Origin of the sequence: Parasutterella secunda, from assembly GCF_023336895.1 — a bacterium.
GTDB classification, from domain to species: Bacteria; Pseudomonadota; Gammaproteobacteria; order Burkholderiales; family Burkholderiaceae_F; genus Aphodousia; species Aphodousia faecalis.
The window spans coordinates 115343-230685 of record NZ_JAMBLT010000003.1 but is presented as its reverse complement, the minus strand read 5'-3'; the positions used below and the strand labels follow the sequence as shown (position 1 = coordinate 230685).

Below are 115343 nucleotides of genomic sequence, written 5' to 3'. Positions count from 1 at the left end.
AGGCTAAACGCTCATATTCCGTCCAAGGACCTGTTTGTTCGGTCGCCACCAATTCACCCGTTGTGTGGTCACCGATTAGGGCGCGAAGTCGCATGGTTGAATCGGTAATGGTCGCATAGGCCGCGAGGGGCACCTGGCAGGAGCCACCGAGAGCACGGCTGACGGCGCGTTCAGCCAAGCAACAGGCGCGTGTTTGCTCATCATTGATAAAGGCAACGGCCTCACGCGTTTTTTCATCATCGGCCAGACATTCAAGCCCCAGTGCTCCTTGGCCGGGACTCGGCAGAGAAATTTCATCGCTGATAATTTCACGAATACGTTCTTCTAAACCTAAACGCTTGAGCCCGGCGCTTGCCATGATCAGCGCATCGTATTCGCCGCTATCCAACTTGCGCAATCGTGTACCAACGTTACCGCGAACGGGCTTGACAACCAGATGCGGGAACTTGGAGCGAAGCATTAATTCACGTCTAAGGCTTGCCGTGCCCACGACGGACCCTGCGGGCATGCTTTCAAGCGTTTCATAACGAGGGCTCACGAAAGCGTCTCGGGGATCCTCACGGCTACTCACAGCTGCCAGAACAAAACCTTCGGGCAACTCCATCGGAACATCTTTAAGAGAATGCACAGCCAAATGAGCGGAGCCTTCTTGCATGGCTACTTCCAGCTCTTTGACAAACAAACCCTTGCCGCCGATTTTTGATAACGTTTTATCGAGAATTTGGTCACCCTTGGTTGTCATGCCCAAAAGCTTGACGTCTTTTTCCGGATAACGCTCACGCAAAAGAGCCTGAACATGTTCTGCCTGCCAAAGGGCCAACGGGCTTTCTCGGGTGGCAATGATGATCGAATCAGACATGAGTTATTCCTTCAATCCATTTATTAATGATGGGCGATTTTGACACGTTTTTCTTAAAAAGAGCTGAGAAAAACACTCTTTTTCGGTTTTTGTCACCCATTATGAGCCGATCCAACGACATTTTCCTCTTTTTTGTCGACAATAACACTCTTAATCAATTGATTTTATTAGTATTTTCATTTAGAAAAAGTAAAAAAGTACTTTTACGCCACCAATATCAGGAATTGAATTGCGTACAATTCCGAGTTATCTGTTTTTCCATACGGTGAGAAATAAAAATGACTACTGTTGCCAATGAACACCTTGATCCCCTTGCCCAAAAGAAAAAGGCATGGTCGGGTCGTTTCTCCGAACCGGTTGCTGATTTTGTTTTGCGTTACACGGCAAGCGTTGATTTTGATAAGCGCATGGCCCTTGCCGATATCGCGGGCTCCATCGCTCACGCCACAATGATGAACAAGTGCGGCGTGCTCCATGATGAAGACTTGGCCGATATTAAACGCGGCATGAAGCAAATCATCGAAGAAATCCAATCCGGAAAATTTGAGTGGAAATTGGAACTTGAAGACGTTCACTTAAACGTTGAAGCACGTTTGACTCAATTAGTGGGCGACGCCGGCAAGCGTTTGCACACGGGGCGTTCCCGTAACGACCAAGTGGCCACCGACATGCGTCTTTACATGCGCGAAGAAATTGACACGATCACGGATTTGGTCGGTCAGCTTCAAGAAGTGCTTGTCCATTTAGCCGCCAAAGAAACGGACACCATCATGCCGGGCTTCACTCACATGCAGGTTGCTCAGCCCGTCACGCTTGGCCACCATCTGCTTGCCTATGTGGAAATGTTTGAACGCGACAGAACGCGTTTGATCGACCTTCGCCGCCGTGTCAATCAGTCTCCGTTGGGCGCTGCCGCACTTGCCGGCACCACCTACCCCATCGACCGCAATTACTCGGCAGAACTTTTAGGCTTTGAAGCCGTGATGCAAAATTCGCTCGATGCAGTCAGTGACCGCGACTTCTGTATTGAATTTACCGCCGCAGCCTCACTGATCATGATGCACATTTCTCGTCTGTCCGAGGAACTCATCTACTGGATGAGCCAACGGTTCAAATTCATGATGCTGCCCGATCGCTTCACGACGGGCTCTTCCATCATGCCTCAAAAGAAAAACCCCGATGTGGCAGAAACCGCTCGTGGCAAGGCCGGCCGTGTGGCAGGCGACTTGATCAGCCTCACCGTTTTGATGAAGGGCTTGCCGCTTGCCTACGCCAAGGACACCCAGGAAGATAAAGAACCGGTGTTTGACGCCATTGACACGGTCAAGGACACATTGCGCGCCTTTATCGAAATGATGCCGGGCGTCACCCCCAATCGTGAAGAAATGAAGAAAGCCGCACAGGCTGGTTATCCGACCGCAACCGACTTGGCTGACTATCTCACGAAAAAGGGCTTGCCCTTCCGTGAAGCTCATGACGTTGTGGGTTCCGTTGTGAAACTTGCCAGCAATCGCGGTTGCGATTTGGCTGAACTGACGCTCGAAGAGCTCAAGGGCTTTAGCGATCTCATCGAAGAAGACGTCTACGAAAAGGCTTTGAAGCTCGAAGCCAGTATTGCCGCCCGTGATCACGTCGGCGCTACGGCTCCGAACCAAGTCAAGCACCAAGTGGCTCGTTGGGCAGACATTTTTGAAAAGCGTCACGCTGAACCTAAACAAAAGCGTTTAGCTGATCTCCTTACCTGCTAAAAACAAACCTTAGAAACGATAGCCACCGATGCAAACGTATCGGTGGCTATTTTCTTGCCTTTCAAGCAATTACGCACAATTACCTAAAAACCTCCTTTTTGTCGCAAGAACACCTAAGCAGAGACACCTATATTTAAGAAACTTCATTCGTTTCATAAGTGATTTAGCTTATAAAGATTTGTCAACAATTTGAGAAAATGGGAAAAAATATTCGTGAAAGGAGTGAGTTATGTCTTGTGTTCAGGAACCGACGCCGCGTTGGTCGGCGCTCGCCTCTAAACCCAGCAGTTCCGTGATTCGTGATTTATTGAAGTTGCCCGCAGGCGTCATTTCTTTTGCCGGCGGCCTGCCCTCTCCCGAAGGTTTCCCCCTTGAAGATATAGCCAAAGCCTGTCAAACAGTTATCACCAAGGAAGGCAAACACGCTCTGCAGTACTCCATGGTTGAAGGTGAAATCGCTCTTCGCCGTGAAATTGCCCGCCGAGAAACACAAAAGGGCATCCCCACTGACTATGAACAAGTGCAGATTGTTTCAGGCAGTCAGCAAGCCTTGGACATCATCGCTCGTGTTTTCTTAGATAAGGGCGACAAAGTGTTGGTTGAATCGCCAACATACATGGGTGCGCTTCAAGCTTTTGACCTTTGCGAGCCCATTTACGTCAGTCTGCCTTGCGATGAAGAAGGTTTAAACCCGGCTCAATTTACCGAAGAAGTTTGCCGCGGCGCCAAGTTTGCTTATGTCATGCCGACCGCCAGCAACCCGACCGGTCTGACGATCTCCGAAGAACGCCGTAAATTGCTTTGTGAAAAAGCCCGTGAATACGACATGCTTCTTGTCGAAGACGATCCTTACGGTGAATTGTGGTATGACCAACAACCGCCTGCTTCTCTTCGCAAATGGGCTCCGGAACGTGTTATCCGTTTAGGCACGCTTTCCAAGATTCTTGCCCCGGGTTTCCGTTTGGGCTACATCATTGCGCCCGCCAACGTGCTTGATAAAGTGGCTCAACTTAAACAAGCCATGGACTTGCATACGTCTACCTTTACACAACTTATCTCCGCTCAAGTCTTTAGCGAAGATTTGCTTGTGCGTCACCTGCCGAGCGTGCGTGAACGCTATAAGACTCACGCCAACGCCATGCTTGAAGCCTTAAAGGAGTATATGCCTGAAGGCGTGACGTGGACGCATCCCACTGCCGGTATGTTTATTTGGGTGACTTTACCCGAGGGTGTGAATGCCACCGAAATGGTTAAAGACGCCTTGGCTAAGAAAGTCGCCTACGTTCCCGGCGAAGTTTTCTACGCGGGCGCTAATGTTGAAAAGAATCACTTCCGTCTCTCGTTCGTTACGGTTGACCCCGATCGAATTAGAGAAGGCGTGAAAAATTTGGCTGAAGTCATTCGATTGCGAATTTGACCCTACCCGATTTATCAGGCTGCCTACCCTGGGCCCGGTAAATCGGGCGAAAGGATAGGCGGCCTTTTTGTATGCTTTTTTCATTCTTTCTCTGACTTATAGGACTACTGCACCATGAACGGCTTAATCTTAATGGCTTGTACAATCGTGGCGTTGTTTGTCGGTTACCGCTTCTATGCACGGTGGCTCGAAAACACCTGGGGCGTTGACCCCAACGCTAAGACGCCGGCACAACTGAAAAATGACGGCAACGATTACGTGCCCACGAGCAAGTGGACCGTTTTCTCTCACCAATTTACCTCCATCACGGGCGCAGGCCCCGTCACCGGCCCGATTATCGCGGCCATGTTTGGTTGGCTCCCCGCCACCCTTTGGATGATCTTCGGCTGCATCTTCTTCGGTGCGGTTCAAGACTTCACCGCCCTTTACGCTTCCGTCAAAAACGGCGGCAAGTCCATGGGCATGATGATTGAACAATACATCGGCCGCACCGGTCGTCAATTGTTCTTGCTTTTCTGCTGGCTCTTTACCTTGTTGGTGATCTCCGCCTTCTGCGACATCGTGGCCAATACCTTTAACGGCTTTACCGCTCAAGGCGCAGAAATCATGCCCAACGCCGCTGCCGCTTCGATTTCTATTCTCTATATGTTCGTGGCTGTCGCTTTCGGTTTGTACCTCAAGTACAGAAAGCCCTCCGGCACCGAACAATTGATTGTCGGCATCATTTTGATGGTTTTGATGCTCTGGATCGGTATCGCCAATCCGATTTATGCCGATGCTGTCACCTGGCGCTATGTGGTTTTTGCCTACCTCTTTTGCGCAGCCGTGATGCCAATGTGGCTTTTGAAGCAACCGCGCGACTACCTGAGCATGTTCCTTTTGATCGGCATGATTTTGGGTGGCGTGATCGGTGTGTTTATCAAAAACCCTGAAATCAATATGCCTGCGTTTGTCGGCTTTGAAGTCAAGGGCTTGGACCTCTTCCCGATGCTCTTTGTGACGATTGCCTGCGGCGCTGTTTCCGGTTTCCACAGCCTCGTGTCTTCCGGCACGTCTTCCAAGATGATTGCCAATGAAAAAGATATGCGTCTGGTTGGCTATGGTTCCATGTGCGTGGAAACGGTTTTGGGCGTGGTGGCCTTGATCGTTGTGTGTGCTGCCGCCACTGACGGCGTGTTGCCCTCCGGCACACCTTTCCAATTGTTCTCTAACTCCATCGCTTCGTTCTTAACCGAAATCTTCGGTCTGCCCACCGATGTGAGCGCCTGCATCATGACGATGTGCGTGTCCGCTTTGGCTTTAACGAGCGTGGACGCAGTGGCCCGTATCGGCCGCATGAGCTTGCAAGAACTCTTCACTCCGCCTGAAGGCGTTGAAAAGAATAGCGTTCAAAAGCTTTTCACGAACCCTGTTTTTGCCACGATCCTCACGCTCGTGTTGAGCTACCTCTTGTGCTTGGCCGGTTACATGAGCATTTGGCCGCTCTTTGGTTCTGCCAACCAATTGCTCTCTGCTTTGGTGCTCACAAGCTTGGCCGTTTTCTTAAAGGCCACGGGCCGCAAGGGCTGGATGCTTTATGTCCCCATGACAATCATGTTCTGCGTGACGATGACCGCTTTGGGTATGTCTGTCTGGCGTATTTTCGGCACGATCTCAGCCGGAACGTTTGTGTTCATGGTTGACGGTTTGCAATTGATCATTGCCGTTGCTTTGATCGCTTTAGCTTTAATGGTTGTGATGCACTGCTTGCCGAAGCTTTCGGATAAAAAAGCAAACTAAACTGATCTAGACATTCAGTTCTGCCAATCCCCAGCTCTTAACGGAGTTGGGGATTTTTTATTAGTTGTTTTTAATTGACTAAATCGCTCGTCATCATTTGGACTTAATTGCCAAGATCGGTCGATTAGAAAGTGATGCAAAGATTGCCGGTACTTCCGGTGAATACGATATGACCGCTTACTCTATTTCTGCAGAAACCGGTCACCGCTTCATGTTGGCTCCGAGCGTTTTCCTGGAACCCCAATTTGAAGTAGCCTACGGTTACGCCTAAGAGGCTGATTTCAAGACAATCAGTGCTACACATCAAGTAACGGACAGCAAGTTAAATTCCACTGATAGTTTGACAGGACGAATTGGCATGAACTCAATGGTGATGTTACGTACCGTCGTGGTTCGGAAACCTATGACGAAGACTTCTCTGACACATGGACTCAATACGGTATCGGTGGCCACTTTAATGTGACGGATACCACTTATGTTTATGGTGATGTTCGCAGAACAACTGGAGGCGGTGTAAGTGAACCCTGGCGCGTTAACTTAGGCGTTCGTTATAGCTTCTAAGACTTTAATCAACTAAGCTAGTCCCCTGCTCAGTCTCAAACGCTGAGCAGGGATTTTTTATCGCTTAGACACAATAGCAAGAAAGATCGTCAAGACAACGATTGGAATCAGGTAATAAAGCCCCGGCACCACAAGACCATAGTACCAAAGGTGAGACACTTCGGGAGCCCGCCAGATAGAGACCACCTCAAAAGCTGTATGACCGATCCCAACATAGATTAGGCAACGGAGCACCTGCTCTAAAAGAATGTATAACTTTGAAGAAATCTGCATGACGCCCCCATTAAGTTCTTCTGGCGTTATAAACACCGGGCAGATCCTGAATCGTCTTTAAGGTCTTCTTCAAAGATTCTGCGCGAGTTATTTCAACGTTAAAGCGCCAATGCATATCGCCTCTGATCATTTGCGAGCTCATTCCCACAATTGAAATTTTCTCTTTCATGAAAATTTCACTCATGTCCTTTAAAAGACCGGGAATATTTTGGCCTACAACCAGTACTTCAACCGGGAAAACGGCGCCTTCGGCGTTACCCCAACTCACTTCAATTAAGCGCTCCTGCCCTTTTTCATCCAAATGGCGAATATTGGGACAGTCGGCTCGGTGAATCGTTACGCCACGGCCACGCGTGACAAAACCCACGATCTTATCCGGAGGGGCCGGGTGACAGCAGCGAGCCAATTGGGTCAGAAGGGAGTCAACGCCTACAACCAACACTTGGCTTTTTGCATGCTCAGCCTTGGACTTTGAAGTAAAGAGTTCTTTTTTCTCTTCTTCCTGAGGCTTAAGAGCTTTTTCAATGCTCTTGTAGCCAAATTCTTCTTTAGCTGCGCCGACAAAAAGGTCTTCTACGGTGTCGTAGCCCAAGCGCTTAGCAAGTTCTTCAAGCTTAAAAGCCGTTTTACCGAGACGCGCCATGTCTTTTTCGACGATGTCTCGTCCCGCGTCAACCATCTCTTCAACCGCTTTTTGATTAAACCACTGACGCACCTTTCCCCGGGCGCGATTGGTCACAACAAAGCCCAATTCAGGATTTAACCAGTCACGGCTCGGACCGCCCGTTTTAGCGGCCACAATTTCCACCGTTTCACCGGTCTTGAGCTTGTAATTTAACGGCACCATATTACCGTTAACCTTGGCCCCACGACAACGATGCCCCAACTCACTATGCAAGTGGTAGGCAAAGTCAATCGGCGTGGCTCCGGTTCGCATTTCCACCACGCGCCCTTGAGGCGTGAGCACATACACGTGTTCGTCTTCTACGCCCTGAGGACCCTCGGGTTTAACGTCACTACTCCAAGCAAGCAGCTGGCGAAGCCAGGCCACTTTCTGATCTTCGGCACTTTGGGAGCTCTTTTCCGAATTGCCGGCTTCTTTATAGCGCCAGTGTGCGGCCATACCGAGTTCGTTGTACTCGTGCATCTCACGCGTACGGATTTGAATTTCAATCGGACGATTACGCGAATCCAAAATCACGGTATGCAGTGACCGGTAACCGTTCGGCTTCGGGTTGGAGATGTAGTCGTCGTACTCGGAACTGACACCCGGGAAATTCTCTTGGACAATGGAAAGCACTTCATAGCATTGCTCAACGGTTTGCACAATGATGCGAAGCGCGCGCACGTCATAGAGCTGATCAAAGCGCAAATGCTTTCTTTCCATCTTCTTGTAGATGGAATAGATGTGTTTGGGACGCCCTGAAACTTCCGCTTCAATCCCCTTTTGTTCAAGCATCTCTTTAATCTTATCCACCGCATCACGCATGAAGGCCAAACGGGCTTCTCGGCTTTCATCCAATTGGCGAGCGATTTCGTTATAGATATCGGGCTTGGTAAAACGCAACGACAGATCTTCTAATTCCCACTTGATCTGCCAGATACCTAAGCGGTTAGCAAGCGGTGCGTATAGCGCCAACGTGTCAGCACCGTAGGCTTTAGCCCCCTCCGGATCGTTTTTCTTCATGGCGTAGTAACGGAGGGTTTGAAGGCGGCTTGAGAGTCGGAGAATCACCACACGCAGATCGCGGCACATGGCCAAAACCATCTTTCTCAAAAGCGCATCTTGGGCTTTGAGCATCAATTTATCGCTGCCCTTTTCATCATCCTCAGCGGGCATCAGACGGGTTTTGCCATTTAATTCGATGAGGCGGTGCAATTCATTGACAAGCTCAGCCACACCGGTGCCGAAATTGTTCTTTAACCACTCTTCGGGATTGGCTACGCAATCATGCACTGCAAAAAGATAACAGGCGGAAATCAGCTCTTCATCATCGCGAATACCGCGAACAATGTTGGCCATGCCATCGGCATGAGCCAAGCGGGCTTCTCCGGTGAAAAGTTTTTTATCGCCGTATAGAGGGATAGCCAGCTGCCGGGCAAGCAGACTGTCGGCTTTTTTTTCTTCAGACATAAGACACCCCAGCCAATTCGTTAAAAAACCCAAGTCCCTCCCTGATTCAGAAGAAGAACTCAACGGGCCAGTAGGTAAATGACAGAATTAAATTGTAGGGACAATCCGAACAAAAAGGGACAAAGAAATTGTGTCGATTGATGTCTTTTTCCTAACGTCTAATCAGACCACCTAAGAGAGCCGCCACTTTAGGCTTTTTCTTCGTGTCTTTGGCACCCAAACCCAATGGTTTCTCAATAGCTTCCGAGATCTCCTGCGGCTGACTGGGAACATAAGGCTCATCAAAAAAGGGATCTGTACATGCGGGCGTCACAGGTGGCGGCGTGTACACCTTTCTCGGACCTCTTGACGGACGGCGATGAGGCGAGACATCCATGCGAACGCGCTTGAAATGTTCCTTGATTAAAGACTCAATAGCTGCGACGTTTTTTTCATCAGCGCCCGGGCACATCAGTGTTAAAGCGAGCCCCTTCATCCCCGCGCGTCCTGTACGACCAATGCGGTGCACATAATCCTCAGCGTTAAAGGGCACGTCAAAATTAATCACAACCGGCAAATCGGCGATATCCAATCCGCGTGCGGCCACATCGGTTGCCACGAGCACTTTAATGGTGCCTTGCTTGAAGCCTTCCAATGTCTTGATTCGCTCATCCTGGGTTTTATCCCCGTGAATGGAATCGGCTTCAATACCATATTGAGAAAGTGTTCTAGCCAGACGTCTGCAGACAATCTTGGAATTAACAAAAACCAAGATGTTCTTAGCGTCCTCGCACACCTCATCATCCAAAAGATCAAGTAGCGCATCCACTTTCTCAGAATTGTGGACCTCAAAGAGCTTCTGGGTGATTGTTTTAGCCGTCGAGTTTTCCCGAGCGACTTCAACCAATTGGGGATTTCGTAAGAAGTTAGCGGCCAAACTTTTAATTTCAGGCGAAAAAGTTGCCGAAAACATCAGACTTTGACGCTTTTCGGGCAACAACTTCAAAATCTTTGAGATATCGGGTAAAAAGCCCATATCAAGCATCCGGTCGGCTTCATCCAATACCACTATCTGAACCTGGTTTAAAACCGTGTTTCGCTGCTCAACGTGATCGAGCAGGCGACCGGGTGTTGCCACCAATACTTCCACACCACGGCGAAGCGCATCCTGCTGTGTATGGATATCGACACCGCCAAAGACGCAAGCCGTGCGCAAACCGGTGTACTTAGCATAGGCCTGAAGGTTTTCGTGCACCTGGTCGGCAAGCTCACGCGTAGGCGTAAGAATGAGCGCTCTTACCGGATGGCGCGCCGGAGACATACTGCTATTGGCTGTCGGAATCAAACGCTCCAAAAGCGGCAAACCGAAGCTTGCCGTCTTGCCGGTTCCCGTCTGTGCAGCGCCCATCACATCATTGCCCGCCAAAACCAAGGGAATCGCTTGAATTTGAATAGGCGTCGGGGTTTCATAACCCATTTCAGAGATGGCACGCATCAACGATTCGTGCAAACCGAAAGAAGAGAAAGTTTGATTTTCAGACATTCGTTTTCCAACAAAAATCAGGTCTTTTCCTGACTCAAAATAGCAATATCACTTTGAAATTTCGGAGATTTTATCATTTTGAAGGTCTTTTTTCTCCATGAAAACCTCACGAATAAGCAAAAGGCTTCAGAATTTCTCCTGAAGCCTTCTGCTTTGTCAGATGTTCCTGACGGTATCTAACCGAATTTGATTAGATGAAGAACAAATTCATCAAGAAGAACGTCGGCACCAAGATACCCACGGACCAAATCATGTAACCGAAGAAGCTCGGCATCTTCACGCCGCGTTCTTGAACGATCGAGATCGTCATGAAGTTCGGCGCATTACCGATGTAGGTCATTGAACCCATGAACACAGAACCCATGGAAATGGCCATCAAGGTGTGAGAGTCTTCGTTCATCAACAGCATCGGATCGCCGCCGGCCAAATTAAAGAAGGCCAAATAGGTCGGAGCGTTATCCAAGAAGGAAGACAAGGAACCGGCTAACCAGAAGAACATGTGGTTATTGAACGTTCCGTCCGCGTTGGTCACCAAAGCCACGAGTGGAGCAAAAGCACCCTCGTGTCCGGCGCGCAGCATTTCCAACACTGGGACGATACAGCAGAAGATACCGAAGAAGAGCTTGGCCACTTCAAGAATCGGATCCCAGGAGAATTGATTGCTTTCACGGGCCACCTTCGGCGTAAAGGCCAAGCTTAAACCGGCAAACGTCAAAAAGAGCACATCACGAATGATGGATTCAAGCGTTAATTGAACGTGAAGCACTTCAAAGCTGATACCGGACTTCCAGAAACCGGACAAAAGCATACTGCCGACGATACCGGCCAAGAAGAGGATGTTGATGGCCCCTTCGATCTTAAACGGTTCCTTTTCTTTAAAGTGAATCGTGTTTTGATCTTCTTTCTTATAGACGATCGTATCCAAAATGACATAAATCGCCAACAGGAAAAGGACCGTTGACATCATCGGCAAGAACAGATGTTCGGTCGTCCAGAAGAAGTCAACGCCACGCAAGAAACCCAAGAACAAGGGAGGATCGCCCAACGGAGTGAGGCTGCCGCCGATATTGGCCACCAAGAAGATGAAGAAAATAAAGGTGTGCATGCGGTATTTGCGGTTCTTATTGGCTTCGAGCAAAGGACGAATGATGAGCATGGCCGCACCGGTCGTTCCCATCACATTGGCAAGCAACGCACCCGCAAACAAAAAGGCCGCATTCATCATCGGCGTTCCCTCGAAAGAAGAACGAATATGAATGCCGCCTGCCACCACAAACAAAGCACCCACAAAGATAATGAACGGAATGTAGTCACCGATAATGGCGTGCGCGATGGCGCCGGTGGCAATCGAGCCGCCATAGACCGCAAAAAGCGGCACAGCGCACAACAAGGCCCAAGCTACAGCGACCTTACCGAAGTGGTTATGCCAGAAGTGAGGCACAAGCATCGGGCACAAGGCAATGCTCAGCAAAATACCGGCAAACGGAATGGCCCAAGCGATGGAAAGCTCGGCGCCATTGAGACCGGCCGCGTTGGCGAGCATCGGAGAGACCGCCAAAAACGCGCCCAAAAGCATCTTATGAATCATTTGTTAATTCCTTTGCTTTCTTTTGATTTAAGTTAACTTTTAGATTGTATAAAACTTTTTGTGCTCACGCATGAAAATTTTTCAGCTGTCTAGGTCTTCATACCGAAAACCTGCTTGAGGTAAGCCAAATAGCTCGGGTCATCACACAGGCTCTTACCCGGCGTATCCGAAATCTTCGCAACAGGCTGACCGTTTGCCCGAACCATCTTAATCACGATATTTAAAGGCTCAGGTCCTAAATCGTTGGTCAGGTTGGTTCCCACGCCAAAGCCCAGCTTCACTCTGCCCTTAAAGCGGCGGAAAAGCTTAATCAGGCGCTCAAAGGTGAGGCTGTCGGAGAAAATAAATGTCTTTGTCCTTGGGTCGCACCGATTGGCTTTGTAGTGCTCAATCATGCGCTCGCCCCAGCTTTCCGGATCCCCCGAGTCTTGACGAACACCGTCAAAAAGCTTGCAAAAATACATGTCGAAATCTTTTAAAAAGGGCTCAATCCCATAGACGTCCGTCAGAGCAATCCCCAAATCCCCTCGGTATTCTTTGGCCCACATTTCAAAAGCATAGGTTTGCGAATCACGCAGTCTGGGTCCCAATGCCTGGCAAGCTTGAAGATACTCGTGAGCCATCGTTCCCATCGGAATAAGGTTTAATTCCTTGGCATAGAGCACGTTGCTCGTACCGGCGAATTCGTGCGGAAGACGAGCTTTCAGAATTTCCAACACTTCTTTTTGCCATTGGCGGGAAAAACGACGGCGGGTACCGAAGTCAGAAATAGAAATCAAGGAACGGTCAGGCTCGTTTTCAATCATTTGAATTTTCGCATCAAGCCGCTTTCTACCCTCGGTCTTATCCAGGTTGGGAGCGATGTGCCTGAAGTATGTTTCGTTGACAATCGCCAAAACCGGAATTTCAAACAGGATCGTGTGTAACCACGGACCTTTGATGGTGATTGCAAGTTGTCCGTCCTTTTCCGAAATATCAATATATTTGCGCTTTAATTGGAAAAGACTCAAAAATTCAACAAAATCGTCTTTAATAAAACGAAGTGAGCGGAGATACTCCAACTCATCTTCCTTGAATCGAAGGGTGCACAGGTGATCAACCTCTGCCTTAATCTCATCAATGTACGGTCTCAAATCCACCCCTTCGTTTCGGCAACGGAAACGATATTCGACCGATGCGCCCGGAAATTGATGCAAAACGCATTGCATCATGGTGAATTTATATAAATCAGTGTCCAGAAGTGATTCAATGATCACGATACACCGCCCTTCAGATAAGTTTTCAATGCCTTTAGTCTAGCCTTTTTCGCTAACAAGTGCGTTAAAATTTGAGGGTTGACAGAAATATTTTCAGTAGGGAGAAAACTGTGGCTCATGTAGTTTGTGACCCATGTATTAATTGCACGGACACGGCCTGTGTGGCAGTGTGTCCTGTTGACTGCTTCCGTGTCGGTCCCAACTTTTTGGTGATTGATCCCGACGAATGCATTGACTGCGCGGTTTGCGTGCCGGAATGCCCCGAAGAGGCTATTTTCCACGAAGATGATGTCCCTGAAGGTCAGGAAGAATTTATCGCTCTTAATGCAGAATTGTCCAAGAAGTGGCCTTCCATCACTCGTCAGCGCCCGCGTCCTGCCGATGCGGACAAGTGGCATGGCGTCCCCAACAAACGCCAATACCTGAAAACGGAATAATTTTTCCATTTTCTGTATTCAACAAGCCCGTTGTGCAGTTACACCTCGGGCTTGTCATTTAAAGGTCAGCCTATGAGCATCCATGCCGTTACCATTACCGAACTTGAACACCACAATGATCGTGTGATGTTTTTCTCGGTAACTAAACCCGAAGGTTTTCATTTCCAACCCGGGCAATTCGTTCGATGTGGCGTCGCGTTGGTAAGCGATCCGAAAAATGAGGAAGATTTCCTCATGCGCCCCTATTCCATCGCAAGCCACCCCCAAGAGAATCGAATCAGTTTCTATGTGGCTCGTGTATTGAACGGGGCGCTTACGCCTAAACTCTTTGATTTGAAAGTGGGTGATACGCTCTATCTTGATGACACGGCCTACGGCCTGATGCTTCCATCTCGGCTTGAAACCGGCGGAACACTTATCTGTTTTGCCTCCGGCACCGGTCTGTCAGCATTTTTGTCCATTGTTAAAGACAATCCATGGAAACGGTTTGACAATGTTGTGGTCGTGCACTGCGCTCGTTGCGCTAAAGACATCACCCTGACAGACGCTTTTTCCCAAGCTGTCCACGAACAAGGCCGAGACGTCAATTTCCGTTTCATTGCCGCCACAACCCGTGAACCGGATCCGACCCAATGTGGTGAGATTAACAAACGTGTTCCGCAGGCTATCGTTGACGGAGATTTTGAAAAAATGGGCTTTACGCTCACCCCTCAATGGGTTCGGGCAATGATCTGCGGCAATCCTGCCTTTGTTGATTCAATGAAAAAGGTGCTTAAAGATCGCGGTTTCACCGCTCCCCGCGGTGAGAAACTGGGCACCTATGTGGCTGAAAATTTTTGGTAATTCTTCATGAGTGAACATTTGATTGACGCCATCGATGACGTGCTGCCTCAAACGCAGTGCAGACAGTGCGGCTACAACGGCTGCAGAAATTACGCCTGGGCCATCGCCATGGGCGAGGCCCCCATCAACCGTTGTGCGCCGGGCGGACAAAAAGGCATCGAAGCACTAGCAAAGGTGACGGGTCATGAAGTGATCGCCTTGGATCCCGAGTACGGTCATGAAGTTCCGCTTGAACTCGCTCACATCAACCCCGATACCTGTATCGGCTGTCGAAAGTGCGTTGCGGTTTGTCCTACCAATGCAATCGTGGGCGCTCCTAAGCGCCTTCACGGCGTTATTTCAGATTGGTGTACAGGATGCGCACTATGCGTGACGGCTTGTCCCGTCGACTGTATTGACATGCGCCCAGCTCCTTTTGAATGGACGCATGAAAAAGCTCTCAAAGCCAGAAGGCTCTATCGGGAAAAATTACAAAGAGAAAAAAAGCGAGAAGCGGAACGCAATGCCAAACTTAGCGCACAAAGCGCCGCCGATAAGAAAAAAGCCCTCTTGGCTGACATCCTTTCGCGAGTCAAAAAATGAACAAAGATAAGCGCTACGAGATTATGAAACGGTTGGCCGCCATCCGCCCCAACCCTAAAAGTGAACTGGAATACGCCAGTCCCTATGAACTGTTGGTTGCCGTCGTGCTTTCGGCTCAAGCAACCGATAAAAGCGTGAATTTAGCCACCCGAAAACTCTATCCCGTAGCGAACACTCCGCAAGCCATGGTGAAACTGGGCGTTGAAGGCCTGACACCCTACATCAAGACTATTGGTCTTTATCGCAATAAGGCTAAACACGTCATCGCGTTGAGCCAACAACTTATTGATCGATTTGGTGGCGTCGTGCCCGATGACCGAGAGGCCTTGGAGAGTTTACCGGGAGTCGGCCGCAAAACCGCCAATGTGGTACTTAATGTCGCATTCGGTCATCCGACGATCGCGGTCGATACGCATATCTTTCGCGTGAGCAACCGCACAGGATTTGCCCCCGGTAAAACACCCGAAGAGGTCGAGAAAAAACTGCTGAAATTTGTACCTGAGGCCTTTAAAAAGGACTCTCATCACTGGCTTTTGCTACACGGACGTTATTGCTGCAAAGCCACCAAACCGGACTGTGATCATTGTCCGATATTGGATTTGTGTGAATACAAGAAAAAGAACCTCACCGTTGCCTCTTGATCGGCTTTTCTTTTTAGTTCCAATCAAGTGACCAATCCACGATGACAGAAGACTGATGAAAGTCAATCGCTTCGATGTAAGCCTCAACCATGGGGATATAAAAAACGTCACCTTCTGTCGCACGGACAGCTAACAAATCCTGAGCGCCGTTGTCGGTCACGCCAACCACTTCACCCAAAACTTCATCTTGAAGGTTGCGGACGGATAATCCGACGAGGTCTTCATCGTAATAATCCCCTTCTTGCAACTGTGGCAGATCATTTCGGTCCACCAACAAGCTGCCCTTTAACGCCATTGCTTCTTCACGGGTATGAATTTCTTCAATTTTGGCGATGAAATCTTTTCCGTGAGCTTTGAGTTCCGACACCGTTAAAAGCTTAGGGGAAACACCCGGCTTTCTCGGATAAGGCAAAAACCACCAGCGATCACTTTCAAAAAGTAAATCCCCTTGTCTGCCCATGGGCACGACACGCACCCAACCGCGCACACCATAAGCGCCGGCTGTTCGACCGACTTGCATCAACTCGTCTGTGTTTTTATTTTCCGTCATCTTGAAAAAGGGATAAGAAAAAGGGCCATTCCTTCAGTTACGCTTGGCGTTTTAGATACTCGCGGCTAAAGCTCTCGATTTTCAGACCCAAACGGTAGACACAATTCCGTTTGTTTGAAGTAGTCTGAAAAGAATGGCTTTTAGTGCCGCAACGCAAGGCAACGATTTCGGAATCGCCCTTCGTGCAAACAAGGTTTGCAGAATTTTCGATTAGGCAGCAGCCTTCTTAGCTTGCTTGACCAAACGAGCAACCGTGTCGCTCATTTGGGCGCCTTGACCGATCCAGTGCGTGAGACGTTCTTCAGCGATTTGGAACTTCACGCCTTGGCCGGCAGCCATCGGGTTGTAGTAGCCCAAGCGTTCGATAAAACGACCGTCACGGCGATTACGGGAATCCGTAACAACGATGTTGAAGAAGGGGCGCTTCTTGGAACCGCCGCGAGCAAGACGAATAACGACCATTTAATTTACCTCTTGTGTCTATAAAGTAAACGTGGCAAAGCCACAATAAAAAACGAAACCCAGAAGGGTTTCACGAAAATTCGCGATATTTTAACGCATTTTCAATTTGTTAGCTATACCGTTTTTTAATTTTTTCCGTTCTTGAGCCTACGCACTTTCGCAAGCGAGTGCGAAATCAACAGCCGCTTTTGCGTGTATCTCCGTCGTATCGAAAACAGGCAAATCCGTATCCGCCTGCTTAATCAAAAGGCCGATTTCAGTACAGCCCAAAATGACGCCTTCGGCTCCCTGGGCTTTTAATTTCTCAATCACTTTCAAAAATTTTTCTTTTGACTCGGGCAGAATCTTTCCAACACAAAGTTCGTTGAAAATAACGCTGTTAATCATTTCCATATCTTCGCTTTCGGGAACCAGTACTTCCAGACCACGCTCTTTGAGTTTTCCCTTAATAAAATCTTGCTGCATGGTGTACTTTGTACCTAAAAGTCCGACGCGATGGATAGCTCGCTTTTGCAATGCGTCAAACGTGGCATCAGCAATATGCAAAAGAGGAACACGAACGGACGCGGCCACCTCATCGGCCACTTTGTGCATAGTATTCGTACAAATCAGAATAACGTCTGCGCCGGCCTTCTCTAAACCTTTGGCGGTTTCTGACAAAATCGAAGCGCTTTTAGCCCAATCGCCGCAAGATTGGCACTTCTCGATTTCGTCAAACTCCACACTCCAAAGCACAATTTTGGCCGAATGCAATCCGCCTAGACGTTTGTGAACCGCCTCATTAATGAGCTGATAATAAGTCACCGTGCTCTCCCAGCTCATTCCTCCGATCAAGCCAATTGTTTTCATAAGAACTCCTTGCTAAAGCTCCTTTGAGAATAGAACGGAAAGATTCAAATCTCAAGCGCGTGCAACGAGCTGCAATGCATGCAACAGATCGTTTCAAAATTCAAAAGGCCACCTAAAAAATGATTTTTCAAGACAAGAAATATTCTTTTGGCATAATACGAACCAACTGATTTCAGGGGAACCCATTATGGCTAAGAAAAAGATCATCCTCATGTCCACAGGCGGCACCATTGTCAGCTCCGGCGAAAGTGCCACTCAAACCACTGGGTATCGTTTAGGGCATTTATCAATCAATGCGTTGCTTGATCAATTACCTGATCTGAAGGACAAAATTGAACTTGAACAAGAAGCCGTCAGTCATGTGGACTCCAGTTCCATGACCAGTGAAATTTGGCTTAAGCTCGCGCGAAGTGTGCAAAGCGCTGTCGATCGTGATGATGTGGATGGTGTTGTGATCACTCACGGCACCGACACAATGGAAGAGACAGCTTACTTCCTGCACTTGATTCTAAAAACGCAAAAACCTGTCGTGATAACCGGCGCCATGCGTCCGGCCACTGCTCTTTCTGCTGACGGAATATTAAATCTTTATAACGCTTTCCAAGTGGCTTTGGATGAGCAGTCCCAAGGCTTGGGGGTATTGATGGTGCTTAACAACACCATTGGAAGCGCACGCTTTAGCACCAAAACCAACACCACCAATGTCGCTACTTTTTCCGGATTAAATACGGGCGAGCTTGGCGCGGTGATTGATAACGCCGTCATGTATTACAACCGTTCAACCCGGCCGCATACGATGGCCACGCCGTTTAGCGTGCATGATTTTGATCAAGACGAATCTTTCCCCCGTGTGGATATTTTGATCTCTCACGCCGACGATGACTCGATGTTAGTTGATGCCACTGTGGCAATCGGCGCCAAGGGTATTGTTTTTGCCGGTCTTGGAAACGGCTGCGTGCCTGAAAAAGTTCTTCCGGGCCTTAAGCGCGCCTCAGAAGCCGGCGTCCGAGTGATTCGCAGTTCACGGGTCTTCACCGGACCGGTATTTAACGGCTTAAGTGAATGGGAAGAGGCCGGATTGATCTCTTCTTGGAATTTGTCCGCAGTGAAATCCCGAATTCTTTTGCAATTGGCGTTGAAAAAAGGCATCACGGATATTGGTGCCTTAAGAGAAATGTTTGAACGTTATTAGAAAACGCCGTGCTCAAAAAGAATTCTCAATCCTATTAAGAGCAACACAGCCGCACCCAACAGTGAAAGCTTTTTGCTGTGACGTGCGGCTTTTTCAGATAAAACACCTGCCGCCAACATCGCCAGTGCAGTCAATAAGGCGCAAACAATACCGATAATTGCCGCCGGGCCCGCAATCGGCATAGACACCATCGCAAAGGAAAAACCAACCGCCAAGGCATCAAGGCTCGTGGCTACCGCCAACATCGCCAGTTTCCCCCAGGCAATGTCCGAGCCCATTGAACGGCATTCGCACTGTCCGTCATCTTCATCTTTTTCGAATGCCTCACGGATCATTGACACTGCAACAAAAAAGAGAAGTCCAAAAGCGACCCAGTGATCCCAGGCATTAATAAGGCTGTAAAGGGCGCCCCCCGCAAGCCAGCCGAGAGCAGGCATCAGTGCTTGAAAAGCACCGAACACAACAGAGAACTTCAGAACATGAGAGAGTTTGATTCTGGGCTGCACGGCTCCCCAACACAAGGCCACAACCATTGCGTCAACGGACAACGCGACAGCGATACCAAAGATCTCTAATAATTGCACTTCTGATCCTTCGATTGGTTGAAGCCGCCATTATAGCGATCACTTTTGACCACTAAATTTCAAGATGACGTTTGGAATAAAAAATTCCGATCACCCAACCGATAAGAGCCGGCGTCACCCACTCCAGACCAATGGAGTAAAAAGGCAAATGTGACAACAACGGGACATCAACACCAATATCTTTAAGCGCACCGGCAACGCTTACAATCGCTGTCATCGTAATGGTTAATGGATACACCTTGGAAAAATTCTGGTTAAAGTGATGCGCTAAGCCGAGAATAATCAGCATCAAAGCCACCGGATAAATTGACATCAATACCGGGATAGACAGTTTGAGAATAAGTGTTAAGCCCGCGTTCGAGACCACCATGCTGCAAAGCACAAACACCAGAAGCCAACCGCGGTAGGACAGAGCCGGAAAAACTTTGGTGAAATAATCGCTGCAGCAGGATAAAAGACCGACACAGGTGTTTAAACAAGCAACAAAGAAAATCATTCCTAAAAGAATGATGCCCCAAGAACCGAATTGGATTTCAGCCACTGAAGTTAATGTTTGCGCACCATTTTCGGTGATCAAACCGGCTCCGCCCACGGTTGCCCCAATATGGGCTAAGGCCAAATAGATCGTAATCAGGAAAAATCCGGCGATCATACCGGCTTTTACCGTCTCACGTACAACACCCTCGGTATTGCTCACACCCAGGGCCTGGACATTTAAGGCAATAATCAAACCAAAGTTGAGTGCAGCCAGCGTGTCCATGGTTTGGTAGCCTTCCAAAAAGCCTCTGACAAAAGCATTGAGATCGTACGGAGGTAAAGCTAAACCGTAACCCGCGATCGGTCGGAACAGACACGCTAGGAAAAGAAGCGCAATCATGATAATGAGCGCGGGCGAAGTAACTTTGCCAAGACGCTGCGTGAGTTTTTCAGGATTTAAAGCCATGATTCCAGCCAACCCAAAAAAGAAAACGGAGTACAAAAATTGGGCGCAAACCAAAGGAGAAAAATCCAAGAAGAAAGGCTCTGTCGTTGCTGTAAATAACGGAGCCAATGCCATTTCAAAAGAAGTACTGGCCGTACGGGGAATAGCCACACAGGGACCGATTGATAAATAGATAAGCAGTGTAAAAATAAAGGCAAACTGAGGATGAACTCGAGAGGCTAACATCATTAAGCCACCTGAACGAGCTACTGTCATCACACCGAGAATCGGAAAGCACACGGCGGTGATGGCAAAGCCGGCCATGGCCCACGGCATGTCAACACCAGCCAAAGAGCCCAGATAGGGCGGGAAAATAAGATTGCCCGCCCCAAAAAACATGGAAAAAAGCGTTAACCCCAACAGCAAACGTTGGTTAAAACTAAATTGATTGCTCATAAGAAAAATGACTATATCGAAATCTGAATTTCAAAAATTTCGCTACTTTAGCAAATTTCCTTACAAGCCAACACTCTGACAATCCCTATATGTCCACCTAAAGATCTGACAATGACAGCGCTTTTAATTTGAGTTCAAAGCGACTTAGTTTTGAGTTTTCTTTAAGGAAACATTCAGTCTTTTGCTCAAGTATCGTCATATTAATTTTGTTGGCCTGCCTTTTGATTTCTGCAACTTCAATTTTGTTATCGATGGTGTTGACCGCTACTAAATCAATTTCATTTTCACCTCTTTTATCCCACCAAGATCCCACTTCTGTCCATTGACCTGATTGCATGTATTTTTTTCTAAACCATGATTCCAAACATCTACCCGTTAAAGATTCAAAATCTTTTTTACAAAGTTTTCTCATCATTTCCCACTGTTGGCTTTCTGCTAAATTTTTCATCACAGGTGTGTCAATAAAACGAAACCAAAAACGGAAATACTCATCGGAAATGGTATATCGAACATTTTTTGTAGTTGACTGAGCCCAAAACGGATAATTCCGTCGAATTAATCCATATTGGCTTTCCAATCGATTCAAATACGGACCTATCTGCCCTGTCACTGCATTGTGTAACTCGCTCCACTTATTCATTCCGACAGCTATTGATCTTAAAAGCGAATAGTAGATTCCAGATTCGATTCGAAATTCGTTGGCTAGGACAATGTCTCCATCAGATCTAAAAGCAGAACCTGAAGGTGAAAAAACGAAATCAAGCATATCATCTTGAGCAAAGGAAGCCGTTGAACTTAATATCTCAACGTACCTGGCAACGCCTCCTGTCAATGTGTATAAAGCCAGTAAATCCTCTGCCTTACCTTGTGGATAGATATCAGCAAATATTTCTTTTAATAACGTGGGAGAAAAAGGTTGGATTTCCAAAGCCAAATCCATTCGTCCGTACAGCGGTTCACTGATGGATCCAAATATGTGCCGCAAGGCCGATGCGACAGAGCCGCTCATAATTAACATGAGGTGAGAGTTATTTTTATTCAGATCCCATACTTGTTGTAATTCTGACCAAAAAGATTCATTAATAAAATCCAACTCTTGGCACTCATCAATCACCAAAATCATCGGCTGATTGACACTTTTTTGCATGACAAAACGAATCACTGACGAAAGCTTTAAGCGAGCGGGGCCATCATCTTCCTGCAAATTTAAGCAAACTCGAACCTGTGATAACCATTCTTGAGCCAACTCCGCTTCTGAATACTTCCTTTGAACAAAAAAGTACAAATACGGAATCGCACTTTGTTCACATGCTTTCAAAATCAATGTTGTTTTCCCAACTCGACGTCTGCCTGTTACGACAGTCAAACGAGAACCGGAGTTAAGCTTTGCAACCTCTAATCGCAGTGTTTCTAATTCATTTGTTCGACCATAGAATTTCATTTCAAGCCTTTCTGTCACTTACTGTACTGTCATTCATTGTACTGTCATTTGTTGTACTGTCAACACTTCTTCAAATATTTTTATTTAAAATTTGCGCCTATGAGCGTTAAACCTTTCCGAAAAATTATTCATGTTGACATGGATGCGTTTTTTGCGTCTGTTGAGCAACGTGATCACCCAGCCTTGCGCGGCAAACCTATTGCCGTTGGACACGCCGGAGCCCGAGGGGTAGTGGCCACTGCCAGTTATGAGGCAAGGAAATTCGGCGTGCATTCTGCCATGCCTTCGGCTAAAGCCCGAGAGCTCTGCCCTGAGCTTATTTTTGTTCATTCTCGAATGAAACACTATCAAGCTGTTTCTAAACAAGTCCGAGCAATTTTTGAACGCTACACCGACATCATCGAACCGGTTTCCATTGACGAGGCGTTTTTAGACGTCACTGACAATAAGATCGGTGCAAGAACAGGCCTAGAAATTGCCAAGCGGATAAAAAAAGAGATTCGTGAGGAGCTGGGATTAGTGGCAAGCGCCGGCGTGAGTTACAACAAATTTTTAGCCAAAATCGCAAGCGATTACCGAAAACCCGATGGCCTTTGTGTCATTCATCCGGATCAAGCTTTAGATTTTATCGACAAGCTTCCAATTGAAGCCTTTTGGGGAATTGGTCCTGCCACCGCAAAACGGTTACACGCTTTAGGCATCACAACAGCGCCGCAATTAAGAGCGGTCAGTCTCTCACGATTGACTGAATTGTTCGGTAAAGCCGGTCTGACCTACTATAACTTTGTCAGAGGTATTGATGATCGACAGGTAACCACCCACCGAGAACGTAAGTCCGTCGGCTGTGAAGAAACGTTTGGGCGGGATATTAAAGGGAAAGCCATTGATGAAGCCTTGACTTCGGTCATTAATGAGCTTGCGCAAAGGGTTAACCGCCGAAAATTTAAAGGAAAAAGGTTGACACTTAAAGTACGCTTTCCTGATTTCACCACCTTGACCCGCAGCGCCTCAGGCCTTGAAACACTCGACAGTGTCGAAAAAATTACACCCTTAGCTTACCGCCTTTTAAAAAATGTGACCCTGCCCGCTACCGGTATTCGTCTTTTAGGTCTTTCTGTTTCCAAAACCGAACAAGAAATCCGCGAAGACTATTTGGCTAAACAGATGACTCTTTTTTGACAGTTGATATAATCGCTCGTCTTTTAACATTCCGGACTTTGAATAATGATTAAACGCGTCCGTGCCCTGCCTACCCCGGTAGCAGGGCTTGCACTTGGTATTTCCAGTTTAGGTTGGTCGATGGAAAATGCGCTTCCGCTTCATGGTTGGGGGCAGCTTATCGGAGCTGGCATCGCCGTTGTATTGCTTTGCTTGCTGCTTACTCGTTTTGTTTTTCACGCCGATACCCTTATCACCGACCTGCGCCACCCTGTTTTAGGCAGTATTGTGCCAACCTTTGCCATGGCCACGATGGTGGTCTCTAAAGCAATCGGTCGCTTTTTCCCTCTCATCGGTGAGTATTTGTGGCTTGCGGCGGTGATCGTACACTTGCTCTTTTTGGGCGCTTTTATTGTTTTTCGCATGCGCGAGCGCCAAATGCAGCACATGGTTCCGAGTTGGTTTATTCCACCTGTCGGCATCATCGTGGCCGATGTCGCCTGCCCTTCACCGGAATGGTTTAATTTCGCTCAAGTCCTTTTGACGATCGGCATTGTGTCTTACGCTGTTATGCTTCCGGTCATGATTTACCGCTTCATGTTCTACGCTCAGGTTCCTGATGCCGCCAAGCCCACCATAGCCATTTTGGCCGCTCCTGCGAGCCTTTCACTCGCCGGTCTTTTAACCGTTGTTGAAAATCCTTCACCGCTTTTGTGCGCCGTCTTATTAGGGATTGCCGTCTTAATGACCGTAGTCATCTATCTTTCGCTCTTTAAGCTGCTTCGCCTGCCTTTTTCCCCCGGCTACGCTGCATTCACCTTCCCGTTGGCAATCGGTGCTACCGCGCTTTATAAAATGAGCCATTTGGTCGGTCAATATGAAGTCGGCGCTTTTTATGCTTGGGAGCTCAGAATGCTCGCAAACGTTGAATTAGTGATCGCCACCTGCATCATTACCTATGTGGCCATTCTCTTTATTAAAAATTTGGACAAAATTCTGCCCAAACCCCAAAAAGAGTAACGGTTTGTAGTATTTGCTCATGTTAAGCCGCCTTTTCAGTTAACCTTGAAGGCGGCTCTTTTTTTATTTCATTTGATGGAATTTTTGTTTTTAGACTTCATTCAATCGTTAAGAAGCGAAAATCTCGACCATTTCATGCTTTTCGTATCTTCTTTGGGCAATTTCGGGGCCATTTGGATTGCACTAGCGGCCCTTTTGCTCATTATCGAAAGATACCGTCAGTCTGGATTGGCCGTCAGCATCGCACTGCTCATTGATTTTGTTGCAGTCAACCTCATCATCAAACCGTTGGTGGGACGCGAAAGGCCCTGTGACGTAACCGTTCCTGAAGACATGCTGCTTGCGTGTTTAAGCGACCACTCTTTTCCATCCGGTCACACAGCGGCCGCCTTTGCTGCGGCGTTTGCCTTGTTTCTTTACCATAAAAGAGCCGGTTCGGCCGCTTTGATCCTTGCCATCTTGATGGGCTTTTCCCGACTCTACCTCTTTGTGCATTTTCCGAGCGATGTCATCGCCGGCGCACTTTTAGGCCTCTGCTTTGGCTTCATCGGGTACAGATTCGCATTTCGCAGAAACAAAAAAGCTCCGAACACTGGGAACGGAGCTTAGTTGAAAAGCACGCTTTTTAGCTGAAGAGATTCTTCATCTTATCCATGAAACTCTGGTGCTTCGGCGAATGCTTCTCGCCGTGCTTGGAGACTGTTTCATCAAACTGTCGAAGCAAATCCTTTTGCTTTTGCGTCAGATTAACCGGCGTTTCCACAAACACATGGATGTAAAGATCTCCCATGTAGCCTGTGCGCAGGCTCTTGATACCCTTGCCGCGCAGGCGCAAAATCTTACCGCTTTGCGTACCCTCTGGAATGGTAATGCGGGTTTCGCCATCCAAAACAGGCACATCCACGTCACCACCCAAAGCCGCTGTGACAAATGAAATCGGCAATTCAACATGAAGGTCGTCGCCATCACGTTGGAAAATCTCGTGCGGTTTAATACTGATTTCAACATACAGGTCGCCTGCCGGACCGCCGTTGGTGCCAGGCTGACCTTTGCCTTGCAAACGCACACGCTGACCGGCGTTGATACCGGCAGGAATCTTCACTTCAAGCGTCTTCATGACTTTCTTGAAGCCTGTACCGTCGCAGTTGGGGCAGGGATCAGAAATCACTGTACCGGATCCATGGCAGTAGGGACACGTCTGCTGAACAGAGAAAAAGCCCTGTTTAGCATAAACGACGCCGGTACCGTTACAGTGCGGACAAGTCGTTGGTTTGGCTTTGGAGCGGCTGCCCGTTCCATCACAAACATCACATTTTTCCCAAACAGGAACACGGATTTCCGCCGTGTAGCCCTTGGCCGCCTGTTCAAGCGTAATTTCAAGGTCATAGCGCAGGTCCACACCCTTGGTGGCTCGAGGACCACTTTGTTGACGGCGTCCACTCATGCCTTGGCCGAAAAATTCACTGAAAATGTCGCCCAAGTCGCCCATGTTGCCGAAACCGCCCGCGAAACCTTCAGGGCCAAAACCACCGAAACCGCCGGGACCACCGGGACCACCGGCTCCGCCGTTTACGCCGGCTTTACCGAATCGGTCATAAGCGGCACGCTTTTGTTCATCTCCCAAAACCTCGTAGGCTTCACCGATTTCCTTAAACTTCGCCTCGGCCTCTTTATCCCCATTGTTGCGGTCGGGGTGATACTTCATGGCCAGACGACGATAAGCCTTCTTAATATCGGCTGCGCTTGCGCTTTTATCTACACCCAATACTTCGTAATAGTCACGATCGCTCATTATTTTTCTACCCTTGCGATAAAGCGATAGGTTCAAGCCCCGATGTCATTGACATCGCCGATCTTGAACCTCGCTCATGAGACCCCTGTTCGGTACGAGTTTGGGGGCTTGAGCCCCCAAATTCTCACGGATTATTTTTCCTTGGCGTCCACATCAACCACATCATCGTCGGCCTTCTTGGCTTCTTGTTGCGGTTGAGTTTGCTGAGCTTGTTGAGCCTGAGCGTTCAACTTTTCGCCGATCTTTTGAGCGGCTGTCATCAAACGTTCCACAGCAGCATCAATGGCGGCCTTGTCTTCACCACGGATGGCTTCTTCAACCTTCTTGATACCGTCTTCGCAAGCCATGCGGTCAGAGGCTTCAACCTTGTCGCCCAAATCCTTCAAAGTCTTTTGAACTTGGTGGATGGAGGCATCGGCAATATTGCGCGATTGAGCCAATTCAAAGCGCTTGTGGTCTTCTGCCTTGTTGGCTTCGGCGTCGTTGACCATGCGTTGAATTTCATCTTCGCTCAAACCGGAGCTGGCCTTAATCGTGATGTTGTTTTCCTTGCCGGTGGCCTTATCCTTAGCGGAAACGTGCAAAATACCGTTGGCGTCAATATCAAAGGTCACTTCGATTTGCGGCAAACCACGGGGAGCCGGAGCAATGCCTTCGAGATTAAATTCACCCAAAAGCTTGTTGCTGGCGGCCATTTCACGTTCGCCTTGGTAAACCTTAATGGTCACGGCCGGTTGATTATCTTCCGCGGTCGAGAACACTTGAGTGTGCTTGGTCGGAATCGTCGTGTTGCGCTTAATCATGGAGGTCATCACACCGCCCAAGGTTTCAATACCCAAGGTCAACGGCGTCACGTCCAAAAGCAACACGTCATGACGTTCACCAGTCAAAACGGAACCTTGAATAGCAGCACCGATTGCCACAGCTTCATCAGGGTTGACGTCCTTACGCGGTTCTTGACCGAAGAATTCACGAACCGTTTCCTGAACCTTCGGCATACGAGATTGACCGCCGACCAAAATCACGTCCGTAATTTCGCTCTTAGAGCAACCGGCATCAGCCAAAGCCTTGCGGCACGGTTCAATCGTACGAGCGATCAAGTCTTCAACCATGCTTTCAAACTTAGCGCGGGTCAAATTGACGTTCAAGTGCTTCGGACCCGTTGCATCGGCCGTGATGTACGGCAAGTTGATTTCCGTTTCCTGACGGCTGGACAATTCAATCTTGGCCTTTTCAGCAGCGTCCTTCAAACGTTGCAAGGCGATAATGTCCTTGCTCAAATCAACGCCAGTGTCTTTCTTAAATTCAGAAATCAAATAATCAACAATGCGTTGGTCGAAGTCTTCACCACCCAAGAACGTATCACCGTTAGTGGAAAGCACTTCAAATTGCTTGTCACCGTCAACATCAGCCAAGTCAATGATGGAGATATCGAACGTACCGCCACCCAAGTCATACACAGCGATCTTCTTATCACCCTTACCGGCCTTATCAAGACCGAAAGCCAAAGCAGCAGCCGTCGGTTCGTTGATGATACGCTTGACTTCCAAACCGGCGATACGACCGGCATCCTTCGTCGCTTGACGTTGGCTGTCGTTAAAGTAGGCAGGCACCGTGATCACAGCTTCCGTTACCGTTTCGCCGAGATAGTCTTCAGCGGTTTGCTTCATCTTACGGAGCACTTCAGCGGAGACCTGTTGCGGAGCAAGCTTCTTGCCATCCAACACGCTCACCCAGGCATCACCGTTTTCCGCACGAGAAATAGAGAACGGCATCAAGGAAATATCACGTTGAACTTCCGCGTCATCGAAACGACGACCAATTAAACGCTTAACAGCAAACAAGGTATTCTTCGGATTGGTCACAGCCTGACGCTTGGCGGTAGCACCCACCAACACTTCGCCGTTGTCCATGTAAGCAACGATGGACGGCGTCGTACGTGCGCCTTCACTGTTTTCAATCACGTGAATCTTGTCACCTTCCATGACGGCTACGGCAGAGTTCGTCGTACCCAAGTCAATACCAATAATCTTTGCCATTTTTAAATTCCTTCGTTTAAAACTCTCAAATTCTTTACTTCGGCGGGAACATCTAATTGTGTTTCCCGACGCTCTACCCCCAATATGGGGATGAGGCTGAAACTTTCAAGGGGTTCACTTACAAATAATTGCACTCTCAAAAGTTTCTTAGATAATTCAAAGTGTTATTGAACAACGCTAACCATGGCGGCGCGTAAAACACGTTCACTGATCAGCCAACCGCGTTGGAAAACTTGAGCAACTTGACCGCTCGTTTGACCTTCCTGAGCCGGCACCATGGCGATTGCCTGATGACGCGTCGGATCGAACTTCTCGCCGACGGGATTAATTTCCGTCATGCCGCTTTTTTCCATCGCTTGAACAAACTGACGATAGGTAGCCTGAACACCTTGCATCACGGGATCTTCCGGATCCTTACTCAGTTCCAGAGCTTTTTCCAAGCTATCGAGCACGGGCAAGAGGTTTTTAGCAAATTTCTCAACGCCGAACTTATGCGCCTTTTCCACAGCATCCTCGGCACGACGGCGAGCATTTTCAGCTTCGGCCAACGCGCGAAGATAAAGATCCTGCAACTTGGCATTTTCTTCTTTGGCTGCAGTTAAAAGTTCTTCAACGGAAGGCTCTTCTGCTGTTTGTTGTTCCTGAACGGGCTCGGTTTGTTGAGCCTGGGCTTCAGGTTGGGTAGCTTCTTCAACTTTTTGTTCAGGTTGAGTCTGCTCGGCAGCGGTTTGCGACTGATTTTGATCTTTCACTTCCGTGTCTTTGGTCGTTTCTTCTTGCATGGATTCTTTCTCCGAAACGGGTAATAACTTAGATAATCCCAATATGGGGACGATTCGGAAAAATTCAAGTCGATAATAAAATGGGCATAAATTTCCCAAAATAACCAGGAAGGATCCTCATCGCAAGAAAGCATTCTCGGGCATAATGAGCCAATAAGCTCACAACACAGGTGACTAATAATGGATATTCGCGTTCTTCGTTATTTCCTAGCTGCAGCGGAACAACAAAGTATTTCAGGCGCCGCACAAAAACTGCATGTCACTCAGCCAACCTTATCGCGTCAGTTTATGGAACTTGAAGAAGAACTGGGCCATACCTTATTTGTTCGTACCAATCGCAAACTTCATTTGACAGAGAAAGGCAAACTATTTTACGAACGCGCTCAAGCCATCGTCAGTCTTTTTGACCGCACTAAAGCTGAAATCCGTTCGGACGATGAAATGACCGGAGAAATTCGTATTGCTTCCGGTGAAACCCCGGCATTAAGTAGTCTTGCCCGAGCTATCGCCCGATTACAAATAGAAGCCCCCAAAGTTCGTTTTCACATCACAAGCGGCGCTGAGGCGCAGGTGAAATCCGAGTTGCATTCCGGTCTAACCGATTTCGGTGTTTTTGTAGGTATCGCCGATACATTGGGCTACAGCGCAATCAAGTTCAAACAAAAGGATGTCTGGGGACTGCTCACACGCGTTGACGGTCCTTTTGCCGGAAAAAAACACATTGAAGCCTCTGATTTGATCGGTCAACCTTTACTTTGTTCCGAGCAGTCGTATCGTCGAAACGAATTTGACGGCTGGCTCAATGACTTGCGAGCGGACTTAAATATCGTCGGAACCTTCAACCTTCTCTACAACGCCTATGTACTGGCAACCGCCGGTGTTGGCCACGTTCTTGCATTAGATGGAATCATCAATCCAACAGCGACATCCGGTCTGGTTTGGCTACCCTTATATCCTCGCTTGGAATGCGACATTGTGATTGCATGGAATCATTCCCGAAACCTTAGCCCCGCCTCTAAGAGACTGATTGCCTTGTTAAAAGAAGAGGAAGCGAAAATTTAATTTCCTTTTCTTTCGAATGACTGGGGAATTTAATAATTTATGCCTTATAGGCATGGCAAGCAATAAAAACAAAGTATTTGTTATTGAATAGTCTTTTTCATAGACTTTTTTTTGATAGACGAGATTTGTCAGATTGCCAATTTTCGCTTTAACGGAGAGTGATCATGAACGTGAAAAAGACTATAGGAAAGACCTCCTTATCCATTGGCTTAACCTGTGCTGTCACGGCCTATGCGGCAGTACCTGCCGTGAATGTTGAACCTTCCCCCATCAAAGCTGAGCCGCTGAAGCTTGAGCAAAAATGGGACAAGGTCTTTAAACAAAGCCCTAAAGTCAATCATTCCAAAGTGACTTTCGTGAATCGATACGGAATCACCTTGGCGGCCGATCTCTACATCCCCAAAAATTCCAGTGGTCAATTACCGGCTATCGCAGTAAGCGGTCCGTTTGGCGCCGTCAAGGAACAGTCTTCAGGCCTCTACGCTCAAACATTGGCTGAACGCGGCTTTTTGACCATCGCATTTGATCCGTCCTTTACCGGTGAAAGTTCCGGCAGTCCCCGTTACGTAGCATCACCGGACATTAACACGGAAGATTTCAGCGCCGCGGTAGATTATTTAAGTACACGTGAAGACGTTGATCCTAATCGAATCGGGATTTTAGGAATTTGTGGTTGGGGCGGTATGGCAATTAACGCCGCCGCGATGGATACCCGCATTAAGGCGACAGTGGCCTCTACCATGTACGACATGACTCGCGTTAATGCCAAGGGATATTTTGACGCGATGGATGAAAATGCTCGCTATGAATTGCGTGAAAAACTTAACCAACAACGGACAAGCGACTACAAAAACGGCTACTACGCTTTAGCTGGCGGTGTAGTCGATCCGCTTCCGGCCGATGCTCCGCAATTCGTGAAGGACTACTACGCTTACTATAAAACCGAACGTGGCTACCACCCCCGTTCATTGAATTCCAATCGAGGCTGGAATGTCACCTCGTCACTGTCATTTATGACAATGCCGATTTTGAGTTACGCCGGTGAGATTCGTAACGCTGTCATGATTGTTCATGGCGAAAAAGCACACTCACGTTATTTTGGTGAAGACGCTTTTAAACTCCTCAAAGGGGACAATAAAGAACTGGTTATCGTGCCGGGAGCCAGTCACACGGATCTTTATGATCAAATGGACAAGATTCCGTTTGACAAAATTGAAGTGTTTTATAAAACATATTTGAAGTAGTCTCGCACAAATAGGTATTTCAGAAGCCAATAGCCGACTGACTGTTGGCTTCTTTTCTTTTTAGCGTTTTTTGCTCTTCAGAGTAGAAATGGATTCAAGAATCAATTTTTCATAACAATCCAGTGCGTTAGCATCATCATTGAGGCACGGCAAAAGATTGAAGTGCTCGCCTCCTAATGAAAGGAAATGATTCTTGAGTTCAATGCCGATTTCTTCGAGCGTTTCCAAACAATCAACACTAAAGGATAAGCAGACGACATCCATTGATCGTACGCCTTGATGAACCAGCGACTCAACGTGTCCGGTCAGATAAGGCTGAAGCCAGTGATCGTTACCAAAACGTGACTGATAGGCAATGGAATAATCTCCGTCTTTTAATTGCAACTTTGCCGCAATGCTTTGCGCTGTCTCACGGCACTGTTTTTCATAGGGGCTGCCTTTTTGAATGCTTTTGACAGGAATGCCGTGAAAACTCATCACAAGGTGAGCTCCCGGCGTGCGATTTGACTGAATTTTCGCAGCCAAAGCCTCAATAAAATCGGCTCGGTTATAAAAAGGACGAATCCAATCCCAATGAATATCTTTCAATTCCCCTTTAAGTTCCCTGACTCCATCAAGAGCTGACTCCGTCGTTTGTGTGGCGTACTGGGCAAACATAGGAAAGAAAATAAAATGATCGATTCCGTCTTTTTTTAGACGGGCAACCGTTTGTTCAACCGAAGGAGAGCCCACCTTCATAGCCATGGCAACGACAATATCATCAGGCAGACGGTCGTTAAGAGCCTCGACAATCTTTTGCGTATAAACAATCAAGGGGGAACCATCTGGCATCCATATTTTTCTATAACGCTGAGCACTTTTGGCCGGGCGGGTTCGAAGAATGATTCCTCTGAGTATGGGTTGCCATATCCAAGATGGTAGTTCAATAATGCGCGGATCCGATAAAAATTCTTTTAGATATGTACGCAAAGCCGCCTCAGTCGGCGCCGCGGGCGATCCGGTATTCATCAAAATGACGGCAGTTTTGTCAGACATATGGAAAATGATTCTCAAAAAAACAGACCGAAGGTTAGCACATAAGCAGAATCTCTTGACAGCCTAAAAATAGTCAAACACAAAAAATCTTCCGGAAAGAAAATACTTCCGCCTAAGACTCAAAAGCCAGGTAACATATCGGAAGTCCCAATTCTCAAGAAGTTTGAAACCATGATTAAAACTTTTGTTTCCGCCACTCTTTTAGCTCTATCAATAGCAACCACGCCCACTTATGCTTCCGACTCGTTTTTTGGCGCTATTAAAGACGCAGGTCGAAGTATTGGTCACGCGACTCGTGATATCACCCGTGAAATTGGTCATACAACTCGTGATACCACAAAAGAAATTGGACACGCTTTTAAAAAAGGAAGTTCTGACGAAAACGACAGCGACAAAAAGAAAAACAAAAATCCTAAAAAATAAGTTGAAAGGAAATTGTTATGTCTAAGGCTGCCATTGTCAGTTTTTCAGGTGGGCAAGATTCAACCACATGTCTTTTTTGGGCATTGCAAAATTATGATCGTGTCGAAACCGTCGGCTTCAATTATGGCCAGAAAAACAATGTGGAATTGATTTGCCGAAAAGAAATTCTCCAAAAAATTCAGACTCAATTCCCTAACTTTGCCTGCCGCCTTGGCCCTGACCTTGTCATTGATGCCAGTACCTTCGGTCAGGTCTCCAGCAGTGCTTTAACCGGATCGGGCGAAGCCATCGTCTCCGAAGGAAAGCGCGGGTTACCCTCTTCTTTTGTGCCGGCCAGAAACCTAATGTTCATGACCTACATCGGCGCCAGAGCCTACTTGCGAGATATCCACACCATTATCACAGGTGTGGGCCAGGCTGATTTTTCAGGCTATCCGGATTGCCGCCGCAACACAATGGATGCCATGCAAAAAGCTCTCTCGCTGGGAATGGATTGGCCCGTCGAAATTGTAACGCCATTGATGTACAGAACAAAGGCGCAGACGTGGGAACTGGCTCACGAAGTGGGTGGCGATGAGCTCGTTGACTTCATCGTGAAAGAAACTCATACCTGCTACGAAGGTGACAGGGAGCACTTTCATGTCTGGGGATACGGCTGCGGTCACTGTCCGGCATGCCTATTACGAGAAAAAGGTTTCGAAGAATACCAACAAAAGATAGCCCAATAGTCGAAAACCTCCGATGCCGGAGGTTTTCTAAAGTTAACTTAGAACTTAGGGTGCGCGACCAAACGAGGTCTCAAATAACGAATAACCATCCCGGCTAAAAGTGACATCCAGAACTTACCCAACACTTGACCGGTAATAAATTCGATACTGCCGAAAGCGAGCGAAAGGAAAATGGCGCTATCAATAACAGAACCCACCAGCCCCGCCATGACAACCGAGAAAGCCGGGAAGCGTTTTCTCATCGGCGTGTAGACCGCAAAGTCGGCCAATTCAGAAAAACAGAAGGCAGCTGCGGAGGCGATCACTAAAGAGGGGGCGGCAAAAAGCGCCGATAGCGCTGTGCCCACGGCAATCGCCAAAAGAGAAAAGGGAGCACCAAGAAAGGCCTGTACGCCATTTCTTAAAACCAGGGCGGCCCCTGCAATCATGACCGCAGAAGGCGCCATCAGCCCCGGCCAAACAGGAATTAAACACGGACCGTTGGTCTCGCAAACCAAACCGACATTGACAACGACCCAATTACTCAAAGGAATCGTCAGAATAAAAAGCGTTAATGCAACAAGGCCGCAAAGCGTATCCTTGCTGAGCCACTTATGGGACATAAGAGCCTCCGTTTACAGACGGAACCGCAGACCCGGTAGAACAAACCGACGCGGCAACGTTTTTATTAAAAATTAAAGAGCGTATTTTAGCTAAATTCGAAAAAGAGAAAAAGCCCCGCATTGAGCGGTGTTCATTGACCAAAAATGATGTCCACCCGACGATTGAGTTTTCTTCCGGCTTCGGTCGTGTTGTCAAACTTCTCTGACTCACCGCCGCCCATTACAGCCATTCGGTGATCCTCGACTCCTTTGGAAACAAGGTAATCTTTGACAACCTTTGCCCGCTGCAAACCAAGACGCTTATTAAAAGCCGCATCGCCCTCTGTATCGGTCCAGCCCAAAATCAACATGGATTCGTCCTTTGGACGTTGCGCGATCACTTCCATCACCTGGTCCAGCACTGCAATGGCTTTTTTATCCAACGTGGTTGACTTTTTAACAAAAGGAATCCCGGCGACTTCCAGATCCTCTTGGGATGAGCAATTACGGTACACATTGCCCTCTACCATGGCATTGAATTTTTGACGATCGGCCATCATGTCGGCAACCGTCGCCATCGTCGAACAGGCGTTGACTCGGCGCAAACGGGTTATGACCTCTTTTTCAGAGTCCGTCTGAGCCAATGAAATCAGATGCACACAACTTTTCGGATTATTCTGATAAAACGTTTGCAAAACCTTGGCCGGATCATGGGAACCCTTGTCTATATCACCGTCTGTGATGACAAAAAGCGTGGTCGGTTCTTTGCGTTTACGAGCAAAATAGTCCAACGCCTTTTTATCGAAATTGTTCAACGATTGAGTCGAAGCGGAGATTTTGACTTCGGAGAGCGACTTTGAAAAGGCTTCGCCCGTACGCTTTTGCGTCTTAAGGACCTGGCTTGAAGGCATAAATGTGGCTAGCCCCGTCACCATTTCTTCGGTGGGATTAATTTTTTCGGCCGCCATCTTAACAAACTGCTGAGCGTAAGCGAGTTTTGTCGACTGATTTCCCCAAAGAGCCGCCTCTTTTTCATCATTAACAAACTGAGGCCGCGCGTAGCTCTCACCCATTGAGGAAGACGCATCGATTGCGAATTCAACCGCGGCCGCTCGCGCTCCGCAAAGGCTTGCTGCAACCGATGAGGACACACAGAAAACCCCAAGAACCAAACCACAGACTAAAGAAAGTCGCTTATCCATGTGTTGTCTCCTCTCTGTCAATAGTCAGACTATAGCAGGCTCTTCTTTAGAGGAAAAACCGTTCACCGCCTTTCTAAGAAGAATCGGAAGATTCGTTTAGGCAGATAATCAATTTTGCCGGGAGGATTGCCCGTCGGGAATCCCACATGTCCTCCTTCTTCGGGTTGATCCAGCCAAACATTATCTGAAACATCAGATAGTGTTGGCAAAGCCCATTGCGGCATGAAAGGATCGTTTTTAGCGTTTAAGAGCAACAGCGGAACCTGCACATACTTTAACCATGGTTTGGCAGAAGCCTTCGTCCAATAATCCATGGCACTCTTGAAGCCATGAACAGGCGCCGTATAAAGAGAGTCAAAGTCATAGAAATTTTTGCACTTTTTGATGGCCTCCACATCAACCATCTCGCGCATCTGCGGCATTAACTCACACTTTTTGATCACTTTCGGTATCAGCGTATCCAAAAACATTTTGGAATACAGACGATTAAAACCAAAGCGCAAGAGATTGCTGCCCGCCACCAAATCCACCGGCGCCCCCACAGAAACGGCCGCCGTGAGAAGTCCTTTGGCGGTTTGCGCGCGTTTGCCGCAAAAAAGCGCCAACTGATTGCCGCCCAAGGAAACTCCCACCGCGTAGATCGGCGCCTTCGGATAACGAGAACGCACCGTCTCCAACACCCACTGAACCTGATCAATATCACCGGCGTGGTAAGTCTTAATGCTGCGGTTTAATTCTCCCGAACAACTTCTAAAAAGCGACACGCATCCGCGCCAACCGTGCTTAACCGTCTCGTGCATAAGCGCCAAAGCGTAGTGGCTATGAGAGCTTCCCTCCAAACCGTGGAAATGCACAACAATCGGAGCGGCCGGATCAGCCACTTCAGGCGTGGCCCAATCGATATCCGTAAAGTCACCGTCGGGCGTATCCCAGCGCTCGCGGCGATAGGTTACTTCGGGCTTTTTGCAGACCTTGGCCGCAAATATCGTTTGAATCTGAGCACCGGCAAGCCACCGAGGCGCCTTGTAGTCAGGCGTTACCAAAGGCATCAGTTATTCTCCACTCGCACGCTTGGCATCTTAAGCGACATATCTTTAGCGGTTTTAGCAATCGCCGCGGCCGCCTTTAAAGCAATTTCGCGATAGATTTTGCCGGCCATTGATTCCGGAGACGACACGACTGTCGGCGCACCGGAATCGGCTTCTTCCCGAATCTTGGCATCAAGAGGCAGTTGACCGAGAACATCCACGTGATAGGTATCACTTAAACGCTTGGCGCCGCCTTCTCCAAAAATATGCTCGGCGTGGCCGCATTCCGGGCAAACGAAAATAGACATGTTTTCAACGACTCCCAGAATGGGCACATTGACCTTCTGGAACATCCGCAAACCTTTCTTTGCGTCCAAAAGCGCAATATCCTGGGGCGTTGTTACCACAATAGCCCCCGTGACCGGAACCGTTTGCGATAGCGTCAATTGAATGTCACCGGTGCCCGGCGGCATGTCAATAACCAAGTAATCCAAATCATGCCAATTCGTTTGCGTTAAAAGCTGAGTCAGTGCTTGAGCAACCAACGGACCACGCCAGATCATCGGCTCATCCGGATCAATCAAAAATCCGATGGAATTGACTTCAAGACCCAATGTTTCGATCGGGTTCATGTTTTGACCGTCGTTTGTCATTGGGCGGCCAAGGGCACCCAACATCATCGGTTGACTGGGACCATAAATATCGGCATCCAAAACACCTACTCGAGCCCCTTCGGCTGACAGGGCTAACGCTAAATTAGCCGCCACTGTGCTTTTGCCGACGCCGCCCTTGCCGCTTGAAACAGCAATGATGTTTTTAACATTAGGCAGTACTTTCAAAGTGCGTTGAACCGCATGGGCAATAATTTTTTGTTCGACCGTCACTTGAACCTGAATGCCCGCCTTTTGAAAAGCGTCCTGAAGCTTCAGCTCGATATCTTTTTTAACGGTTTTGGCCGGATACCCCAATTGAATCGTAACGGCTTGCGCATCATCACTGATCTTTGCCATCCGAGCGCTCACATAGTCCGTATTCATCCAGGGATCCGTCACGGAACTCAATACCTGCAGTATTTCTTCTCTCTTAGTCACTTTTTTGTACTCCGTTTTCAAGCATTAGTCGTATTGTGCGAGTTTTCTTGCCTAAGCTCAAGAGCAATAAGAGAATTTCACGTGGCTTTGCTAAAATATTGACCTCTTTGTTTCTCTTCCCGCCTATTTTTCGGGACATTTCATCATGCAAAAACGCCAAATATTCGTTACGACTGCTCTTCCCTATGCCAATGGGCATTTCCATATCGGCCATATCATGGAATACATTCAGGCCGACATTTGGGTGCGCACTCAGCGAATGTATGGACATACCGTTCATTTTGTCGGTGCCGATGACACTCACGGCGCCCCGATGATGATTGCCGCCCAAAAAGAAGGGATCACTCCTCAAGAGTTTGTTGCCCGAATTGCAGCCGGCCGTAAAGCCTACCTGGATGGGTTCCACATTAAGTTTGACCATTGGTACTCGACCGACAGCGAAGAAAATGTCATGCTTTCGCAAGACATCTATAAGCGCCTCAAAGCTGCCGGGTTAATTTATACAAAGGACATTGAACAATTCTATGATCCGGTCAAAGGCATGTTCCTGGCTGACCGCTTCATCAAGGGCACCTGCCCGCGTTGCGGCGCTGATGACCAATACGGTGACAACTGCGAAAAGTGCGGCGCCGTCTATTCGCCCACTGAACTGATCAACCCCTTCTCAGCTTTGTCCGGTGCCAAACCTGAATTGCGCAAATCCACACACTACTTCTTTAAGCTTTCCGATCCCGCCTGCGTAACGTTCTTGCGCGATTGGGTCAACGGCAAAGGCAAAAGCGGTGCAGACCGCGTACAAGCGGAAATCCGTGCCAAAGATGAAGAATGGCTCGGAGAGGGCAAATTAGGCGACTGGGACATTTCCCGTGATGAACCCTACTTCGGTATTCCTATTCCCGATGCTCCCGGTAAATATTTCTACGTCTGGCTTGACGCTCCTGTGGGTTACTACGCCAGTCTCATGAACTATGCGAAGAAGATCGGTTTTGACTTCTGGAAGTTCTTGGATGATGAGAAAACGGAACAAATTCACTTCATCGGCAAAGACATTGTGTACTTCCACACGCTTTTCTGGCCCGCCATGCTGCACTTTGCCGGTCAACCGTATCGTGTCCCCGATAATGTTTTCGTTCACGGCTTCATGACCGTTGACGGCCGCAAGATGAGTAAGAGCCGCGGTACCGGCATTAGCCCCATGAAGTACCTTGAACTCGGCATGAACGCCGAATGGCTGCGCTACTACCTTGCCGCCAAGATGGGTCCGACCAATGACGACGTTGATTTCAGCAAGAGCGACTTCATGGCTCGCGTGAACTCTGACTTGATCGGCAAGTACATCAACATTGCCAGCCGCGCTGCCGGCTTTATCGTCAAGCGTTTTAACGCTCGTGTTGACGATCGCATGGCCGACCACACGATTATTAAGGTCATGCGCAATGCGGTTGAAGGCATCGCCATGCTCTACAACCAACGCGAATACTCCCGCGCGCTTCGTGGCATTATGTCCATGACGGACACGATCAATGAGTACATCGACCGTGAAAAGCCCTGGGAATTAGCAAAGTCTGAAGAACAAGCTGACAAATTGCACGAAGTCTGCTCCGTGGCCCTTGAAGCATTCCGACTCTTAACGCTTATGCTCAAGCCCGTATTACCCGCCACGGCCGCTAAAGTTGAAGAATTCCTCAATTGCGGCGAACTTACTTGGGAAAGTGCTCTGCGTCCCTTGACCTCTGATGTGCAGATCAAGCCCTTCAAACATTTGATGCAGCGCTGCGACATCAAGCAATTGGATGCCCTGATTCCTCCGGTTGCCGAAGTTACCAAACCGGTGGCGCCTTGCGGTGAAGAAATTGCCCCTGAAGTCACGATTAATGATTTCGCCAAATTGGATATGCGTGTAGCCAAGATCGTCAAGTGTGAAAAGGTGGAAGGCTCCACGAAACTTTTGCGCTTAACGGTCGATATCGGAGAAGGCAAGACCCGCAATATCTTCTCCGGCATCCAAGCTTGGTACAAGCCCGAGGACTTGGAAGGCAAACTCACGGTGGTCATTGCTAATCTTGCTCCGCGCAAGATGCGCTTCGGCGTCAGCGAAGGCATGCTTTTGTCGGCTAGCGGAGCCGATGATAAAGACGGACTCTTTATCCTTGAACCGCAAGCCGGAGCCAAACCCGGCATGAGACTTCGTTAATCACAAGTCCTAAGGAAGACTAAAAACAGTTGGCCCACAAGCCAACTGTTTTTACAATAACCGATAACAACAATATTAACTTCTCTCTTTCTCGTAAAAAAAATGAGCATCGCTCAAGCCTTTAAGAATTTTAGGGATCATATTCCCTTGGAACCTTTCCATCCGGTCAGTTTCGATTTGATCGGACACTACAATGCCAGAAGTTTGTCTCGAGACATCAGCTCCGGTCTGACTGTCGGCATGGTTGCTCTGCCTTTGGCCATGGCTTTTGCCATTGCTTCCGGCGTGACGCCTGAAGCAGGCATATACACATCCATCATTGCTGGCTTTTTGATTGCTATCCTAGGAGGTTGTCGAGTTCAAATCGGCGGTCCTGCCGGCGCTTTTATCGTGATTATCTACGGCATCATCGCCAACTACGGTTTGGCCAATCTCATGATTGCCACCATCGGCAGCGGCATACTGCTCTTTCTCATGGGGTTGCTAAAAATCGGCAGCTTTATCCGTTTTATTCCTATCTCCATTGTGATCGGTTTCACAAACGGTATCGCCGTGCTTATTGCCTTATCACAGGTGAAAGACTTTTTTGGCTTAAGCATTGACAAGATGCCCGCTGACTTTTTCGGTCAGATGGGGGCTATTGCCGCTCATATTGGAACCGTCAATTTTTACGCCTTGGGCATCGCTCTCGTTTCCTTTGCCATCGTTCGCTTCTGGCCCAAAGATACATCAAGCCGCACGGCTCAATGGAAGCGTTGGGTCGCTAAGATCCCCGGCACCGTGATCGTTTTGATCGTCTCAACGATTGCCGTGAGCTCCTTGGGATTGCCTGTGGAAACAATCGGCAGTAAATTCGGCGGCATTCCCCAAACGCTGCCCTCCATTCAAGTTCCCGATTTTGACTGGGAAAACATTCGCCATTTGGTCGGTCCCATGGTCACGATCGCACTGCTTGGTGCCATTGAATCGCTTTTATGCGCCCGCGTTGCTGACACGCTCACCGATGACAGACACAACCCCAATCAGGAACTGATGGGGCAAGGCATTGCCAATTTGGTAGTACCCTTTTTCGGCGGTATTCCGGCCACCGGTACCATCGCCCGTACGGTCACCAACATTAAAAGCGGCGCCGTCTCCCCGATTTCCGGTGTTGTTCATGCGATTACTCTTTTAGTTATTATTTTGGCTGCCGCCCCCCTGGCATCCAATATTCCGCTTGCCGCGCTTTCTGCCATCTTGCTTAATGTCGCTAGCAATATGGGCAACTGGGCGGAATTCAAACGCCTGCGCCGCATGACGATGTCTTACAAGGTAACGCTTATTGCCACTTTCCTTCTGACGGTTATTTTTGACTTGACCGTTGCCGTGGAAGTGGGCCTCGTGATCTCGTGCCTATTCTTTATCTATCGCATGAATACTCTCACAAGCGTGACCCAAATGACCCTTGCCGCGGATACCCCGGAAGGCATTGAAGCATGGCGTCTGCAAGGTTCGCTCTTTTTCGGTTCTGTCTCCAAACTTTCCTATATGACCGATCCGAAGCGAATCACGGCGAGAAACGCCAATAAAGTGGTGATTTTGAATTGCACGGCACTCATGAACATTGACAATTCGGCAATGGACATTATTTCGACCTACATGAGAGCGCTGAAACGCCGCAACTTTGAGCTCATCATTTGCGGCGCAACCGGTCACACCCTCCATCAATTGGAAAGAACCGGTATCGCGCAAGCGCTTGGGAAAAACATGGTGGATACAATGTTTGACGCCGAGCGCCTCGCCCGAGAGCTTTTAAGAAACATCCCCTAAAAACCGCTATTCGGCTGACTGACCTCAGCCGAATATTTTTTGGAGATAATTGTGATCAAATTGAAAACCGTAGCCTTGGCGGCTATAAGCGGTTTGATGGCCAGTGGTGCTTGCGCTCAAGCCCCCGTCGCCCAAACCGAAAGCATGAAAGTAGAAGTCACCGAACATCAAATCGATGAAATCGGTGGTGTTATTTACTCTCAAATTCAATCCCGCCGATCAAACCGAGCGATGCGCATGACGCTTCTTGTGCCAAGAACTGCCGAGAAAAAACCGGCCATTATTTATTTTCCCGGGGGCGGATTCACCACAACAGACTACGAAAAATTTATTGAGATGCGTTTCGCTTTGGCCAAAGCCGGTTTTGTGGTGGCCGCGGCGGAATATCGGGTTGTACCGAACAAATTCCCGGCTATCTTAGAAGACGGGAAATCCGCTGTGCGGTTTTTAAAGGCTCATGCGAATGCTTATGGCATTGATGCATCCAAAATCGGCGTATTGGGTGACTCAGCCGGAGGGTACCTGTCTCAGATGGTCGCCGTCACTGGCAACGAAAAGCAATTTGACAAGGGCGACAATCTTCACGTCGATTCAACTGTTCAAGCCGCCGCGACACTTTACGGCATATCCGATCTTCGCAACATCGGCGCTGGGTTTGACCAAGCCATTCAAAAAGTTCACCAATCCCCGGCTGTAACGGAAGCCCTATTAGTCAATGGTGTGGCCTTCAACGAATACCCCGGTGCGAGCATCTTGTCTGATAGCGATAAGGCACTAGCAGCGAGTTCTTTGGGCCACATTAAAAAGAACTTACCGCCTTTTTTAATCATGCACGGAACGGAAGATAAACTTGTCTCGCCGGTTCAAAGTGAACAACTTTATGAAGCCCTAAAGCAAAACGGCAATCGAGTCACCTACGTTAAAGTAGAAGGGGCTGCTCACGGTGATACCGTTTGGTTTCAAAAACCGATTATTGATAAAGTTGTCACTTGGTTTAAAGACAATCTGAAATAGGACAACCTATGCGCATTGAAGAAAAACTCAAGGCAATGGGACTTGAATTGCCTCCCGTTGCTGATCCGGCCGGTCTGTATGTTTACACCAGACGAGTCGGTAATCTTGTCTACGTCTCGGGACAAACACCCGATATCAACAGCGTTCTTCAAATCAAGGGCGTTGTCGGCGAAACATTAAGTCTTGAGGAAGGCAAAAAAGCCGCTAAGTTAAGCGCTCTCAATGTCCTTTCTGTTCTTAAGCGCGAACTCGGAGACCTTGACCGCGTCAAACAATTTGTCCATTTGACCGGATTTGTTCGATGCGCCAAAGGCTTTGAGGATCACCCCCAAGTCATCAACGGCGCCTCCGAGCTTTTCCGCGATCTTTATGGAGAGGCAGGTGTTGGCACTCGAATCGCGCTTGGGGCCTATGAATTGCCCGAAGGCGCTGCCACGGAAATCACCGCCATTGTTGAAGTGACAGACTAGAAAGTCCGAATAAAAGTCCCCACTTCCTCTACAAAGAATTGGGGACTTTTTTGCTCAATTTCAATTAAAGCATTGCGATCACGCGATCAATATTTTCTTCCGGTGTTGCCCAGCTCGTGCAGAATCGGACCGCTGTATGAGTGTCGTCAACTTTGCACCAATGAGACAGCTGAACTTCCTTTTCCAACTCGGCTAATTTTGCATTATCCAAAATGACAAACTGCTGATTGGACGGACTTTCCGAATAAAAACGATAGCCCTTATCCTGAAGAGCCTTCTTTAACTTCATCGCCATCTCAACGGCGTGACGGCTGATTTCAAAATAGAGATTATCTGTAAAAAGCGTATCAAACTGCAGACCCAACAGGCGTCCTTTTGCCAACACTGCCCCACCTTGCTTCATGATGGTGAAAAAGTTCTTTGACAATTTTGTATTGGTGAAAACGACCGCTTCACCCAAAAGAGCGCCCACTTTGGTGCCGCCAATATAAAAGACGTCGGATAAACGTGCGATATCAGCCAAGGTCATATCAGCTCCGTCGCTAGCAAGCGCATAGCCCATGCGTGCTCCGTCAATAAATAAGGGCATGGCATGCTTGCGGCAGACCACGCTGATGGCTTCCAATTCAGCTAACGAATAGACAGAACCCGTTTCTGTGGCCTGAGAAATATAGACCATGGCCGGAATAACACCATGATCCCATGAAGGAGCCGAAAGCGTATCTTCAATGTAGCGATCCAATTGCGAGGCAACCATTTTCCCGTCGTGCGGTTCAATCGTGAGCACCTTGTGGCCGCCCATTTCAATAGCGCCGCCTTCGTGTCCGTTGATATGACCGCTTTCAACGGCAATGACGCCCTCACAGGGACGCAAAATCGAACGGATGACCGTAGAGTTGGTTTGCGTACCGCCGATCAGAAGGAAAACCTCAGCGTCCGGTGCCTGACAAGCTTCTTTAATCTTTGCCTTGGCACTTTCACAGTAAACGTCAGTGCCATAACCCGGTGTGCTTTCCAAATTGGTTTGAACCATACGTTCAAGAATTTTCGGATGGCACCCTTCCTGATAGTCGCAGGCTAAACGAATCATTTCTTTCTCCTTTCTCGGTCACAGCAAAACCGGCTCCTCAAGAGCGGCCGCGCATTCGTTCACAAGATTGTCACATAAATGTCATCTTTGGGTCATACCCAACTTTTAGACTTCGCCCCAATAACAGAAAGTTATCTCATTAAGGAGTCTTCGGGATGTCCGATACGACCATGGCCTCAAAAATCGAGGTCAAACATTTCAATTTCTACTACGGCGCATTTCACGCGCTAAAAGATATTAATCTTTCAATCGCTGAAAATAAAGTCACGGCTTTTATCGGCCCTTCGGGCTGCGGCAAATCAACTCTCTTGCGCACATTCAACCGCATGTATGAGCTCTATAACGAGCAACGGGCCGAAGGTGAAATTTGGCTCGACGGTGAAAACATTGTCACCAAAACCGAAGGCGTTGACCGTTTGCGCTCCAAAGTCGGCATGGTTTTCCAACGCCCCACGCCTTTTCCGATGTCTATCTATGACAACATCGCCTACGGCGTCCGTTTATTTGAAAAGTTACCCAAATCCGAATTGGATGACCGTATTGAATGGGCTTTGAAAAAGGCCGCCCTCTGGACCGATGTTAAAGACAAACTTCAAGATTCCGGTTTCGCCCTCTCGGGCGGCCAACAGCAGCGCCTTTGCATTGCCCGCGCCATTGCGGTTAAACCAGAAGTGTTGCTGCTCGATGAACCGTGCTCTGCCTTGGATCCGATCTCCACAGCTAAGATCGAAGATTTGATCAATGAGCTGAAAAAAGAATACACGGTTGTCATCGTCACCCACAGCATGCAGCAAGCCGCCCGTATTTCCGACTTTACCGCTTATATGTATCTCGGCGAACTCATCGAATTCGGAACCACCGAAATGATGTTCACGCACCCGACAAAGAAGGCAACGGAAGATTACATCACAGGTCGCTTCGGTTAAACAGTAAGGAGCAAAAAATGATTATGTCCGCACAAACGCACCTTGTGCACCAATTTGATGAAGATTTAGATGAACTTAAACACCTGCTCTACAGCATGGGCGATCTGGTAACCGAGCAAATCAACAACGCCACCAAAGCCTTTCGCACGGGCGACATTGATTTAGCACAATCGGTCAAAGACCGTGATGCTGCCATCAACGCCTTAGAAGTCTCCACTGACCGGTGCGCGACGCTTTTGATTGCCAAGCATCAGCCCACGGCCACGGATCTGCGCTTTGTCTTCGGTATTGCCAAAATGGCCACCGACTTTGAACGCATGGGCGATCAGGCTCGTAACATTGCCCGTGCAAGCCGCGATGATATTCCGGAAGAACTGATTGAGGCTCTTGCCAAAACCAACATTGTCGAGTCAACCATCAAGACTGTTAACTTGGCGATGCTCGCATTGAAAAATCTTTCGGAAACGGCCGCTGTCAATACGCTCAGATCTGACGGTGATGTGGATAGTGCCTTCAGGGATGGCATTAAGGTGGTAACGGTTTACCTCAAAGAACATCCCGATGATGTTGAAAAAGCACTCGCCTGCCTTGATTTGCTTAAAGCTTATGAACGCTTGGGCGATCATGCCACCAACATCGCCGAGCACGTCATTTTCATTTTGGATGGTGAAGATATCCGACACTTGCGCTTAGACGCATTACCCGAAAATTTGACCAAACTTAGCTAATAAGAGAACAATAAACCTTCGGCAATAGACGAAGGTTTATTTTTTGGTTGTGAAATTCGCCTATCATTACGGAGTTAAAGCTCTTTGGATTTGTTTTTTGAAGAAAGGCTTACCATGACTGAAAGCAGCAACAAAGCAGCCTGTATCTTAATTGTCGAAGATGAAGCCGCCATTCGAACCCTCATTTCTTTTGCCTGCGCCGCCGCTGGCTATGAAGTCAAGTGCGCAGAAAGCGCGATAGAAGCCCAAAGCATTGTTGACAATAATCCGCCCGATTTGGTCTTGCTTGACTATATGTTGCCGGAACTCTCGGGCGTTGATTGGCTGGAAAAACTTCGCGCCAACCCTAAGACCGAACACCTGCCTGTCATTATGCTCACCGCCCGCGGCAGCGAAACCGATAGAGTTAAGGGGCTTAATGCCGGCGCAGACGACTACATCGTAAAACCCTTCATGCCCCGCGAACTCATTGCTCGCATTCAAGCGGTTTTGCGCCGTTACCAATTCCAATCACAGGCCGGAGAAGAAAACCAAAACGTCGAAGTCGTCTGCGGTCCCCTCACCATGAACGAAGCCAGTTTTGAAGCAAAAGTTGACGGAGAACCTCTCTCGCTTTCAGCCAAAGAATTCAAACTGCTGTTGGTTTTTGCTAAAAATCCCGAACGTGTCTACAGCCGTGAAATGCTTCTGTCGCTTGTTTGGGACAATGCTTACGTTGATGAACGAACGGTGGATGTTCATATGCTGAGGTTGCGCAAGCAACTGCAGGGCACCCGAGCGGAAAATCTCCTTCAGACCGTCAGGGGTTTAGGATACCGGGCACATATTTCGGAGTAAAGTTAGCCATATAGAAATCACTATTCAGGGGGATTCGTGATGTCGGCGAAAAACCTGTCACCCAGATCGTTTTGTATATTGGGCTTAATTTGCGTGGCTGTGATTGCCAGTCTGCTTTATATCACTGTCAGTTGGGAAAAGACGCTCTTGGGCACTTCAATCGCCCTTGTCGCTTTAGTCTGCTACATCATCTTCAAAATGAGTGACGGTTGGATGAATTCCGTTGAAGCCGAACAGATGAAAAGCGATCAATCACGCTTTACCGCCAGAATTGACCGCTACCGCCTCTCCCTTTCCGCTTTACCAGAAGGCGTTGTGCTTTTCCGTCAAGGACACACGGTTGAATGGTGCAACCCCGCCGCCGAAAAACATTTAGGCATCAAGTTAACCACGCACTTGGGCATGGCGCTCAATCTCGTTTTTGATAACCCGAAAATTGTTGAATATTTGGAATCGGGCGATTATTCGAAACCAATTGAAATCAAATCCCATGAGCCCGGTCGAATTCTGTTGCTCTTTGCGGTTGTAGCCGATAAGACGCACTTTATTATGGTCACGCGTGACATTACCGAGCAGCGCCGCATCGATTCAATGAGAAAAGATTTTGTGGCCAATGTCAGTCATGAACTACGTACGCCGCTTACCGTCATCACCGGTTTTCTCGACATGATTCTGCGCGGAAAAGAGCTCGATGAAAAAACGCTTCACGAACACTTGTGCTTAATGCAACAGGAAGCCGAGCGCATGCAAAGTCTCGTCAATGATCTCTTATCGTTGTCTCGACTGGAAAGTAAGGATGAACAAGAGTCCGAGCCACCCGAGGTTGTCAATATGGCCAAGTTGGTTGCGAGTTTAGCTGAAGATGGAGTTGCCTTATCGCGCGGACGCCACACGATTGATACGGATATTTCCTGCAATCAGGCTGTGTTGGGACAAGTCGATGAACTCCGAAGCGCTTGCTTAAATCTTGTCACCAACGCTGTCCGTTACACGCCCGATGGCGGCAAGATTGAAATCAGCTGGCGCTACGATCCCAAAGAAGAGAGCGCTATATTTGCCGTTCAGGACAATGGCATCGGCATTGATGCGGAAGATATTCCGCGATTGACAGAACGCTTTTACCGTGTGGATAAGAGCCGCTCGCGTGAAAAAGGCGGAACGGGTCTGGGTCTGGCGATTGTTAAGCATGTCGCCATTCGCAACCATTGCCGTCTTGATATTCAATCTGAGCCGGGCAAAGGTTCAACGTTCAGTCTGATTTTCCCGAAAGACTCATTGATTGAATAATTAAGACTTCTAGTTTCAAGCGCCGGTGAACACAAAAACACCGGCGCTTTTGTGTTCAGACAAAAAATATTACCGATGTGACAAGAAGAAATCATCCACTAACCACACACAGTGGTACGCTATTAAACATTGAGAAGGTTAAAAGGACTCGTATCATGTGCGCCAAGAAAAAAGAAGAAAAGAAAGAACAGCTTCCCTTAACAGAAAAGGAAGTGCTCACTGAACAAAAAATTGAAGCCTACAGTAAAGCTTTAAAGAGTGCTCTGAAGGAAGAACCTCCTGAAGAACAGGTTCGCATCCTTAAACTCATGATCAAGGATGCGAAAACACGTATTCATGCCGCGGGCGATAATGAGAAAAATGAAGACGAGCTTGTAGAAAATTGGGAAAAAGCAGAATTCCCCTACAAGCATCGCATGAGCAACAAACGCTATGAAAAAGAAAAATTACCCCTTCAGGTGGAATTGCTGAAGCTGCAAAAATGGGTGAAGGAAACCGGTAAAAAGATCGTCATTATTTTTGAAGGACGGGACGCGGCCGGCAAAGGAGGCACTATCCGCACTTTCATGGAGCACTTAAATCCCCGAGGTGCTCGCGTGGTGGCACTGGCTAAACCCACCGAAGCCGAAAAAGGTCAGTGGTTTTTTCAACGCTATGTCGCCCACCTGCCCACGCGAGGCGAGATGGTTTTATTTGACCGTTCTTGGTACAACCGAGCCGGTGTTGATCGCGTAATGGGCTTTTGCACGGATGAAGAATATATTGAATTCTTGCGTCAATGTCCCCAATTTGAAGAAAATCTTATCCGCTCAGACACGATACTGATTAAGTTCTGGCTCTCTGTCACTCAGGATGAACAGCGCAGACGTTTTAAATCGCGCAAAATTGATCCGCTCAAGCGCTGGAAACTCTCCCCGATTGATATTGCTTCTTTATCCAAATGGGACGATTACAGCAAGGCCGAAGAGGTCATGTTCTTTTCCACTAACACGGCCTCTTGCCCTTGGATTGTCATCAAAAGCAACGACAAAAAGCGAGCACGCTTAAACGCGATGCGCTATGTGCTTTCGATTATTGATTATGCGGAAAAAGACAATGAAGCCATCGGCGCCGTTGATCCGCTCATTTTATCCAGAGCCAATGTCAAGCCCAATGTTGCTTCAATGTTGATCGGAAAAAAGAAAGGAAAGAAATCTGAATAAACCACCGAATAGCGCCGGCAGAAAATCTCTGCCGGCGTTTTCGTTTTAACGACCTTCGCTGATCAATTCAATCACTTTTAAAGTCATATCCAGAGAGGCCACAAAACTTTCTATCGGCATGAATTCGGCGTAGCCGTGGTGGTTATAGGAACCCGTGAAATAATTCGGGGTAACCAAACCACGAGCGGTCAAAGCCGAGCCGTCCGTGCCGCCACGCATCGCAACGGTCTTCGGTTCGATGTTCAGACTCTTTAGCGCTTCGTACATGACATCAATCGGATAACGATCTTCGCCTAAGCCGCCGGAAATGTTTCTGTAAATATCCTCAATGTCTGCGTTGATTTTGGCGCGCGGGTAGCGCTTGGCTATCAATTGCACGACGTCGCGCACGTACTGCTTGCGGGCTTCGAATGTCTTGTCATCGAAGTCGCGGATATTAATCTGCAAATGAGCTCGCGCTGGATTGGCAGACATATTCTTAAACCAATAATAGCCTTCACGTTCATCGGTATTTTCAGGCGTTTCCAGACGGTTGAAATTGGCCATCAAATCGACGGCTACCAAAATCGGATTAAGTAGCACACCTTTAGCGCTCGCAGGGTGAGTGGTCACCCCTTCAATATCAATATGCACTTCAGCGGCGTTATAGGTTTCATAAACCAATTGCCCCAATTCTCCGCCATCAACCGTGTAGGCAAAATCCACTTTAAATCGATCCAAATCCAAAAGTTTTGAACCGCGCAAACCAGTTTCTTCATCGGGTACAAAGGCTACGCGGATATCACCGTGAGGAATTTGCTCGGTGACGAGAATTTCCAAAGCGGTCATGATATTGGTGACGCCCGCCTTATTATCAGCCCCCAAAACACTGGTCCCATCCGTAAAGATGATGTCTTCGCCGACATGATTGGATAATTCCGGGTGTTCCGCCAACCGAATCCAAATGTCTTTTGCCTGATTCAGACAAACGTCTCCGCCCGTGTAATGAATCACTTGCGGATGAATTTCAGGAGACAAACCGACATCAACCGTATCCACATGAGCAACAAATCCCACTGTCGGAACGTCTTTGACGCTACCCGGTAAATAAGCAGTTACGTTACCGTGCTCGTCAACCTCGACCTCTTTTAAACCCATCTGCTTTAAACCGGCTTCCAACACCCTGGCCATCGTCCACTGGCCTTCAGAGCTCGGCACCACTTTATTTTTAGGGTCACTTTGGCTACTGATGGCCAAATAACTTAAGAATCGTTCCACGAGTGCTTGCGCTTTTTGTTGATGATCCATTTAACACCTCTTTAAGAGCAGACTGCCGACTATTTCGGCTCACAGAGCTAACTATAACGCCGTTAAGCGCAAAAAAGGCGGCCTAAAAGACCGCCTGGTGTATTCGGAATCAGGGCTAAAAACTGTTATAACAAACCTATTTAATTCTGATCAATATTATCTAAATGAATCGGTTTTATAGCATCAGCAAGGCAGCTACTGAATTAGGCGTCTCTATTTCTACCCTCAGACGTTGGGAATCCGAGGGGAAATTAGTTCCCCAGCGAACCAAAGGCAATCAGAGAAGGTATTCGGCTGAACAAATCATGGGGCTTGTCCGGAAAGTTACTCCTAAGCCAGATCGTATAACGCTAGCTTACGCTCGAGTCTCAAGCGCTGATCAGAAAAAAGATCTAGAAAGACAAAAAACCGTTTTGGAAATGTACTGTGCCGCGCAAGGTTGGAATTTCGAGCTCATCAGCGATCTTGGCAGTGGAATGAACTATCGAAAAAAGGGATTGCAGTCTTTACTGCAAAAACTTCTTAACGGTAAAATTGAGCGCCTGGTGATCACTCACAAAGACCGTCTCCTGCGCTTTGGCGCAGAGCTGATTTTCTCGGTTTGCGAAATGAAAGGCGTTGAAGTGGTGATCGTCAATAAGGGGGAAGAAGCCTCTTTTGAAGAAGATTTAGCTAAAGATGTTTTAGAAATCATTACCGTTTTCAGTGCCAGACTTTATGGTTCACGCAGTAAAAAGAATCAAAAGTTGATTAACGGGATGAAAAAAGCAGTGAAAGCCGCGCAATAGATTGAAAGAATAGGAAGATGCAGATTCATCGAGCCCATAAAATCGAGCTCATTGTCAACGACAGTCAAGAGCTGTATTTGAAAAAAGCGGTCGGTTGCGCCCGATTTGCTTTTAATTGGGCATTGAATGAATGGATCGAAGAGTATGAAGCCTACAAGAAAGATCCGACTCAGCCCAAACCCAATCAATACAGTATTCGCCGCAAACTCAATGCTATAAAACGTGAGCAATTCCCGTGGATGATGGAAGTGACCAAGTGCGCTGTGCAGATGGCGATCATCCAATTAGGTCAAGCTTTTTCGAATTTCTGGAAAAATCCTGAACACTTCAAATATCCGAAGTTTAAAAAGAAGTATGTTTCCGATAGCTTTACCATCAGTAATGATCATTTTGAAGTCAAAGGTTCACGCATCCGTATACCGAAGTTAGGTTGGGTGCGGATGCGTGAGCCGTTGCGGTTCAAAGGAGCGAAGCTGCTTTGGGCAACGGTCTCGCGACGCGGAAAACGATGGTATGTGAGTCTAACTTGTGAACTCGCCAATCTCAACCACTTAAAACCGGCCAAAAACCAAGGCACGGTGGGAGTGGACTTGGGGGTGAAGTCACTGGCGGTGCTCTCGAACCATAAGAGGTTTGAAGCGTTGCAACCATTAAAGAAAAGCCTGTCGAAGCTTCGTCGACTGCAAAGGAAGCTCGCACGAAGTCAGAAAGGCAGTAAAAACCGTATCAAGTTGGTATTGGAGATCGGTGAGTTGCATCGCAAGATTTTCAATTACCGACAGAATGCTTTGCATCAGCTCACTAACTACCTGACCACTCATTTCTCTCGGATTGTGATTGAAGATTTGAATGTGAGTGGAATGCTGAAAAACGGGAAACTGGCTCGTTGCATAGCCGACGTTGGTTTCTACGAATTTCGGCGTCAACTGGAGTACAAAGCCGAGCAAAGAGGCTGTGAGGTGATCATAGCGGATCGGTTTTATGCCAGTTCTAAGACGTGCGGTTATTGCGGTCAGAAAAATGACGAGTTAAGGCTTTCGGACAGACGATGGAAGTGTGCGCATTGTGGTGCAGAGATCAAGGATCGAGACTTCAATGCGGCGATCAATTTAAGAAGATATACCGAGCGGCCGGGCTGATTTTAATGAGTCCGGCGGTGCCGTGAGTTACACGGTGAACGCCTTTGCCTGCCAAGAAGAGGGGAAAACTCGGGACGTGACCTCAGGTGGGCCTGAAACGATTCTCGCAAGAGAGTTTTTCGGTGAGGGATGAGCGCTGGCTTCGGAGTGATCTGAAGTGAAACTGATCTCGATGATGGAGGAAGAAAAACCTGAGACTGAGTAGGTATTTTGAGTATAGCTAGTCAGTCTCAGGTAGGTTTTTCATAACGGATTACTGACGTGCAATTTTTCGTTGGGCTCGCTGACGGATGAAAAGAGCGACCAAATTCAAGCCCAAGACCATGAGCACCAACAGACAAGCGGTACCGTATTGCATCGGACGCGTTGCATCCACATCCACGCTTGAAGTCGCCAACACATAAATGTGGTACGGCAAACTCATCACCGGATCCAAAATCGAGTCGCCCATTTTCGGGGTGTAAAACACCGCGGCCGTGTACATAATGGCGGCCGTTTCACCAGCCACACGAGACAGAGCCAAAATATTGCCGGTCAAAATGCCGGGCAAAGCCGCCGGCAAAATGATCTTAAAGATCGTTTGCTGTTTGTTGGCACCGAGCGCCAATGATGCTTCACGCCATGCCTGAGGCACTTGATTTAAGGCGGCCTCCGTTGTGTTGATCACGATCGGTAAAGCCAAGACAGCCAAGGTGAGCACACCGGAAAGCAAACTCACACCAAATCCGCAAATCGTCACAAAAAAAGTTAAGCCGAATAAACCAAAAATGACGGAGGGCACACCGGAAAGGTTAGAAACGGCCAAGCGAATGGCTTCAACAAAACGACCCGATCCGCCGTACTCGGTCAAATACACAGCCGTGCAAACCCCAAGGGGCAAAGCAATGACCGTTGCGCCCACAGCAAGCCAGAAAGTCCCGACAATGCAAGGCCAAACACCGCCCGCCGTCATCATGTCTCTGGGCGGCTCAAACACGAATTCCCAGGACAAGGCAGGCAAAGCGTTATCAAGCAAATAAAGCAAGATAGCGACAATCACACCGGCACTGATCAGTGTAGTCAGACGCATCAAAGTGATGCCGATGTGCTGATAGGCATAACGCCAATTCGGATTACGTTCAACAGACATCTCTCATCCCCTTAATGCTTGCCGCCGATCTGGAATTTCTTCGTCAAGAAGAAAGCCAACGCGTTGAAAATAAAGGTGGTCACAAAAAGCACAAGACCCGTGGCAAAAAGTGCATAGTAGTGAGTTGATCCCACGGCGGCTTCTGCCATTTCAGCAGCAATGGAGGCCGTCATCGGACGCAATGGATCAAAAAGGCTTTCCGGAATAATGGCTGCGCCACCGGCGACCATCAAAACCACCATCGTTTCGCCCAAGGCACGGGAAATACCCAACATAATGGCGGTACCAATACCACCTAAGGCGTAGCGAAACTGCACCTTGTAGAGCGTTTCCCAACGAGTGGCTCCTAACGCCAAAGAGGCTTCCGAGAGCGCAACAGGCACATTTCGTAAGGCATCTTCAGAGATGGAGCAGATAAACGGAATACACATCAAGCTCAACATCACCGAAGCGTTGAGCCAGTTAAGACCGGAGTCCAATCCGACAGACTCCTGCAGCCAAGGAGCCACAACCACCATACCCAAGAAACCGACGATAACGGAAGGCAAGGCGGCCAACAATTCAATTGCCGGTTTAACAATACTGCGAACCCGGGGACTGGCAAAATAGGCCAGATAAGCGGCGGTTAACAAGCCCATCGGCAAAGAAATCAAAGTGGTGGTCGCGGCCACAGCAAGGCTTGCCACCAAAAGCGCACCGATTTCAAAATCAGGATTCGGTCCCGTCGGATACCATTCCGTTCCAAACAAGAAAGTAAAGAACGGAACTTCTTTCAAAATAGGCAGAGCTTGGGTGAGAAGAAAAACCAAAATGGCAGCGAGAGCCACAATTGAGAGCATGGCTATCGCTGCCAACGACTTTTCAAACCCCTCGCCTCGTTTCAGTAACGTCATAACGAATTCTCAAAGGGTTCGTAAAGTCTATTATTTCTTAGCGGGCAACGGAACGAAGCCGACTTCTTTCACAGAAACCTGACCTTCCGGAGACAAAGCGTAATCAATCAAGGTCTTAACGTCGCCTGCAGGTTGACCGTTCGTGAAGAGATAAAGATCACGGGCAAGCGGCCAATCACGAGACAAAGCGGTTTCAGCAGAAGCAACCTTACCGCTGATGCTCAAGCCCTTGATGTCCTTTGTGATGTAACCCAAACCAACATAACCGATGGCATTCGGGTTCTTGGCAACGGTTTGAAGCACGGCGCCGTTAGAAGCTTGCAAAAGAGCGCGTTGTTGAACACGTTCACCCTTCATCACCAATTCTTCCCACGTTTCAAACGTACCGGAAGAAGAGTCGCGGCTCACAACCGTAATACGGGCATCGGGACCACCGACTTGCTTCCAGTTGGTGATACGACCGGCGTAGATGTCACGGATTTGCTGTAAGCTCAAGTCCTTCACCGTGTTCTTCGGGTGAACGATCGGAACGATGGCATCAACCGCAACTGTGAAGCGAACAGCTTCGCCACCGTTCTTCTTAACGTTTTCAACTTCTGCGGGCTTCATATCACGGCTAGCCATAGCTACGTCCGTCGTCTTATCCATCAGGGCCTTGATACCGTGACCAGAACCGCCACCGGACAAGGACACTTGAATGTCTTTATGTTTAGCCATGAACGTTTCGCTGATTTTTTGCATGGCAGGCAAAACAGTCGTGGAACCGTTAACAACCACGGTTCCGGCAGCAGCGGCAAAAGAAGCCAAACCAACGCAGCCGGCCACTAAAGCAGAAATCAAAGTACGTTTCATAATGAAGTTCCTTATAAAAAGAATTTTTGATCATTTATCGTTTGAACTTGTGCGCTATTGTGAAACGCGGATATGACCTCAAAGTGACGGCTTTGTGAAATTTTGATGAACAAAAGCCGTTTCCCCATTTCAGGAAACGGCCCTAGACAACAAAGAGTTTTCGGATTTTTTAACTCTTTTTTGCTCTTTTCTTAAGCAATGCCGGCAGTCTCTCAAGAAATACCTTAACAGCAGGCATGGTCGGCGTTCCGTGAGTCACTACAAAAAGTTTTCGATATAACGGAGGATCAAGCGGACGGCTTTCCACTTTGGCTTTGTCATTTTCCAAAAGCAGTTCCGGCAAAATGCTCACACCAATGCCTGCCTTGACAAGATTAACGATGGAAGTTGCTCCAACGGTTGTATAGCGAACCGGGATTCTTTGTTTTCCGTGTTTCAATCCATTCTCTAATTCCTTGCACCAACTAGCACCGTGAAGGATATAGGGATAGTCTTGTAATACCCTCAGTGGGATCTTTTTGTATTTAGACAATGGATGCCCTTTCGGGAAAATCACGCGAAATTCGTCTAAATGCAAAAGTTCAGCATTCAAATTGCCATCACATTTCGGCGTGAACAGACCAACGTCAATGCGGTCTTCTTTGAGCCAATCATCGATAACATCACCATTGCCAATCAAGACTTCGTACTCAATTCCCGGAGCTTCTTGCATCAATTTTTTCAACACAATAGGAAGCCACTCGTTGGCAACAGCCGTCACGGTTCCTAAGCGCACGACGCCTTGTTTTAATCCGGTCATGTCTTGCAGGACGCCATTTAGACGCATTTCGTCACTGCAAATTTGTCTAATGTAAGGTAAAAGTGCAGCGCCGGCCGGTGTCAAAGTCAATCCTGTTTTTTTACGATTCAATAGCGCAACACCCCACTGGCTCTCAAGGTCAGATACCATACGGCTGACCGCCGATTGCGTGTAGTAGAGACGCTTAGCCGCTTCAGTGAAACTGCCGCACTCAACCGTTGCAAGAAAAGCCCGAAATTTCGTGATCGTCATAACATTATGAGAAAATAGAATAATTAATAGAAGAAATATTCGCTTTTCTTATTTTATTCGAAATCTTATACTGAACTGATATTAAGAATTTTCAGATCAAAACATCATGCTTAGCGTTTTACTCATCCTTCCTGATTTCTTAGTGATCTTAGTTGGCTTTCTTTTGATGAAGTTCTTCCATGACGGTGTGTTCAATGAAACGTTTTGGAAGGGAGCTGAAAAAATTGTCTTTTATGTTTTATTCCCGCCACTGCTTTTTACATCCGTTGCGACCTCCAATCTCACACTAGGTGAAGCGGGTCTTTACCTCGTCGTTGCCATCAGCGCCATGATGTGTGCTGTCGTAATGTCTTACTTGATTCGCTATTTTGTAAAAGCGGACCCGGTTACGCATGCTTCTGCTTTTCACTGCGGTTTTCGATTCAATACTTACGTTGGCTTTGCATTAGTGTCCCGCTTATTTGGTCAAGAAGGCTTGGCGTTAATGTCACTTCTGATCGCATTTTGGGTTCCGATCAGCAATTCCATTGCCGTGGCGGCTCTAGCCAGTGCCGTTGCCCAACGCGAACAAACGACCGGTAAAAGCAATGTGTTGGCTAAAACCATCAAGGCCATTGTCACTAATCCTTTGATTATCGCGACCACTTTGGGCTTAATCGTTAATTTAGGTTCAATCCCCGTACCGGCCGTCGCCATGACCTTTTTCAAGTCATTAGGAAACGCCTCGCTTGCCATGGGGCTATTGTGCATCGGCGCCGGTTTAAGGTTAAGCGGAATGAAGTCCGAATGGAAACTGATCGCAGCGAATACCGTGGAACGCCTGGTGGCCACACCGGCCGTTGCGCTGCTCTTTTGTTTGGTGTTTGATTTGGCTCCGGCAGCATCGGGCGCGTTGATGATCTTTGCCATGTTGCCGACGGCACAGTCTTGCTACGTCATGACAGCGAGCATGAGAGGCAATGCCCCGCTCGTTGCCGGGATTACGACCGCTCATACGCTTGCGGCTATTCTGACCATCCCCTGCTGGATCGTGGTTATCACGGCTTTGCTTTAATCGTTTGAGTTCATGGAGGCATCAACTTTTTATTGATGCCTTCAATAGAACCACAACGATCAGTTTTTCTCAGGATCAATCTCTACATGTGTTGCCGGTTGCGGCAAGAGTATGCGAGTCGGGCTCGTCTGTGAGCATTCGTCCATGCTCAGCTATTTGTTTTCCGGCAACCCAAACCGATTTAACATTCACGTTTTCTAAGTCATCCAGAACAACTAAATCTGCGTCACGACCAGGAGCAATAGCTCCCTTATTCTTCAAACCAAAATGCAAGGCCGTGTTAATCGTCGCCATCCTAAAAACTTCTATCGGATCAACGCCGCAGGCTATCGCACGGCGGACGACATTATTGATGTGTCCTTTAGCCAACACATCGTCAGGAGAGGCGTCATCTGTGCACAAGCAGAAAAACCGACTATTCCTACTTGTAACGGCGCGGCTTAAAACCGAAACATTCTGTCCCGCAGAGCCCTCACGCATAAAAATCACCATTCCTCGACTAATCCGTTCCTCAACTTCATTTTCTGTGCTGCACTCATGATCACTATCGACACCGCTTAGAGCGTAGGCCGATAAGTCGGCTCCCGAAGTCAATGGACTATGACCATCGATTAATTTGCCGCAACGGCGTGTCATGAGAACTTTTTTCAAAATATCCTCATCACAAGCCAAAAGACCGGGCACATTCATAAGTTCAGCCAAACCAAGAACCTCTGGCTCGGCAATCAATTCGCTTAAATCATCGGCTTGCAAATGAGCGCTTTCAGGATAGAAAGTCCATCCCAAAAGCGCCCCAAAAAAACTAAAAACTAACGATCGCCTCGATCTAAAACAATCGGAATGGAGTGCCAGAACTTACACTGATGCAAGTCAGAGAAATAACTTGCAGGAACAGTCTGAGATTGGCCATTCAGACGCAACGCCATCATTGAGCCGCCATCATCGGAGAATCGTTTCCACTGCGGTAGTGATTTTCCGTTAGGATTTTGACTCTTAATAAAATTGCCCCAATATTGTCTCATTTCTTTGGCCAGTGCCTTTTGAGCTTCAGTCATCTTGGCTGAACGAGCTTGGTATTGACCGGCATCGGGGAAGAAATACGTCAATTCCGAAGCGTGGCTGGCCGCGTCATCGTAATCAGCAAATTTTCGGCTAGTCGGCACCGTTGAATCTTCAAATGTGTAGATATAGGTTGCCACGGACTTATCCTTGCTTAATTCTTGAGCCAATGTTAAGTTCGTGCATCCACCCAAACCGCGCATGCCGCTATCGGTAATGAAATCACCGATCACATACGAAATAGCATACTTACCTTGATATTTATCAGCAGGATAAAGTTTTAGTGCTTCAGGCGCATTTTTCCCGACCAAGCGCTTAACCCAAGCTTCGTAGTCCTTAGCATTCCAATCGGTGTAAGCCGTACCGGCTGAACGTCCTTCTTCCTTGTTGGAACCAGATAAAACCGGAACCTTGATCCACTTTCCTTGACGAATAGCCTCAACGGCCGGAACATCGGAAACCGGATTCCAAAGACCAACCGACTTACTGGCCGCGGCTACCTGCTCGGTCGTGAGTTTGCGTACACAACTTAAAGCGTCCTTGGCTTCGTCGCATTTCGTCAACTTAAGGAACTGCTCTGAACGGGCTTGAGCCTGCTTAACCGTATCAACATCATGGATACAGTCTTCACTTTGCAATATCACACCGTCAACCAATCCTTTTGCTTTCGGATCCACCAAAATACGACAGGCATTGGTGGAACCCGCGGACTCAGTCATCAGGACAACATTGTCGGCATCGCCACCGAAGTTGGCTATGTTACGACGTACCCAAGCAAGAGCGGCCTCAGTATCCGTCACACCGAAATTGCCGGCTGATTCATCCATACCGGGCAATGTCAGAAAACCGAAGGCTCCAAGACGATATTGAAGTGTCACAACAATAATGTTGTTTTCACTGGCTAAACGTGCGCCATCATGCTCTGTTGCATTACCGCCTGTATTACCACCCCCGTGGGCATAAACACCAACGGCTAACTTCGCATCCTTTTTGGTTCCGGCCGGCCGATAAATGTTAACGTAGAGGCAATCTTCGCTACCGACATCACCTTGACGGCATGCCTGTGGTGCCTTATTGGCTTTTTTGACGCCTTTCCACGGAACAACCGGTTGGGCGCTCTTCCAACGGTTCTCTCCAACCGGAGCTGCCGCAAACGGCACAGCTAAAAAGGTTTCAACTTGGGATCGAGTGCCGGGAACGGTCTTCGTAAAACCTTCCAACTGACCGCCTTCCGTTGAAACCACTAAATTTGAGGAAGCGCTGGCAACACCGGAGAAAAAGGCTAAAGCCACCGCGCATGAAAGAAGTTTTTTCATATCAATCACTCCAAACGGACTTCTTGTCCAGCGTTCAGTTTAGGCTTTGCAGAATTAACCCAGAGAATTTTTTGTAATCAAATAGAGAAAGCTACTTAGGTATCGCATCATAGGCCGAGTAGACTGGTTAAATAGAGTTGCATGAGATGAGGTCTGAAATGGATACTACTCAAAAAATACTGGCTTTGAGAAAACGGATGCAAAAAGCCAATGTCAAAGCGCTTTATATAAGTTCTGCCGATCCTCACCAGTCTGAATCGGTTGCCGATTACTGGAAAAGCGTTCAGTGGTTAACCGGTTTCACGGGCAGTATGGGCTATGCGATTCTCACTGAGAAAGAAGCTGAATTCTGGACAGATGGTCGCTACACCACACAGGCTCAACGCGAAATACCGGAAAATACTTTCCATATCAACACCATCGCAACGCCTCAAGCACCGCTGTGGTACGAATGGTTAAGTGATCGACTGCAAAAGGACGATACTGTCGCTATCGACGGCGAAGTGCTAAGCGAAGCTCAACTTCGAGACTTCAAAGAAAAGCTCTCGGTTGAAAATTTAGTTATTTCATCTGACAGAAACTTTGTTGCAGAGATCTGGGATGATCGACCCAGCATTCCAACCGATCCCATTTGGGAGCTTGAAGCGCAGTACGCCGTTGAAACACGAATTGAAAAATCAGCCAAACTCCGAGAAAAACTTCTCGCATATGGCCCAAACACTGTCACGCTTCTATGCGGTTTGGACGATATAGCGTGGCTCACCAATCTGCGCGGTCATGACAATCCGCTTTATCCCTTTTTCCATGCATACGCCTTGGTGAGCCAAAAAGAAGCGCATCTTTGTACAAATCTGGAAAAACTTTCGGAATCTATCTGCGCTCATCTTTCTGACGACGGCTGGTTGCTGCACAACTATCAGGACATTAACGTCCTAATTTCTCAAATTCCCGCAAACGCCGTGGTTTACACGGATCCTTATAAAACGCCGTTCAAACTATACGAAACTGTCCCGCAAAGTTGCTTCATTCACGATGGTCCTGATCTGGTCACCGCCATCAAGGCCATGAAGTCACCCGGTGAACAAAACAATATCCGAGAAGCCAACCGGCATGAAGCCGCTGCCGTTATCCGACTTATGAGATGGATTGAAGCTAACGCTGATTTGGGCGTATTGGATGAATACCAAGTAGGACAAAAGCTAGAAGAATTCCGAAAACTCGATTTTCTTTACATACAACCGGCTAATCGCCCGATTGTAGGTTATGCGGAAAATGCCGCGCTGCCTCACTATCGACCGACAGCAACAATGAGCGCATCGATCAAACCGCAAGGATTCCTGCTTTTTGACGTCTGTGCGCACTACAAATGCGGAAGCACTGATTTAACTCGCACGGTCAAAGTAGGGCCTTTGACCGAAGAAATGAAACATGACTACACGCTGACACTTAAGTGTCACATTAAGTTAGCAACCCAAAAGTTCCCTTATGGCACCACGGGTAACTTGCTCGACGCAATCGTGAAGTCCATCCAATGGAATGAATTCACAAGCTTTAATCATGGGACAGGTCACGGAATCGGCTACCTACTTAATATCCACGAAGGCCCCGGAAAAATCATTACTGATTTCGCCCCCGCCTTCCCATGGGCGCTTAATACGCCGCTTGAAGAAGGCATGCTCTTTTCCAATGAACCCGGCATCTACAAACCGGGCAGACACGGCATTCGACTTGAAAATGCGGTATTGGTTCAAAAGGATATAAAGAATGAATTCGGTCAATTCATGCGATTTGAAACCGTCACTTTCTTACCTTTTGAACGGCAGGCCATTGTCGTAGAAGAGTTAAGCGAAAGTGAACGCGATTGGATTGACAACTACCACCAAGAGGTCTACAGAAGAATCTGTCCGCTCTTAAATAAAGAAGAGCAACAGTGGCTCAAAGAAAAAACGAGACCACTAGAGAGCTGTTAGATATCCAACGTTTTCATGCTGTTGATCCCCTTGTTGGTCAAGACAACACGGATGATTTCATCCTTGACGCTCTCGCGTTTATCTGCGGTCAGCGTGAAAAGCCTGCGGACAAAATAAAGGTGATAAATTTTGTCCGCCTGAGAAATATGCATTGATGAATCATCGGCAACCGGTAAATCCGCTTCATCGGTATCTGTAAACAACTCTCGGCTAAAGCCGAAAGCTTTTATTTATCGTCATTGCAAAGCAATTCGACATTAGGCCGGTTTACAACAGCCCTTGGACTATCAGCTGATAGCCCAATCCCTGCAGGTTCCGACTTGCATTCAAGTCGCTGTGCGCACGGAGACCACAGTGCGGACAAACAAAACGATGCTTCGACCGTTTGCCCAATTGCGAACACGCCGAACACGTCTGTGAGGTATACCGAGGATCCACATACATTACGTTAATCCCTCGCCTTTGCGCCTTGTACTCAATCAGTTGCTGAAGCTCACGGAAAGACCAACGGTGCAGTCGGCTTCTGACTCTTTTACCTGCTCTCACTCGATCTCTGATATGCGTCAGATCTTCCAGGACGATCACTTTCGCTTTCTGTTTAGCCGCTTCTTCTACAATTGATTTACTCACTACGTGATTGACGTGGGTGACATGCCGTCTTTCTTTGCCCGAAGCTTTTCGCAAGTGCTGTCTGGCACTTTGCGAGCCATTGCTTTGTAAACGCGCACGCAACCCCAAGTATTTATCTCGTTTATGTTTTAATTCGCCCGCTTTCCAAACCTTTCCGCTGGAAACCGCAGCGATATTGTTTTCGCCTACATCAACACCGATCACTTCCTCTTTCTTTAATTTCGCGGTTAAGGCACTCAGTGTCGAGTCATATTCCAGACTGATATGCAGGAACCAAAATCCTCCCTTTTTATTCTTTCGATAGACAAGATTGCTTTCTTTGCGTTTGCCTGAGTCAAGCAATCGTTTTTGAAAATCTCCCGGACACAATCTGACTTTTACCCGACCTTCAACTGTAAAAACAGTTGCTTCAGTCATATCCGATTGATAACGGATTGTGTTTTTGTCCAAATGGATAGAGGGATTTTTAAAAACAATTTTTTTTAGAGATTCTTCTTTATTTTTTCGGGGATGGTTCGTCAACTCTGTTTTGTAGGCGGAAGACACTGACCGAATGGCATTACAGGCTAACTGCGATCCCAGTACCGGCAAGGCCAATCTCAAATCGTAGTATGCGGCATGGTGCAGGTTATAACGTTGCCAATTACGCTCACTAGAATCGCGGCAAACGTACTTAACCAAAAAATTGCAAGCGTCACGGTACAGAAGCCGAGTCTTGTGCAGCTTCTGAGCGGCATCCTCATCCATTTGCAGTTTGATGCAAACGGTCGTCGTTAATTTGGAGGGAGCGGAAAGTCTACCTGCGCCCTTTGATATGTTCAGTTCTTTCAATGTACTTCTGAATAGTTTCGGAACTGACGTTGCCGGCAGTGCCCACGTAATAAGACGGAGACCAAAGGTGGCCTCCCCGCAACTGTTTTTTCAACTCAGGGAATTTAACAAATAATTTTCTGGCGGTGCTGCCTTTCAAAATTTTGATTGCATCAGCCACTGAAGTAGCAGGCGGTATGCTGACAAAAAGGTGAATGTGATCAGGCTGAACTTCAAGCGAGAGAACCGGCCATTGACGTTCCTGACAGATTGTCTCAATTAACCGTTTGGTTTCTGCGGCGATTGAACCGACCAAAATTGATTTCCGATACTTTGGGCACCAAACCGCATGGTAAGCAGTTTGGTAGACACAATTTCGATCAAATATAATTTCAAGCATAATTTTATATAATCACATGATTGATTCATTATACAAAAAAAATCGCCCCGGTGGGGCGAGTGCCAATTCCTCTCGCGATTGAAATCGCAAGTTTCCTTGGCACGATACTATGAAATTTAAAAACGGCATCAGGTTAAACCAGGTGGTATCCATCAAACCATAACGAGTATCTCGAAAAAGGGCCGGATCCGTTTTAACGGTCAGCTCTTTTTTATAAAGCAATATGCTTTCAAATCGCCAGTCGTATATCCCTTTGACGCTTTGCGCCCTTTGGCGCAGCCGACGCACGGGTTCCGGCAAACGTCTGACATCAAAAAATTCAAACGACTCCTTGCAATCACCGACGTGATAACGTTCATCACGCAAAATTTCCAAACGCCTGTCGGGAATCCACTTTTTAAAGCGTTTTGACAGTTGTTCTTTCAATAAATCTTTGATTCGGTCTTTAAAGATATAGCCTATGACCAGCGCAATAAAAAGATTAGCGCTTAACGCTCCGTACTGTCCCTGCCAGGCAAAAGCAATAACGGTGGCAAAAATCATTGAAACCGCCGCGGCAAACCCAGATTTATCCAAGAGTGTTTCTCTGGATTCGAATGAAGCCTTGTTTCGTGATTTAGGGATCGATAATTTTGCAACTTTTGTTTCGACCAAACCCGGTGTAAGACCGTTTTTGATCAAGGGCAAAGTGTTAAAGAGTCTGAATCAAAACTACAACAAACAAGTTGCTGAACTTCGCAGCAAGGGACACCTCGCGCATATTCGCACCAAAGGGGTAAAGCGCTATTGGAGACTTCATGATCTGTTGCACAAGGCCAGTCGCCTGGTCATCAATTACTGTTTGGCTTATGACGTGGGGCACATTGTCATTGGAGTCAATCAAGAGTGGAAACAGGAAGTCAATCTGGGCAAGCGCAATAACCAGAATTTCGTGATGCTGCCGCATGGAAAATTTGTGGAGATGATTCGCTATAAGGCTGAAGACTATGGCATCCGGGTAACGGTACGGGAAGAAAGCTACACATCGAAAGCGAGCGCCTTGGATTTTGACGAAATCCCCGCATTTGATAAGAAGGAATCCGGTGCTAAACCGGTATTTTCCGGCAGGCGAATCAAGCGTGGGTTATATCGTTCGGCAAAAGGCCAATTGATCAATGCGGACATCAATGCTGCGGCCAATATTGGCCGAAAAGAACTCGGGGATGAGTGGCTGAGTAAGTTACTCGAACTCGATGGGGGCGTCTTAGTGGACACGCCCGCTGTTGTACGAAATCTGCACACAAGCGAAAATATTCGTCAATGGCTAGAATTGGGAACACGTTCCCAAGAAACCGCACGTAAGTGGGCGGTAGTTCATTCAAATTTTTAATAAATAATTATCTTAGATTGATATTTTTTTATTAAAATTCTTGCGACATGAATGTAGCCTTGTTTCTAGGAGACTCTATGGCAAAAACGCTGTATCAAAAAATCGTTGACTCGCATACTGTTAAAGTCATTGATTCCAACACTGTGCTTTTGTATTGCGACATTCACTTTGCCAACGAATACACCTCCCCTCAAGCTTTCGCGGGACTCATTGAACGAAAGGTTGATGTGCTAAGCCCCGACTCTCATCTTTGCGTTGTTGACCACATTATTCCGACTCATGACGAGACGCCCCGTCGAATTTACGATGAAGCATCCCTTATTCAGGCTCAGACATTGGAAAGTAACTGTAAACGTTTTGGTATTGCGGCTTTTTATGGCCCCGACAATCCCCTTCAAGGGATTGAACACGTGGTCATGGAAGAGCAAGGGCTGGTTCGCCCCGGCATGGTCGTGATTTGCGGAGACAGCCACACCACAACGCATGGCGCGATCGGTGCCCTGGGTTTTGGAATCGGAACGTCTGAAATCGAACACATCCTCGCCACCCAAACGCTTGTCTACCGTATGGCCGGCACCATGAGAATCACCATCAACGGAAAATTGACCGCGGAGGCGAGCGCCAAAGACCTGGTTTTGGCTGTGCTCAGAAAAATTTCAGCTCGCGGCGCATTAGGCTTGGTGGTTGAGTACACGGGTGAAGGCGTTCAGGCGCTTTCTGTTGAAGAACGTATGGTCCTTTGCAATTTGACCGTTGAAGCCGGTGCCCGTGGGGCCATTGTTGCTCCGGATGAAAAGTCGCTTCAGTGGGTTTTTGATCACGCCAAAAATCTCTCGGCAAGCGATCAAGAAGCCATGAAGGCCTATGTGAAAGAACTGTATTCGGATCCTCAGGCGCAGTTTGATAAAGAGGTCTGCCTGAATGCCAGTTCGGTTAAGCCCATGGTGACCTGGGGCACGAGCCCCGATCAAGCGATTGGCTTTGATGAAAAAATCCCCGCACCGGAATCGTTTTCCGATCCGGTTGACAAGGAGGCTGCCCAACGCGCTCTTCACTATCAGGATCTCAAAGCCGGTGACTTCATCCGAAAGACACCGATTCAGCATGTCTTCATTGGCTCGTGTACCAATTCTCGCTTATGCGACTTAGAAGCTACTGCCCGGGTGCTCAAAGGCCGTCATGTGGCCCCCGGCGTTCGCGCACAAGTCGTTCCTGGCTCCATGCTCATTCGTCGCCAAGCTGAAGAATTGGGACTTGACAAAATTTTCAAAGACGCTGGTTTTGAATGGCGCAAGAGCGGCTGCTCGTTATGTCTGGCTATGAATGACGACATTCTTGAGGCCGGCGTGCGCTGTGCCTCCACCACCAACCGCAACTTTGAAGGGCGTCAAGGTCGAGGCAGCCACACACATTTGGTTAGCCCCGAGACGGCTGCCGCCAGTGCCGTCATGGGTTATCTTTGCCCGAAATCAGAATTGGAGTAAAGCATCATGGAAAAACTCATTACGTTGACGGCTGTTGCCGCCCCGATCAATGTCGATAACATGGACACCGATCAGTTGATGCCGAAACAATTTTTGCGAGGCATCGATAAGTCCGGTTTAGCCAAAGGCCTTCTTTATAACCACCGTCATTTATCCGACGGCACGACAAATCCCGATTTTGTCTTAAACAAACCGGGATTTGAAAATACGCAAATTATTCTTGCCGGCCCTAATTTCGGCTGTGGCTCCAGTCGAGAGCATGCGGTTTGGGGACTAATGCAATACGGTATTCGAGCCGTCATTGCGGCCGGTTTCGGAGAAATTTTTTATTCCAACTGTTTTAATAACGGCTTATTGGCTGCCAAGGTTTCCCCTCAAACATCAGCCGAACTCTTTGATTATTTGTCAGACGAGCATCCGTGCAAACTGACGATCAGTGTTAAAGACAAAGAAATCCGTACAGAAGACGGTTCAAAGGTCTGGCACTTTGATTTAGCTGAACGTCACCAAACCATGCTCTTAGAAGGACTTGACATGCTTGAAGCCACCATGAAAGACATTGATAGCATTCAGGCATTTAAAGAAAAACATGAAAAAGCTTTCCCTTGGATGAGCGGGTTGGCCGGACGTTACGCCAAGAATCGCTAATAAATTAAAAGAATTAACAACGTTTTTGCCGCCATGTATTCCTTTTTGCTTACAACAAAAGGAGCAGGGCGGCTTTTCTTTGTTAGAATCAGACAAATCATTGTAGTTATATTCGTGCGTCAGAACTTCTTGTTCTCTTAACCCAACTGTTCAAGTCGATTTCGCACTCAATAATTTCAACGCGTGCGCTTTTAAGTTTCTGCTTTTTCCCGTGCACATTAAAGAGAATGTGAGGTAGAGATGGATTTTCTCAATCAATTATTCGGTGATATCAACAGTGTCCTTTGGGGCGTGTTTGTTTTGATTCCGCTTTTATGCGGAACCGGTATTTTTTATACCTTCAAACTTCGTTTCGTGCAAATCCGTCTCTTTCCGACCGCGCTTCGTTTTCTATTTAACAACGCAACGCTTTTTGGCAAGCGGGCCGACCAGACCGGCATGAGTTCTTTTCAAGCCTTAGCCACCGCGGTCGCCGCCCAAGTGGGTACCGGTAACGTGGCAGGCGCCGCCACCGCCATCGTTGCAGGCGGCCCCGGTGCCCTATTTTGGTTATGGGTTGCCGCATTTTTCGGCATGGCTACGATTTTTGCCGAAGCCGTATTGGCACAAATCTATCGTGTGACAGGCGAAAATGACCGCGTTGTGGGCGGTCCGGCCTTTTACATATCTTTAGGCTTGGGCCCGAAATTTAAACCGATGGCAGTCTTTTTCTCTGCCGTCGCCATCATTACCATGGGCTGCATGGGCAGCCTCGTGCAATCCAATACAGTCTCTCAAGCGCTCAATCACGCCTTTGATATCCCGCTTCTGGCTTCCGGCATCGGTGTAGCCATTTTGTCCGGCGTTGTCATGTTCGGCGGCATGGGCCGTCTAGCCAGTGTCACGGAAAAACTCGTTCCTTTCATGGCAGGTCTGTATTTGATTGGCGGCAGCTACGTGCTCGCTTGTCACTACGATCAGATCATTCCCGCCTTTGATTTGGTTTTCACCGCAGCCTTTAACCCCGAAGCCGTGGGTGGTGGTGCTTTGGGGCTGACTGTCGCTAAAGCCATGCAATTCGGTGTCGCCCGCGGTCTTTTCTCTAACGAAGCCGGTATGGGTACGACGCCTCACGCTCACGCCGTTGCCAAAGTAGAACATCCGGCCGAACAAGGGCTCGTTGCCATTTTCGGTGTTTTCACAACGGTTTTGATCGTGACCTTCACGGTTTTAGTCATTCTCGTGACAGGGGTCATGGATTTTGACACCACCGGTATTGAGCTCACACAAAAAGCCTATTCCGTCGGCTTGGGCGGCGCAGGGGTCGGCTTTGTCGCCATCTGTCTTTTCTTCTTTGCCTATTCAACCATCATCGGCTGGTATTTCTTCAGTGAACAAAACGTCCGTTACCTCTTTCACGGCCGCGGTATTTTTGTCTATCGTCTGATTGTCTGTGCCTTCTTGGTATTGGGTGCCGTCACGCACGTTAATTTAGTTTGGACACTTTCGGACTTCTTTAACGGTATCATGGTGATCCCCAACGTGATTGCTTTACTGCTTTTGCATAAAGTGGTGGGTTCTTCACTCAATGACTTTGAAAGCAAATTAAAGAAAGCTGGACTTAACTGATATGACTGATCCCTTGTTGGTCGTCGCCCCGATGGAAGGCCTCACTGGCTTTCCATTCAGAAGGGTGCATGCTCACTTTTTCGGTGCCGCTGACGCCTATTTTCTCCCCTTTGTCACGCCGACCACTTTGCCTCGATTTACCGAGCGTCAAATGCGAGAACTTGCGCCCGACGTCAACATCGGTATTAAAGCAGTCCCTCAGCTTCTTACCCGTCGAGTGGAAGATTTTGTCTGGGCCGCCAAGGCTCTCGCCGATTTGGGTTACGATGAAGTCAATCTCAATTTGGGATGCCCGGCCGGAACCGTTGTCGCCAAAGGAAAGGGATCCGGGTTTCTTCGGGAACCTTTTGAGTTGCAACGCTTTCTGGACAAAATTTTCTCTGCGGATTTACCTATTCAGATTTCTGTCAAAACCCGAATCGGGTGGGCAGATGAACAAGAATTTGATCTTTTAGCGGATGTTTATAACCATTATCCGCAGATGAAGTCTCTCACTATCCATCCGAGAGTGAGAAGCGATTTTTATAAGGGCGAGATTAGGGAAAACGTCTTCGAGCACTATTTTCACACCTTCAAGATGCCGATTGGCTTCAACGGCGATGTCATTACAGTCTCTGACCTTGAAAGAGTGAAAACAAAATACCGCCCGCTTGCTCATATCATGGTCGGGCGAGCTTTGATGGCCGATCCCGCTCTCTTTCGGAAAGCCAAAGGCGGAGCCGTCGCCACGTTGTCAGAAATCCAGACCTACTACGATGCTCTTTTAGAGAGCTATTGCGTGGCCTTTGGCAACGTAAAAAATGCCCTGATGCGAATGAAGGAATATTGGTTCTTTCAGCACAATTTATTTGACAACGCTGAGCGCGCCGTGAAAGCCATCTATAAAGCGAAGACCATGGAAGACTATCTCAGCGCAACGCGACAAATATACGAGAACTGCCCCTTGAGAACGGAAAGCTCTTTTGGGTGGAAAAAGGAGCTCCTTTAACCGGGCGGCACCTATCATTCGCACAAAAGAGAACTTTGCTTTAAAATCACCTTTCCTTTCTCAAAAAAGGAAGGGCCTGTAGCTCAGTCGGTTAGAGCAGCGGACTCATAATCCGTTGGTCGTGGGTTCGAGCCCCACCGGGCCTACCATCACTCTCTCGTAACAATTCCCCGTGTTTCTGAAACAACTTTCTGAAGGTCATTGCCTATAATCAAAGCGTTCTTCAATGACTCTCTTCAGGTTGATCTCTTATGCCCTCTATTATTAAGTTGAGTGCCTGCGCCGTTTTCGGACTGTCGCTCGCCGGTTTGTCTTATGCTTCAGATTTACCCGGCCAACCCCAACCCTTGCCCCATATCAGCACATTGAGTGCCTTTCAAACCGGGGTTTACCATTTCTACGATCAAAACAGCAGTTTTTTTAAACTCGGGAAAAAGGCAGGCTCCCAATACCGCTTAGTCAGTGAATTTTCAAAGGGCACTCCCCGCTACTTCTCTTACAGTATGAGTAAAGATTGGACGGTGAGAAACGGCGTTTTACAAAGACCATCCGTTGCCAATGTCGTTCGTCCTATCGCGGGCAACAAAGTCAACGTTATCCGTCAAGGTCAATCAAGTGGGCTGTCTGTTGAATTAAAAGCCTATGATGTTTCGGATAAGTCCATCGCTTCTTACTTGAAACTTCAAAACGGTAAATCCACGAAATTGTCCGATTCCGTTTCTTCGTGGACTAAATTCCCGGCGGGCTCGGTTGCCTATGTGCCAACACTGACCAGCCTACGAACAGAAGTTATTGTTCCTGAGGTTAACATTTTTACCGGTCAGAAAACCGTTGAAGGTTTTGTGAAAGCCTTCTCGGGCAAGATTCCCAATTGCCTGCGATACGAAAAGCGCTCAGGCTCTCAACCTTACGCCATTCGCTTTACAAACCGCAAAGGCAATACCGGCAACATTGAAATTTATGAAGCCAAGCGAGGCAAGGTGTTCTGCGAAGTCGATGGTCCCAAGGTGGCCAATGGATCCTACAAAATCCAAACCATCAACGGCACGAAGGTTTTAACCCTTAACTTCCCTCAACACATTGACCGCCGTGACATTGGCATCCATTCCAGCGAAAACGGTGCTTTGGATTTGGCGTTTGTTGAAGTGAAAAAACCGCATCCGCAAGTTTTGCCCGGTCGGGTGCTTCACGCCAAGCGAACCTTCACGGATAATCAATACCGATTCAATAAAGTCGCCGCAGACAGTATTAAAAACGCCCTAAAGTAACGACTGGTTTTATTGACGGCCGACCCTTTTAAAGGTCGGCCGTTTTAACTCAGTTAACTATTTGGCGGTTTTCACGGGTTGTCGATTTTTTTATTCCTTTCATAATTAATGCTACTTGGAAAGGAGAAATAAATGAGTGAAAAATACATTGAAGAGATGATTCAAACACGTCGTGCTCTGCATAAACGTCCCGAGTTAGGCTGGACAGAATTTGAGACGATGTGGCACATCTGTTCTCATTTGGAGCAATGGGGTATCCCCTACGTTTTTGGCACGAAAGTGATTAATCCTGCTTTCGTCATGGGCCGCAATGAAACGGAAGTCAAAGACGCCATGGAACGAGCCAAGAAGCACGGTGTACCAGAAGCGTTTCTTGAAAAAACTGAAGGCTATACGGGGGCTGCCGCCATCATTGATACGGGTCGCCCCGGTCCTGTGACGGCTTTTCGCTGTGACATGGACGCTTTGCCCATCCGTGAGTCCGACGATTGCAGCCACGAGCCTGCCAAATTAGGATTTGCAAGCGAACGTGCAGGTATTATGCACGCTTGCGGCCACGACGGTCATAGCGCTGTTGGTCTGACAGTGGCCCACTGGCTCTGGGATCATAAAGATGAACTCTGCGGTCAATTCAAGGTTCTTTTCCAACCGGCCGAAGAAGGTGTCCGCGGTGCTCGTCCCATGTCCGAGTCCGGCATTGTCGATGATGTGGATTGGTTAGTGGGCAGCCACGTGGGCGGCAATTTCCACTCCGGTGAAGTGACGGTTCAAGACGGTGGGTTCCTTGCCTCTACCAAATTCGATATTACCTTTACCGGTCTTCAATCTCACGCAGGCAATGCTCCGCACAAGGGTCACAACGCCTTAGTCGCCGCCGCCTGCGCAACGATGATGATTCAAGGCATTCCCCGCCACGGAGACGGTGACTCACGCGTTGCGGTAGGCAAATTAGTCGCCGGTGAAGGCCGCAACATTATCGCGGCACACGCTTCGATGGAAATGGAAGTGCGCGGTGAAACCCAAGAAGTCAATGACTTCATGGCCGACAATGTTGAACATATTATTGAAGGGGTGGAAAAAGCTTATCAGGTTAGCGCCAAGGTTGAACGCGTCGGTGAATCTTCAACACTGGTCGTTTGCCCGAAGTGCATTGAAAAAATTGAAGAAGCCGTCCAAAAGGTGCCTGGAGTGAAGCTTATGCCTCGTTTCCACGGTGCGGCGGGTTCTGAAGACTGCTCTTGGCTTATCCGTAAAGTCGCCTCTCACGGCGGTCAGGCCGCGTATTTCATCTTTGGCTGTGAGCACAAAGGCCACCATCGTCCCGACTTTGATATTCAAGACGAAAAGAACCTCCCTGTCGCCTTCAATGTCTTTGTCAATTTTGCGAAATTAGTGAACGGCAAAAACTAATTTTGTGGCTTCGTTAACAAAGGACGATCGTTGATTGGACGGTCGTCCTTTTGCTTTTTCAAGTCAGTCACCTCATTGCAATTTTCCCTGCCACTTAAATGCTATAGTCTCGCCTTTAGCAAAACGCACGATCAATCAATGATTCAAAAAAATACCTACACATTCATTGTGGCGACCTTAAGTTTGGTGGCCATCTTTGCCATTTCTTCCGCTCCGGTTCCCATGTTGGGACTCTTCCAGCAGACCTTTCATATGACGGGAGCAGACTTGGCCATGACAGCCGTCTGCTATTTCTTAGGCTGCATTCCTGCGCTTTTATTTTGCTCACGTTTGCCCAATAGACTGGGTCGAAAACCGGTCGTGGCTCTCGCTTTGACGATTGGAGCCATCAGTTCTCTGGCTGTTATTTTTGCCACCGCCCCCCTTCACATCATGTTGGCACGCGTGGGACAAGGATTTGCCTGTGGTTTGGCTTCCGGTAGCGCCATGGCCTGGATTTTTGATTCCGCCCCCGCCCATAACCGATCCATCAGCGCGATGCTTGCCGCAAGCGGCCCCGGTATTGGCTTTTTATTCGGGGCACTGGCCGCCGCCATCGCCTACGAGCTTTTCACAATCAGCTATCAACGTATTTTCATCGGCCTTTTTATCGGTTTAGTAACTGTTCTTGTTTTATCACTTTTTGGAAAAGAAACCGTCACGCACCCGAGCGGCACGTTATGGCAAACGCTTGCTCCAAAGCTTGAGATTCCTAAGCATCTAAAAAAGGAATACCTCCTGGCGGTCGCTGCCTACGCAGGCACCTGGGGCGTCGGGGGCTTTTTCCAGGCCTATAGCGCACAGATTGCCTCTGACGCTCTGCATAGCGCCAATATGCTTACGGCAGCCTTCGTTTTTCTGTCCTTCATCGGTACCAACGCATTAGGCAGTTTTTGCATTAAGCGGTTGCAACCAAAAGAGGCTCTCAACTCTTTTATCTTTCTATTCGGCTGCTGTGTCTGTCTGATGTTTTTCTTCCTGCACAACGAAAACTTCGTGCTCTTTTTCATTTTCTGTGTCTTTAGCGGAATCAGCGTGGGCGCATCTTGCACTGCGGCTCTGCGCATTGTGACTCAAAACGCTCAGTCGCAGGAAAGAACAGGATTGCTGGCGGCGGTTTATCTGGCCGCTTATTTGGGACCGGGTTTGCCGAATCTGATCATCGGTCAATTGAAGTTGCCCGTGACTATTGAGGGCATGTCATGGTTTTACGGCGCCTGGGCCATCGTCTTTACAGTTATTGTGTTAATCGGTTCACGTTTGGTTCTAACACCTGCCGTTTCGCACGAAGAACACATTCGTTAGACGCAAAAACCGGTCGATGAATGAACACCGACCGGTAAAAAGACTCAAGCTTTAAAGGTTCAATTAGAACCAGTGCGTGATACCGACCAAGGCCCCATACTTGGAATCAAAAGCACCCTTTTGGATTTCAGTTAACATTTCACCACTATTCTTGGTGTAGTTAGCCACGGCATAAAGCGTTGTGGTCTTGGAGAGATCGTATTCGGCACCGATGCTGAAACGATGACGTTTACCTTCATAGGTCTTAGAGCCAGTAAGCTTACCTTCTTTAAAGAGATCACGATCTTGTTCACCATCAAAGTAGCCGTAGGAGGCGATCAATGTCAACTGACCGGTAGGCATATAACGGAAACCGGTGATGTAGGCCATACCGTCCACACCATTTTCTTGACCCAACGTCACTACACCAGTAGTTTCATTCTTAGAGCCGTCTTCAGCACTCCAATAACCCAACGTGCGCCAATCCTTCATCCATTGAGCGCCCAAGTAGAGCTTTAGGTTATCCATGGCAGACCAGCACAAGCCAACCGTGGCTTCAACGGAATCCTTACGATCAGCGTATTCGTTGTCGTTGCCCCACATGATCGTGGAAGCACCGCCAAAGACATAGATCGGACCGTTTTCATAAGTGAGCAAACCGGCTAACACGCGGTCGTTATGATCATTTTCCTCTTCTTCTTGGCCAGCACGTTGGAAGGACCAGGTGACACCAGCCTTAAAGCCAGCGATCTTCGGCGTGAAGTAGGTGATGGCGTTATTGGCACGGCTATCGGTAGCAAAGAGACCGGAAATCGTGTAGTCAGCCGTGTAACCGGTTTCAAACGGGTCAGCGTAAGCAATACCCAATGCATACGGAGAGTTCGTAGACATCACCGTACCCATGCGGCCAAAGCCCATTTCACCGTAAGTCTTCGATTGAACGGCCAAAATCATACGGCGGTCAAAGAGCGTGTCGGAAGTCGTGAACTTACCGTCATCGGCATTGAAACCGTTTTCCAAGTAACCGCGGATAGCCCAATCGTTGTTGATTTGTTCACGGATGTTGAAACCGAAACGGGAGCCGCCGTTGGTCATCTTAAAGCTATCGCTGTCACCGGCAATGTCGCTTGAAACATGGGAGTATTCAAGACCAAGGTCAACCTTACCGTAAATTTCAACGTCAGCGGCCATGGCCACAGAGCCGGCCAAACAGGTAGCCACAGCCACCGTCAGTTTGGAATAAGAGAAGGACATCGTATTTCTCCAACCGAGACTTGCGTCACGGAATGTGTTGATATTCAAAATCGCCCTCGCACCTTCGATGGCGACGAAAATCATTTTTCACATTTCAGATAAACCTCGCCCTTGGTTATTTCTCTATATCCGATAACAGATATCCGATAACAGTTAACTGACTTAAAAAATCCTCTGTTGGCGAGCAGTAACATGATTCTCCTTCTGTCGAGGAGATTTTTATGACCGAAAAGCAACGTTGGTTTTACCTGATTCTGTTTTGGATCGTTAACTTCTGTTTAGGCTCTTTTTATGCCTGGAGCATTTACTCAAGTTGGTTGGCTGATTTGTACACTCAAATGGCCGGTCAAACGGTTTCGGTCGCCTCTCTTACTTATATATTCAGTATCGGTGCAGCGCTCAATCCTGTCGCGATGGTGCTGGCTGGCGGTCTGACCGATCGCTTCGGTCCCCGTTTGGTACTTTTCATCGGCGGCATTGTCATGGCTCTTGGCTACTTATTAATGAGTTTGAGCACAGGCCCCATGATGCTTCTTTTAGGTTTCGGTGTTTGCTTAGGTCTTGGTTCGGGCACTTCCGTTATTGCGACGGTTACTTCCGCGGTAAAACTTTTCCCTGATAAGCGCGGTTTTGCCGGCGGCTCCGTCGGCGCTTTCTATGGCATCGGTTCCGTCTGCCTTCCCCCGCTTGCAAACTATTTAGCCGGCAATATCGGTATCTCTTCGACCCTATTCATTTATTCAGTGGCTTGCGCCGTCATCATTTTGGGCTGTGCCTTTTTAATTCGCCTTCCGGCTTCCCGCTCCGCGCAAACCTCTCAGAAGGCTGACAACAATCTTGTTTGGTACCAAATGATTCGTACCGGACGCTTTTGGGCCATGTTCGTGTTGTTCATTGCCGGCACCCTTTCCCCGTTGATGCTTTTTTCGCAAACCGTCACGGTGGCTCAAACGCAAATCGGTTTGAGTATTTCGGTGGCCGTGTTCACCATTTCCGCTTTGGCGCTCGCCAATACCACCGCTCGATTCTTGGGCGGCGCCATTTCCGATAAATTAGGACGAGTCTTTACGTTGGGCTCTGCCGTCGCCTTAGCCATCTTCGGACTCGTTTTACTTAGTTTGGCTGGAATTGGCGATTCGCTACTCTTTTTCGCGGGTCTCGTGTGTATCGGAGCAGGCTTTGGATCCTTTGTCGGTGTTTTCCCTGGTTACACCGCCGAACAATTCGGTCCTGCCAACGCCAGTATGAATTACGGTGTTTTAGCACTGGCATTTTCTGTCTCCGGCATTTTGGGGCCCAATATCATTGCGTTGACAGTCTCCGACGGTCATTACCAAACCGCCTATTTCATCGCCATGATCATCAGTGCGATTGGCCTGGCTGCGGCCTTTGTGTGCCGCAGGCTAGAAGTTCGGCAAGTGCCCTCTAACTCAGTTATCTGACATCACTTGTCGAAGAATTCCCAATAGAGCGAAAAGTTGAGGATTTGTACCATACATCAACCTTTCTTCTCTACTTAAGGAGACTTCTATCATGTCTTTGACGTTCTGGGCCGCACTTGTCATTGTTGCGCTCACCTTGGTCGCTTTGGTTAAGCGCTACGAAACACGCCTGGTGTTGTGTGTCTCGGGTTTGCTGATGTGCATCATCTCGCTCGATCCGATGGCCGCCTACAATCAGTTTGCGAAGTCTATGACCACGGGCAATCTCATTCAGTCGATTTGCTCGGCCATGGGTTTTGCTTTCTTGGTTAGCTACACCAAGTGTGACATTCACTTGGTTCAACTGCTCACCCGTCCCATGAAGTCCTTGGGACTATTTTTGATTCCATGCTGCACGCTCTTGACGGCCGTCATCAATGCGGCCATTCCTTCGGCAGCAGGCTGCGCTGCCGCCGTCGGCGCCACTTTGATTCCTTTGATGATCCGCTCGGGCATCACGCCTGCCGGCGCCGGTGCCGCTGTTTTGGCAGGCACCTACGGCTCCAACTTCAACCCCGGCGGCGCTCACCCGGTCATGATTTCCGGTATGGCCGGCATTGAACCCATGGAATTCATTATCGAAAATGCCTTCACTTACAGCGTATTGAGTCTTGTCGGCGCTTTGATGATCACGGTTGTCGAAGTGTTCTTGCGTGACCATAAGGGTTCGGGCGATTTGGGCAACATCCAAACCGATACCACGGGCGGCATCACCAAGGTCAACATCCTTTATGCCTTGGCTCCGATGGTTCCTCTGGTCATCTTGCTCTTGGGCAACACCTATGTTCCCGCCATCGAAATGGGCGTGGCGCAAGCCATGTTAATCGGCGTCACCTACACGATGATTGTCACGCGCATTAATCCGCAAAATGCCTTTAAGGAATTCTTTAACGGCGCGGGCAAAGGTTACGGCAATGTGCTCGGCATCATTATCTCTGCGGGCGTCTTCGCCGCAGGTCTTCGTGAAGCGGGCGTTGTAGACGCCTTAATTGAAGCGCTCAAACATGCCAACGAATATGCCCGTGTCGGCGGTGCCTTGGGAACCTGGGCCATGGCTGTTTTGATGGGGTCGGGCGATGCCGCCACGTTTGCTTTCAATGAAGCCGTGACACCTCACGCCGCTGAATTCGGTATGACGATTTCTGAATTGGGCAACACCGTTATGTGTGCTGCTCAATTAGGCCGCACCATGAGTCCGATTGCCGGTGTGGTGATTTTATTGGCCGGTATGTCGCAAGTTTCTCCGATCGATTTGGTGAAACGCACCGCCGTCCCAATGATTACAGCTTGGTTCATCCTGATCCTTTTCCTGTAATCAAAACAGTTTTATCAACCGTAGTAACTCCCTGAGGGTTTCGGGCAACCTCAACGAGGTTGCCCACTTTTTAACGAGGTATGAAAATGAACGAAGCCTATACCACTGAAATGGTCCAATTTCGCCGTCGTATTCATAAGCGCCCCGAAGAAGGCTGGACAGAATTTGAAACGATGAATATCGTTGTAAACCGCCTTCGCGAATTGGGTTTCAAGGTCGTAATGGGAACAAAAGCCGTTAATCCGAACTTTGTGATGGGCCGCAACCCTGAACTCGTGGCCAAAGCGATGCAACGCGCTAAAGACCATGGGGTCAGCCAAGCCTTTTTGGATGAAACGGAAGGCTATACGGGCTGCGTCGGTATTTGGGAAACCGGCCGCCCGGGTCCTGTCACGTTATTTAGACACGACATGGACTGCGTCTTGGTTCAAGAAAGCCACGACGCTCAACACGAATCGGTCGCTGGCGGTTATTGCTCTGAACGAGACGGCCTCATGCACGCTTGCGGTCATGACGGTCATACCTCTGTCGGCTTAGGCGTGGCTCACTGGATCGCCGATCATAAAGATGAATTGTGCGGCACGATCAAGTTACTCTTTCAGCCGGCCGAAGAAGGCACACGCGGCGGTTTGCCCATGTCTGAAAGCGGTCTTTTGGATGATGTCAACTACATCATTTGCTGCCACATCGGTACAAATTGCCAATTGGGTGAAATCGGTATTTGCCGCAAAGGCTTTTTAGCGACCGCCAAGATGGATTTGACATTCACGGGAACACCGGCTCATGCGGGCTCTGACCCGGAAAAAGGTCGCAGCGCCCTTCTGGCAGCCTGTAATGTCGCCACGACACTGGCGGGTATTCCGAGAAGCGGCCAGGGTGATACGCGCATCTCGATCGGTAAATTAAGTGCCGGCGAAGGCCGCAATGTGGTGCCGGTTCACGCTCAAATGCAAATCGAAGTGCGAGGCCAAACCGAAGCTGTCAACCAATACATGGTCGACAATGTTGAACGCATCGTCAAGGGTGTTTCCGAAGCCTATGGCGTGGACTACACGATTGAAAAGGTCGGTGCAGCGACAAACTTAGAAACTTCACCCGAAGTTTCCGATACCTTGGAAGAAATCGCAAAGACCATTCCCTTTGTTAAGCGTTTGGTGCCCAGTGACGGCATTTCCGGTTCTGAAGACTGCACGTGGTTAATCCGTAAGGTCCTCTCTCATGGCGGCAAAGCCGGCTTCTTTATTTTCGGCTGCAATCAAACCGGCCACCACAAGGGCACGTTTGAAATTCAAGACGAACAAAGCTTGCCCGAAGCGTTTGAAATGCTGACGCGCTTCTTGTTAATTAAGAATAAGGCCGCATAATCCGTCCATCAATAAGGGGAGTCGTTTTTAATATCGATTCCCCTTCTTTTCACTTAAAGCAAAATATTGTTTTATTTATCGCAACACTTCGTAGTGACAATAGTCCGTGATGGTCGTCAAGTAGCGCAATTCCACTAAATTATCATTGATATCGAATGCCTGACTTTGTTGGATAATCGCTGGATAAGGCACCGGCACACCGGCAGACTTTGCTTGTTCTGCGTTTAAAAGCGCTGCCTTTAAGATGTCTCTTCTATGAAGAATCGTGATATCAAACTCTCTTTGATAAAAGGCGTACAGACTATTTTTCTGTCCCAAAAAACGCTCTCGAGTCAGTCCCGGGAAAAAGCGTTTGCGTAGGAAAAGCTCGTCAAAGCAATCCACCTTGTCTTTATTTTCCAGTTGACTGTAGTGTTGACGTTTAATGTGAATGATTACTTCTGTCGTATCGGTGATGCCCATCAGGTGACAGACGCGCGGTGTCGGCGCAATCTCTTCATAATCCGTCATGCGGACATAGGTCTTCCATTTTTGAGCGGGATCATCGGCTTTGATCGGAACAAACTTGGAGTAAAACGCATCAAACTCCGCTTCGTAGCTACTCACATAGGTTCCCTTACCCTGTTTTCTGACGAGAAACCCTTCTTGAACCAATTCTTTTAAAGCTCGACGAATCGTCCCTTGACTGACATTGAAAATCTTTGCGAGCTCAATCTCATTGGGCAACACATCATCATGGTGCCAAACACCCTGTTGGATTTTTTTAATGATGGAAGCTTTAACTTGTTCAAAAAGCGGAGAGCGCGAGGGGAAAAATCCGCTCTTTTCATCGGGCAGTACTACCTTTTCAAACATGACCGGACACCTCAAAGAGAGAGTATTGATGAATATATGTATTCTTATGTTTTATATAGCGCCTTGTCCATTAAAACGACTGTTTTTCTTTCTGTCAACTTGTTTTTGCATGAATGCTACACAGATGTCTTTAATCAGTTAACTGACATCTGACAGCCAATCTAGAACTACTACCCATTCATTCAAAAAGGCATTGCTTTTAACCTTTCATGTCGACACGGACAGCATTTTGTTCGGTTCCTTTCTCAAATTCCGGAGGTCTAAATGTCCTACACTGTAATTGTCAGTATCGTGATCGTCTGCTTGACGATTTACGGTCTGATCAAACGCTATGAAACACGTATGGTGTTGATTGCGGCAGGCTTGATTATGGCCATTGCTTCGCTTGAGCCGCTCACCGCCTTCCAACAATTTGATAAATCAATGACCAATGCCTCATTGATTATCGCCATTTGCTCGGCTATGGGTTTTGCCGGCGTTATTTCTCTGACAAAGTGCGATGTCCAATTGGTCGCCCTCTTAATGAAGCCGTTACGCAGCATGGGTATTTTCCTCTTGCCTGCCAGTATGGCTGTTGCTTCTTTCTGCTCAGTGGCCATTCCTTCCACGGCGGGCTTGTGCGCCGCAGTCGGCCCGACTTTGATTCCGATTTTGGTGCGCGCCGGCTTTAAGCCCGCGATCGCCGCAAGCTGCTTGGTTGCTTCTTCGTTTGGTGCCTTCTACAACCCCGGCGTCTCTCACGACGTTTTCGTTGCCAAGATGGCCAACATGGAAGTAATGGATTTGATTTCGGCGATGTCCACAAAACTTCTGATCATCGTTGTGGCCTTCATGGTCATGCTGACGATCGTCTGCATTGTCTATAAGGACTATAAGCGCCCGGAAAAAGGAGCCGTTGCTGAAAATAACGGTGAACAAAGGGCATCGAATTTACCTGAAAAGATTAACCTTGCCTACGCTATCGCTCCGCTTGTTCCGATCGCCTTGTTGCTGCTTTGCACGCTCTACTTCAATGTGAAGATCTCTGTGGCCACGGCTATGTTGATCGGTGCCATTTATGCTTTGGCTGTGACGAGAACGAGCCCGGCTGAATGCACGAAGAAATTCTTCGACGGCATGGGCAGCGGCTACGCCAAGATCCTCGGTATCATCATCGCTGCCGGCGTATTTGCGGCCGGTCTGCGCGCGGCCGGCGTCATTGATATTTTGATTAACTTCCTTCAAAACTCCAGCGAATGGGCCAAGATCGGCGGCAGTGTCGGTCCCTTCCTCCTAGGTGTTTTGACGGGTTCGGGCGACGCAGCAGCCTTTGCCTTTAACGAAGCGGTCACACCTCATGCCGCCTCCTTCGGTATGACCATCCCTGATTTGGGTATGCTCGCTGCTATCACTGGCGGCATCGGCCGTACGGCCTCTCCCTTGGCAGGCGGCGTGATTTTGGTCGCAGGCCTTGCCGGCGTCAATCCGATGGAAATCGTAAAGCGCACAGCTCCCGCCTGTATCGTCTTGATGATTGTGACCTATATCGTTTTCTAATCTAATCATCAAACCATTATCAAAACGCCGATATCATCTCGATGTCGGCGTTTTTTATAAGACAGTTATTTTGTTTTTTCAAAATGCTGATAGTCTTTTCGCGTTTTCCAGTCTCCGCCCCACTCAAAGCCTCTTTTCTTAAACGCTTGAACACACAAATCATCGGCGCTGATCTTATAGAGAAACTTTTGTTTTCGATCGGCATATAGCAGGCCGGCTTTGGGACTCACAAGCGTTCCTTTATTTGTTTTGACGACATAGGGGTTATAGAGCGGATTAATATCGACAGCCATTCCGTGGCTGTGATTCGACAACACTTGAGTACCTTGAACAAATCTGAAATTGAAGGCCGAAGAATTGTTGTCACTCATGGATTTTTCGTCATCGGCTCTGTAATTATCAATTAAGACCATTTTTTCAATCGGATAGCGATTTTCAAAAAGGATTTTGAAAACGTCTAAAACATCCTGACTGATAGCCCGATTGACAACCATTTCGCCTAAACGGATGTAACCATCCGCAGTGTAATGTAGCACTTTCAGATAGCGCAATTTTTCTCGAGAAACCGTGCAATTGGATGGATACGATTTTCCTTTCATCCGACTAAAGATTTCGTCTGAAATTAGTGAAGCTGAAAAGCACTGTTGATCGCAAAAAGCGCGCACTCCTTCTTCGGAAACAAAAGAAGCGGCTTGCCAATGACTTATTTTTGATTCATCGGCAAGTAAGCTTTCTAAGCTTTGCGCATTGACAAGAAAAGATAGGGAAACAAGAGGAAAAAAGAGAATCCTATTTAAACTAATCATCGCCATATCTGAAACATCGACTATTGATTGCCCCAAACGCTAACTCAGCTTTTTTAGACCGCGTACACAATAAAAGCAACTCCTGTTTTAGCTACTCCACATAGCACTCATCGGGATAGCCCAGAAACCATCTGCTTGTCGAAAGATCTTATCTCCTGGATAAAGAACCACCCCGATAAACTTGGTTCCCTTAAATGCCTCTTTAAACTTTTTTAAACCTTTAAAGTCATCCGGTTTGAGCGTTTCTCGAGATTTAACTTCTAGACCTAACAATTCACCTCGATCATTTTCAACGAGAAAATCCACTTCAGCATCTTCATTGGCCCGATAATGGAATAAGCGCCAATCCGTATGGGTATCCATTTCCGGCGCAATTTGTCCGTAAACCCATGTTTCCACAAGGCGACCGAACTGTTGTTCCTGCAATGTTGTTCCTTTGAGCAAAGTTTCCGCATGGCGAATATTGAGCAAATGGCAAACCAAACCACTATCGGCCATCACTAATTTAGGTTTTTTCCTCAGCCCTGCAATTGGATTAAATGTCCAAGCTGGTATTTCATCTAGAAGAAACAATGTTTCCATTCCAGAGCAATATTTGTCCATGGTGTCCCGGCTAACGAGAGTTTCCTGCGCTAGTTCGCCGACATTCTTAATCGCGCAGGAAAAAAAGGCCATCGCCTGAAGCGCTTGCAAAACAGTATTCGGTTTAACTCTAATGGTTGAGCTGAGACTCAAATCTCTCATAATTTGGTTTTGTATGTACATTGAAAACCAAACACTTAAATGCTCTTGTGGGAAATGTTGAACTTCCGGGAATCCTCCCCTAAGCATTAAGTCGAAAAGCTTCATTTTTCCCAGGGCTTCCACCCTGTCATTAGGGGAAAAGCTTTCTGAAAAAAGTTTTTGCAAAAAATTAGGAGAAACTCCCCGGATTTCCGCCTGAGATAGCGGCCGCATTCGAATCACTGCCGCACGACCTGCTAAAGACTCCGTTGCATTTGGAATTTTTCGATAATCCGCCGATCCTGTTAAAACGAATTGGCCGGGTTGGGAATTTTTATCAACTATTCGTTTGATTCCAAGAATCAAGTTGGGAGCCCTTTGAATTTCATCAATAATCACTGTATCTTCAGAAAACTGTTTAAGATAAAACTCTGTGTCTTGGGAAGCCAATAATTCGTTTTCGTCATCCAATGTTCTATATAACGCCTTGATTTGGGCATTCTCTAACATCGTTGATTTCCCGCTCTGTCTAGCCCCCAGCACGCAAACAACTCTCATTAATTTGACATACTTTTTTAGAGTCTCTTCAGCCCAACGTCTATAAAAAGTTTCCATAATGCTGTTAACCATAGGTAGAAAAATTACTAATTAAATTTTATATTTTTTACTAAATTTATTCTATATTTTTTACTAAAATTATTTATTATTTTTTACTAAAATACATCGTATCTATTTGTTTCATTTATAAAAATTAATATTTATTTTTAATATCGTTTTTGAGATATTAAAGGCAAAAAAGCTTTCAAATGGAGGCGCCCACTGCGGTAAAGAAGGGCTGATTGCGCGGATTCCAGCTAGCCACATACAAATCCGGATCGAACCAGAACCAACCGATCACCGACAAAATCAGCACCGGAATGATCACACACCAGACAGCCACCGCGCTCAATTTGCCGGTGATGCTCGCTCCCAAGAAATTGGAAGCCGTGCAGACCCAAAGCACAACAATCGTGGCAATGCAGACCTGAATCGGAGAAAGTTCAACTTCAAAGAAACTTGCCCATAGCCCACACAGGTAATGGCGATTGCGATGTTGGCAAAAAGAAGAGAAACACCGTAGGTGTAGTTGGCCATAAAGTTGCCAGACTTACCGAACGCATATTCGGAGTAGCCGCCCATACCGGGACGCTTACTAAACATACCGCATTTGGCAAAAGCGTATGCCAAACAAAGCGAGCCAACAGCCGTCACCAACCACGACAAAATGGAAATCGTACCAACCTCGGCTAATGTGGTGGGCAACATCTCAATGCCTGATCCCATCATGTTGATGGCCGTTAGAAACGTCAACTCAAAGACGCTCATCTTTGCTCTCGATTGAGACAAAAGAAACCTTACGGACCGAAGGCAAACACCTTCGGCCGTCTATTTTTGATTGAATTCTTGTGGAGCACTAAATCAGGCTTTTTCTTTAATCACGTAGCCGTACGCACGCTTTCTGCCGTCAGCGTCCTGCTGGATATAAACGCCTTGAAGTTCGGGTGAAAAGCCCGGCATGCGGTTGATGCCTTCTTCAAGTGCCAAGAAGTATTGCAACACCGCGTCACCCCAAACCTCACCCGGCACACAACAAAGCACGCCCGGCGGATAAGGCAGAGCACCTTCTGCAGCAATGCGGCCTTCGGCCTTTTCAAGCGGCACCAATTCCACATGACCGCGGATGAATTCAAAGTGAGCCTCCTGCGGCTGCATGGCCATCTTCGGAAAATGAGCCTTGCGGAACATTTCCTTTTGTAATTGCTTCACATTGCGGCTTCTGTAGAAATCGTGCATTTCTTGGCAAAGCTGACGGATGGTGTAACCACGATAGCGTTCTTCATTGGCCGAATAGACACTAGGCAAGACTTCAGACAACGGGGCGTCAGCATCAAGCAACTCTTCAAAGCGCTTGATTTGAGTGACCAAATGCGTCATCTTCGCCATATCTTCGGCGGGAGTCATTAAGAAAAGAATGGAATTTAAGTCACACTTTTCAGGGATAATGTTGTTTTCACGCAGGTAGTTGGCAAGAATAGTTGCCGGTACGCCAAAATCATCATATTCACCGGTTTCGGTGTTGATCCCCGGCGTCGTTAAAAGGAATTTACAGGGGTCAACAAAATATTGGTGTTCGCCATAGCCTTCAAAAGCGTGCCACTTTTCACCGGGCTTAAAATCAAAAAACTTCAAATCACAAGCCATTTCTTCGGTGTTAAAGCTTTCCCACGGACGGCCATCCACCATACTGGGCACAAAGGGGCGAATATGGTGGCACGTCTTTATAAGTAATTTTCTGGCTTCAATCCCCACCTTGACACAATCAAGCCACAAGGCCTTGCCCAACTCCCCTTCATGCATCTTGGCGTTAACATCCAAAGCGGCAAAAAGCGGATAGAAGGGACTCGTGGAAGCATGCATCATAAAGGCGTTATTTAAACGCTTGTGGGGCACATAGCGATCCTGCCCCTTGATGTGGCTGTCCTTTTTGTGAATTTGAGAAGTTTGTGAGAAACCGGCTTGCTGCTTATGAACCGATTGCGTCACAAAGATACCGGGATCTTCGGGGCCAAGTTCAAGAAGCAGCGGCGAGCAGTCCTTCATCATCGGGATAAATTGCTCGTAGCCCACCCAGGCAGAGTCAAAAAGGATGTAGTCACAGAGATGACCGATGGAGTCAACCACTTGGCGAGCGTTATAGATTGTGCCGTCATAGGTGCCCAATTGGATCACAGCCAAGCGGAAGGGGCGTTTTTGATCGGCTTTTTCAGGAGCGACTTCACGCACCAAACCGCGCAAATACTCTTCATTGAAGCAATGAGCATCAATGCCACCGATAAAGCCATAGGGATTGCGGGCTGTTTCAAGATAAACAGGGGTTGCGCCAGCTTGAAGCAATGCGCCGTGATGGTTGGATTTATGATTGTTACGGTCAAAAAGCACTAAATCGCCCGGAGCTAAAACGGCATTCAACACGACTTTATTTGAAGCCGACGTGCCGTTTAAAACGAAGTAGGTTTTATCAGCGTTATAAATTTTAGCGGCCGCTTTTTGCGCGGCGCACGGGGCGCCTTCGTGAATCAGCAAATCGCCCATGGAAACGTCAGCATTACAAAGGTCAGCACGGAAAATAGATTCGCCGAAAAAATTGTAGAAAGCGCGACCTGCCGGGTGGCGACGGAAGAACGCGCCCCCCTGGTGCCCCGGACAGTCAAACTGAAGGTTGCCCGCTTGAACATACTTTTCAAGGCTGCCAAAGAATGGCGGCAGTAACTGTTCTTCATACTTTTGAGCCGCGTTATCGACTTGACGCCCATAAAAAGCTTTGTTGGTCGGATTGGTATCCATCACGCCATAAAGTTGTCCGACCGGCAATTGAGTTTGATTATCGGCCACGGCAAACACCGGAATTCCCAAGTGAAGGGACTGCACCTCTTCGAGCTTGCCGGCCCGAATGTCTTCGCTACTTAATACAACCGCAGACACTTCCATCCAGTCAGCCCCCTTTACGAGAACTTGCTCACGAATGGATTCAAAAACATCTTCCAAGCCAGCGCTTACGGCAACTTTTAATTGTTTCATAATTGGTTATCCTTAGAAAAATTCCATCACTGCGCGTTGCTCAACACCTTTTAAGGAGGTTTCCCCATTCACTAAACACCGTTTATTCGATGCTCTTGGGCAACATTAGCCGTAACAGAATCAAATTTTATATGGTGGAAGTTTGACGAGAGAAATTTCGTCAATTCAGCCCTAACGATGCGGGCCTAACCAAACGTGGCGGAAGAATCGTTGGAGGAGGCGGAAAAACGACAATAGCTAAAGCAAGAGCGACAGCTAAAACACGTAATGTGCCGTATTCGACGAATCACAGCATTTTGCACCCAGTGATTCACATGCATTTTGGTTCTCCTAAATGCAATCTCCCCTATACTTCGTTAATGTATTTTTACATCAACGTTTTTCATTTTTACATAAAAATTCTTTAAAAACAAACAACAGTATCGATATTCGTTTAGCAAAAAAATCCCCATCCATCAGGACAGGGATTGGCAATGTTGGCTGAAAAATATTCTTACTGGACGTCTTCTTCGTCTGCAGTAACCGTCCTCACGACGTAGAGCTTATCGTTTTCACGAACTTTTTCTGCCACTTTGAAAGTGATATCCATTCCCTTTTGAATGTTTTCAACCGCTACGTCATCAACAAGAATTTTTTCAGGCGTTACGTACACAGCTCCGGTTGTCGGTCCCGTGATTAAAAGCTTTTCTCCAAGTTTAAAGTTTTGCGCCTGAACCAAAAATTCAGCCACACCTAATTTAGAGTAATACTTTAAGCACTTGCCCGTATAAAACTTCTTTTCCGTCGCTCTTGAGCCATAGTGCTCGGTGAGTTCACCGACGGGCTGTCCCAGATAAAAACCATCCCAAAAGCCTCGATTAAAAACCGTCGCCAGCCGCCCGTCCCATGACTGAGAGAGCTCCTCACTCCAACGATCTTCGGCGATAGCCTTTAACGCTTCGTCGTAACACTCAACGACCGTGCGAACATACTCCGGTCCCCGTGCCCGTCCTTCAATTTTGAAAACCCGAACGCCCGCTTTCACCATTCTGTCCAAGAATCCGATGGTCTTCAGATCTTTCGGACTCATGATGTATTCATTGTCAATTTCAAATTCAATATCGCGCTCCTTATCTTTCGCGATGTAGGAACGACGACAGGTTTGAATGCAACTGCCGCGATTGGCGCTGTAACCACGGGTGGAAAGACTCAGGTAACACTTGCCACTCACCGCCATGCAAAGCGCGCCGTGGCAGAACATTTCAATACGAACCAAGTTGCCTGAAGGACCGCAAATTTTTTCATCCTGAATGGCTTTGGAAATGGCTATCACCTGCTTGAGCGTCAGTTCACGAGCTAAAACCACAACATCTGCGAACTGAGCGAAAAAGCGAAGTGACTCGACGTTGGAAATGTTTAATTGCGTCGACAGGTGAACTTCAAGGCCAATTTGCCGACAGTAGCTCATGACCGCGACGTCCGAGGCAATGATTGCGTCAATCCCCGCCTCTTTAGCCGCCTCTAAAATTTCACGCATCAAGGGACGTTCTTCATCGTAAATGATGGTATTGACCGTCAGATAACTCTTGATACCGTGTTCACGGCAAATCCCCGCAATTTCTTTTAGATCGGCAATCGTAAAAGTTTTTGCAGAATGGGCACGCATATTGAGATTTTCTACCCCAAAATAAACGGCATCAGCGTGGGCTTGGATGGCTGCGTAAAGGGACTCTCTCGAACCCACCGGGGCCATGATTTCAAAATCACTTCGTTTAAGCATTGCTTTCAATCCTAAAATCCTGAAGCAGGTTGACGCTCAAAATCAAGCACCATGTCATACCAAGCGGCTCCCCCATGAACAGAGGCTGAAAGCCCTTTGTTCACAAAACCGAATTGCTCATAAAAAGCAATCAGTCCTTCTTTACAAGTCAAAATCAAGCCACGACGGTTTTCGTTGCGAGCCTTCTCAATCATTTCCATCATCAACAATGAGGCGTAGCCACGATGTCTTTTCTGAGGCAATACAGCCAAACCGAACACGCTTTGCAAGGCACCGTTGGGGTTATGCAGTGACGCATCTTCGTAGAGATCATCGGTAATCGTTTGCTGATCGGTCACCATGCCGTCAATGAGGCCGCAGATGCGACCGTCCTCTTCCAACACAATGAAGCAGTCGGCAAAAACCGCCAGACGCTTTTTAAAATTTTCCAAACTGCAAGCTTCCGCGGGCGGGAAAGAAGCACTTTCCACCCCTGCCAAAGCCTCTGCATCGTCAATCGTTGCATAACGAAGCTGAATCACGCTCTAAGCTCCTAAAAAAGAAGCGCCCGGGGTCGACAGGGCCTGGGCGCCGCGGGCGGTCAAAACTGCCCGAATTCAAATCAAAGATTATTTTTTCCACTTACCGTGTACAAGCACCACGCGATAGCCATCGGCATCTTCATAGGCCACACAAGGCCATTTTCCGTTGACATACTGCACGGGCGGTGTCACCTGAGGCACACCGGCTTGGAACATGGCCGCCAACCGAGCGCTCCAATGTTCTTCCTCTTCAATACAAAAGACCCGATAATGCTCAGCCGACGGCGCACGCGGAGCGCCTTCACTGCCTCTGACCTGAGAAAATTCAAACTGATACGGCCAATCCTTATGACCCAAGAGCACGGTGTCCATGCCGTCAACATTTTCACTGCGATCGAGTACTTCAAAACCCAAACCGTCACGATAAAAAGGCAACAACAATTCAATATCTTTTGTTTGGCGAGACAGACGTAATTTCGGATAAGCCGTCATGTTTCGAACTCCTAATAAACTGTGCGATTGTCAAAGTAACGGATTTATTATAGACGCTGCCACTGCTTTTTTCGCTCTTTTGACCGCGTTTTTGCCTAGAAAAAGCGTAGGAAAAACAAAACGTTTTTATTAAAATGAGTAGTTTCAGAGAATTCTTTTGAAGGACGCCGGAATTGAAACTGACCGTCAAGATCCAATCTATTGAAAAAATCAACTCACAAGCACTCATCATCGGCTTGTTTGAAAAGACAAAGACCACTCGCTCTGAGAGCAAAGTCGTGGGGCTCGATCAGTCCATCAGCGACATGGTGTCTGTTGATGGTTTTAAAGCCGGGCTCGGCGAGGTGACGCGCGTGTTGCGCCCGATGGGAATGTCTGCCCGAGAATTGATTTTGGTCGGTCTGGGACCACAGGAAAAGTTTGACGAAGATGCGTTCACACGCGCCGCACGGGCTGCGTTGGCCGCCACCCGAGCTGAATCGGTTTCAGTTTTACTGTCCGATTGGTGTTTAGAAAATAAGACCGAAGAGTGGTCCGTTTTACAACTGGCGATCGTCGCCGGCACTGCTTTTGAACCGCTCACGGAAGAAAACAGAAAACTATTGGAAAAGCGCCATGTCAACATTATCGTCAGACAAAAAGGCATCGCGTTAACCCAAACGGCCGAGATCGGTCAAGCGATTGCATCGGCCATCAATCGTGCAAAAGTTTGGGGAAATCTTCCTGCCAATATCTGCACGCCATCGTATCTGGCCGATGAAGCAAAGAAACTCGCCTCCGTCAAAGGTGTCACCGTTAAGATTCATGATGAAAAAGCCGCTCGAAAAATCGGAATGAATGCCTTCCTTGCCGTGGCGCAAGGTTCCCGTGAAGCCCCGCGCTTTATTGAACTGCACTATAGCGGCGCAGGCAAAACCGAATCGCCCGTCTGCTTGGTTGGCAAGGCAATCACTTTGGATGCCGGCGGTCTGTGCCTTAAACCTTCAGCGCATATCACTGAGATGAAGTTTGATATGGCTGGCGGCGCAGCGGTTTTAGCTGTTTTTGAAGCGATCGCCAAAGAAAAGTGGCCGATCAATCTTGTGGCTTTAATTCCTGCCTGTGAAAATTTACCCGATGGCGCAGCCTACAAACCCTCCGACGTTATCAAGACACTTTCGGGCAAAACCGTAGAAATCACCAATACCGATGCTGAAGGTCGATTGATTTTGGCCGATGCCCTGACATACGCCTCGCGCTTTGAGCCGCAAGCCATTATTGATGTGGCGACGCTCACCGGTGCCGTTCAAGTGGCCTTGGGTTCGGATATCAGCGGTCTTTTTGTCAACGACCCCGTTTTGTGTGACATGGTAGAAACCTCTGCCGATGTCGCTCACGACCCTGTCTGGGCTCTGCCCTTTGGCGGCCGCCGCTTTAAAGAATTAATTAAGAGCAATGTTGCCGATTGCGTTAACACCGGCCCGCGCGGAGTGGGCGGATCCTGCGTAGCCGCAACATTTTTAAGCCAATTTGTCGACGATGAAACACCGTGGGCTCACCTTGACGTGGCTGCTACAGCTTATAAGTCCGGTAAAGACGCGCACAGCACCGGTCGTCCCGTGGCGCTTTTGATGATGCTTTTGCACCAAATGGCCAGCGTCGCTGAGTAAAAAAGAAATGGCGCAACGAATCGACTTTCACTTTAACGTTCCCAACAGGCTGCTTTACGCCTGCCGGGTTGTACGCAAAGCACGTGCCAACAACATGACGGTGGCCGTGTGGACGCGCGATGCGCATAGGCTTGATTTCTTTGTCCGTCAACTCTGGAGTTTCGAGCCGACGGGTTTCTACCCCCACGTTGCCGCCGATGATGAATTGGCGGCCGAAACGCCGATTGTTTACCACACGGACGAAAAGCTCTTGCCTGCTCGAGATGTTTTGTTATTGCTCGATGATGAAGTTCCCGATGACTGGAAGAGTCTCTTTAGCCGTTTTGGGCGGGTGATTGATATCGTCGGGGCGGCAGAGTCTGAGCGGCAGCCTGCGCGCGAGCGTTTTAAGATTTACCGGTCGGCGGGGCTGGCTCCCGTCGCCCATGACCAAGGAGCACAACACGCATGACCAATGAATTACTGCGAAAAGAGCCCACCATCGCCCATCACGATGACATCCCCGTTCTGAACGACCGGATCAATGTCTCGTGGGAAAAACTAAGCCGTGTGCTTGAACCGGTCGGCATGCCCGGTCATGGCCAAAACGCCTCTTCGCTGTCCGATCAAGAAATGGCGTTGGTGCTCGCGGGCGACCGAATCGCCGAGAATGTATCGGCACAGATGGACGACATTTTAAGTATGGCTATTAACAATAGTTACCATCGTCTGCGCGCTGACCTGACCAATCAATTACGGGCCGCCGTCAAAGAAGCGGTTCATGAAGAGATTGAAAAAATCGTACAATCCGACAAACGTTCCAATTTGTCGTAACGAACACCGAATTTGTAAAAACTTTAGTTTTGAAAGATTGAAAAATGAGTACTGAAGAACTTGCCAAGAGCTTTGAACCGGCACAAATTGAAAAGCGCTGGTACGAAACGTGGGAAAAGCGCGGCTACTTTGCCGGCAAACTTGACCCCACGAAATCTTCCTTCAGCATCCAGCTGCCCCCGCCCAACATCACGGGCATTTTGCACATGGGGCACGCTTTTAACCAGACGGTGATGGATACGCTTGTGCGCTACCACCGTATGAAAGGCTACAACACGACTTGGGTCCCGGGTACCGACCACGCCGGTATTGCCACGCAAATTGTTGTTGAACGTCAGCTTGAAAAAGAAGGACTGAATCGCCGCGATATGAAGCGTGAAGACTTCATTGCGCGCGTGTGGGAATGGCAAAAGTTCTCGGGCGGCACGATTTTGCAGCAGATTCGCCGCATGGGCGACTCGGTTGACTGGGATCGTCTGTACTTCACCATGGACGAAAAACTCTCCAAGGTGGTCGTGGATACATTCGTCAAACTCTACAACGACGGTTTGATCTATCGCGGCACTCGTTTGGTGAACTGGGATCCGAAGCTGCAAAGCGCCGTGAGCGACCTGGAAGTCGAAAGCGTTGAAGAAAACGGGCACCTTTGGGAAATCCGCTACCCGGCCGCCGACGGCGGTGAGGGCGTTGTGGTGGCAACCACCCGTCCGGAAACACTTTTCGGCGACCAAGCCGTGGCCGTGCACCCGGAAGATGAACGCTATCAATCGCTTATTGGCAAAGAATTAGTTCTGCCGCTTTGCAACCGCACCATCCCGGTAATCGCTGATGAATACGTTGATCGTGAGTTTGGCTCCGGTTGCGTAAAGATCACCCCTGCGCACGACTTTAACGACTTTGCAGTCGGTCAGCGCCACAACCTTACGCCGATGTCGGTTTTAACCAAGACCGCCAAGATGAATAACAATGTCCCGGAAAAATACCGCGGCATGGATCGCTATGAAGCTCGTAAGGCGGTCATCAAGGACTTGGAAGCTCAAGGACTTTTGGTGGGCATTAAGGATCACAAGCACATGGTGCCGAGAGTCTCCCGTACGGGCGAAGTGGTTGAACCGATGTTGTCCGAACAGTGGTACATGGCCATGAGCAAACCGGCTCCCGCCACGGCCCACTTCCCCGGCAAATCCATCGGTGAAATCGGTCTTGAGGCCGTTGAGTCCGGTGAAGTCAATATTCAGCCCAAAGAATGGCGCGGTGTTTATCGTCAGTGGCTTGAAAACATTCAAGACTGGTGCTTGTCTCGTCAGCTTTGGTGGGGTCATCAGATTCCGGCCTGGTACGACGAAAAAGGCAACGTTTACGTTGCTCATAACGAAGAGGAAGCTCAGGCTCAGGCCGGAGCCGGCGTGAAGCTGACGCGTGATGAAGATGTTCTAGATACGTGGTTCTCTTCTGCCATGGTCCCCTTCTCCACCCTTGGCTGGCCCGATAAGGAAAAGATGGCTAGCGAAGGCTATGATCTTTTCTTACCGAGCTCCATGCTCGTGACGGGCTATGACATCATCTTCTTCTGGGTTGCCCGTATGGTGATGATGACTCGTTACTTCACGGGCCGAGTCCCCTTCAAGGGTGTTTACCTGCACGGCTTGGTGCGTGACGCTGAAGGCAAGAAGATGTCTAAGAGCGAAGGCAACACGCTTGACCCGCTCGACATCATGGACGGCATTGATCTCGAAAGCCTGGTGAAGAAAAACACGCGCGGCTTGCGTCAGCCGGAAAAGGCTCCGCAGGTTGAAAAGAAACTTCGCAAAAATTATCCCAACGGCATTGCCCCGCACGGCGCCGATGCCTTGCGCTTCACCATGGCCGCCTACGCCACGCTTGGCCGCAACATCAACTTTGACTTGCGCCGCGCTGAAGGCTACCGCAACTTCTGCAATAAACTTTGGAACGCCACACGCTTTGTGCTTATGAACGTTCAAGGCAAGGACTGCGGATTGGATGCCAGCCTGCCGCAAGAACGCTCTTTCGTGGACGAATGGATTCTTCGTGAATTGGACCGCACGATTGGCGAAGTGGAAAAAGCCTTTGCGGAATGGCGTTTGGATAATGCCGCCAACGCTATCTACTCCTTCGTTTGGGATCAATACTGCGACTGGTATCTGGAATTATCTAAGGTGCAGCTTGCTAACGGCACCGAAGCCCAGCAACGCGCCACGCGTCATACCTTGATCACGGTGTTGGAAGCCGTGCTTCGTTTAGCTCATCCGATTATTCCGTTTATTACGGAAGAGTTGTGGCAAAAAGTGAGCGTTGTGGCCGGTACCCGCAACGAGGACGAAGAAACCAGCGTGATGATTCAAGATTATCCGCAAGCCTCTTTTGCCGGTGAAGATACCGGAGCCGATCATAAGATGGCGCTCACAAAGCAAATGATTGACGCGGTTCGCAACCTGCGTGGCGAAATGCAGCTCTCGCCCTCTCAACGCATCCCGTTGGCCGTTCAAGGCAATGAAGATGTGTTGAAGACGGTGGCCCCGTACATTATGCATTTGGCTCGCGTCAGTGAAGTGACGATTTGCGAAGACATCAATAAGGCAAACGAAGGCTCGATCGCCCCGGTTGCTATTGTTGAAGACTATAAACTCATGCTGGTTGTGAAAATTGACGTGGCCGCTGAACGTGAACGTTTAGGTAAGGAAGCCGCTCGCTTAGAAGGCGAAATCGCCAAAGCCAATGCCAAGCTTTCGAACGAAAAATTCACGGCTCGCGCCCCGGAAGCAGTCGTCAATCAAGAACGTGAACGCCTGGCAAACTTCACTAAGCTCTTAGCGAAGGTCCAGGAACAGCTCGATAAGCTGCCTAAAGCTTAATTTCATCGAGAATTTCCATCACCCAACCCGAGTCATCCGATCGGATGCTCGGGTTTTTTCTTAAGGTTTTGGATTACACCGAGAGTCAAAAAGCGGAGTATCTTGGGGAAGGACACGTATACCTTACGTGCGTTCTATAAGAAGGAGCTAATACTATGAAATTAACAAAAATTGCCGCTGGTATCTTGATGGCCGCTACGTTGACCGCTTCAAGCCTTGCATTGGCCGCTGACCGTCCGCGTGACATGGGAATCGAAATCGGCGTATTGCATCCGGGTGCCAACAACGCTATTACGGACGTTAAAGGCGTGCTTGTCGGTCAAGTCACGCTCGTTGACGAAAAGAAAGGCATGCACACGGGTGTTACCGCCATCGTTCCTCACACGGACAACATCTTTAAGAACAAGGTGCCGGCCGGTGTTTTCCTTGCCAATGCTTTCGGCAAGATGACGGGTTATCCGCAAGTTCAGGAATTAGGCAATATCGAAACGCCTATCGTTCTTACCAACACGCTTAACGTGGCTGCCGGCATTGACGGCATCATCGACTACACCTTCTCGTTTAAGGATAACGATGATGTGCGCTCGGTCAACGCCATTGTCGGTGAAACCAATGACGGTTCCATCAACGACATTCGCGCCCGTTTCGTTAAACCCTCTGACGTTTTGAAAGCCATTCAGTCTGCCAAGTCCGGTCCGGTTGAAGAAGGCTGTGTAGGAGCCGGTTCCGGCACAATCGCCTTCGGGTTCAAGGGCGGTATCGGTACGGCTTCCCGTGTACTGCCGAAGTCCATGGGCGGTTATACGGTTGGTGTCTTGGTGCAAACGAACTTTGGCGGTTTACTCAATATTGATGGCGTCGAAGTGGGCGAAGCATTGGGCGGCTATCCGTACCAAAAAGAAATTGAAAGCGCTGACGGCTCCATCATGATGATTGTGGCCACCGACGCTCCGTTGAGCTCCCGCAACCTTGAACGCGTTGCCAAGCGCGCTTGGCTCGGTATGGGCAAGGCCGGTGGCGTGGCTTCGAACGGTTCCGGTGACTTTGTGATCGCCTTCTCGACGAACAAGTCCATGCGTGTGCCCTACGATGCCAAGGCTAACGAAACGCTCAAGCGCGACGTGGTACAAAACGACAACATGACGCCTTTGTTCATGGCAACGATTGAAGCCACAGAAGAAGCCATTGTCAATTCGTTATTTGCCGCGAAAGATACGAAGACCTACAAGGGCACGACCGTGAAGGCTTTGCCTGTTGATAAGGTCATGCAAATGATGAAAGAACACAATAAGATTGTTTCTAAGAAATAATCTGACTTCATCTGATTAACCCCCAGAATCCGCCGGTGACTGTAGTGATCGGCGGATTCTTTTGTTAAAGTTAGCCTAATTTGAATGACGTTTGATCGGCTTGAGGCCGATTCTCGGAAAGGAACACGCATCATGACTGAACATTTTCAAGGAAAACGACCCCGTGAATGGGGCATCTCTTTCGGCGTCCTGCCGACCGGCACCCATAACGCTATCACCGACGTCAAGGGCGTTAAAGTCGGCCAAGTCACTTTGATTGACGATGCCAAAGGCATGCGTACCGGTGTGACAGCCATTCTTCCTCACGACGGCAATATTTTTCAGCACAAAGTCGCAGCCGGTATTTTCTTGGGTAATGCTTTCGGCAAGATGGTGGGTTACCCTCAGGTCAAAGAGCTCGGAAATATCGAAACGCCCATTGTTTTAACCAATACTTTAAATTTAGCCTCCGCCATTGATGGCATCATTGATTACGTTTTCAGCTTCAAGGAAAACGACTCTGTTGAGTCCGTTAATTGCGTTGTGGGCGAAACCAATGATGGAGCGATCAACAATATCCGTAAGCGTTTTGTCACCAGGGAGGATGTTTTAAAGGCTATTGTCGAAGCCAAAGACGGTCCGGTTGAAGAAGGCGGAGTCGGGGCCGGCACGGGGACAAAGGCTTTTAACTTTAAAGGTGGCATCGGTACGGCTTCCCGTAAACTGCCGGACAATATGGGTGGCTACACCGTAGGGGTGCTCGTACAGAGCAATTTTGGCGGACTTTTAAATATCAATGGCGTTGAGGTAGGCAAGGCACTAGGAGGCTTCCCCTATCAAAAAGAAATTGAGTGCGCCGATGGCTCCATCATGATGATTGTCGCCACCGATGCCCCGCTTGAAGCCAGAAATTTGGAACGAGTGGCCAAACGGGCCTTTATGGGACTGGCTAAAACGGGCGGCGTTGCCTCTAACGGTTCCGGAGACTTTGTGATTGCGTTTTCGACCAACGAAAGTGTTCGGGTGGAACACAAAGCCGAAAAACTGGCCAAGCAAACCATGTCTGTCGTTCGCAACGATGATATGACCCCGATTTTCATGGCTACCATTGAAGCCACCGAAGAAGCCATCATCAATTCACTTTTTGCGGCACACGACACCCCGACTCATGACGGCCGAGTCATTAAGGCTCTGCCCCTTGATAAAGTCATGGAAATGATGCGCAAACACGCAAAAATTGATTAATTAACTTAGTAAGGCCGGTTCAACCAATGCTGCCGGCCTTTTTTAGTTCTCTTCGTTTTTAATTTGATTGGCCGTCAAGGCTTCGTGCCCCACATTAGGTTTTTGCGGACGCTTTTTCCAGACAATCCAATAAAGCGGAATGGTTAGAGCAACAACGGCGGCGTTAATAGCAAAAATACCTGCGTAGCCCACCGGTTGAACCAAAAAACCGGATAAGTACGGAGCCATTCCCACACCCAAATCAAAGAAGATGAAAATGGTGCTCGTTGCCTGAGCAAACCGCTCACGCGGCACTAAAGAAATACCGGAAACTTGAGAAAGTGATTGAAAGTTTCCGAATCCCAAGCCCATGATGGCGCCGGCTAACAGAACCACCCAACTGCCTGCGTGAGATGCAAGCAACAAAAGCCCCACAATCATTAACACAAGTGTTGACAAAATTAACACGACCGGACCATGAGCATCATAGAATTTTCCCGTTATCGGACGCGTGAGTAAGCTTGCTCCCGCGTACAAAAGGAAAAAGCTTGAAGCGGCAGCCACCACGTCATACGTTTTTGCATAATCCGCGAGCAGCGCCTGAACATTGCCCCAGGTCAAACAAACGATACCGACAAAGATACTGAAGGGCACCAAACGTTTGTCAATGAAATCGTCAAGCGAGAGAGTCTTTTTCTCACGTTTTTGATCTTTTGGAGGCGTGACATCGATGACAAACCACATCAAAAGAAGACTGACAGCAGACAATCCCGTAGCGATACTGAAAATACCGTCATAACCCAGCGAGCCGATTAACGCGATACCGATAAAAGGACCAAAGCACAGCGCCAGAGCCGTACTCATCGAAAAATACGAAATTCCGCGACCGTGAAACTGTCTGGGAACAATCGTAGCCACATAGGTACCGGTGGCCGTGCCGATAACGCCCATGGCTACGCCTGAGATAAAACGAACGGAGAAAATCTGCCATATTTCGTGCGAAAAGAAATAGGCCACGTTCATTAAAAAGAAAAAGAAAACTCCGATACCTAAAACACGCCGATAGCCAACATCACGAATAATACTGCCGGTGAAAAAACGACCCACCAGGCAACCGATCACAACGATCCCCGTCGCAAGACCGGCCGTTGAGGCAGAAGCAGAAAAACCGTCCATTAAATAGCGAGTACAAACAACAAAAATGGCGTAGTAGCCAATCATGCCTAGCATATTGATAAGCGAGATCGCAACAAACGTACGGGAAAAAATAGCGCGCAAGGCGCTTTGCGGTGCTTCAGAACCCATTTCATTCAGCATAAAAAGCAATAGAGAGAAGGCTGGGTACCTTACTACTTTTTTTCTGCTCTCTATAGCATCAGACACATATGATCAGTACCGTATATTTTTTGTTTTTCTGAGTAGTTGCCCTTAGTTTCTAGAAAAATTAATCCAAAAAGCCTATTTTTTGGCTCTAATTCTCTATATAGAATGATCTCACCATGAAAGCGAAATCGTCTTTAACCTCTTTGGCTCAATCTCGCCGTTGGTGGTGGCTCACTCATTAGTAGCGGGCCTTGGACGATTTACGCTTGACTGAATACCCCCAATATTAGCCCGCGAAATGCGGGCTTTTTCTTATCTATCCGGTTTCGCGGCTAACTCCAAAAAAGGAAATGGGATGAGTTACCGGATACAAAAAAAAAGAAAAATCTCCTCCGTACACGATGGCAAAAAGCTTCACGTTAAAAGTTTTTTCAATGTACTTTAAAGGGATTTCATCATGTTATTTCAACACGCTGCTTCCGTAACACGCCGCGCTTTAACTCTATCGGCTATTTCTCTGCTATTGATTGGAGCATACTCCAATGCTTTCGCTCAAAAAGAGAAGGTTTTCCGCTGGAGTAGCGCCGGCGATTTTCTTACCTTTGATGTTCACGCTCAAAATGAATCTCTGAATTCAGCTGCCAACGCCGCGGTATACGAAGCACTGGTTCGGTACAACACCGATATGCGTGTTGAGCCTTGTCTGGCAAGCCAATACCAACGAGTCAAAAACGGTTTTCTTTTTACCATTCGAGAAAACGTGCGTTTCCACGAAGGTGAAACTTTAACGGCTGAAGACGTTGCCTATTCGATTAATCGGGCCCTTTTGCCAGAGAGCCAATTTAAAGCGGCGGCCTCCGGCATATTAGGCGCAGAAGTTGTCAACAGCCGCCAAGTCTTGGTTAAAACCGTCTCCGGCTCTCCGGTCTTTTTAAACCAACTCACTCAATTGCGTATTTTGAATAAGAAATGGCTGGAAAAACACAAGGCTCTTCGTCCACAAAATTATGTCTCAGGCGAAGAATCCTACTTAGCGCGCCACGCCAACGGTACGGGTCCCTTCAAACTCATCTCTAGAGAAGTAGATGTTAAAACACAATTCGTGGCCAACCATGAATGGTGGGACGAAAAAAATCGCAGAGGCAACATAGAAAAAGTCATCTACACCCCTATTAACTCTGCGGCCACTCGAACGGCAGCACTTCTGTCAGGACAAGTGGACTTTGTGTTGGATCCCGCTCCGCAAGATATTGCTCGATTAGAACGTAATGACTCCATTCGAGTACTGTCACGCGCTGAAGACCGTGTCATGATGATCGCCCTGGATCAATACCGAGATCAAACGCCCTATGCCAGCGACCTCGATGGAAAGCCTTTAAGTGCCAATCCCTTTAAAGACGTGAGAGTTCGTCAAGCACTCTCTCTTGCCGTCAATCGACAGGCGCTTGTTAAAAGCATCATGCGGGGCAAAGCGGTGGCAACCAACACAGTCATTTCTGATTCTGTTTTTGGCTATGACTCCCAGATCGCCCAAACGGGACAATACGATCTGCCAAAAGCTAAAGCATTGTTTAAAGAAGCCGGATTTGAAAAAGGCTTTGCCTTCACTTTAGATACCCCCAATAACCGTTGGGTCAACGACGAAAATCTCTGCAAAGCACTCGCGAGCATGTGGGCCAAACTCAATGTTAAGGTCAATGTTCACTCCATGCCCCGCGCCCAGTACTTTCCGAAAGTCTTAAGTTTTGACACCTCTGCCGGATTGGTCGGATGGGGCTCAAGTACTTTTGATGCTTACTACCCCCTGCAATCTCTGTCGGCTACTTACGACGGAGCCTCCGGAGCTGGGATCAGCAACATCGGCCGTGCTTCCGATAAGCAAATGGACGCGTTACTCAAAAAACTAAATTTGGCTGAAGATCTCAACGAAAGAAAGGCCCTTGCCCAACAGGCTCTCTCACTCGAACAAAATCAGGTCTTGCACATTCCTCTGCTTCAACCAATGTTTTCTTGGGCGATGAAGAAAAACATTGACCCGATTGTCAGACCCGACAACAAGTTAACATTGGAGTGGATTGTTATGCATTGAGACTAATAGGCAATTTCTGAAAGGATGATTGATCTAGAATTTTCTTGATTGGATTGCAAGGAGAAAAAAAATGACTGACATGCACAAAAGTTTTAAAACCGATTGCGCTCAGGCAAGTACTGTCTATTTCACAAAAGAGATTTCTCCTGCGTCGCTGATAAAGCTTTACCAGAAGCTTGGACGCCCGGCTCAAGGACGCGTGGCTGCGAAATTAAGCACGGGTGAAGCGGGCAATGAGAACTACCTTAAACCAGCTTTGATCAAGGATCTGGTGCAAAGCGTTAAGGCAACCATTGTGGAATGCAACACGGCATACGCTGGTGCCCGCAACACAACTGATGCGCACAGACAATTAATCAAAGATCACGGTTTTGCGGCTATTGCACCGGTAGACATCATGGATAGCGATGGTGTTGAGCACCTGCCGGTAAAAGGAGGCACTCATCTTAAAGAAGATATCGTTGGCGATCACGTCAAAAACTATGACTTTATGATGGTGCTCACGCACTTTAAAGGACACCCGATGGGAGGTTTCGGCGGTGCGCTTAAAAACATCGCCATTGGTGTGGCATCATCAGACGGTAAGGCCAATATTCATACGGCCGGAGCCATGCAAACGCAAGGTTGGCAAACCGCAGAAGACGGGCGCTTTATGAAACTGACCGGACCGGATCACGATGCTTTTATCGAATCCATGGCTGAAGCCGCGAAGTCTGTCTCCGACTTTTTCGGCGAAGGCGAAAAGATGCTCTATATCTCCGTTATGAACAATATGTCGGTAGATTGCGATTGCGTCTCTCATCCGGCTGAAGTTGACATGAAGGATATCGGCGTGCTGGCGTCCTTGAACCCTGTCGCATTGGATCAAGCCTGCGTGGATTTGGTTTATGAAGCACCCGATGGTCACTCGCTCATTGAAAGAATGGAGAGCCGAAACGGTGAACGGATTCTTGAGCATGCGGAGAAAATCGGCTTTGGCGATCGCCGCTATCGTTTAGTCTGCATTGATTAGCTGTGTTTTAATCACAAAATTTCTGCAAGCCTCGCAAGATATCCTCTTACGAGGCTTTGCTTTATGATTCACATGAGTTGGTTTGATGGAGTGAAAGATGGTTGAAAACGGAGTGCTTGCCGGAGACTACCAAGGCTACCGAATTGACAACAATGAAATTCAGCTTCCGCTTCGGGAAAGTTGTCGCATCCAAAAAGAAATTGAAGCGCAAGGCTTCAGAACGGTGCGCAGTGACAGTTTCATCCCGCTTAACAAGGATTTTATTCAGAGCTATCAACTGATTGATTCCATTGATGACATTCAAAAAGATGTCTTCAGCGCCTTATTCAGAGGCGGGGTTGGGCAAATGATTTTTGGCAATCCGGGTGGTGTTGGAGGCGCAACCATCGCTAAAAATCGCAACGACGGCTACAAAATCGTTGATGTGCAATTCAGGAATGGAAAAAGAAGTCTCCTTCGGCTGGATCTAAAAGCTTGGGAAGTATTTCTGGCTGAAAGTTATTGTTCGCCTGATTATGAACCCAAACCGATTGTTCGTCCCAAACTTACGAAAACATTTCAAATAGCCCGAAGCATTCTGGCCTTAGCAATGGTTATTGGAATCGTTTGGCTTGTTGTGCGCTGCACAATGTAGTCTTGGTCAAATGAGATACCAAGAGAAACACCTGAAATATGAGGGGATTTGTTGAGTTGATTTATAAGAATAAAAATGGCGGAGAAGGGGGGATTCGAACCCCCGAAGCCCGTTTTGCGAGCTTGCACCCTTAGCAGGGGTGTGCCTTCAGCCTCTCGGCCACTTCTCCGCACAATCTGAGCGTTGCTCAGTAAGAATGGGGATTTTATAAGATTTAAATTTGTTTTTCAACTACATTTTGTACCAGTCGTCAATCGAAAAAGACCATTGCTATTTTTTCGGGCATTTTTTACCTGATCTTTCGTTTTTCGGAGAAATAATCTGCGAACACACTCCCCTTAATAAATCGACTTCCGGTTGAGTGAGCTGCGTTCGAGAAAAAAGTCTTCTGACTCGAGGCATAAACAACTTCGGCTCCTTGGGATCCAACACGCCGCAGTGAATCATTGCCTCTTCAAAATGAGCTAAAAAGCCCTCAATCGCCTGAGGTCCTGCGAGTTTTTCACCGGCAAATCGCTCCTGCCACTCATAGAGCCCGTCATGAGTGATCGTCTCATCCATCATCGCCATGTGCATTTCATAAGCCATGATTTGAACAGCCTGGGACAGATTCAGGCTGGTGCAGTCAGGATCGGCCGGGATGGCCGCGCAACCTTGACACATCGCCATCTGCTCATTGGAAAGACCGGTTCGTTCACAACCGAAAACAAAAGCAATATTGCCCTGCTGCTTTTTAACAAAATCGACCGCTTTTTCAGCAACCCTTCTCACCGGTTCGATTGCAGGACCAAATTCACGATCATATCCCGACATCGCCCAGGCGAAATGAACTCCTTCAAGCGCCTCTAAGAGTGACCCATAGGAACGGCTTGATTGGAGCACATCCACACTGCTTGTTGAATAAGCGATCGCCTCGGGGTGAGTGCGGTAATTTTCTTCCCAAGGGCTCACAACACGAAGATCTCTGAAACCCATCGTTTTGATAGCCCGCGCGGCCGAGCCAATGTTGCCGGGGTGCGCTGGTTCCACCAAAATAAAACAGACGTGTTGGGATAAAGCAGAAGTTGACATTTCAAAAGCTAAATAGCCAAAAATCATTAAAATATTTAGATTCTACACGTAGTTATCACATCAACTGATTTAAATTTTCAAGAAGGATTCTGACGATGAGTTCTCCGATGCTCAACACGGCGATGAAAGCCGCCCGTGCGGCCTGCACCATTCTTAACCGTGCTGTCGACAACCTCTCTACTCTGGAAGTTCACAAAAAAGGTCATTCTGACTACGTCAGCGAAGTGGACGTCGCTTGTGAACGCACTGTGGTAGAAATTTTGCGTGAGGCCTATCCCCGTCACCAGATTTTAGGTGAAGAAAACGGCCTCACCGGCCCTGAAAAAAGTGAATTCCAATGGATCATTGATCCTTTGGATGGCACAACCAATTTCTTGCATGGCTTCCCCCAATATGCCGTTTCCATCGCTTTAAAGCGTGAAAACGAGATCATTGAAGCCGTTATCGCGGATCCCGTTAAAAACGAAATCTTCACCGCTACGCGCGGTGTGGGCGCTTTTTTAAACGGCCGACGCATTCGTGTCAGTAAGCGCACCTCCATGGCTGAATCTTTGGTTGGCGCGGGCTTTCCTTTCCGCAAAACCGATGATGTTGAAGCCTTTATGAAGGTTTTCAGTCAATTGGCTAAAACCACCAGCGGTATCCGCCGTGCAGGCGCCGCCTCTTTGGACTTGGCCTATGTTGCCGCCGGTCGCTTGGATGCTTTCTGGGAACCGAATCTCAAGGCTTGGGACATTGCTGCCGGCTCGCTCTTAGTGCTTGAAGCCGGTGGACTCGTCACCGACTTTAAGGGAGAATCTGATTACCTCTCGACCGGTCAAATCGTAGCGGGTACCCCCAAAGTATTCGGTCAGTTGTTAGCCGTGGTTAATAAAAACTACGGTGATATCCGCTAAGCAATCGAAAGACTTCATCGTAGACGGTCGCATCAATGGCAAAAACAAAAACGGTTCAAAACATCAATGACCCGTTGGCAGGGCACACCCCTGCCATTCGGCGTTTTCTTGAGATCAAAGCCCAACATCCCGAAACCCTGGTTTTATACCGGATGGGGGACTTTTACGAAACGTTTTTTGATGATGCGGTCCGAGCCAATAAACTTTTGGGAATTACGCTTACCTCGCGCGGAACTGATTTAAACGGTGAACCGATTCCCATGGCGGGCGTGCCTGAAAAAACGCTCGAACAATACCTTGCCCGCTTGGTTAAGCAAGGGGTTTCCGTTGCTATTTGCGAGCAAATCGGCGACCCGAGCAAAGGCCCCTTGGAAAGGGAACTTGCTCGTATCGTCACGCCCGGCACTTTAACGGAAAATGAGCTTTTACCTCAAAAGCAAGATGCAGCCTTATTGGCGATATCCCCCGCCGGCCGCCATGGCGCCCGTCTGGGATTGGCCTGGCTGGTACTCAGTAACGGCCAATTTCACGTGGCCAATACAAGTCTTGAGGAACTTGCCACTGAAGTTACCCGAATTGCACCAAGCGAAATCCTCGTTCCTGAAGACTTTAAAGAAACCATTGATGAGTTAAGGCTGCCTGCGGCGATTACTCCTTTACCCAAGTGGTATTTCACCGTTGACCACGGAACCGCCAAACTCAAACATCAATTCCAAGTACAGGAACTCACCGCTTGGGGGCTTGACGATGTTCCCGATGCGGTAAGCGCCGCCGGTGCGCTTTTAACCTACGCGGAAAACACTCAATGCGAAGCCATTCCGCATCTTTTGCCCCCTGTATTAGAGGTTCAAAGCCAATTTGTCGGTATGGATTCGGCTAGCCGCCGAAACCTGGAACTCACACAAACCCTTCGAGGTGATGACGGTCCAACCCTTTTTTCGCTGCTTGATCAATGCAAAACCAGCATGGGTTCCCGCCTCTTGCGCCAATGGATTCACAATCCTTTGCGTGATACGCAGATTGTCTCCTCAAGACATCAAGCCGTTGAAAGTTTTGTTCAGGCTGAGCACTTAAGAGAAAGTGTCCGCGATAAATTAAAGACCGTTCCAGATTTTGAACGTCTGGCGACTCGCATTGCCATGCGAAGCATTCGTCCGAAAGAATTGGCCGCGCTCAGAGACGCGCTTCCCCATTTAGCCCAGATTGCCCAAGAGCTCATGCTCGCTGACGACCCGCTCATTGAAGAAAAAGCGGCCGACCTTGTCATTGATCCGGCATTGTACGAAAAGCTCAACGCGGCTCTTTTAGAAGAGCCCGCCGTGCAGCTGCGAGACGGCGATGTTATTGCGAGCACCTATAACGAAGAACTGGCGACCCTTCGCGAACTGCGTGACAATGTCGGCGACTTCCTGACGCAAATGGAAATCCGTGAAAGAGCCTCAACGGGTATCCCCACTTTGCGTGTTCAATACAATAAAGTCCAAGGCTTTTTCATTGAAATTTCCCGTGGTCAGGCCGACCGTGTTCCGCTGCATTACCACAGAAAGCAGACTCTCAAAAATACGGAGCGCTACATCACGCCTGAACTCAAAGAATATGAAGATAAGGCGCTTTCCGCTCAGGAACGCTCCCAAGCTTTGCAAAAGTCGCTTTATAACGAACTGCTTGCCTTTGCAGACAGTTATGTTCCAGTTTTACAAAAGGCTTCCGCCGCTGCTGCGGCAATTGACGTGCTGACCTCTTTTGCCTATCACGCAAGCCGTGCCAATTGGATTCGTCCTGAATTGGAAAAGGCGCCCGGCATTGAAATTATCGGAGCGCGCCATCCGGTCGTTGAAGACGCCATCGAAAGCTACACACCTAACGACTGTTTGCTCATCCCCGGTCGCAGGCTTTTGGTGATTACCGGTCCCAACATGGGTGGTAAATCCACCTATATGCGATCCATCGCCCTTATTGTGCTTTTGACCTATATCGGCAGTTTCGTTCCCGCGGCCAGCGCCAAAATCGGCCCTATCGATCGTATCCTCACCCGCATAGGAGCCAGTGATGACCTCGCTCGCGGTCGTTCGACCTTTATGGTGGAAATGACGGAAGCGGCAGCTATTTTGCACCAAGCAACCGACCAAAGTCTGGTTCTCATGGATGAAATCGGACGCGGAACATCAACTTTTGACGGTCTAAGTTTGGCGGCGGCCATCGCCCATGAATTAGCGCTTGTGAAAAAAAGTTTTACGCTTTTTGCGACTCACTACTTTGAACTCACAAAGCTTGAACAAACGGCGCCCGAAGTGGCCAATATTCACGTTGCCGCGGTCGAAAACAAAAACAAAATCGTCTTTTTACATGAAGTGCAGGATGGTCCCGCTAATCAAAGCTACGGTATCGCGGTTGCTCAGTTGGCTGGTGTCCCCAACTCTGTCATCCGACGTGCTCGCAAAATGCTCAATGAGCTGCAGGAGCGCTCGCAGGTCAATGAACAACTCGACTTATTCGCTGACAACAATGTAGAGATGCCCGATGAAAAAGCGCCTGAGCCCGATAGAACCCAAGCGCTATGTGAAGAAATTGACGCGCTGGATGTGGATCAGCTTACCCCGCGTCAAGCTTTAGATCTGCTCTATGAGTTGAAAGATAAAGCGCAGACGATCCTCAATAATTAATGCAAAGTCTTTTGTTCGCTTTCTTCATCGCCCGCATCATCAACGATGTTGGCAACCATCGGCTTGTCGGAAACTTGTAAAAAAGACGGTACAACCACATCATCGGTACCGATGGTTTCGACACCTTTTTTCACCGCTTCGACATTTCTGACTGTGATTTCGAATTTCAAACCGATGCCGGCAAGTGGGTGGTTGCCGTCTAAAACCACAACGCCGTCTGCAATATCTGTCACTCGGTACGGGCGATCCAATGTTTCTCCGCGGATTTCCGTGTAACTTAATCCCACTTCAACCCCTTCTTCAAAATCCGTCTCCGGACGAATGATTAAAGCGGTTTCATCGTAGTCGCCAAAAGCTTCTTCAGGCTCAAGCTGAACGGTCACCGTATCACCCGGCTTTTTACCTTCGAGCGCTTTTTCAATCACCGGGAAAATGTCGCTATGACCATGCAAATAAACCAATTCATCGGCCGATTCCATCAGATCGCCCTGAAGGTTGTACATTTTGGCTGAGATCGTCACTAAGGTATCTTTTGCAACTTGCATTTAAATTTCCTTACTTCAAAATAGCTTTTTTCGCTTTTTCATACTCTGCTTCGGACAAAAGGCCCTTTTCAAAAAGCGTTGCCAGGTCTTTTAATTCCTTCACCCGCATTTCCTCGTTACCGGGGAAATAGATATTGTTTTCGCCCAAGGGATTGACGCCGTAACGGTTTGTGCCGCGTTGAGAGCCGATAAGCCCAATGACCAAGTAGGCAATGAATTCAATGCCCGGAATAAAGAGCAATATGGCCCAAAGGCCGCTTGCGTCAAAGTCGTGCAAACGACGAACTGCCGCCGAGACCGTGCTAAAAAGCGACACAACGGTTAAAACCGCGTAGAGTTTGCCGGCTTCAAAGATTTCAGGACTTGCACTGGCGTCTTGGATATCAAGCGACTGCCCGGGCAACAAGGCAAAGGTGTACAAAAGATAAGGCACTCCCACCCGCACAAGAAGCCAAAAAGCGATCACCGCCCAAAAGCGAGCGCGATTAATCCGACCTGAAAACGAAAAGAAAAGCTTAAACATATTCATTCCCATAAGAGAAAAGGGAGTGCGGCCAAAAGGCTCCACGCTCCCTCGTCTCCATTAGCCATTGAGGCTATTACTTCGTCTGCTCGCTCAAAAGCGTCAGGATACGCGGTGCGACACCGGTCGTATCGGCCTTACCATCCGGACCCAACACATGCACGCGGCATTCGGTGTCCGAGAGACGTTGCAGATAAATCACGTATTGCGGTGCTTCAACCGGCGTATCGCGACCGAATACATTGCTCCAGAAACCTTGTTCAGAGCGTTTCTGTTCTTCGTATTCTTGATCGAGATAGCGCACAAGGAAGAAACCTCTGGAGCGATCACGGTCTTCAACCGTAAAGCCCATGCGGTCAACGGCAAGCGCCACACGACGCCAGGCGCGTTCAAAGTCTTCCTTAATGTAAATGCTCGTTGCCACCCCTTCGGCATCTTGTTCGAGCTGGCTCACGGAGTTTTCCGGTTGGTAGCTCGCCAACTTTTCAACTTCGGCTTCGTGCTCGGCCGGACTCTTCTTCACCGCTTCAGGATTAAATTCCTGATTGATGCGCTGAGCCAGGCGCGTGAGCATTTCAGCTTCCATTTCCGGATCACTCGGACCGGGCTGCCAAACGGTGGTTTCGTTATCCCCACCCAAGCTCTTAACCACTTCAACCATGGCGCGGTGCGTCACGAAAATATCCGAGCCGCCGTTGGCTGAACGTTCAACACGGGCGCGATACTGGTCGCGTTCCCCGGTGGAATAAACCATATCAATCACACGGCCCAAAGTGGCACGAATAATGTCTTGGGGTAATTTGGCACGGTTTTCAGCCCAATTTGTTTCCATCACACCGGTTGCGGCATCTTGACGAGCCAGCGATAAACCGACCGTGGTCCAGAAGTCCTGCATGATCGGCCAGACCATTTCAGGCGACAGGTTCACATGAATCCAGCGATTGTTGCCTTCGCGGACAATCTTGGCCACTTCGCCTTGCGGCAAAAGAACCAATGCGTTCTGATTGGTGTTGCCGGCTTGGGCGGCATCAAGCTGAGCCTGTTGGCTTGCCCATACAGTCTGCGGGCGAGAAGGCACCGCAAAGCGGTCAGAACCGGGCACCGAAGTTAAATCCGGCGGGATTTCCAGCGGAGCGCGCGAGTCACTCGTTTCATATTGAATACGATCTTGGCCGAAGTCAAATGTCGAGCAGGCAGCCAAAGCCATCGGCAAAGCAACCACCAAACCCGTACGGACTACTTTTTTAATCATTTTGTCTTCACTCATTCGCGCACGAAGCTGACCCCGCACGCCTGTTACTTCAAATTAACCCGACTATTGTACCGATTTCGGCCTTTCTATGGGAAAAAGCCGATCAGCTTTTTGAAACAAATCTCAAAGCAAAACCCATGTCAGCAAACGTCTGGCCGTCCAGACAAAGGGATGCATGAAATAGGTTAAAAAGCCCGAAACAATCAAAACCACGAGAATCACCATCCCGTAGCGCTCAATTTCAGAAAATTTCACCGCTGCTTCATACGGTAAAAGCATCGTGACAATCCGTCCGCCATCCAAAGGCGGCAGCGGTAAAAGGTTAAAGGCCATCAGGTAGAAATTCACCATCACACCCGCGATGGTCAAGTCCAGCAATGACTGCGTCAGAAAGCCTGTCAGAATAAAGAGCTTAAGCATCAACAGCCAAAAGAGCGCCTGCAAGAGATTACTCAAAGGGCCGGCCAACGCCACCATGAACATCCCCTGACGAAAGGGTCTTAAGTTGCGTGTATTGACGGGAACGGGCTTGGCCCACCCCAAAAGCACTCCCCCTAAACCGGTGACGGCCGAACCCAACAACAAAATCCCCGGCACGATAATCGTGCCAACGAGATCAATATGAGGGATGGGGTTTAAAGTGACGCGTCCCATCATGGATGCCGTATCGTCGCCAAAGCGCTCGGCCATCCAGCCGTGAGCCGCTTCGTGCATCGTAATGGCGAAAATCAAAGGAATCGCATATACCGCGAGGTCATAAAGAAAATGCATGGTTAACGGTCTTTCAATAAATCTAAGACTGTGGGTAAATAATCCGGCAACGGTTCCTGAAGGCCTGGCTCCGGACGGCCGGGTTTGCAGCCGTGAAAGTCACTGCCGGTGCTCGCTAAAAAGCCCATATTTAAAGCAACCCTTGTGTAGCGCTCATTTTCAGCTTCAAAGTGACTGCCCGTTGTGACTTCAATCGCATCGCCCCCGAGCGCTTTAAATTCTTCCAAAAGATCAATCGTTGTCAAGGGAGCGGCAAAATTGTAACGTCCCGGGTGAGCGACCACTGCCACCCCTTCGGTCTCACGGATAAAGCGCATGGCTTCAGGCAACGTCATCCATTGCGTTTTGACAAAGGCCGGCCCTTCGTCTCTGAGATACTTCTCAAAAGCTTCGTCTTCAGTACCGACGGTTCCCCTCTGAACGAGAGCCAGGGCAAAATGTCTGCGCGAGAGATTAAGGCCATTGCCCGCCAACTCCAACGCTTGCTCGTAGGTGTTATAGATGCCCATCGCGTCAAACTTCGAGGCGATGGTTCGCGCTCTCAGATCACGCTGTTTACTCAGTTTTTCAGAAAGCTCCCTATAGGGTTCAAACTTTTTAGGACCGAGGCTGACAACATGAATCGTCCGACCGCCCCACGAAACCGATAATTCCACCCCGTCAATGAAGCGCATGCCGAGCTTCTCGGCCTCTTTACGGGCCTCTTTGAGCCCGGAAACCGTGTCGTGATCGGTTAAAGCCATCACCTCCACACCGTTGGCGTGCGCCTTGCGAACCACCTCGGCAGGAGAAAAAACACCGTCACTTGCACTTGAATGCACATGTAAATCTATTCTCATTTCACTATCTAAACTCGCTACAATCTACCCTCAAACTTTAAACGATTTAACGTTCTAAAGATGGCTATTTTTTCAATTTCTGACAAGATTCCGACCATTGCGGATACGGCTTACGTGGATCCGTTGGCCACGGTCACCGCAACGGTTACATTAGACGAAGAGGTTAGTGTTTGGCCTGGAGCCAGTATTCGCGGTGACGAAGCCGAGATTTCCGTGGGAAAAGGCAGCAATATCCAAGACTGCGCGGTCCTTCACACGGATCCGGGCAAACCTTGTCGGGTGGGCGACTACGTCACAGTGGGACACTCAGCCATTTTGCACGGCTGCACTGTGGGTGAGGCTTCCTTAATCGGCATGGGCGCGGTCATTCTCAATGGCAGCGTTATCGGGCGAGAATCCTTGGTCGGAGCCGGAACGCTCATTACGGAAAACAAAACATTCCCGGACGGTGTGTTGATCATCGGACGGCCGGGACGCGTTGTGCGAGAATTAACCCCTGAGGAAAAAGAAAAAATTCGGGAAAACGCCCGACACTACATTGAACAAAAAAATCGTTACCAAACCGAGAAGAAACAAATCGGTTAAAACGGGAAAAAATCATGACTCAACACGACACGCTGCTTCGATTTATTTTTAAAAACACACCTGTGAAAGGCGCTTCTGTCAGACTGACAACCGCCTGGAAAGCCATGCGTCAATTTCAAAAATGGCCATTAAGTGTTACGCGACTGATGGGAGAAATGACCGCGGGGTCGCTGCTTTTAGCCAGTTCCCTGAAGTTTGAAGGCGCCCTAATTATGCAGGTGCAAGGTGACGGGCCGGTGCGTCTTGCCATTGTTGAGGTCAGAAACGGTCTTTTAGTTCGCGCCACCGTAAAAATGCACGAAGGTGAAGAAGTAAGCGATACCATGGGCATGAAAGAATTACTAAACGCCCACGGACGCGGCCGCTGCGCAATCATGCTTGATCCCAAGGACAGGCGCGAAGGCGAGCCGCTTTATCAAGGTGTTGTTCCGCTCACCGGCGAGAGTATCGCTGACGCGCTGATGGGCTACATGGAACAATCCGAACAAATCCACACTAAACTTTGGCTCACCGCCGATGATTCTGCGGCAAGCGGTTTAATGCTTCAGAAAATGCCGGATTTCGGCGGCAAGGATGAAAACATCACAAGCGATGAAGACAGCCTTAACCGTATTGAAACATTAGCCTCGACCATCACCGATGATGAGCTTTTAGAGCTTACTCCCGAGGAGGTCACTCACCGACTCTTTTGGGAAGAGGCACCGGACTACTTTGAGCCTACAGAACCCAAATTTGCCTGCACCTGCTCACGCGAAAAAGTCGAAGCGATGATTCGCAATTTAGGCGAAGTCGAAGCACTTCAAATCGTGAAAGAAGAAGGTGAAATTAAAGTCACGTGTGACTTTTGCGGCCGCACGGAACGCTTTAGCGCTGAAGATGTCGTCAAACTCTTTGATGATGGTTCAGCCATCAAAAATAACTGATTGATATGAAAACCATATTTAAAAACAGCAAGAATCAAAACGTCATGGGTTTTAGCCACGAAGGACTGCAGGGCGGCTTCTACCTAATGGGCAATCCCATTTTGGCCACCCTCAACGGTCCTTATCCGATCCGCAACCTCACCGAAGCTGAAGCGGTCGCGAAGGTTCGTGACATCACCCGAGACTTTTTGGAAAATACCGGCAAAAAAGACGGTCTCATTGCTTGGGTTTTCAAACTCATCATTGATGGAGAATGCCTTATTTATTCCGTCAATGTTAATGCTCAGACTGGAGAATTCACCGTCACGCATCAAAACCTAAAGGAAGTTTTGGACTCGTTCTTGCCCGCGCAAGTCAAAGGCGGAGAAGAGGTCGACGGTTTTTACGTCAAGGCCGAAGGGACAAAGGTTTGGGCGTTTGAGCCGGTGGAGCATTTTCTTTTATGCTTAATTCCAGACGATAAGCAAGCGTCGCTTAATGTCCGTGTTTACCAAGCCGATCCTGCGTTAGCCGACCTCATCGAGCATGATCAAAATGAGATTCTTGAGCGCTTTATGAATAAGGTGATGCCCAAGCTCACGGGCCGCTATCCTCAGCTCTCCCCGATCAATCAGGCTAAACAGGCTGACCCGGAAAAACTCTTCGAGGATCTTATGTCGCTATTGGAAAATCCCGATGAGCGAATGCCTAAAAGAGAAGTTACGCTTGAGCTGACCGGACAACCGTCAGTGACCATGCAACTTTCCCATCTTTTCGGGTTTCGGGCCATTAAAGACGGAGAAAAGAAAACCGAACACCTGACGGTCTATCACGACGGTCATCACTACTGGCTCTATACCGTCACCCCTTCGAATAACGAAAACGAGCCGCCTTTGATGACGCTTGAAAAAATCACGCCCGAACAAATCGTTGATTTGGCCAGAAGAATGGTTTGGGGACAGGCTAAAGCCGATGAAGTCCTTCAAACTCAAAAATGGATCAATTAAAACGAACGCTTTAGGCTAATTGATCGCCGCGTTTTCGGTAATGGTCCTATTTCACCGAACGAAATCGATGAAATAGGACTTTTCTTTTAGCTATTCATGCGAGTTAAAGCGATAGACGCCAGGACAGCAGCGCCCGTGGCAATGGCCTTGTCATTGAAATCGAACTCTTCATTGTGAACCGGTGCCGTGTGATCGGCATCTTTCATTCCAAGACGGAATAAGCAGCCCGGTCGCTCTAAAAGCATGAAGGAAAAATCCTCTCCGCCTGTTGTGCGGGAGAATTCTTTAACATTGGCAGCCCCAATGGCCTGCGCGGCAATTTCACGTGCGGCTTGCACATTTTCGGGCGTGTTATACATGGCAGGATAGAGTCGCGTGTAATTGACTGTTGCCTTTATCCCGTACGTTTGAGCGATACCCTGGGCGATTTCATTCATGCGTCGCTCAATCAAATCCTGAACTTCAGGTTCATACGACCGAGTGGTCCCGCGCAAAAGAGCCTTTTGCGGCATCACGCTTGTTCCATCGGGATCGCCGGACTGCGCGCAACAAATCGATACCACAGCCGCGTAGTAAGGAGACACATTGCGTGAGACAATGGTTTGCAGGGCCAAAATCGCCTCACCCATCGCAACAATAGAATCTTTAGAAAACTGGGGTCTTGATCCGTGCCCGCCTTGCCCCTCAAAAACAATTTCAAACGTGTCAGCATTCGCGGTGGCGTAGCCGGGCACAAAGCCGACCGTGCCGACATCAAGCGTGGGCTCGGCATGAAGCGCATAGAATTCATCAATTCCAAAACGCTCAACCAAACCGTCTTCAACCATGTGGCGGGCTCCGGCAAAACCTTCTTCTCCGGGTTGGAAAATCGCAACCAAGGTACCCGCAAAATGACGATGCTCCATGAAATACTTCACCACGGCCAAGAGTGTAGCCACGTGACCGTCATGCCCGCAGGCATGCATATGTTTGGCACGGGTGCTTGCGTAGGGTACTCCGGTATTTTCATTTAAGGGCAGAGCGTCACTATCGGCACGAAGACCGATCGTACGTCCAGGCTGATCCCCCTTGACGACGCAAACCACACCGGCGACATCAGCTCCGCCGACTCGCGTTTCAATTGCTTCACACCCAAAACTTTTGAGCGCTTCAACAATCGTTTTTTCGGTTTGAGTCAAATTGAGACCTACTTCAGGGTAGGCGTGAATCGTGTGACGAACTTGCGCGGCAACCTGGGCGCACTCACGCATCTCTTCAGGCTTAACAATCACGGCATCAATCATTTGGAATCCTTTGCCAATGAAAAACAGATGCCTTCAGTTATAGCCTATCTGAAGAAAAGATATCGGGAAAATTCCCGAAGAAATAATCGCTTTGACTTATTTTTCGCCTTCTTTAGCCGGAGGCGTAACAGGAGCGGGACGGTACAAAGGATCGTTCAGAATATCGGCGGGAATAGCATTTCCCGGAAGAACTTTTTGAGGTCTTTGAATACGAAAGAGCACTTCGCCGGGACGGACCATATTGAGGTCGTAGCGGGCGCGCTCTTCAATAGCATCGGCTCCCCGCACCAGGGAGCGGACTTCAGCGGCCAGGCGTTGGTTTTCCTCAAAAGTGAGGGCATTTTGCTCTTTAATATCGGCAAGCTCCTCACTTAACGAAACCACTCGGATATATCCCCCCTGACCGCCGATTAAAGGCCAAAGCATCAGAAGCAACAAGATCAGCAAGACCTTGATGATCTTATCGGGTGTAATCATTCGCTTTGACCTTAACGCTTAGCCATTAGAATGACCATTCCTTGATGCAGTAGAACGCATCGCGGCCCGGGTAGACAGCTTGGTCATCCAACTCTTCTTCAATGCGAAGCAATTGGTTGTATTTGGCCATGCGGTCGCTGCGGCTCATGGAACCGGTCTTAATTTGGCCGGCATTGACGCCAACGGCCAAATCGGCAATGAAGCTGTCTTCGGTTTCACCGGAGCGGTGGGAGACCACCACGGAGTAACCGGCGCGCTTAGCCATTTCGATGGCAGCGAGCGTCTCAGAAAGCGATCCGATTTGGTTAACCTTAATCAAAATGGAGTTGGCCACACCCTTTTGGATGCCTTCGGCCAAAATCTTGGGATTGGTCACAAAGAGGTCATCACCCACCAACTGCACGCGGCGACCCAGGGCATCGGTTAACTTCTTCCAACCTTCCCAGTCGACTTCTGCCATACCGTCTTCGATGGAGATAATCGGATACTTGGCGACCCAGCCTTCGAGAACCTTGATCCATTCTTCGGCCGTATAGGTCTTGCCTTGACCCTTTTGAACATACTTGCCGTCTTCGTAGAATTCGC

At 48.4% G+C, this 115343-nt stretch carries 108 protein-coding genes, 2 tRNA genes and 1 pseudogene (2 of these 111 running past the window's edge); 57 read left to right on the top strand and 54 right to left on the bottom strand.

All coding sequences use genetic code 11. The annotated features are described in order from the left end of the window. On the bottom strand, positions 1-859 hold the 5' portion of the coding sequence (gene hemC, locus M3080_RS05065) for a hydroxymethylbilane synthase (protein WP_249092166.1). 74 nt of this gene lie to the left of the window's left edge; 859 of the gene's 933 nt are visible here — the first part of the coding sequence; the start codon lies at positions 857-859; the stop codon falls past the left edge of the window. A gap of 278 nt (positions 860-1137) precedes the next feature. On the opposite strand from hemC, the gene argH reads away from it, so the two are divergent. The 5 genes and pseudogenes from argH to M3080_RS09410 all read left to right on the top strand — a co-directional run. Continuing rightward, the gene (gene argH, locus M3080_RS05060) at positions 1138-2607 is read left to right on the top strand and encodes an argininosuccinate lyase (protein WP_249092165.1); all 1470 of its coding nucleotides are present in this window, start codon (positions 1138-1140) and stop codon (positions 2605-2607) included. A 229-nt stretch (positions 2608-2836) separates the two neighbouring features. Further along, on the top strand, positions 2837-4024 hold the full coding sequence (locus tag M3080_RS05055; protein ID WP_249092164.1) for an aminotransferase-like domain-containing protein: 1188 nt from the start codon (positions 2837-2839) through the stop codon (positions 4022-4024). 114 nt (positions 4025-4138) lie between these two features. Continuing rightward, positions 4139-5803 carry a carbon starvation CstA family protein gene (locus tag M3080_RS05050; protein WP_249092163.1) on the top strand — a complete coding sequence of 555 codons (1665 nt, stop codon included), beginning with the start codon at positions 4139-4141 and terminating at the stop codon, positions 5801-5803. A 97-nt stretch (positions 5804-5900) separates the two neighbouring features. Beyond that, on the top strand, positions 5901-6074 hold the full coding sequence (locus tag M3080_RS05045; RefSeq protein ID WP_249092162.1) for an autotransporter domain-containing protein: 174 nt from the start codon (positions 5901-5903) through the stop codon (positions 6072-6074). 98 nt (positions 6075-6172) lie between these two features. Continuing rightward, a pseudogene (locus tag M3080_RS09410) lies at positions 6173-6364 on the top strand (autotransporter outer membrane beta-barrel domain-containing protein); the annotation flags it as partial. Between the two features lie 57 nt (positions 6365-6421). Here the strand turns inward: M3080_RS09410 and M3080_RS05040 are convergent. The 5 genes from M3080_RS05040 to pncB all read right to left on the bottom strand — a co-directional run bounded on the left by M3080_RS05040 (position 6422) and on the right by pncB (position 13137). Continuing rightward, the gene (locus M3080_RS05040; RefSeq protein WP_249092161.1) at positions 6422-6637 is read right to left on the bottom strand and encodes a hypothetical protein; all 216 of its coding nucleotides are present in this window, start codon (positions 6635-6637) and stop codon (positions 6422-6424) included. A 10-nt stretch (positions 6638-6647) separates the two neighbouring features. Next, positions 6648-8771: a RelA/SpoT family protein gene (locus tag M3080_RS05035; RefSeq protein ID WP_249092160.1), complete on the bottom strand. Its 2124-nt coding sequence runs from the start codon at positions 8769-8771 to the stop codon at positions 6648-6650. A 151-nt stretch (positions 8772-8922) separates the two neighbouring features. Beyond that, on the bottom strand, positions 8923-10293 hold the full coding sequence (locus M3080_RS05030; RefSeq protein WP_249092159.1) for a DEAD/DEAH box helicase: 1371 nt from the start codon (positions 10291-10293) through the stop codon (positions 8923-8925). 190 nt (positions 10294-10483) lie between these two features. After that, positions 10484-11869, bottom strand: coding sequence for a sodium:proton antiporter (locus tag M3080_RS05025; RefSeq protein WP_428982292.1), 1386 nt, complete (start codon positions 11867-11869; stop codon positions 10484-10486). Positions 11870-11970: 101 nt separating this feature from the next. Beyond that, complete coding sequence (pncB, locus tag M3080_RS05020) at positions 11971-13137, bottom strand: nicotinate phosphoribosyltransferase (RefSeq protein WP_022473265.1); 1167 nt, start codon at positions 13135-13137, stop codon at positions 11971-11973. Positions 13138-13247: 110 nt separating this feature from the next. Here pncB and fdxA point away from each other — a divergent pair, with 110 nt between their 5' ends. The 4 genes from fdxA to nth all read left to right on the top strand — a co-directional run bounded on the left by fdxA (position 13248) and on the right by nth (position 15640). Then, a complete protein-coding gene (gene fdxA, locus M3080_RS05015) occupies positions 13248-13574 on the top strand; it encodes a ferredoxin FdxA (protein WP_022473264.1) in 327 nt (108 codons plus the stop codon). Positions 13575-13646: 72 nt separating this feature from the next. Beyond that, positions 13647-14417, top strand: coding sequence for a ferredoxin--NADP reductase (locus M3080_RS05010; protein WP_249092158.1), 771 nt, complete (start codon positions 13647-13649; stop codon positions 14415-14417). A 6-nt stretch (positions 14418-14423) separates the two neighbouring features. Next, positions 14424-14999 carry an RnfABCDGE type electron transport complex subunit B gene (locus tag M3080_RS05005; RefSeq protein WP_249092157.1) on the top strand — a complete coding sequence of 192 codons (576 nt, stop codon included), beginning with the start codon at positions 14424-14426 and terminating at the stop codon, positions 14997-14999. Then, positions 14996-15640 carry an endonuclease III gene (gene nth / locus M3080_RS05000; protein WP_249092156.1) on the top strand — a complete coding sequence of 215 codons (645 nt, stop codon included), beginning with the start codon at positions 14996-14998 and terminating at the stop codon, positions 15638-15640. The genes M3080_RS05005 and nth overlap by 4 nt, the downstream gene beginning before the upstream one ends. A gap of 13 nt (positions 15641-15653) precedes the next feature. Here nth and rimM read toward each other — a convergent pair whose 3' ends face one another. From rimM to M3080_RS04985, 3 genes are all read right to left on the bottom strand, one after another. Further along, the gene (rimM, locus tag M3080_RS04995) at positions 15654-16160 is read right to left on the bottom strand and encodes a ribosome maturation factor RimM (RefSeq protein WP_249092155.1); all 507 of its coding nucleotides are present in this window, start codon (positions 16158-16160) and stop codon (positions 15654-15656) included. A gap of 240 nt (positions 16161-16400) precedes the next feature. Beyond that, positions 16401-16652 carry a 30S ribosomal protein S16 gene (gene rpsP / locus M3080_RS04990; protein ID WP_022473259.1) on the bottom strand — a complete coding sequence of 84 codons (252 nt, stop codon included), beginning with the start codon at positions 16650-16652 and terminating at the stop codon, positions 16401-16403. A 147-nt stretch (positions 16653-16799) separates the two neighbouring features. Next, the gene (locus M3080_RS04985) at positions 16800-17501 is read right to left on the bottom strand and encodes an aspartate/glutamate racemase family protein (RefSeq protein ID WP_022473258.1); all 702 of its coding nucleotides are present in this window, start codon (positions 17499-17501) and stop codon (positions 16800-16802) included. Between the two features lie 187 nt (positions 17502-17688). Between M3080_RS04985 and M3080_RS04980 the strand changes: the two genes are divergently transcribed. Then, complete coding sequence (locus M3080_RS04980) at positions 17689-18693, top strand: asparaginase (protein ID WP_249092154.1); 1005 nt, start codon at positions 17689-17691, stop codon at positions 18691-18693. On the opposite strand, the gene M3080_RS04975 is transcribed toward M3080_RS04980, so the two are convergent. The 3 genes from M3080_RS04975 to M3080_RS04965 all read right to left on the bottom strand — a co-directional run bounded on the left by M3080_RS04975 (position 18690) and on the right by M3080_RS04965 (position 22096). Continuing rightward, positions 18690-19277 (bottom strand): manganese efflux pump MntP, encoded by a 588-nt coding sequence (locus M3080_RS04975; RefSeq protein WP_249092153.1) that lies wholly within the window; start codon positions 19275-19277, stop codon positions 18690-18692. The genes M3080_RS04980 and M3080_RS04975 overlap by 4 nt on opposite strands. A 52-nt stretch (positions 19278-19329) precedes the next feature. Next, complete coding sequence (brnQ, locus tag M3080_RS04970; protein WP_022473255.1) at positions 19330-20655, bottom strand: branched-chain amino acid transport system II carrier protein; 1326 nt, start codon at positions 20653-20655, stop codon at positions 19330-19332. A 97-nt stretch (positions 20656-20752) separates the two neighbouring features. Next, entirely contained in the window at positions 20753-22096 is a 1344-nt protein-coding gene (locus M3080_RS04965) for an ATP-binding protein (protein ID WP_249092152.1), read from the bottom strand. Positions 22097-22195: 99 nt separating this feature from the next. On the opposite strand from M3080_RS04965, the gene dinB reads away from it, so the two are divergent. The 3 genes from dinB (at position 22196) to M3080_RS04950 (ending at position 24883) form a co-directional block, all read left to right on the top strand. Further along, entirely contained in the window at positions 22196-23275 is a 1080-nt protein-coding gene (dinB, locus tag M3080_RS04960; protein WP_249092151.1) for a DNA polymerase IV, read from the top strand. A 45-nt stretch (positions 23276-23320) separates the two neighbouring features. Further along, a complete protein-coding gene (locus M3080_RS04955; RefSeq protein ID WP_249092150.1) occupies positions 23321-24274 on the top strand; it encodes a TDT family transporter in 954 nt (317 codons plus the stop codon). A gap of 135 nt (positions 24275-24409) precedes the next feature. After that, entirely contained in the window at positions 24410-24883 is a 474-nt protein-coding gene (locus M3080_RS04950; protein ID WP_249092149.1) for a phosphatase PAP2 family protein, read from the top strand. Between the two features lie 16 nt (positions 24884-24899). On the opposite strand, the gene dnaJ is transcribed toward M3080_RS04950, so the two are convergent. The 3 genes from dnaJ to grpE all read right to left on the bottom strand — a co-directional run bounded on the left by dnaJ (position 24900) and on the right by grpE (position 28887). After that, complete coding sequence (gene dnaJ, locus M3080_RS04945) at positions 24900-26066, bottom strand: molecular chaperone DnaJ (RefSeq protein WP_249092148.1); 1167 nt, start codon at positions 26064-26066, stop codon at positions 24900-24902. Positions 26067-26197: 131 nt separating this feature from the next. After that, positions 26198-28105: a molecular chaperone DnaK gene (gene dnaK, locus M3080_RS04940; protein WP_249092147.1), complete on the bottom strand. Its 1908-nt coding sequence runs from the start codon at positions 28103-28105 to the stop codon at positions 26198-26200. Positions 28106-28269: 164 nt separating this feature from the next. After that, entirely contained in the window at positions 28270-28887 is a 618-nt protein-coding gene (grpE, locus tag M3080_RS04935) for a nucleotide exchange factor GrpE (protein ID WP_022473249.1), read from the bottom strand. A 180-nt stretch (positions 28888-29067) separates the two neighbouring features. Between grpE and M3080_RS04930 the strand changes: the two genes are divergently transcribed. Continuing rightward, entirely contained in the window at positions 29068-29949 is an 882-nt protein-coding gene (locus tag M3080_RS04930; RefSeq protein WP_249092146.1) for a LysR family transcriptional regulator, read from the top strand. A 164-nt stretch (positions 29950-30113) separates the two neighbouring features. Beyond that, complete coding sequence (locus tag M3080_RS04925; RefSeq protein WP_249092145.1) at positions 30114-31193, top strand: alpha/beta hydrolase; 1080 nt, start codon at positions 30114-30116, stop codon at positions 31191-31193. Positions 31194-31253: 60 nt separating this feature from the next. Here M3080_RS04925 and hemH read toward each other — a convergent pair whose 3' ends face one another. After that, positions 31254-32228 (bottom strand): ferrochelatase, encoded by a 975-nt coding sequence (gene hemH / locus M3080_RS04920; protein ID WP_249092144.1) that lies wholly within the window; start codon positions 32226-32228, stop codon positions 31254-31256. A 171-nt stretch (positions 32229-32399) separates the two neighbouring features. On the opposite strand from hemH, the gene M3080_RS04915 reads away from it, so the two are divergent. Continuing rightward, complete coding sequence (locus M3080_RS04915) at positions 32400-32651, top strand: hypothetical protein (protein WP_022473245.1); 252 nt, start codon at positions 32400-32402, stop codon at positions 32649-32651. A 17-nt stretch (positions 32652-32668) separates the two neighbouring features. Then, positions 32669-33379, top strand: a complete 711-nt coding sequence (gene queC / locus M3080_RS04910) for a 7-cyano-7-deazaguanine synthase QueC (RefSeq protein ID WP_249092143.1) — start codon at positions 32669-32671, stop codon at positions 33377-33379. 38 nt (positions 33380-33417) lie between these two features. Here queC and M3080_RS04905 read toward each other — a convergent pair whose 3' ends face one another. The 4 genes from M3080_RS04905 to apbC all read right to left on the bottom strand — a co-directional run bounded on the left by M3080_RS04905 (position 33418) and on the right by apbC (position 37281). After that, on the bottom strand, positions 33418-33981 hold the full coding sequence (locus tag M3080_RS04905; protein ID WP_022473243.1) for a VUT family protein: 564 nt from the start codon (positions 33979-33981) through the stop codon (positions 33418-33420). A 131-nt stretch (positions 33982-34112) separates the two neighbouring features. Further along, positions 34113-35162, bottom strand: a complete 1050-nt coding sequence (locus M3080_RS04900; protein WP_249092142.1) for an OmpA family protein — start codon at positions 35160-35162, stop codon at positions 34113-34115. 62 nt (positions 35163-35224) lie between these two features. Continuing rightward, on the bottom strand, positions 35225-36211 hold the full coding sequence (locus tag M3080_RS04895) for a YheT family hydrolase (RefSeq protein ID WP_022473241.1): 987 nt from the start codon (positions 36209-36211) through the stop codon (positions 35225-35227). Continuing rightward, entirely contained in the window at positions 36211-37281 is a 1071-nt protein-coding gene (gene apbC / locus M3080_RS04890; protein ID WP_022473240.1) for an iron-sulfur cluster carrier protein ApbC, read from the bottom strand. The genes M3080_RS04895 and apbC overlap by 1 nt, the downstream gene beginning before the upstream one ends. A gap of 145 nt (positions 37282-37426) precedes the next feature. Between apbC and metG the strand changes: the two genes are divergently transcribed. From metG to M3080_RS04870, 4 genes are all read left to right on the top strand, one after another. Further along, the gene (gene metG, locus M3080_RS04885; protein WP_249092141.1) at positions 37427-39475 is read left to right on the top strand and encodes a methionine--tRNA ligase; all 2049 of its coding nucleotides are present in this window, start codon (positions 37427-37429) and stop codon (positions 39473-39475) included. A 102-nt stretch (positions 39476-39577) separates the two neighbouring features. Beyond that, the gene (locus M3080_RS04880; RefSeq protein ID WP_249092140.1) at positions 39578-41284 is read left to right on the top strand and encodes a SulP family inorganic anion transporter; all 1707 of its coding nucleotides are present in this window, start codon (positions 39578-39580) and stop codon (positions 41282-41284) included. A 51-nt stretch (positions 41285-41335) separates the two neighbouring features. After that, positions 41336-42298 (top strand): alpha/beta hydrolase fold domain-containing protein, encoded by a 963-nt coding sequence (locus M3080_RS04875; protein WP_249092139.1) that lies wholly within the window; start codon positions 41336-41338, stop codon positions 42296-42298. Between the two features lie 8 nt (positions 42299-42306). Beyond that, a complete protein-coding gene (locus M3080_RS04870; RefSeq protein WP_249092138.1) occupies positions 42307-42768 on the top strand; it encodes a RidA family protein in 462 nt (153 codons plus the stop codon). 64 nt (positions 42769-42832) lie between these two features. Here the strand turns inward: M3080_RS04870 and M3080_RS04865 are convergent, their stop codons facing one another. Next, positions 42833-43858 carry a threonine aldolase family protein gene (locus tag M3080_RS04865; protein ID WP_249092137.1) on the bottom strand — a complete coding sequence of 342 codons (1026 nt, stop codon included), beginning with the start codon at positions 43856-43858 and terminating at the stop codon, positions 42833-42835. Between the two features lie 155 nt (positions 43859-44013). Between M3080_RS04865 and pstB the strand changes: the two genes are divergently transcribed. The 5 genes from pstB to ppk2 all read left to right on the top strand — a co-directional run bounded on the left by pstB (position 44014) and on the right by ppk2 (position 48838). After that, complete coding sequence (pstB, locus tag M3080_RS04860) at positions 44014-44784, top strand: phosphate ABC transporter ATP-binding protein PstB (protein WP_022473234.1); 771 nt, start codon at positions 44014-44016, stop codon at positions 44782-44784. A gap of 17 nt (positions 44785-44801) precedes the next feature. Then, a complete protein-coding gene (gene phoU, locus M3080_RS04855) occupies positions 44802-45512 on the top strand; it encodes a phosphate signaling complex protein PhoU (protein ID WP_022473233.1) in 711 nt (236 codons plus the stop codon). A 114-nt stretch (positions 45513-45626) separates the two neighbouring features. Then, complete coding sequence (locus M3080_RS04850; RefSeq protein ID WP_249092136.1) at positions 45627-46349, top strand: response regulator; 723 nt, start codon at positions 45627-45629, stop codon at positions 46347-46349. A 39-nt stretch (positions 46350-46388) separates the two neighbouring features. Continuing rightward, on the top strand, positions 46389-47636 hold the full coding sequence (phoR, locus tag M3080_RS04845; RefSeq protein WP_249092135.1) for a phosphate regulon sensor histidine kinase PhoR: 1248 nt from the start codon (positions 46389-46391) through the stop codon (positions 47634-47636). Between the two features lie 155 nt (positions 47637-47791). Next, a complete protein-coding gene (ppk2, locus tag M3080_RS04840; RefSeq protein ID WP_022473230.1) occupies positions 47792-48838 on the top strand; it encodes a polyphosphate kinase 2 in 1047 nt (348 codons plus the stop codon). Positions 48839-48883: 45 nt separating this feature from the next. Here the strand turns inward: ppk2 and pepT are convergent, their stop codons facing one another. Further along, positions 48884-50125, bottom strand: a complete 1242-nt coding sequence (gene pepT, locus M3080_RS04835; RefSeq protein ID WP_249092134.1) for a peptidase T — start codon at positions 50123-50125, stop codon at positions 48884-48886. A gap of 164 nt (positions 50126-50289) precedes the next feature. Here pepT and M3080_RS04830 point away from each other — a divergent pair, with 164 nt between their 5' ends. After that, the gene (locus M3080_RS04830) at positions 50290-50913 is read left to right on the top strand and encodes an IS607 family transposase (protein ID WP_249092133.1); all 624 of its coding nucleotides are present in this window, start codon (positions 50290-50292) and stop codon (positions 50911-50913) included. A gap of 17 nt (positions 50914-50930) precedes the next feature. After that, positions 50931-52052 (top strand): RNA-guided endonuclease InsQ/TnpB family protein, encoded by a 1122-nt coding sequence (locus M3080_RS04825; RefSeq protein ID WP_249092132.1) that lies wholly within the window; start codon positions 50931-50933, stop codon positions 52050-52052. 253 nt (positions 52053-52305) lie between these two features. Here M3080_RS04825 and pstA read toward each other — a convergent pair whose 3' ends face one another. From pstA to M3080_RS04805, 4 genes are all read right to left on the bottom strand, one after another. Next, the gene (gene pstA, locus M3080_RS04820) at positions 52306-53181 is read right to left on the bottom strand and encodes a phosphate ABC transporter permease PstA (protein WP_249092131.1); all 876 of its coding nucleotides are present in this window, start codon (positions 53179-53181) and stop codon (positions 52306-52308) included. An 11-nt stretch (positions 53182-53192) separates the two neighbouring features. Continuing rightward, positions 53193-54074 (bottom strand): phosphate ABC transporter permease subunit PstC, encoded by an 882-nt coding sequence (gene pstC / locus M3080_RS04815; protein ID WP_022473227.1) that lies wholly within the window; start codon positions 54072-54074, stop codon positions 53193-53195. A gap of 30 nt (positions 54075-54104) precedes the next feature. Continuing rightward, a complete protein-coding gene (locus M3080_RS04810) occupies positions 54105-54926 on the bottom strand; it encodes a phosphate ABC transporter substrate-binding protein (protein ID WP_022473226.1) in 822 nt (273 codons plus the stop codon). Between the two features lie 169 nt (positions 54927-55095). After that, on the bottom strand, positions 55096-55977 hold the full coding sequence (locus tag M3080_RS04805; RefSeq protein ID WP_249092130.1) for a LysR family transcriptional regulator: 882 nt from the start codon (positions 55975-55977) through the stop codon (positions 55096-55098). Between the two features lie 106 nt (positions 55978-56083). Here M3080_RS04805 and M3080_RS04800 point away from each other — a divergent pair, with 106 nt between their 5' ends. Continuing rightward, on the top strand, positions 56084-57031 hold the full coding sequence (locus tag M3080_RS04800) for an AEC family transporter (protein WP_249092129.1): 948 nt from the start codon (positions 56084-56086) through the stop codon (positions 57029-57031). Between the two features lie 75 nt (positions 57032-57106). Here the strand turns inward: M3080_RS04800 and M3080_RS04795 are convergent, their stop codons facing one another. Next, positions 57107-57817, bottom strand: a complete 711-nt coding sequence (locus tag M3080_RS04795; protein WP_249092128.1) for an amidohydrolase family protein — start codon at positions 57815-57817, stop codon at positions 57107-57109. 23 nt (positions 57818-57840) lie between these two features. Further along, positions 57841-59406 (bottom strand): carboxylesterase/lipase family protein, encoded by a 1566-nt coding sequence (locus M3080_RS04790; RefSeq protein WP_249092127.1) that lies wholly within the window; start codon positions 59404-59406, stop codon positions 57841-57843. A 158-nt stretch (positions 59407-59564) separates the two neighbouring features. On the opposite strand from M3080_RS04790, the gene M3080_RS04785 reads away from it, so the two are divergent. Then, positions 59565-61376 carry a M24 family metallopeptidase gene (locus tag M3080_RS04785; protein WP_249092126.1) on the top strand — a complete coding sequence of 604 codons (1812 nt, stop codon included), beginning with the start codon at positions 59565-59567 and terminating at the stop codon, positions 61374-61376. Here the strand turns inward: M3080_RS04785 and M3080_RS04780 are convergent. The 4 genes from M3080_RS04780 to M3080_RS04765 form a co-directional block, all read right to left on the bottom strand. Further along, complete coding sequence (locus tag M3080_RS04780; RefSeq protein ID WP_249092125.1) at positions 61373-61579, bottom strand: hypothetical protein; 207 nt, start codon at positions 61577-61579, stop codon at positions 61373-61375. The genes M3080_RS04785 and M3080_RS04780 overlap by 4 nt on opposite strands. Before the next feature lie 64 nt (positions 61580-61643). Then, a complete protein-coding gene (locus tag M3080_RS04775; protein WP_249092124.1) occupies positions 61644-62837 on the bottom strand; it encodes an RNA-guided endonuclease InsQ/TnpB family protein in 1194 nt (397 codons plus the stop codon). After that, positions 62803-63216 (bottom strand): IS200/IS605 family transposase, encoded by a 414-nt coding sequence (gene tnpA / locus M3080_RS04770; RefSeq protein WP_249092123.1) that lies wholly within the window; start codon positions 63214-63216, stop codon positions 62803-62805. Before tnpA ends, M3080_RS04775 begins: the two co-directional genes overlap by 35 nt. Before the next feature lie 12 nt (positions 63217-63228). Further along, positions 63229-63759, bottom strand: coding sequence for a hypothetical protein (locus tag M3080_RS04765; protein WP_249092122.1), 531 nt, complete (start codon positions 63757-63759; stop codon positions 63229-63231). On the opposite strand from M3080_RS04765, the gene M3080_RS04760 reads away from it, so the two are divergent. The 9 genes from M3080_RS04760 (at position 63746) to M3080_RS04720 (ending at position 73335) form a co-directional block, all read left to right on the top strand. Next, positions 63746-64585 carry a transposase gene (locus M3080_RS04760; RefSeq protein ID WP_249092121.1) on the top strand — a complete coding sequence of 280 codons (840 nt, stop codon included), beginning with the start codon at positions 63746-63748 and terminating at the stop codon, positions 64583-64585. The genes M3080_RS04765 and M3080_RS04760 overlap by 14 nt on opposite strands. A gap of 77 nt (positions 64586-64662) precedes the next feature. Next, a complete protein-coding gene (leuC, locus tag M3080_RS04755; RefSeq protein ID WP_249092120.1) occupies positions 64663-66069 on the top strand; it encodes a 3-isopropylmalate dehydratase large subunit in 1407 nt (468 codons plus the stop codon). 6 nt (positions 66070-66075) lie between these two features. Then, the gene (gene leuD / locus M3080_RS04750) at positions 66076-66717 is read left to right on the top strand and encodes a 3-isopropylmalate dehydratase small subunit (RefSeq protein WP_249092119.1); all 642 of its coding nucleotides are present in this window, start codon (positions 66076-66078) and stop codon (positions 66715-66717) included. Positions 66718-66957: 240 nt separating this feature from the next. After that, the gene (locus tag M3080_RS04745; RefSeq protein ID WP_249092118.1) at positions 66958-68325 is read left to right on the top strand and encodes an alanine/glycine:cation symporter family protein; all 1368 of its coding nucleotides are present in this window, start codon (positions 66958-66960) and stop codon (positions 68323-68325) included. 1 nt (position 68326) lies between these two features. Beyond that, positions 68327-69313, top strand: a complete 987-nt coding sequence (locus tag M3080_RS04740) for a tRNA dihydrouridine synthase (RefSeq protein WP_249092117.1) — start codon at positions 68327-68329, stop codon at positions 69311-69313. Between the two features lie 72 nt (positions 69314-69385). Then, a tRNA-Ile gene (locus M3080_RS04735) sits at positions 69386-69462 on the top strand. A 102-nt stretch (positions 69463-69564) separates the two neighbouring features. Then, positions 69565-70581, top strand: a complete 1017-nt coding sequence (locus M3080_RS04730) for a hypothetical protein (protein WP_249092116.1) — start codon at positions 69565-69567, stop codon at positions 70579-70581. Positions 70582-70713: 132 nt separating this feature from the next. Next, positions 70714-71991 carry an amidohydrolase gene (locus M3080_RS04725; RefSeq protein WP_249092115.1) on the top strand — a complete coding sequence of 426 codons (1278 nt, stop codon included), beginning with the start codon at positions 70714-70716 and terminating at the stop codon, positions 71989-71991. A gap of 138 nt (positions 71992-72129) precedes the next feature. Beyond that, positions 72130-73335 (top strand): MFS transporter, encoded by a 1206-nt coding sequence (locus M3080_RS04720; protein ID WP_249092114.1) that lies wholly within the window; start codon positions 72130-72132, stop codon positions 73333-73335. 63 nt (positions 73336-73398) lie between these two features. Here the strand turns inward: M3080_RS04720 and M3080_RS04715 are convergent, their stop codons facing one another. Next, positions 73399-74652, bottom strand: coding sequence for a porin (locus tag M3080_RS04715; RefSeq protein WP_249092113.1), 1254 nt, complete (start codon positions 74650-74652; stop codon positions 73399-73401). A 137-nt stretch (positions 74653-74789) separates the two neighbouring features. On the opposite strand from M3080_RS04715, the gene M3080_RS04710 reads away from it, so the two are divergent. The 3 genes from M3080_RS04710 (at position 74790) to M3080_RS04700 (ending at position 78728) form a co-directional block, all read left to right on the top strand. Next, a complete protein-coding gene (locus M3080_RS04710; protein ID WP_249092112.1) occupies positions 74790-76010 on the top strand; it encodes an OFA family MFS transporter in 1221 nt (406 codons plus the stop codon). A gap of 91 nt (positions 76011-76101) precedes the next feature. Beyond that, a complete protein-coding gene (dcuC, locus tag M3080_RS04705; RefSeq protein WP_249092111.1) occupies positions 76102-77364 on the top strand; it encodes a C4-dicarboxylate transporter DcuC in 1263 nt (420 codons plus the stop codon). 86 nt (positions 77365-77450) lie between these two features. Beyond that, positions 77451-78728, top strand: coding sequence for an amidohydrolase (locus tag M3080_RS04700; protein WP_249092110.1), 1278 nt, complete (start codon positions 77451-77453; stop codon positions 78726-78728). A gap of 75 nt (positions 78729-78803) precedes the next feature. Here M3080_RS04700 and M3080_RS04695 read toward each other — a convergent pair whose 3' ends face one another. After that, the gene (locus M3080_RS04695; protein ID WP_249092109.1) at positions 78804-79583 is read right to left on the bottom strand and encodes a GntR family transcriptional regulator; all 780 of its coding nucleotides are present in this window, start codon (positions 79581-79583) and stop codon (positions 78804-78806) included. A 264-nt stretch (positions 79584-79847) separates the two neighbouring features. On the opposite strand from M3080_RS04695, the gene dcuC (M3080_RS04690) reads away from it, so the two are divergent. Next, a complete protein-coding gene (gene dcuC / locus M3080_RS04690; RefSeq protein WP_249092108.1) occupies positions 79848-81119 on the top strand; it encodes a C4-dicarboxylate transporter DcuC in 1272 nt (423 codons plus the stop codon). Positions 81120-81184: 65 nt separating this feature from the next. Here dcuC (M3080_RS04690) and M3080_RS04685 read toward each other — a convergent pair whose 3' ends face one another. The 9 genes from M3080_RS04685 to M3080_RS04655 form a co-directional block, all read right to left on the bottom strand. Next, the gene (locus M3080_RS04685; protein WP_249092107.1) at positions 81185-81718 is read right to left on the bottom strand and encodes a M15 family metallopeptidase; all 534 of its coding nucleotides are present in this window, start codon (positions 81716-81718) and stop codon (positions 81185-81187) included. A gap of 294 nt (positions 81719-82012) precedes the next feature. Beyond that, on the bottom strand, positions 82013-83263 hold the full coding sequence (locus tag M3080_RS04680; protein ID WP_249092106.1) for an ATP-binding protein: 1251 nt from the start codon (positions 83261-83263) through the stop codon (positions 82013-82015). Positions 83264-83450: 187 nt separating this feature from the next. After that, on the bottom strand, positions 83451-83651 hold the full coding sequence (locus tag M3080_RS09295; RefSeq protein WP_346429228.1) for a hypothetical protein: 201 nt from the start codon (positions 83649-83651) through the stop codon (positions 83451-83453). Then, positions 83594-84013: an amino acid permease gene (locus M3080_RS09365; protein WP_346429227.1), complete on the bottom strand. Its 420-nt coding sequence runs from the start codon at positions 84011-84013 to the stop codon at positions 83594-83596. The genes M3080_RS09295 and M3080_RS09365 overlap by 58 nt, the downstream gene beginning before the upstream one ends. A gap of 93 nt (positions 84014-84106) precedes the next feature. Then, the gene (speF, locus tag M3080_RS04670) at positions 84107-86266 is read right to left on the bottom strand and encodes an ornithine decarboxylase SpeF (RefSeq protein ID WP_249092105.1); all 2160 of its coding nucleotides are present in this window, start codon (positions 86264-86266) and stop codon (positions 84107-84109) included. Between the two features lie 185 nt (positions 86267-86451). Beyond that, entirely contained in the window at positions 86452-86586 is a 135-nt protein-coding gene (gene speFL / locus M3080_RS09405) for a leader peptide SpeFL (protein WP_353477832.1), read from the bottom strand. A 173-nt stretch (positions 86587-86759) separates the two neighbouring features. Continuing rightward, the gene (locus M3080_RS04665; protein ID WP_249092104.1) at positions 86760-88025 is read right to left on the bottom strand and encodes a peptidase U32 family protein; all 1266 of its coding nucleotides are present in this window, start codon (positions 88023-88025) and stop codon (positions 86760-86762) included. An 11-nt stretch (positions 88026-88036) separates the two neighbouring features. Continuing rightward, positions 88037-88546, bottom strand: coding sequence for a GNAT family N-acetyltransferase (locus M3080_RS04660; RefSeq protein ID WP_249092103.1), 510 nt, complete (start codon positions 88544-88546; stop codon positions 88037-88039). Positions 88547-88633: 87 nt separating this feature from the next. Next, on the bottom strand, positions 88634-89038 hold the full coding sequence (locus M3080_RS04655) for a VOC family protein (RefSeq protein WP_022472178.1): 405 nt from the start codon (positions 89036-89038) through the stop codon (positions 88634-88636). A 173-nt stretch (positions 89039-89211) separates the two neighbouring features. Between M3080_RS04655 and M3080_RS04650 the strand changes: the two genes are divergently transcribed. From M3080_RS04650 to M3080_RS04625, 6 genes are all read left to right on the top strand, one after another. After that, positions 89212-90687 carry a leucyl aminopeptidase gene (locus M3080_RS04650; protein WP_249092102.1) on the top strand — a complete coding sequence of 492 codons (1476 nt, stop codon included), beginning with the start codon at positions 89212-89214 and terminating at the stop codon, positions 90685-90687. Between the two features lie 7 nt (positions 90688-90694). Next, positions 90695-91138, top strand: coding sequence for a DNA polymerase III subunit chi (locus M3080_RS04645; protein ID WP_249092101.1), 444 nt, complete (start codon positions 90695-90697; stop codon positions 91136-91138). After that, positions 91135-91500: a hypothetical protein gene (locus M3080_RS04640; protein ID WP_249092100.1), complete on the top strand. Its 366-nt coding sequence runs from the start codon at positions 91135-91137 to the stop codon at positions 91498-91500. The genes M3080_RS04645 and M3080_RS04640 overlap by 4 nt, the downstream gene beginning before the upstream one ends. Before the next feature lie 44 nt (positions 91501-91544). Beyond that, positions 91545-94373 carry a valine--tRNA ligase gene (locus M3080_RS04635; RefSeq protein WP_249092099.1) on the top strand — a complete coding sequence of 943 codons (2829 nt, stop codon included), beginning with the start codon at positions 91545-91547 and terminating at the stop codon, positions 94371-94373. A gap of 155 nt (positions 94374-94528) precedes the next feature. Then, complete coding sequence (locus M3080_RS04630; RefSeq protein ID WP_022472173.1) at positions 94529-95683, top strand: DmpA family aminopeptidase; 1155 nt, start codon at positions 94529-94531, stop codon at positions 95681-95683. A 132-nt stretch (positions 95684-95815) separates the two neighbouring features. Continuing rightward, positions 95816-96907 carry a DmpA family aminopeptidase gene (locus M3080_RS04625; protein ID WP_249092098.1) on the top strand — a complete coding sequence of 364 codons (1092 nt, stop codon included), beginning with the start codon at positions 95816-95818 and terminating at the stop codon, positions 96905-96907. A gap of 42 nt (positions 96908-96949) precedes the next feature. Here the strand turns inward: M3080_RS04625 and M3080_RS04620 are convergent, their stop codons facing one another. Beyond that, entirely contained in the window at positions 96950-98203 is a 1254-nt protein-coding gene (locus tag M3080_RS04620) for an MFS transporter (RefSeq protein ID WP_249092097.1), read from the bottom strand. A gap of 463 nt (positions 98204-98666) precedes the next feature. On the opposite strand from M3080_RS04620, the gene M3080_RS04615 reads away from it, so the two are divergent. The 3 genes from M3080_RS04615 (at position 98667) to M3080_RS04605 (ending at position 101944) form a co-directional block, all read left to right on the top strand. Then, complete coding sequence (locus tag M3080_RS04615; protein WP_249092096.1) at positions 98667-100298, top strand: ABC transporter substrate-binding protein; 1632 nt, start codon at positions 98667-98669, stop codon at positions 100296-100298. Between the two features lie 70 nt (positions 100299-100368). Then, positions 100369-101310, top strand: coding sequence for a DUF362 domain-containing protein (locus M3080_RS04610; RefSeq protein WP_249092095.1), 942 nt, complete (start codon positions 100369-100371; stop codon positions 101308-101310). Positions 101311-101407: 97 nt separating this feature from the next. Beyond that, positions 101408-101944, top strand: coding sequence for a hypothetical protein (locus M3080_RS04605; RefSeq protein WP_249092094.1), 537 nt, complete (start codon positions 101408-101410; stop codon positions 101942-101944). 76 nt (positions 101945-102020) lie between these two features. Here the strand turns inward: M3080_RS04605 and M3080_RS04600 are convergent. Both M3080_RS04600 and M3080_RS04595 read right to left on the bottom strand, forming a co-directional pair. Beyond that, a tRNA-Ser gene (locus M3080_RS04600) sits at positions 102021-102113 on the bottom strand. 101 nt (positions 102114-102214) lie between these two features. Then, positions 102215-103015 (bottom strand): RNA methyltransferase, encoded by an 801-nt coding sequence (locus M3080_RS04595; RefSeq protein ID WP_249092093.1) that lies wholly within the window; start codon positions 103013-103015, stop codon positions 102215-102217. A gap of 95 nt (positions 103016-103110) precedes the next feature. On the opposite strand from M3080_RS04595, the gene M3080_RS04590 reads away from it, so the two are divergent. Next, positions 103111-103911 carry an inositol monophosphatase family protein gene (locus M3080_RS04590; protein WP_249092092.1) on the top strand — a complete coding sequence of 267 codons (801 nt, stop codon included), beginning with the start codon at positions 103111-103113 and terminating at the stop codon, positions 103909-103911. 35 nt (positions 103912-103946) lie between these two features. Next, the gene (mutS, locus tag M3080_RS04585; protein WP_249092091.1) at positions 103947-106574 is read left to right on the top strand and encodes a DNA mismatch repair protein MutS; all 2628 of its coding nucleotides are present in this window, start codon (positions 103947-103949) and stop codon (positions 106572-106574) included. On the opposite strand, the gene M3080_RS04580 is transcribed toward mutS, so the two are convergent. The 5 genes from M3080_RS04580 to M3080_RS04560 all read right to left on the bottom strand — a co-directional run bounded on the left by M3080_RS04580 (position 106571) and on the right by M3080_RS04560 (position 110504). Continuing rightward, a complete protein-coding gene (locus tag M3080_RS04580; protein WP_249092090.1) occupies positions 106571-107119 on the bottom strand; it encodes an FKBP-type peptidyl-prolyl cis-trans isomerase in 549 nt (182 codons plus the stop codon). The genes mutS and M3080_RS04580 overlap by 4 nt on opposite strands. Before the next feature lie 10 nt (positions 107120-107129). Further along, on the bottom strand, positions 107130-107642 hold the full coding sequence (locus tag M3080_RS04575; protein ID WP_249092089.1) for a DUF805 domain-containing protein: 513 nt from the start codon (positions 107640-107642) through the stop codon (positions 107130-107132). Positions 107643-107718: 76 nt separating this feature from the next. Continuing rightward, complete coding sequence (gene bamC / locus M3080_RS04570; RefSeq protein WP_249092088.1) at positions 107719-108894, bottom strand: NlpB/DapX family lipoprotein; 1176 nt, start codon at positions 108892-108894, stop codon at positions 107719-107721. A 123-nt stretch (positions 108895-109017) separates the two neighbouring features. Next, entirely contained in the window at positions 109018-109665 is a 648-nt protein-coding gene (locus tag M3080_RS04565; protein WP_022473036.1) for a site-2 protease family protein, read from the bottom strand. Positions 109666-109667: 2 nt separating this feature from the next. Then, complete coding sequence (locus M3080_RS04560; protein WP_249092087.1) at positions 109668-110504, bottom strand: PHP domain-containing protein; 837 nt, start codon at positions 110502-110504, stop codon at positions 109668-109670. A 60-nt stretch (positions 110505-110564) separates the two neighbouring features. On the opposite strand from M3080_RS04560, the gene M3080_RS04555 reads away from it, so the two are divergent. From M3080_RS04555 to M3080_RS04545, 3 genes are read left to right on the top strand one after another with little or no spacing between them, the layout of a single operon-like run. After that, positions 110565-111089, top strand: a complete 525-nt coding sequence (locus tag M3080_RS04555; protein ID WP_022473038.1) for a gamma carbonic anhydrase family protein — start codon at positions 110565-110567, stop codon at positions 111087-111089. A 14-nt stretch (positions 111090-111103) separates the two neighbouring features. After that, complete coding sequence (gene hslO / locus M3080_RS04550) at positions 111104-112012, top strand: Hsp33 family molecular chaperone HslO (RefSeq protein ID WP_249092086.1); 909 nt, start codon at positions 111104-111106, stop codon at positions 112010-112012. A 5-nt stretch (positions 112013-112017) separates the two neighbouring features. Beyond that, positions 112018-112998, top strand: a complete 981-nt coding sequence (locus M3080_RS04545) for a hypothetical protein (protein ID WP_249092085.1) — start codon at positions 112018-112020, stop codon at positions 112996-112998. A gap of 86 nt (positions 112999-113084) precedes the next feature. Here the strand turns inward: M3080_RS04545 and M3080_RS04540 are convergent, their stop codons facing one another. From M3080_RS04540 to eno, 3 genes are all read right to left on the bottom strand, one after another. Next, the gene (locus tag M3080_RS04540) at positions 113085-114281 is read right to left on the bottom strand and encodes a M20 metallopeptidase family protein (protein WP_249092084.1); all 1197 of its coding nucleotides are present in this window, start codon (positions 114279-114281) and stop codon (positions 113085-113087) included. Positions 114282-114377: 96 nt separating this feature from the next. Next, positions 114378-114758 carry a septum formation initiator family protein gene (locus M3080_RS04535; protein WP_022473042.1) on the bottom strand — a complete coding sequence of 127 codons (381 nt, stop codon included), beginning with the start codon at positions 114756-114758 and terminating at the stop codon, positions 114378-114380. 25 nt (positions 114759-114783) lie between these two features. Further along, on the bottom strand, positions 114784-115343 hold the end of the coding sequence (eno, locus tag M3080_RS04530) for a phosphopyruvate hydratase (protein WP_022473043.1). It continues 733 nt past the right edge of the window; the window shows 560 of its 1293 coding nt (coding positions 734-1293); its start codon lies off the right edge, out of view; it ends in the stop codon at positions 114784-114786.

What these genes read in the sequence shown, in the direction of transcription:
- argH (WP_249092165.1), top strand. Translation starts at nt 1,138, where the DNA reads ATGACTACTGTTGCCAATGAACACCTTGATCCCCTTGCCCAAAAGAAA.
- M3080_RS05055 (WP_249092164.1), top strand. Translation starts at nt 2,837, where the DNA reads ATGTCTTGTGTTCAGGAACCGACGCCGCGTTGGTCGGCGCTCGCCTCT.
- M3080_RS05050 (WP_249092163.1), top strand. Translation starts at nt 4,139, where the DNA reads ATGAACGGCTTAATCTTAATGGCTTGTACAATCGTGGCGTTGTTTGTC.
- M3080_RS05040 (WP_249092161.1), bottom strand. Translation starts at nt 6,637, where the DNA reads ATGCAGATTTCTTCAAAGTTATACATTCTTTTAGAGCAGGTGCTCCGT.
- M3080_RS05035 (WP_249092160.1), bottom strand. Translation starts at nt 8,771, where the DNA reads ATGTCTGAAGAAAAAAAAGCCGACAGTCTGCTTGCCCGGCAGCTGGCT.
- M3080_RS05030 (WP_249092159.1), bottom strand. Translation starts at nt 10,293, where the DNA reads ATGTCTGAAAATCAAACTTTCTCTTCTTTCGGTTTGCACGAATCGTTG.
- M3080_RS05025 (WP_428982292.1), bottom strand. Translation starts at nt 11,869, where the DNA reads ATGCTTTTGGGCGCGTTTTTGGCGGTCTCTCCGATGCTCGCCAACGCG.
- M3080_RS05010 (WP_249092158.1), top strand. Translation starts at nt 13,647, where the DNA reads ATGAGCATCCATGCCGTTACCATTACCGAACTTGAACACCACAATGAT.
- M3080_RS05005 (WP_249092157.1), top strand. Translation starts at nt 14,424, where the DNA reads ATGAGTGAACATTTGATTGACGCCATCGATGACGTGCTGCCTCAAACG.
- nth (WP_249092156.1), top strand. Translation starts at nt 14,996, where the DNA reads ATGAACAAAGATAAGCGCTACGAGATTATGAAACGGTTGGCCGCCATC.
- rimM (WP_249092155.1), bottom strand. Translation starts at nt 16,160, where the DNA reads ATGCAAGTCGGTCGAACAGCCGGCGCTTATGGTGTGCGCGGTTGGGTG.
- rpsP (WP_022473259.1), bottom strand. Translation starts at nt 16,652, where the DNA reads ATGGTCGTTATTCGTCTTGCTCGCGGCGGTTCCAAGAAGCGCCCCTTC.
- M3080_RS04985 (WP_022473258.1), bottom strand. Translation starts at nt 17,501, where the DNA reads ATGAAAACAATTGGCTTGATCGGAGGAATGAGCTGGGAGAGCACGGTG.
- M3080_RS04980 (WP_249092154.1), top strand. Translation starts at nt 17,689, where the DNA reads ATGGCTAAGAAAAAGATCATCCTCATGTCCACAGGCGGCACCATTGTC.
- brnQ (WP_022473255.1), bottom strand. Translation starts at nt 20,655, where the DNA reads ATGAGCAATCAATTTAGTTTTAACCAACGTTTGCTGTTGGGGTTAACG.
- M3080_RS04965 (WP_249092152.1), bottom strand. Translation starts at nt 22,096, where the DNA reads ATGAAATTCTATGGTCGAACAAATGAATTAGAAACACTGCGATTAGAG.
- dinB (WP_249092151.1), top strand. Translation starts at nt 22,196, where the DNA reads ATGAGCGTTAAACCTTTCCGAAAAATTATTCATGTTGACATGGATGCG.
- M3080_RS04955 (WP_249092150.1), top strand. Translation starts at nt 23,321, where the DNA reads ATGATTAAACGCGTCCGTGCCCTGCCTACCCCGGTAGCAGGGCTTGCA.
- M3080_RS04950 (WP_249092149.1), top strand. Translation starts at nt 24,410, where the DNA reads ATGCTTTTCGTATCTTCTTTGGGCAATTTCGGGGCCATTTGGATTGCA.
- dnaJ (WP_249092148.1), bottom strand. Translation starts at nt 26,066, where the DNA reads ATGAGCGATCGTGACTATTACGAAGTATTGGGTGTAGATAAAAGCGCA.
- dnaK (WP_249092147.1), bottom strand. Translation starts at nt 28,105, where the DNA reads ATGGCAAAGATTATTGGTATTGACTTGGGTACGACGAACTCTGCCGTA.
- grpE (WP_022473249.1), bottom strand. Translation starts at nt 28,887, where the DNA reads ATGCAAGAAGAAACGACCAAAGACACGGAAGTGAAAGATCAAAATCAG.
- M3080_RS04930 (WP_249092146.1), top strand. Translation starts at nt 29,068, where the DNA reads ATGGATATTCGCGTTCTTCGTTATTTCCTAGCTGCAGCGGAACAACAA.
- M3080_RS04925 (WP_249092145.1), top strand. Translation starts at nt 30,114, where the DNA reads ATGAACGTGAAAAAGACTATAGGAAAGACCTCCTTATCCATTGGCTTA.
- hemH (WP_249092144.1), bottom strand. Translation starts at nt 32,228, where the DNA reads ATGTCTGACAAAACTGCCGTCATTTTGATGAATACCGGATCGCCCGCG.
- M3080_RS04915 (WP_022473245.1), top strand. Translation starts at nt 32,400, where the DNA reads ATGATTAAAACTTTTGTTTCCGCCACTCTTTTAGCTCTATCAATAGCA.
- queC (WP_249092143.1), top strand. Translation starts at nt 32,669, where the DNA reads ATGTCTAAGGCTGCCATTGTCAGTTTTTCAGGTGGGCAAGATTCAACC.
- M3080_RS04905 (WP_022473243.1), bottom strand. Translation starts at nt 33,981, where the DNA reads ATGTCCCATAAGTGGCTCAGCAAGGATACGCTTTGCGGCCTTGTTGCA.
- M3080_RS04900 (WP_249092142.1), bottom strand. Translation starts at nt 35,162, where the DNA reads ATGGATAAGCGACTTTCTTTAGTCTGTGGTTTGGTTCTTGGGGTTTTC.
- M3080_RS04895 (WP_022473241.1), bottom strand. Translation starts at nt 36,211, where the DNA reads ATGCCTTTGGTAACGCCTGACTACAAGGCGCCTCGGTGGCTTGCCGGT.
- metG (WP_249092141.1), top strand. Translation starts at nt 37,427, where the DNA reads ATGCAAAAACGCCAAATATTCGTTACGACTGCTCTTCCCTATGCCAAT.
- M3080_RS04880 (WP_249092140.1), top strand. Translation starts at nt 39,578, where the DNA reads ATGAGCATCGCTCAAGCCTTTAAGAATTTTAGGGATCATATTCCCTTG.
- M3080_RS04870 (WP_249092138.1), top strand. Translation starts at nt 42,307, where the DNA reads ATGCGCATTGAAGAAAAACTCAAGGCAATGGGACTTGAATTGCCTCCC.
- M3080_RS04865 (WP_249092137.1), bottom strand. Translation starts at nt 43,858, where the DNA reads ATGATTCGTTTAGCCTGCGACTATCAGGAAGGGTGCCATCCGAAAATT.
- pstB (WP_022473234.1), top strand. Translation starts at nt 44,014, where the DNA reads ATGTCCGATACGACCATGGCCTCAAAAATCGAGGTCAAACATTTCAAT.
- phoU (WP_022473233.1), top strand. Translation starts at nt 44,802, where the DNA reads ATGATTATGTCCGCACAAACGCACCTTGTGCACCAATTTGATGAAGAT.
- M3080_RS04850 (WP_249092136.1), top strand. Translation starts at nt 45,627, where the DNA reads ATGACTGAAAGCAGCAACAAAGCAGCCTGTATCTTAATTGTCGAAGAT.
- phoR (WP_249092135.1), top strand. Translation starts at nt 46,389, where the DNA reads ATGTCGGCGAAAAACCTGTCACCCAGATCGTTTTGTATATTGGGCTTA.
- ppk2 (WP_022473230.1), top strand. Translation starts at nt 47,792, where the DNA reads ATGTGCGCCAAGAAAAAAGAAGAAAAGAAAGAACAGCTTCCCTTAACA.
- pepT (WP_249092134.1), bottom strand. Translation starts at nt 50,125, where the DNA reads ATGGATCATCAACAAAAAGCGCAAGCACTCGTGGAACGATTCTTAAGT.
- M3080_RS04830 (WP_249092133.1), top strand. Translation starts at nt 50,290, where the DNA reads ATGAATCGGTTTTATAGCATCAGCAAGGCAGCTACTGAATTAGGCGTC.
- M3080_RS04825 (WP_249092132.1), top strand. Translation starts at nt 50,931, where the DNA reads ATGCAGATTCATCGAGCCCATAAAATCGAGCTCATTGTCAACGACAGT.
- pstA (WP_249092131.1), bottom strand. Translation starts at nt 53,181, where the DNA reads ATGTCTGTTGAACGTAATCCGAATTGGCGTTATGCCTATCAGCACATC.
- pstC (WP_022473227.1), bottom strand. Translation starts at nt 54,074, where the DNA reads ATGACGTTACTGAAACGAGGCGAGGGGTTTGAAAAGTCGTTGGCAGCG.
- M3080_RS04810 (WP_022473226.1), bottom strand. Translation starts at nt 54,926, where the DNA reads ATGAAACGTACTTTGATTTCTGCTTTAGTGGCCGGCTGCGTTGGTTTG.
- M3080_RS04805 (WP_249092130.1), bottom strand. Translation starts at nt 55,977, where the DNA reads ATGACGATCACGAAATTTCGGGCTTTTCTTGCAACGGTTGAGTGCGGC.
- M3080_RS04800 (WP_249092129.1), top strand. Translation starts at nt 56,084, where the DNA reads ATGCTTAGCGTTTTACTCATCCTTCCTGATTTCTTAGTGATCTTAGTT.
- M3080_RS04790 (WP_249092127.1), bottom strand. Translation starts at nt 59,406, where the DNA reads ATGAAAAAACTTCTTTCATGCGCGGTGGCTTTAGCCTTTTTCTCCGGT.
- M3080_RS04785 (WP_249092126.1), top strand. Translation starts at nt 59,565, where the DNA reads ATGGATACTACTCAAAAAATACTGGCTTTGAGAAAACGGATGCAAAAA.
- tnpA (WP_249092123.1), bottom strand. Translation starts at nt 63,216, where the DNA reads ATGCTTGAAATTATATTTGATCGAAATTGTGTCTACCAAACTGCTTAC.
- M3080_RS04765 (WP_249092122.1), bottom strand. Translation starts at nt 63,759, where the DNA reads ATGATTTTTGCCACCGTTATTGCTTTTGCCTGGCAGGGACAGTACGGA.
- leuC (WP_249092120.1), top strand. Translation starts at nt 64,663, where the DNA reads ATGGCAAAAACGCTGTATCAAAAAATCGTTGACTCGCATACTGTTAAA.
- leuD (WP_249092119.1), top strand. Translation starts at nt 66,076, where the DNA reads ATGGAAAAACTCATTACGTTGACGGCTGTTGCCGCCCCGATCAATGTC.
- M3080_RS04745 (WP_249092118.1), top strand. Translation starts at nt 66,958, where the DNA reads ATGGATTTTCTCAATCAATTATTCGGTGATATCAACAGTGTCCTTTGG.
- M3080_RS04740 (WP_249092117.1), top strand. Translation starts at nt 68,327, where the DNA reads ATGACTGATCCCTTGTTGGTCGTCGCCCCGATGGAAGGCCTCACTGGC.
- M3080_RS04730 (WP_249092116.1), top strand. Translation starts at nt 69,565, where the DNA reads ATGCCCTCTATTATTAAGTTGAGTGCCTGCGCCGTTTTCGGACTGTCG.
- M3080_RS04725 (WP_249092115.1), top strand. Translation starts at nt 70,714, where the DNA reads ATGAGTGAAAAATACATTGAAGAGATGATTCAAACACGTCGTGCTCTG.
- M3080_RS04720 (WP_249092114.1), top strand. Translation starts at nt 72,130, where the DNA reads ATGATTCAAAAAAATACCTACACATTCATTGTGGCGACCTTAAGTTTG.
- M3080_RS04715 (WP_249092113.1), bottom strand. Translation starts at nt 74,652, where the DNA reads ATGATTTTCGTCGCCATCGAAGGTGCGAGGGCGATTTTGAATATCAAC.
- M3080_RS04710 (WP_249092112.1), top strand. Translation starts at nt 74,790, where the DNA reads ATGACCGAAAAGCAACGTTGGTTTTACCTGATTCTGTTTTGGATCGTT.
- dcuC (WP_249092111.1), top strand. Translation starts at nt 76,102, where the DNA reads ATGTCTTTGACGTTCTGGGCCGCACTTGTCATTGTTGCGCTCACCTTG.
- M3080_RS04700 (WP_249092110.1), top strand. Translation starts at nt 77,451, where the DNA reads ATGAACGAAGCCTATACCACTGAAATGGTCCAATTTCGCCGTCGTATT.
- M3080_RS04695 (WP_249092109.1), bottom strand. Translation starts at nt 79,583, where the DNA reads ATGTTTGAAAAGGTAGTACTGCCCGATGAAAAGAGCGGATTTTTCCCC.
- dcuC (WP_249092108.1), top strand. Translation starts at nt 79,848, where the DNA reads ATGTCCTACACTGTAATTGTCAGTATCGTGATCGTCTGCTTGACGATT.
- M3080_RS04685 (WP_249092107.1), bottom strand. Translation starts at nt 81,718, where the DNA reads ATGAAAGGAAAATCGTATCCATCCAATTGCACGGTTTCTCGAGAAAAA.
- M3080_RS04680 (WP_249092106.1), bottom strand. Translation starts at nt 83,263, where the DNA reads ATGGAAACTTTTTATAGACGTTGGGCTGAAGAGACTCTAAAAAAGTAT.
- M3080_RS09365 (WP_346429227.1), bottom strand. Translation starts at nt 84,013, where the DNA reads ATGAGCGTCTTTGAGTTGACGTTTCTAACGGCCATCAACATGATGGGA.
- speF (WP_249092105.1), bottom strand. Translation starts at nt 86,266, where the DNA reads ATGAAACAATTAAAAGTTGCCGTAAGCGCTGGCTTGGAAGATGTTTTT.
- speFL (WP_353477832.1), bottom strand. Translation starts at nt 86,586, where the DNA reads ATGCATGTGAATCACTGGGTGCAAAATGCTGTGATTCGTCGAATACGG.
- M3080_RS04665 (WP_249092104.1), bottom strand. Translation starts at nt 88,025, where the DNA reads ATGCTTAAACGAAGTGATTTTGAAATCATGGCCCCGGTGGGTTCGAGA.
- M3080_RS04655 (WP_022472178.1), bottom strand. Translation starts at nt 89,038, where the DNA reads ATGACGGCTTATCCGAAATTACGTCTGTCTCGCCAAACAAAAGATATT.
- M3080_RS04645 (WP_249092101.1), top strand. Translation starts at nt 90,695, where the DNA reads ATGGCGCAACGAATCGACTTTCACTTTAACGTTCCCAACAGGCTGCTT.
- M3080_RS04640 (WP_249092100.1), top strand. Translation starts at nt 91,135, where the DNA reads ATGACCAATGAATTACTGCGAAAAGAGCCCACCATCGCCCATCACGAT.
- M3080_RS04635 (WP_249092099.1), top strand. Translation starts at nt 91,545, where the DNA reads ATGAGTACTGAAGAACTTGCCAAGAGCTTTGAACCGGCACAAATTGAA.
- M3080_RS04630 (WP_022472173.1), top strand. Translation starts at nt 94,529, where the DNA reads ATGAAATTAACAAAAATTGCCGCTGGTATCTTGATGGCCGCTACGTTG.
- M3080_RS04625 (WP_249092098.1), top strand. Translation starts at nt 95,816, where the DNA reads ATGACTGAACATTTTCAAGGAAAACGACCCCGTGAATGGGGCATCTCT.
- M3080_RS04620 (WP_249092097.1), bottom strand. Translation starts at nt 98,203, where the DNA reads ATGCTGAATGAAATGGGTTCTGAAGCACCGCAAAGCGCCTTGCGCGCT.
- M3080_RS04615 (WP_249092096.1), top strand. Translation starts at nt 98,667, where the DNA reads ATGTTATTTCAACACGCTGCTTCCGTAACACGCCGCGCTTTAACTCTA.
- M3080_RS04610 (WP_249092095.1), top strand. Translation starts at nt 100,369, where the DNA reads ATGACTGACATGCACAAAAGTTTTAAAACCGATTGCGCTCAGGCAAGT.
- M3080_RS04605 (WP_249092094.1), top strand. Translation starts at nt 101,408, where the DNA reads ATGGTTGAAAACGGAGTGCTTGCCGGAGACTACCAAGGCTACCGAATT.
- M3080_RS04595 (WP_249092093.1), bottom strand. Translation starts at nt 103,015, where the DNA reads ATGTCAACTTCTGCTTTATCCCAACACGTCTGTTTTATTTTGGTGGAA.
- M3080_RS04590 (WP_249092092.1), top strand. Translation starts at nt 103,111, where the DNA reads ATGAGTTCTCCGATGCTCAACACGGCGATGAAAGCCGCCCGTGCGGCC.
- mutS (WP_249092091.1), top strand. Translation starts at nt 103,947, where the DNA reads ATGGCAAAAACAAAAACGGTTCAAAACATCAATGACCCGTTGGCAGGG.
- M3080_RS04580 (WP_249092090.1), bottom strand. Translation starts at nt 107,119, where the DNA reads ATGCAAGTTGCAAAAGATACCTTAGTGACGATCTCAGCCAAAATGTAC.
- M3080_RS04575 (WP_249092089.1), bottom strand. Translation starts at nt 107,642, where the DNA reads ATGTTTAAGCTTTTCTTTTCGTTTTCAGGTCGGATTAATCGCGCTCGC.
- bamC (WP_249092088.1), bottom strand. Translation starts at nt 108,894, where the DNA reads ATGATTAAAAAAGTAGTCCGTACGGGTTTGGTGGTTGCTTTGCCGATG.
- M3080_RS04565 (WP_022473036.1), bottom strand. Translation starts at nt 109,665, where the DNA reads ATGCATTTTCTTTATGACCTCGCGGTATATGCGATTCCTTTGATTTTC.
- M3080_RS04560 (WP_249092087.1), bottom strand. Translation starts at nt 110,504, where the DNA reads ATGAGAATAGATTTACATGTGCATTCAAGTGCAAGTGACGGTGTTTTT.
- M3080_RS04555 (WP_022473038.1), top strand. Translation starts at nt 110,565, where the DNA reads ATGGCTATTTTTTCAATTTCTGACAAGATTCCGACCATTGCGGATACG.
- hslO (WP_249092086.1), top strand. Translation starts at nt 111,104, where the DNA reads ATGACTCAACACGACACGCTGCTTCGATTTATTTTTAAAAACACACCT.
- M3080_RS04545 (WP_249092085.1), top strand. Translation starts at nt 112,018, where the DNA reads ATGAAAACCATATTTAAAAACAGCAAGAATCAAAACGTCATGGGTTTT.
- M3080_RS04540 (WP_249092084.1), bottom strand. Translation starts at nt 114,281, where the DNA reads ATGATTGATGCCGTGATTGTTAAGCCTGAAGAGATGCGTGAGTGCGCC.
- M3080_RS04535 (WP_022473042.1), bottom strand. Translation starts at nt 114,758, where the DNA reads ATGATTACACCCGATAAGATCATCAAGGTCTTGCTGATCTTGTTGCTT.